Source organism: Ruegeria sp. ABD4_443 (assembly GCF_056160865.1).
The window spans coordinates 170589-283536 of record NZ_JBSWYA010000002.1 but is presented as its reverse complement, the minus strand read 5'-3'; the positions used below and the strand labels follow the sequence as shown (position 1 = coordinate 283536).

The 112948-nt window shown below is 60.2% G+C and carries 111 protein-coding genes, 3 tRNA genes and 1 pseudogene (2 of these 115 only partly in view); 57 read left to right on the top strand and 58 right to left on the bottom strand.

Going from position 1 to position 112948, the window contains the following annotated elements; genetic code table 11:
- Both cydB and ACXAG8_RS05465 read left to right on the top strand, forming a co-directional pair.
- Positions 1-673, top strand: partial view of a cytochrome d ubiquinol oxidase subunit II gene (gene cydB / locus ACXAG8_RS05470; RefSeq protein WP_475222752.1) — the 3' portion only. It extends 329 nt beyond the left edge of the window; the window shows 673 of its 1002 coding nt (coding positions 330-1002); the start codon falls outside the window, past its left edge; its stop codon occupies positions 671-673.
- The gene (locus tag ACXAG8_RS05465; RefSeq protein ID WP_475222751.1) at positions 673-780 is read left to right on the top strand and encodes a DUF2474 family protein; all 108 of its coding nucleotides are present in this window, start codon (positions 673-675) and stop codon (positions 778-780) included. The genes cydB and ACXAG8_RS05465 overlap by 1 nt, the downstream gene beginning before the upstream one ends.
- 529 nt (positions 781-1309) lie before the next feature.
- Here ACXAG8_RS05465 and ACXAG8_RS05460 read toward each other — a convergent pair.
- The 8 genes from ACXAG8_RS05460 to ACXAG8_RS05425 form a co-directional block, all read right to left on the bottom strand.
- The gene (locus tag ACXAG8_RS05460) at positions 1310-1942 is read right to left on the bottom strand and encodes a tyrosine-type recombinase/integrase (RefSeq protein ID WP_475223108.1); all 633 of its coding nucleotides are present in this window, start codon (positions 1940-1942) and stop codon (positions 1310-1312) included.
- 231 nt (positions 1943-2173) lie between these two features.
- Positions 2174-2527, bottom strand: coding sequence for a DoxX family protein (locus ACXAG8_RS05455; RefSeq protein WP_475222750.1), 354 nt, complete (start codon positions 2525-2527; stop codon positions 2174-2176).
- Positions 2524-2991: a peptide-methionine (R)-S-oxide reductase MsrB gene (msrB, locus tag ACXAG8_RS05450; protein ID WP_475222748.1), complete on the bottom strand. Its 468-nt coding sequence runs from the start codon at positions 2989-2991 to the stop codon at positions 2524-2526. Before msrB ends, ACXAG8_RS05455 begins: the two co-directional genes overlap by 4 nt.
- A gap of 76 nt (positions 2992-3067) precedes the next feature.
- The gene (locus ACXAG8_RS05445; protein WP_475222746.1) at positions 3068-3619 is read right to left on the bottom strand and encodes a fasciclin domain-containing protein; all 552 of its coding nucleotides are present in this window, start codon (positions 3617-3619) and stop codon (positions 3068-3070) included.
- 75 nt (positions 3620-3694) lie between these two features.
- Positions 3695-4411 (bottom strand): anti-sigma factor, encoded by a 717-nt coding sequence (locus ACXAG8_RS05440; protein WP_475222744.1) that lies wholly within the window; start codon positions 4409-4411, stop codon positions 3695-3697.
- The gene (locus tag ACXAG8_RS05435) at positions 4396-4938 is read right to left on the bottom strand and encodes a sigma-70 family RNA polymerase sigma factor (protein ID WP_475222742.1); all 543 of its coding nucleotides are present in this window, start codon (positions 4936-4938) and stop codon (positions 4396-4398) included. Before ACXAG8_RS05435 ends, ACXAG8_RS05440 begins: the two co-directional genes overlap by 16 nt.
- A gap of 130 nt (positions 4939-5068) precedes the next feature.
- Entirely contained in the window at positions 5069-5920 is an 852-nt protein-coding gene (locus ACXAG8_RS05430) for a DUF4394 domain-containing protein (RefSeq protein WP_475222740.1), read from the bottom strand.
- Positions 5921-6106: 186 nt separating this feature from the next.
- Positions 6107-6370: a hypothetical protein gene (locus ACXAG8_RS05425; RefSeq protein ID WP_475223129.1), complete on the bottom strand. Its 264-nt coding sequence runs from the start codon at positions 6368-6370 to the stop codon at positions 6107-6109.
- On the opposite strand from ACXAG8_RS05425, the pseudogene ACXAG8_RS05420 reads away from it, so the two are divergent.
- Positions 6293-6937: pseudogene (locus tag ACXAG8_RS05420) on the top strand (IS6 family transposase). The gene ACXAG8_RS05425 and the pseudogene ACXAG8_RS05420 sit on opposite strands and share 78 nt — an antisense overlap.
- A gap of 110 nt (positions 6938-7047) precedes the next feature.
- On the opposite strand, the gene ACXAG8_RS05415 reads toward ACXAG8_RS05420, so the two are convergent.
- Positions 7048-7476, bottom strand: a complete 429-nt coding sequence (locus tag ACXAG8_RS05415; RefSeq protein ID WP_475222739.1) for a MarR family winged helix-turn-helix transcriptional regulator — start codon at positions 7474-7476, stop codon at positions 7048-7050.
- Positions 7477-7636: 160 nt separating this feature from the next.
- Between ACXAG8_RS05415 and ACXAG8_RS05410 the strand changes: the two genes are divergently transcribed.
- The 5 genes from ACXAG8_RS05410 (at position 7637) to ACXAG8_RS05390 (ending at position 14734) form a co-directional block, all read left to right on the top strand.
- A complete protein-coding gene (locus tag ACXAG8_RS05410) occupies positions 7637-9535 on the top strand; it encodes an FAD-dependent monooxygenase (RefSeq protein ID WP_475222738.1) in 1899 nt (632 codons plus the stop codon).
- A gap of 299 nt (positions 9536-9834) precedes the next feature.
- Positions 9835-11046, top strand: a complete 1212-nt coding sequence (locus tag ACXAG8_RS05405) for a GTP-binding protein (protein ID WP_475222736.1) — start codon at positions 9835-9837, stop codon at positions 11044-11046.
- Positions 11019-11696 (top strand): DUF1826 domain-containing protein, encoded by a 678-nt coding sequence (locus ACXAG8_RS05400; protein ID WP_475222734.1) that lies wholly within the window; start codon positions 11019-11021, stop codon positions 11694-11696. Before ACXAG8_RS05405 ends, ACXAG8_RS05400 begins: the two co-directional genes overlap by 28 nt.
- A gap of 200 nt (positions 11697-11896) precedes the next feature.
- On the top strand, positions 11897-13651 hold the full coding sequence (locus ACXAG8_RS05395) for a SulP family inorganic anion transporter (protein WP_475222732.1): 1755 nt from the start codon (positions 11897-11899) through the stop codon (positions 13649-13651).
- Between the two features lie 105 nt (positions 13652-13756).
- The gene (locus tag ACXAG8_RS05390; RefSeq protein WP_475222730.1) at positions 13757-14734 is read left to right on the top strand and encodes a hypothetical protein; all 978 of its coding nucleotides are present in this window, start codon (positions 13757-13759) and stop codon (positions 14732-14734) included.
- 59 nt (positions 14735-14793) lie between these two features.
- On the opposite strand, the gene ACXAG8_RS05385 is transcribed toward ACXAG8_RS05390, so the two are convergent.
- From ACXAG8_RS05385 to ACXAG8_RS05355, 7 genes are all read right to left on the bottom strand, one after another.
- Positions 14794-16293: a mannitol dehydrogenase family protein gene (locus ACXAG8_RS05385; RefSeq protein ID WP_475222729.1), complete on the bottom strand. Its 1500-nt coding sequence runs from the start codon at positions 16291-16293 to the stop codon at positions 14794-14796.
- A complete protein-coding gene (locus tag ACXAG8_RS05380; RefSeq protein ID WP_475223107.1) occupies positions 16281-17054 on the bottom strand; it encodes an L-iditol 2-dehydrogenase in 774 nt (257 codons plus the stop codon). The genes ACXAG8_RS05385 and ACXAG8_RS05380 overlap by 13 nt, the downstream gene beginning before the upstream one ends.
- On the bottom strand, positions 17051-18055 hold the full coding sequence (locus ACXAG8_RS05375; RefSeq protein ID WP_475222728.1) for an ABC transporter ATP-binding protein: 1005 nt from the start codon (positions 18053-18055) through the stop codon (positions 17051-17053). Before ACXAG8_RS05375 ends, ACXAG8_RS05380 begins: the two co-directional genes overlap by 4 nt.
- Before the next feature lie 12 nt (positions 18056-18067).
- A complete protein-coding gene (locus ACXAG8_RS05370; RefSeq protein ID WP_475222727.1) occupies positions 18068-18898 on the bottom strand; it encodes a carbohydrate ABC transporter permease in 831 nt (276 codons plus the stop codon).
- A 10-nt stretch (positions 18899-18908) separates the two neighbouring features.
- Positions 18909-19775, bottom strand: coding sequence for a carbohydrate ABC transporter permease (locus ACXAG8_RS05365; protein WP_475222726.1), 867 nt, complete (start codon positions 19773-19775; stop codon positions 18909-18911).
- A gap of 114 nt (positions 19776-19889) precedes the next feature.
- Entirely contained in the window at positions 19890-21194 is a 1305-nt protein-coding gene (locus tag ACXAG8_RS05360) for an ABC transporter substrate-binding protein (RefSeq protein WP_475222725.1), read from the bottom strand.
- Positions 21195-21309: 115 nt separating this feature from the next.
- Positions 21310-22341 (bottom strand): LacI family DNA-binding transcriptional regulator, encoded by a 1032-nt coding sequence (locus ACXAG8_RS05355; protein WP_475222724.1) that lies wholly within the window; start codon positions 22339-22341, stop codon positions 21310-21312.
- A 384-nt stretch (positions 22342-22725) separates the two neighbouring features.
- Between ACXAG8_RS05355 and ACXAG8_RS05350 the strand changes: the two genes are divergently transcribed.
- The 3 genes from ACXAG8_RS05350 (at position 22726) to ACXAG8_RS05340 (ending at position 25627) form a co-directional block, all read left to right on the top strand.
- Positions 22726-24363 (top strand): alpha-D-glucose phosphate-specific phosphoglucomutase, encoded by a 1638-nt coding sequence (locus ACXAG8_RS05350; protein ID WP_475222723.1) that lies wholly within the window; start codon positions 22726-22728, stop codon positions 24361-24363.
- Positions 24364-24430: 67 nt separating this feature from the next.
- Positions 24431-25060 (top strand): nucleoside/nucleotide kinase family protein, encoded by a 630-nt coding sequence (locus tag ACXAG8_RS05345; RefSeq protein ID WP_475222722.1) that lies wholly within the window; start codon positions 24431-24433, stop codon positions 25058-25060.
- A 60-nt stretch (positions 25061-25120) separates the two neighbouring features.
- The gene (locus ACXAG8_RS05340) at positions 25121-25627 is read left to right on the top strand and encodes a hypothetical protein (RefSeq protein WP_475222720.1); all 507 of its coding nucleotides are present in this window, start codon (positions 25121-25123) and stop codon (positions 25625-25627) included.
- 65 nt (positions 25628-25692) lie between these two features.
- On the opposite strand, the gene ACXAG8_RS05335 is transcribed toward ACXAG8_RS05340, so the two are convergent.
- The 14 genes from ACXAG8_RS05335 to ACXAG8_RS05270 all read right to left on the bottom strand — a co-directional run bounded on the left by ACXAG8_RS05335 (position 25693) and on the right by ACXAG8_RS05270 (position 38431).
- Positions 25693-26790: a M56 family metallopeptidase gene (locus tag ACXAG8_RS05335; protein WP_475222718.1), complete on the bottom strand. Its 1098-nt coding sequence runs from the start codon at positions 26788-26790 to the stop codon at positions 25693-25695.
- A complete protein-coding gene (locus tag ACXAG8_RS05330) occupies positions 26777-27172 on the bottom strand; it encodes a BlaI/MecI/CopY family transcriptional regulator (protein WP_475222717.1) in 396 nt (131 codons plus the stop codon). Before ACXAG8_RS05330 ends, ACXAG8_RS05335 begins: the two co-directional genes overlap by 14 nt.
- Positions 27173-27237: 65 nt before the next feature.
- Positions 27238-27639 (bottom strand): DUF2160 domain-containing protein, encoded by a 402-nt coding sequence (locus tag ACXAG8_RS05325; RefSeq protein WP_475222716.1) that lies wholly within the window; start codon positions 27637-27639, stop codon positions 27238-27240.
- An 8-nt stretch (positions 27640-27647) separates the two neighbouring features.
- Entirely contained in the window at positions 27648-28445 is a 798-nt protein-coding gene (locus tag ACXAG8_RS05320; RefSeq protein WP_475222715.1) for a carbohydrate ABC transporter permease, read from the bottom strand.
- A complete protein-coding gene (locus ACXAG8_RS05315) occupies positions 28442-29305 on the bottom strand; it encodes a carbohydrate ABC transporter permease (RefSeq protein ID WP_475222714.1) in 864 nt (287 codons plus the stop codon). The genes ACXAG8_RS05320 and ACXAG8_RS05315 overlap by 4 nt, the downstream gene beginning before the upstream one ends.
- Positions 29302-30378, bottom strand: coding sequence for an ABC transporter ATP-binding protein (locus ACXAG8_RS05310; RefSeq protein ID WP_475222713.1), 1077 nt, complete (start codon positions 30376-30378; stop codon positions 29302-29304). Before ACXAG8_RS05310 ends, ACXAG8_RS05315 begins: the two co-directional genes overlap by 4 nt.
- A gap of 1 nt (position 30379) precedes the next feature.
- Positions 30380-31429 carry an ABC transporter ATP-binding protein gene (locus ACXAG8_RS05305; RefSeq protein ID WP_475222712.1) on the bottom strand — a complete coding sequence of 350 codons (1050 nt, stop codon included), beginning with the start codon at positions 31427-31429 and terminating at the stop codon, positions 30380-30382.
- A gap of 85 nt (positions 31430-31514) precedes the next feature.
- Entirely contained in the window at positions 31515-33254 is a 1740-nt protein-coding gene (locus ACXAG8_RS05300) for an ABC transporter substrate-binding protein (protein WP_475222710.1), read from the bottom strand.
- A 330-nt stretch (positions 33255-33584) separates the two neighbouring features.
- Positions 33585-33659: transfer RNA gene (locus tag ACXAG8_RS05295), tRNA-Glu, on the bottom strand.
- Between the two features lie 26 nt (positions 33660-33685).
- Positions 33686-33760, bottom strand: a tRNA-Glu gene (locus ACXAG8_RS05290).
- A 109-nt stretch (positions 33761-33869) separates the two neighbouring features.
- Positions 33870-35612: a single-stranded-DNA-specific exonuclease RecJ gene (gene recJ, locus ACXAG8_RS05285; RefSeq protein WP_475222709.1), complete on the bottom strand. Its 1743-nt coding sequence runs from the start codon at positions 35610-35612 to the stop codon at positions 33870-33872.
- An 89-nt stretch (positions 35613-35701) separates the two neighbouring features.
- A complete protein-coding gene (gene glpX, locus ACXAG8_RS05280) occupies positions 35702-36685 on the bottom strand; it encodes a class II fructose-bisphosphatase (RefSeq protein ID WP_475222707.1) in 984 nt (327 codons plus the stop codon).
- A gap of 71 nt (positions 36686-36756) precedes the next feature.
- The gene (locus ACXAG8_RS05275) at positions 36757-38043 is read right to left on the bottom strand and encodes a homoserine dehydrogenase (protein WP_475222706.1); all 1287 of its coding nucleotides are present in this window, start codon (positions 38041-38043) and stop codon (positions 36757-36759) included.
- Positions 38044-38182: 139 nt separating this feature from the next.
- Positions 38183-38431 (bottom strand): hypothetical protein, encoded by a 249-nt coding sequence (locus tag ACXAG8_RS05270; RefSeq protein WP_475222705.1) that lies wholly within the window; start codon positions 38429-38431, stop codon positions 38183-38185.
- Between the two features lie 99 nt (positions 38432-38530).
- Between ACXAG8_RS05270 and ACXAG8_RS05265 the strand changes: the two genes are divergently transcribed.
- Positions 38531-39118 carry a TetR/AcrR family transcriptional regulator gene (locus ACXAG8_RS05265; RefSeq protein WP_475222704.1) on the top strand — a complete coding sequence of 196 codons (588 nt, stop codon included), beginning with the start codon at positions 38531-38533 and terminating at the stop codon, positions 39116-39118.
- A gap of 35 nt (positions 39119-39153) precedes the next feature.
- Here the strand turns inward: ACXAG8_RS05265 and ACXAG8_RS05260 are convergent, their stop codons facing one another.
- Positions 39154-40065, bottom strand: coding sequence for a pirin family protein (locus ACXAG8_RS05260; protein ID WP_475222703.1), 912 nt, complete (start codon positions 40063-40065; stop codon positions 39154-39156).
- 150 nt (positions 40066-40215) lie between these two features.
- Between ACXAG8_RS05260 and ACXAG8_RS05255 the strand changes: the two genes are divergently transcribed.
- A complete protein-coding gene (locus ACXAG8_RS05255; protein ID WP_475222701.1) occupies positions 40216-40686 on the top strand; it encodes a hypothetical protein in 471 nt (156 codons plus the stop codon).
- 3 nt (positions 40687-40689) lie between these two features.
- Here ACXAG8_RS05255 and ACXAG8_RS05250 read toward each other — a convergent pair whose 3' ends face one another.
- From ACXAG8_RS05250 to ACXAG8_RS05240, 3 genes are read right to left on the bottom strand one after another with little or no spacing between them, the layout of a single operon-like run.
- Positions 40690-41274 carry a TadE/TadG family type IV pilus assembly protein gene (locus ACXAG8_RS05250; RefSeq protein ID WP_475222700.1) on the bottom strand — a complete coding sequence of 195 codons (585 nt, stop codon included), beginning with the start codon at positions 41272-41274 and terminating at the stop codon, positions 40690-40692.
- Entirely contained in the window at positions 41261-41839 is a 579-nt protein-coding gene (locus tag ACXAG8_RS05245) for a TadE/TadG family type IV pilus assembly protein (protein WP_475222699.1), read from the bottom strand. The genes ACXAG8_RS05250 and ACXAG8_RS05245 overlap by 14 nt, the downstream gene beginning before the upstream one ends.
- On the bottom strand, positions 41836-43485 hold the full coding sequence (locus ACXAG8_RS05240; protein ID WP_475222698.1) for a pilus assembly protein TadG-related protein: 1650 nt from the start codon (positions 43483-43485) through the stop codon (positions 41836-41838). Before ACXAG8_RS05240 ends, ACXAG8_RS05245 begins: the two co-directional genes overlap by 4 nt.
- 426 nt (positions 43486-43911) lie before the next feature.
- Between ACXAG8_RS05240 and ACXAG8_RS05235 the strand changes: the two genes are divergently transcribed.
- The 11 genes from ACXAG8_RS05235 (at position 43912) to ACXAG8_RS05185 (ending at position 57299) form a co-directional block, all read left to right on the top strand.
- On the top strand, positions 43912-45342 hold the full coding sequence (locus ACXAG8_RS05235; RefSeq protein WP_475222697.1) for a Glu/Leu/Phe/Val family dehydrogenase: 1431 nt from the start codon (positions 43912-43914) through the stop codon (positions 45340-45342).
- A 205-nt stretch (positions 45343-45547) separates the two neighbouring features.
- Positions 45548-46801, top strand: a complete 1254-nt coding sequence (locus ACXAG8_RS05230) for a sarcosine oxidase subunit beta family protein (RefSeq protein WP_475222696.1) — start codon at positions 45548-45550, stop codon at positions 46799-46801.
- A gap of 55 nt (positions 46802-46856) precedes the next feature.
- Positions 46857-47120, top strand: a complete 264-nt coding sequence (locus ACXAG8_RS05225) for a sarcosine oxidase subunit delta (protein WP_475222695.1) — start codon at positions 46857-46859, stop codon at positions 47118-47120.
- Entirely contained in the window at positions 47117-50050 is a 2934-nt protein-coding gene (locus ACXAG8_RS05220) for a sarcosine oxidase subunit alpha family protein (protein WP_475222693.1), read from the top strand. The genes ACXAG8_RS05225 and ACXAG8_RS05220 overlap by 4 nt, the downstream gene beginning before the upstream one ends.
- Positions 50043-50588: a sarcosine oxidase subunit gamma gene (locus ACXAG8_RS05215; protein ID WP_475222692.1), complete on the top strand. Its 546-nt coding sequence runs from the start codon at positions 50043-50045 to the stop codon at positions 50586-50588. Before ACXAG8_RS05220 ends, ACXAG8_RS05215 begins: the two co-directional genes overlap by 8 nt.
- Before the next feature lie 35 nt (positions 50589-50623).
- The gene (locus ACXAG8_RS05210; RefSeq protein ID WP_475222691.1) at positions 50624-50959 is read left to right on the top strand and encodes a hypothetical protein; all 336 of its coding nucleotides are present in this window, start codon (positions 50624-50626) and stop codon (positions 50957-50959) included.
- A gap of 1 nt (position 50960) precedes the next feature.
- On the top strand, positions 50961-52910 hold the full coding sequence (dnaG, locus tag ACXAG8_RS05205; RefSeq protein WP_475222690.1) for a DNA primase: 1950 nt from the start codon (positions 50961-50963) through the stop codon (positions 52908-52910).
- Between the two features lie 113 nt (positions 52911-53023).
- Positions 53024-55012 carry an RNA polymerase sigma factor RpoD gene (gene rpoD / locus ACXAG8_RS05200; protein ID WP_475222689.1) on the top strand — a complete coding sequence of 663 codons (1989 nt, stop codon included), beginning with the start codon at positions 53024-53026 and terminating at the stop codon, positions 55010-55012.
- Between the two features lie 276 nt (positions 55013-55288).
- Positions 55289-55762: a hypothetical protein gene (locus tag ACXAG8_RS05195; RefSeq protein WP_475222688.1), complete on the top strand. Its 474-nt coding sequence runs from the start codon at positions 55289-55291 to the stop codon at positions 55760-55762.
- A 26-nt stretch (positions 55763-55788) separates the two neighbouring features.
- Entirely contained in the window at positions 55789-56733 is a 945-nt protein-coding gene (locus ACXAG8_RS05190; protein WP_475222687.1) for an endonuclease toxin domain-containing protein, read from the top strand.
- A complete protein-coding gene (locus ACXAG8_RS05185) occupies positions 56730-57299 on the top strand; it encodes a contact-dependent growth inhibition system immunity protein (protein ID WP_475222686.1) in 570 nt (189 codons plus the stop codon). Before ACXAG8_RS05190 ends, ACXAG8_RS05185 begins: the two co-directional genes overlap by 4 nt.
- Before the next feature lie 396 nt (positions 57300-57695).
- Here the strand turns inward: ACXAG8_RS05185 and ACXAG8_RS05180 are convergent, their stop codons facing one another.
- Positions 57696-58715 carry a helix-turn-helix domain-containing protein gene (locus ACXAG8_RS05180; RefSeq protein WP_475222685.1) on the bottom strand — a complete coding sequence of 340 codons (1020 nt, stop codon included), beginning with the start codon at positions 58713-58715 and terminating at the stop codon, positions 57696-57698.
- A gap of 413 nt (positions 58716-59128) precedes the next feature.
- Between ACXAG8_RS05180 and ACXAG8_RS05175 the strand changes: the two genes are divergently transcribed.
- From ACXAG8_RS05175 to ribD, 4 genes are all read left to right on the top strand, one after another.
- Positions 59129-59533: a hypothetical protein gene (locus ACXAG8_RS05175; protein ID WP_475222684.1), complete on the top strand. Its 405-nt coding sequence runs from the start codon at positions 59129-59131 to the stop codon at positions 59531-59533.
- Between the two features lie 23 nt (positions 59534-59556).
- Positions 59557-59970 (top strand): secondary thiamine-phosphate synthase enzyme YjbQ, encoded by a 414-nt coding sequence (locus ACXAG8_RS05170; protein WP_475222683.1) that lies wholly within the window; start codon positions 59557-59559, stop codon positions 59968-59970.
- 120 nt (positions 59971-60090) lie between these two features.
- Positions 60091-60561 carry a transcriptional regulator NrdR gene (gene nrdR / locus ACXAG8_RS05165; RefSeq protein ID WP_170324479.1) on the top strand — a complete coding sequence of 157 codons (471 nt, stop codon included), beginning with the start codon at positions 60091-60093 and terminating at the stop codon, positions 60559-60561.
- A complete protein-coding gene (gene ribD / locus ACXAG8_RS05160; RefSeq protein ID WP_475222682.1) occupies positions 60558-61658 on the top strand; it encodes a bifunctional diaminohydroxyphosphoribosylaminopyrimidine deaminase/5-amino-6-(5-phosphoribosylamino)uracil reductase RibD in 1101 nt (366 codons plus the stop codon). Before nrdR ends, ribD begins: the two co-directional genes overlap by 4 nt.
- 9 nt (positions 61659-61667) lie before the next feature.
- On the opposite strand, the gene ACXAG8_RS05155 is transcribed toward ribD, so the two are convergent.
- The 3 genes from ACXAG8_RS05155 to ACXAG8_RS05145 form a co-directional block, all read right to left on the bottom strand.
- Positions 61668-63668: a capsular polysaccharide biosynthesis protein gene (locus ACXAG8_RS05155; protein ID WP_475222681.1), complete on the bottom strand. Its 2001-nt coding sequence runs from the start codon at positions 63666-63668 to the stop codon at positions 61668-61670.
- Positions 63669-63671: 3 nt separating this feature from the next.
- Entirely contained in the window at positions 63672-64805 is a 1134-nt protein-coding gene (locus ACXAG8_RS05150; RefSeq protein WP_475222680.1) for a polysaccharide biosynthesis/export family protein, read from the bottom strand.
- A gap of 87 nt (positions 64806-64892) precedes the next feature.
- Complete coding sequence (locus ACXAG8_RS05145; RefSeq protein WP_475222679.1) at positions 64893-66188, bottom strand: capsule biosynthesis protein; 1296 nt, start codon at positions 66186-66188, stop codon at positions 64893-64895.
- A gap of 161 nt (positions 66189-66349) precedes the next feature.
- On the opposite strand from ACXAG8_RS05145, the gene ACXAG8_RS05140 reads away from it, so the two are divergent.
- The 5 genes from ACXAG8_RS05140 to ACXAG8_RS05120 all read left to right on the top strand — a co-directional run bounded on the left by ACXAG8_RS05140 (position 66350) and on the right by ACXAG8_RS05120 (position 69575).
- Positions 66350-66937: a riboflavin synthase gene (locus ACXAG8_RS05140; protein WP_475222678.1), complete on the top strand. Its 588-nt coding sequence runs from the start codon at positions 66350-66352 to the stop codon at positions 66935-66937.
- Positions 66938-67054: 117 nt separating this feature from the next.
- The gene (gene ribB / locus ACXAG8_RS05135) at positions 67055-68176 is read left to right on the top strand and encodes a 3,4-dihydroxy-2-butanone-4-phosphate synthase (protein WP_475222677.1); all 1122 of its coding nucleotides are present in this window, start codon (positions 67055-67057) and stop codon (positions 68174-68176) included.
- A 2-nt stretch (positions 68177-68178) separates the two neighbouring features.
- A complete protein-coding gene (locus ACXAG8_RS05130; protein WP_475222676.1) occupies positions 68179-68730 on the top strand; it encodes a 6,7-dimethyl-8-ribityllumazine synthase in 552 nt (183 codons plus the stop codon).
- Positions 68727-69209 carry a transcription antitermination factor NusB gene (gene nusB, locus ACXAG8_RS05125; protein ID WP_475222675.1) on the top strand — a complete coding sequence of 161 codons (483 nt, stop codon included), beginning with the start codon at positions 68727-68729 and terminating at the stop codon, positions 69207-69209. Before ACXAG8_RS05130 ends, nusB begins: the two co-directional genes overlap by 4 nt.
- A gap of 60 nt (positions 69210-69269) precedes the next feature.
- On the top strand, positions 69270-69575 hold the full coding sequence (locus tag ACXAG8_RS05120) for a hypothetical protein (protein ID WP_475222674.1): 306 nt from the start codon (positions 69270-69272) through the stop codon (positions 69573-69575).
- Between the two features lie 215 nt (positions 69576-69790).
- Here the strand turns inward: ACXAG8_RS05120 and ACXAG8_RS05115 are convergent, their stop codons facing one another.
- Entirely contained in the window at positions 69791-70216 is a 426-nt protein-coding gene (locus tag ACXAG8_RS05115) for an SRPBCC family protein (RefSeq protein WP_475222673.1), read from the bottom strand.
- Positions 70213-70533, bottom strand: coding sequence for an ArsR/SmtB family transcription factor (locus tag ACXAG8_RS05110; protein ID WP_475222672.1), 321 nt, complete (start codon positions 70531-70533; stop codon positions 70213-70215). Before ACXAG8_RS05110 ends, ACXAG8_RS05115 begins: the two co-directional genes overlap by 4 nt.
- 112 nt (positions 70534-70645) lie before the next feature.
- Between ACXAG8_RS05110 and ACXAG8_RS05105 the strand changes: the two genes are divergently transcribed.
- Positions 70646-71077: an MmcB family DNA repair protein gene (locus ACXAG8_RS05105; protein ID WP_475222671.1), complete on the top strand. Its 432-nt coding sequence runs from the start codon at positions 70646-70648 to the stop codon at positions 71075-71077.
- Between the two features lie 4 nt (positions 71078-71081).
- Here ACXAG8_RS05105 and ACXAG8_RS05100 read toward each other — a convergent pair whose 3' ends face one another.
- A complete protein-coding gene (locus tag ACXAG8_RS05100) occupies positions 71082-71270 on the bottom strand; it encodes a DUF6324 family protein (protein ID WP_475222670.1) in 189 nt (62 codons plus the stop codon).
- 68 nt (positions 71271-71338) lie between these two features.
- Here ACXAG8_RS05100 and ACXAG8_RS05095 point away from each other — a divergent pair, with 68 nt between their 5' ends.
- A complete protein-coding gene (locus ACXAG8_RS05095) occupies positions 71339-71821 on the top strand; it encodes an N-acetyltransferase family protein (protein WP_475222669.1) in 483 nt (160 codons plus the stop codon).
- A 47-nt stretch (positions 71822-71868) separates the two neighbouring features.
- A tRNA-His gene (locus ACXAG8_RS05090) sits at positions 71869-71945 on the top strand.
- A gap of 77 nt (positions 71946-72022) precedes the next feature.
- Here ACXAG8_RS05090 and ACXAG8_RS05085 read toward each other — a convergent pair.
- Positions 72023-74209 (bottom strand): xanthine dehydrogenase family protein molybdopterin-binding subunit, encoded by a 2187-nt coding sequence (locus tag ACXAG8_RS05085; protein WP_475222668.1) that lies wholly within the window; start codon positions 74207-74209, stop codon positions 72023-72025.
- Positions 74210-74212: 3 nt separating this feature from the next.
- The gene (locus tag ACXAG8_RS05080) at positions 74213-74677 is read right to left on the bottom strand and encodes a (2Fe-2S)-binding protein (RefSeq protein ID WP_475222667.1); all 465 of its coding nucleotides are present in this window, start codon (positions 74675-74677) and stop codon (positions 74213-74215) included.
- Positions 74678-74816: 139 nt separating this feature from the next.
- Between ACXAG8_RS05080 and ACXAG8_RS05075 the strand changes: the two genes are divergently transcribed.
- The 6 genes from ACXAG8_RS05075 to ACXAG8_RS05050 all read left to right on the top strand — a co-directional run bounded on the left by ACXAG8_RS05075 (position 74817) and on the right by ACXAG8_RS05050 (position 80497).
- Entirely contained in the window at positions 74817-75434 is a 618-nt protein-coding gene (locus ACXAG8_RS05075) for a TetR/AcrR family transcriptional regulator (protein ID WP_475222666.1), read from the top strand.
- A 146-nt stretch (positions 75435-75580) separates the two neighbouring features.
- A complete protein-coding gene (locus ACXAG8_RS05070) occupies positions 75581-76564 on the top strand; it encodes a glycosyltransferase family 2 protein (protein ID WP_475222665.1) in 984 nt (327 codons plus the stop codon).
- A gap of 5 nt (positions 76565-76569) precedes the next feature.
- Positions 76570-77517 (top strand): hypothetical protein, encoded by a 948-nt coding sequence (locus ACXAG8_RS05065; RefSeq protein ID WP_475222664.1) that lies wholly within the window; start codon positions 76570-76572, stop codon positions 77515-77517.
- Positions 77514-79508, top strand: coding sequence for a hypothetical protein (locus ACXAG8_RS05060; protein ID WP_475222663.1), 1995 nt, complete (start codon positions 77514-77516; stop codon positions 79506-79508). Before ACXAG8_RS05065 ends, ACXAG8_RS05060 begins: the two co-directional genes overlap by 4 nt.
- On the top strand, positions 79505-79660 hold the full coding sequence (locus ACXAG8_RS05055) for a hypothetical protein (RefSeq protein ID WP_475222662.1): 156 nt from the start codon (positions 79505-79507) through the stop codon (positions 79658-79660). Before ACXAG8_RS05060 ends, ACXAG8_RS05055 begins: the two co-directional genes overlap by 4 nt.
- Positions 79661-79678: 18 nt before the next feature.
- A complete protein-coding gene (locus ACXAG8_RS05050) occupies positions 79679-80497 on the top strand; it encodes a hypothetical protein (protein WP_475222661.1) in 819 nt (272 codons plus the stop codon).
- Between the two features lie 47 nt (positions 80498-80544).
- On the opposite strand, the gene ACXAG8_RS05045 is transcribed toward ACXAG8_RS05050, so the two are convergent.
- Complete coding sequence (locus tag ACXAG8_RS05045) at positions 80545-80847, bottom strand: DUF6476 family protein (RefSeq protein ID WP_475222660.1); 303 nt, start codon at positions 80845-80847, stop codon at positions 80545-80547.
- Here ACXAG8_RS05045 and ACXAG8_RS05040 point away from each other — a divergent pair.
- The 4 genes from ACXAG8_RS05040 (at position 80846) to ACXAG8_RS05025 (ending at position 84380) form a co-directional block, all read left to right on the top strand.
- Complete coding sequence (locus tag ACXAG8_RS05040) at positions 80846-81877, top strand: RluA family pseudouridine synthase (protein WP_475222659.1); 1032 nt, start codon at positions 80846-80848, stop codon at positions 81875-81877. The two genes, ACXAG8_RS05045 and ACXAG8_RS05040, sit on opposite strands and share 2 nt — an antisense overlap.
- Positions 81878-82025: 148 nt before the next feature.
- Positions 82026-82922, top strand: a complete 897-nt coding sequence (gene rpoH, locus ACXAG8_RS05035; protein WP_475222658.1) for an RNA polymerase sigma factor RpoH — start codon at positions 82026-82028, stop codon at positions 82920-82922.
- Between the two features lie 155 nt (positions 82923-83077).
- Positions 83078-84052, top strand: coding sequence for a Gfo/Idh/MocA family protein (locus ACXAG8_RS05030; protein WP_475222657.1), 975 nt, complete (start codon positions 83078-83080; stop codon positions 84050-84052).
- Positions 84053-84110: 58 nt separating this feature from the next.
- Positions 84111-84380: a DksA/TraR family C4-type zinc finger protein gene (locus ACXAG8_RS05025; RefSeq protein ID WP_475222656.1), complete on the top strand. Its 270-nt coding sequence runs from the start codon at positions 84111-84113 to the stop codon at positions 84378-84380.
- A 189-nt stretch (positions 84381-84569) separates the two neighbouring features.
- Here the strand turns inward: ACXAG8_RS05025 and ACXAG8_RS05020 are convergent, their stop codons facing one another.
- The 4 genes from ACXAG8_RS05020 to ACXAG8_RS05005 all read right to left on the bottom strand — a co-directional run bounded on the left by ACXAG8_RS05020 (position 84570) and on the right by ACXAG8_RS05005 (position 89904).
- Positions 84570-85064 (bottom strand): N-acetyltransferase family protein, encoded by a 495-nt coding sequence (locus ACXAG8_RS05020; RefSeq protein ID WP_475222655.1) that lies wholly within the window; start codon positions 85062-85064, stop codon positions 84570-84572.
- A 74-nt stretch (positions 85065-85138) separates the two neighbouring features.
- Positions 85139-87523, bottom strand: coding sequence for a transketolase-like TK C-terminal-containing protein (locus ACXAG8_RS05015; protein WP_475222654.1), 2385 nt, complete (start codon positions 87521-87523; stop codon positions 85139-85141).
- 18 nt (positions 87524-87541) lie between these two features.
- Positions 87542-88654, bottom strand: a complete 1113-nt coding sequence (locus tag ACXAG8_RS05010) for a glycine cleavage T C-terminal barrel domain-containing protein (protein WP_475222653.1) — start codon at positions 88652-88654, stop codon at positions 87542-87544.
- Between the two features lie 53 nt (positions 88655-88707).
- Entirely contained in the window at positions 88708-89904 is a 1197-nt protein-coding gene (locus ACXAG8_RS05005) for a methionine gamma-lyase (RefSeq protein ID WP_475222652.1), read from the bottom strand.
- 110 nt (positions 89905-90014) lie between these two features.
- Here ACXAG8_RS05005 and ACXAG8_RS05000 point away from each other — a divergent pair, with 110 nt between their 5' ends.
- Positions 90015-90467, top strand: coding sequence for an Lrp/AsnC family transcriptional regulator (locus tag ACXAG8_RS05000; protein WP_475223106.1), 453 nt, complete (start codon positions 90015-90017; stop codon positions 90465-90467).
- A 170-nt stretch (positions 90468-90637) separates the two neighbouring features.
- Here the strand turns inward: ACXAG8_RS05000 and ACXAG8_RS04995 are convergent, their stop codons facing one another.
- The 3 genes from ACXAG8_RS04995 to ACXAG8_RS04985 form a co-directional block, all read right to left on the bottom strand.
- A complete protein-coding gene (locus tag ACXAG8_RS04995) occupies positions 90638-92458 on the bottom strand; it encodes a M3 family oligoendopeptidase (RefSeq protein ID WP_475222651.1) in 1821 nt (606 codons plus the stop codon).
- 82 nt (positions 92459-92540) lie between these two features.
- Positions 92541-93518 carry an alpha/beta fold hydrolase gene (locus ACXAG8_RS04990; protein ID WP_475222650.1) on the bottom strand — a complete coding sequence of 326 codons (978 nt, stop codon included), beginning with the start codon at positions 93516-93518 and terminating at the stop codon, positions 92541-92543.
- The gene (locus tag ACXAG8_RS04985; RefSeq protein WP_475222648.1) at positions 93518-93808 is read right to left on the bottom strand and encodes an SCP2 sterol-binding domain-containing protein; all 291 of its coding nucleotides are present in this window, start codon (positions 93806-93808) and stop codon (positions 93518-93520) included. The genes ACXAG8_RS04990 and ACXAG8_RS04985 overlap by 1 nt, the downstream gene beginning before the upstream one ends.
- Positions 93809-93878: 70 nt before the next feature.
- Here ACXAG8_RS04985 and ACXAG8_RS04980 point away from each other — a divergent pair, with 70 nt between their 5' ends.
- The 6 genes from ACXAG8_RS04980 (at position 93879) to ACXAG8_RS04955 (ending at position 99780) form a co-directional block, all read left to right on the top strand.
- On the top strand, positions 93879-94448 hold the full coding sequence (locus tag ACXAG8_RS04980) for a tetratricopeptide repeat protein (protein ID WP_475222647.1): 570 nt from the start codon (positions 93879-93881) through the stop codon (positions 94446-94448).
- Positions 94449-94469: 21 nt separating this feature from the next.
- The gene (locus ACXAG8_RS04975; RefSeq protein WP_475222645.1) at positions 94470-97319 is read left to right on the top strand and encodes a helicase-related protein; all 2850 of its coding nucleotides are present in this window, start codon (positions 94470-94472) and stop codon (positions 97317-97319) included.
- 6 nt (positions 97320-97325) lie between these two features.
- Entirely contained in the window at positions 97326-97691 is a 366-nt protein-coding gene (locus ACXAG8_RS04970; protein WP_475222644.1) for an RNA-binding S4 domain-containing protein, read from the top strand.
- Between the two features lie 66 nt (positions 97692-97757).
- On the top strand, positions 97758-98096 hold the full coding sequence (fdxA, locus tag ACXAG8_RS04965) for a ferredoxin FdxA (protein WP_475222643.1): 339 nt from the start codon (positions 97758-97760) through the stop codon (positions 98094-98096).
- 285 nt (positions 98097-98381) lie between these two features.
- Entirely contained in the window at positions 98382-98891 is a 510-nt protein-coding gene (locus tag ACXAG8_RS04960) for a CarD family transcriptional regulator (protein ID WP_475222642.1), read from the top strand.
- Between the two features lie 127 nt (positions 98892-99018).
- A complete protein-coding gene (locus ACXAG8_RS04955; protein WP_475222640.1) occupies positions 99019-99780 on the top strand; it encodes a potassium channel family protein in 762 nt (253 codons plus the stop codon).
- On the opposite strand, the gene cobS is transcribed toward ACXAG8_RS04955, so the two are convergent.
- Positions 99777-100541 (bottom strand): adenosylcobinamide-GDP ribazoletransferase, encoded by a 765-nt coding sequence (cobS, locus tag ACXAG8_RS04950; RefSeq protein ID WP_475222638.1) that lies wholly within the window; start codon positions 100539-100541, stop codon positions 99777-99779. The two genes, ACXAG8_RS04955 and cobS, sit on opposite strands and share 4 nt — an antisense overlap.
- Positions 100542-100620: 79 nt before the next feature.
- Between cobS and cobT the strand changes: the two genes are divergently transcribed.
- Positions 100621-101634 carry a nicotinate-nucleotide--dimethylbenzimidazole phosphoribosyltransferase gene (gene cobT, locus ACXAG8_RS04945; RefSeq protein WP_475222637.1) on the top strand — a complete coding sequence of 338 codons (1014 nt, stop codon included), beginning with the start codon at positions 100621-100623 and terminating at the stop codon, positions 101632-101634.
- A gap of 31 nt (positions 101635-101665) precedes the next feature.
- Here the strand turns inward: cobT and ACXAG8_RS04940 are convergent, their stop codons facing one another.
- Both ACXAG8_RS04940 and ACXAG8_RS04935 read right to left on the bottom strand, forming a co-directional pair.
- Positions 101666-103549, bottom strand: coding sequence for a cation:proton antiporter domain-containing protein (locus ACXAG8_RS04940; protein WP_475222635.1), 1884 nt, complete (start codon positions 103547-103549; stop codon positions 101666-101668).
- A 19-nt stretch (positions 103550-103568) separates the two neighbouring features.
- On the bottom strand, positions 103569-104024 hold the full coding sequence (locus ACXAG8_RS04935; protein ID WP_475223105.1) for an Lrp/AsnC family transcriptional regulator: 456 nt from the start codon (positions 104022-104024) through the stop codon (positions 103569-103571).
- Positions 104025-104169: 145 nt separating this feature from the next.
- On the opposite strand from ACXAG8_RS04935, the gene hppD reads away from it, so the two are divergent.
- Positions 104170-105267 (top strand): 4-hydroxyphenylpyruvate dioxygenase, encoded by a 1098-nt coding sequence (gene hppD, locus ACXAG8_RS04930; protein WP_475222633.1) that lies wholly within the window; start codon positions 104170-104172, stop codon positions 105265-105267.
- A gap of 91 nt (positions 105268-105358) precedes the next feature.
- On the opposite strand, the gene ACXAG8_RS04925 is transcribed toward hppD, so the two are convergent.
- Positions 105359-107407, bottom strand: coding sequence for a hypothetical protein (locus ACXAG8_RS04925; protein ID WP_475222632.1), 2049 nt, complete (start codon positions 107405-107407; stop codon positions 105359-105361).
- A gap of 164 nt (positions 107408-107571) precedes the next feature.
- Here ACXAG8_RS04925 and ACXAG8_RS04920 point away from each other — a divergent pair, with 164 nt between their 5' ends.
- Positions 107572-108267, top strand: a complete 696-nt coding sequence (locus tag ACXAG8_RS04920; RefSeq protein WP_475222630.1) for an SIMPL domain-containing protein — start codon at positions 107572-107574, stop codon at positions 108265-108267.
- Positions 108268-108269: 2 nt separating this feature from the next.
- Here the strand turns inward: ACXAG8_RS04920 and ACXAG8_RS04915 are convergent, their stop codons facing one another.
- From ACXAG8_RS04915 to ACXAG8_RS04905, 3 genes are all read right to left on the bottom strand, one after another.
- The gene (locus ACXAG8_RS04915) at positions 108270-108980 is read right to left on the bottom strand and encodes a GNAT family N-acetyltransferase (RefSeq protein ID WP_475222629.1); all 711 of its coding nucleotides are present in this window, start codon (positions 108978-108980) and stop codon (positions 108270-108272) included.
- A gap of 4 nt (positions 108981-108984) precedes the next feature.
- Positions 108985-110277: an O-acetylhomoserine aminocarboxypropyltransferase/cysteine synthase family protein gene (locus tag ACXAG8_RS04910; RefSeq protein ID WP_475222628.1), complete on the bottom strand. Its 1293-nt coding sequence runs from the start codon at positions 110275-110277 to the stop codon at positions 108985-108987.
- Positions 110278-110349: 72 nt separating this feature from the next.
- Positions 110350-111345, bottom strand: a complete 996-nt coding sequence (locus ACXAG8_RS04905) for a hypothetical protein (protein ID WP_475222627.1) — start codon at positions 111343-111345, stop codon at positions 110350-110352.
- A gap of 285 nt (positions 111346-111630) precedes the next feature.
- On the opposite strand from ACXAG8_RS04905, the gene ACXAG8_RS04900 reads away from it, so the two are divergent.
- Positions 111631-112948, top strand: partial view of an NAD(P)-dependent oxidoreductase gene (locus ACXAG8_RS04900; RefSeq protein ID WP_475222625.1) — the 5' portion only. The gene runs 17 nt beyond the window's last position; the window shows 1318 of its 1335 coding nt (coding positions 1-1318); it begins with the start codon at positions 111631-111633; the stop codon falls past the right edge of the window.

The window sequence follows — 112948 nt, the reverse complement described above, 5'->3', positions numbered from 1 at the left end:
GGGGCTGTGGGATGCCGCTTTTTTCGGTGGATCTTTTGTTGCCGCGTTGTGTCAGGGGATCGCCCTCGGTGCGCTGGTGCAGGGCATTGAGATAGAAGGCCGTGCCTATGCCGGGGGATGGTTTGACTGGCTCACGCCATTCTCGGTGCTCACTGGTCTTGCTGTCGTAATCGGTTACGCGCTGCTCGGTGCAACTTGGCTGGTGTTGAAAACCGAAGACGATCTGCGGGTTCAAATGCGCGGTTATGCGTGGTGGCTTGGGGCTGCAACGCTTGGCGTTATCGGTGTCGTCAGCATTCTTACGCCGTTTCAGGATCCGGTGTATTTCGATCGCTGGTTCAATCTACCCGGAAGCCTCTGGTCCATGATTGTGCCTGTGCTGATGGTTGCCCTGACGTGGTCGTTCTTTACGGGCCTCAACGATCAAAATGATGTACGCCCATTCCTGTCCGCGCTTGGCTTCTTTGTTGTCAGCTTCATCGGCATTGGGATCAGCTTCTTTCCAATGATGGTGCCGCCATCTCTGACGATCTGGCAGGCCGCAGCCCCTGACAGCAGCCTTGCGTTTGCATTGGTCGGTGCTGTCATCTTGATCCCGATCATCCTCGCCTACACGGCTTACGCCTACTGGGTGTTTCGGGGCAAAATGGACCCGTCAGAGGGGTATCACTGATGACACGTCCTCTGCTTCGCAAATGGGTCTGGTTTGTTGGATTGTGGATCGCCAGCGTCGTGGCGCTGGCGACGGTGGCAATGCTTATTCGGGCCGTCATACTTTGAATCGCAGGTATCTAAGGCAATTACTACTATAGTGCAGTCCGTTGAAGGGATGCCCGCAGCATGCATGGAATTACCGTTAGCAGCCTCGTAGCCGGTCTCATGACCGCGGATAGGCTTAACTGGTCCTGATCGGCAATAGTGTTTCGCGAAGGACGAACGACATCCCGCTGGCGTTCCCCAAGGTTTTCTGGTTTCGGACTGCTGCTTTGGTAACGCGAGCTTCAATGCAGCAACGAGTGAGCTGCGAAAGCCGTAAGATGCGACGTCAGCAATGGCCGCTGTTGCAAAGGCCGCAAAGTCCGTGACTTGATCCATGTCCGCTCCACTTCCGCTGCGCGAAGCACGAATGACTGGTTCCGCCGCTGCATGACCGTACGCATCATCGAGCACTTGCAGAGATTTTTGCGCTGCGAGCACATGCAGCAAAAAATGAAGACTTCCGCTGTGGGCTCAGTCCGGTCATCTTTTGCAGCTCGACCGTATGTCCGGTCCGGATTGGCGGACGGCAGTTGCCGTCCGCCAACATGGTTCAAATGTCGATTTGCTCGGCGATGCTCAGCGCATCTTCAAGTTCGACACCAAGGTATCTGACGGTGCTGTCGACCTTTGTATGGCCAAGAAGCAGTTGGACAGCACGCAGGTTCCCGGTTTTCCGGTAGATCTCCGCCGCCTTGGTCCGGCGCAGGGAATGGGTGCCGTATCCGCTGGGTTCCAATCCAATCGCTGTCACCCAATCGCGGACAAGTCGACCATACTGACGCGTTGAGATATGGGGCCGGTCGTGGAAACGGCTCGGAAACATGAAGCGGCAGCCGATCATCTCAGGTGATTTGACCCACGCGAGAACCGTATCTCGGGTGTTTTCCGTCAGCTCGAACTGAACTGGCTTCCTGGTTTTGCTCTGGATCACCGAAACCCGTTCCCGGACGCGATTGTCTTTGACCAAATCGGCCACAGCGAGTTTGACTAGGTCGCATCCTCTGAGCTTGCTATCAATCGCCACGTTGAACAGGGGCAGGTCGCGACGATAGCCCGCAAGTTCGAGCCGCGCGCGTATGGCCCAGACCTGTTTGGGAAGCAGCGGTCGTTTCTGGCCAATGATCCGGCCCTTGTTCCAGGCTCTGCGTTTCGGGGTGACGGCGGGAAGTTGAACTCTTGGCATGGTTTGCCCTCCAATCCTCCCGCCAAGCCCAGACATCAGCACCGCGCTGACGTCTATAGACTACCGTGGGCCTGAATGGTCGCTGCCCGACGAGATTTACTTTGGGTATCGCCGCAGACGCATTGGACTGGTCTGAGCCCAAAACGGCGCATGCTGCATCGTGCACGAATGTCTGAGCTAGAGAACGACGAGCAAAATTGACCGTTTTTTGCCACATGTTTTGGCAGAGGGTTATGTCCTTGAGGTCGACGCTGCAGATAAGATTAAGCAACCGCCCGCCAAAGCCCAGTTCTTGACGAAAATGGACATCTGCCAAAGATCAGACGGTACAAAATGAAAAACGCTGGTCACGAGACAGTACAAAGCTAGCGCCCAGCCAATTGGTCTTAGATACTTGCCCGCAATCAGAAGGCTTGCAGCCAACGCGTTGAACGCGAGCACAGGCCAGATAAGCCAATCCGGCAGTCCAAAGCCCGTTAACAGTCCTTGTGCAGGATCGGGATTAGTTGTTTTTTGTGCAGCCCCGGCGACAAACAAGATCGCGAGAAGATATCGTCCGGCGACCCATTCAAATCGATTGGTCATTCCGCAGCGACAAAGGCCAGGCTGAGGCCATTCAGACAGTGCCGTTTGCCGGTTGGCTCTGGTCCGTCATCGAAGATATGACCCAGATGGCTGCCGCACCGACGGCAATGGACCTCGGTCCGTACCTGGAAGATGAACTTTCGATCTTCTTTCGTGCCAACAGCGTTCGGCAAGCTTTCAAAGAAGCTGGGCCAGCCGGTGCCGCTGTCGTATTTTGCGGCTGCGCTATAGACTGGGAGATCGCATCCACGACACTGGAAAGTGCCAGAACGCGTCTCGTCGTTCAGGGGGTTGGTGTAGGGTCGTTCAGTCTCTTCCTCGCGCAAAACAAGGTACTCATTCTCGCTCAGGCGAGCGCGCCATTCGGCGTCACTGCGACAAATATCGAAGCCACATGACGCGGCTTGAAGTGGCTGGGCTGCCATGGCGGCACCAGTGGTTAACAAAAATGCTCTTCGGTTCATGCGTCACCTCTTTTGGAAATACCCGAATGAGCCAGCCAAGGGTGTAGGCTGGCTCATCCGGACGGTCCTGCCCGAATTATTTCGGAACAAGAACGGCGTTGATGACGTGGATTACACCATTCGACTGATCGACATCTGCGATTGTCACGAGGCTGGCGTTGCCGCTTTCATCATAAATGTAGACCTTGTTGCCTTTGACCTGTGCCGACAGAGCGTCGCCCGAGACAGCATTGAAGTGGTAAAAGCCATCGGAAGATGCGCGCGCCTGACGTGCGATCTCTGCAGCGGACCAATCACCGGCCACTACATGGGCAGTCAGGACCTTGACCAGCATGTCTTTGTTTTCGGGTTGGAGGAGTGTATCCACTGTTCCCGCAGGCAGAGCGGCGAAGGCATCGTTCACAGGTGCAAAGACCGTGAAGGGGCCGGGACCTTGCATCGTCTCGACCAGGCCAGCAGCCTGGACAGCGGCGACCAGTGTCGTGTGATCGGCTGAGTTCACTGCATTTTCCACGATGTTCTTGGTTTCGAACATCGGCGCGCCACCCACCATCGGGTTCTCGGCGTATGCTGCCGTTGCGATGGTCAGTGCTGTAACGGCGGTGGCCAGTTTGGTTACGATCTTCATTTGCAAGTCTCCTCTCATAGTTGCCCGCGATCCTTTGCGGTTAAGAGGAGCCACGGCGTGATGCCTGGAAGAGTTTCAGCCCGCCTGAAATAAATCTGCGTCGAAGAATTCATCGGTTGCCAGAATGGCCCCAGTGGGCGCGCCCGTTGGTGAACCACCAGTCGGTTCATCAGAGACAGCGAGAACTCCGCCTTCGATCAAAGCGGCGACCTCCGGTGTGATCTCAAAAAGGCTTTCCTGATCAGCAGGGATCACTCCAAGGGAAACGGGCGCATCCGCGCCTGCGCCAATCACCCAAAGTTCGAAATCCCGTCCTGCCTCAGGCATGCCCTGCTCAGGGATCACTTTGAACAAATTGCCGTTCGGGGCGTACCCTGCCTCAATATGTACCGCGCCATCTTCTGAAATCAGTGTGGCGTGCAGCGTTGGGTCAAACACCGGGCCGCGCAACATGGGGCTCAGCGCAAGGAATGCAACGACGGCCAGTGCAGCCAGTGCAGGGAAAGCCAACCAATTCCAGGACCAGCCGCGCCGTGCGCTTGTCTTCTCGCCACTCAACTCGGCGATAAGTCTGGTTCTGACAGATGGCGACGGTGTTTCATCAGGCACCTCGTCGGCCAGTGCTGCGAACTCTGCCTCCCAGAACAGCACATGCGCCCGAAGGTCTGGCTCAACCTGAAGCCGCGCTTCGAATGCCTGTTCTGCGTCCGCGTCCAGCAGGCGCAAGACGTATTCAGCGGCAAGCGCCTCGTCTTCCGGTATGTCCTGTTGGTCACTCATCGCGAAAGGCACTCCTTCAAAGATATCAGACTGCGACGCAGCCAGGTTCGCATCGTGTTCAACGGCACATCGAAGCGGTCCGCAAGCGCTTGGTAGGTCGCGCCGTCGAGATAGGCAGCGCGGACAGCATCGGCTCGGTCTGGCGGCAGCTCCTCGAAGCAGGCGCTGATCCGCCGCTGCTCTGACGCGGCGATACTCGCAGCCTCAGGGCCAGGGCGCTTCTCGACAAGCTCGCCTACGCTGTCGAGGTCGACATGGTTTCTCTTCTTTTCGCGCAACCGGTCAATCGACAAGTTCCGCGCAACGGTGATAAGCCATGTCATCGGCGAGTGACCGGTTACTGCGTATCTGTCTGCCTTGGCCCAAATTCGAAGATACACATCCTGGAGTGCATCTTCGGCTTCCGTCCTGCTCTTCAAGACACGAAGGCAGACACTAAAAAGTTTCCCGCTTGTGGCATCATAGAGCGCAGCCAGCGCGGCCCTGTCGCCAAGCGCGACCTTGCCGATCAACTCTTCAATGTCGCTGCGGTCTGTCATCTGTGCCTTAAGCCATTTAAATAGCGATCTTTCTTCACCTATTTGACAGAAACGGCCCCGAACGACAATCACTTGCCGCCGGGGCCATCCTGAACAGGTACCGATCAACTCATTACCCAATCGTCACAGGCTACATACCGAGCGATGCCGCGAAGCCTGTAATACCACCCATGCCAAGATCGGCCTTCATCGTCGCTGCGCCGGTTTCGAGGTCGATTTCATAGAGCCCTGCGGACGCAGCGCTTTCCATTTGCAGGATGGCGAGCGCCATGTTCTCTCCCTCAGCGGCGGACACGATGTCAAAGCCACCCATCGGGGCCAGATCGACCTCTGCGCCATCAACGGTGATCCTGCCGATGGTTTCCAGCGTGCCTGCGTTGTTCGCCAGGCTGACCAGCGTGTCAGTTTCGGCATCCAGCGCATACTGGAACGTATCGCCCGCAGTCTCGCCATTGATCGCATTCGTATAGGCATTGGCGAAGATCATCGGCGCTGTGCCCGCCATGGAGTCGCCCTCGGCATAGGCCAGGTCAGTAAAGCGGCGCACAGAACCGGCACGCTCGTCATCATCGCCGAAGCCTTCGGGGAAGTAGACGAGGTTGTCGCCATCCGATGTCACGGCACGCACAGCGTCGATCTTGTTGTTGAAATCAAAGGCGACCATCTTGCCGTCGCCAATCATCGCATCATCCATGAACTTGGCACCGAGATCGGTCATTTCTCCGGACATCGGATCAATCGTCGCGATCATGCCATCCGAGAAGCCAAGCAACTCGCCGGTCACCGGACGCCAGGCAATCGCCTTCAGCGGAGACGCGAGGCTATAGGTCATAACCTCACCAGGCGCGTTCACATCGCTCATCACGACCAGCGTTGCGCCATCATCGGCAAGGGCATACCCGGAAACCGCCGCATGTCCTGCCGCAAATGCCGGGCTGGCAGTAAGAGCAATCAGAGACGTCACAAGAGCTTGGGTTTTCATCGTTTTTCCTTTCGATCTAATCGTATCGCGCACGTTTTTCGTTGCGCTTCATCAGCAGCCACGAAAGACAAAACTTAAAAGTTTCAGTCCCATCGAAAAAAAATTGTACGGCAATGATGCCAAGACCAAAGCACAACCGCGGAAAAGACTCATACATTTATGCTCGGTGAAAAACGATCGTTTTTGTCAGGTCAATTTTACGAATGCAGACCTTGGCGCATCCGCAGCAAATTCAACTTTTGTCCCGCGATCGGTGTTGTCAGAAGGAATTTGGTTGAGGCGGGCAGGGCGGTTTCGTAGCCTCTGGCCATGCCGAAGCGTGATCCATTCAAGTACTTCCATAGCAGCCCGGAAATTATCCGCTTGGCGGTCATGATGTACGTTCGTTTCCCCTTGTCGCTGCGGAATGTCGAAGATCTGCTGCACGAGCGCGGTATTGATGTAAGCCACGAGACGATCCGTTTCTGGTGGAACAGATTTGGTCCGATGTTCGCGTCAGTAATCCGGCGTCGTCGGGCGGAAAGACTGCGATCCGGGCGGCAATGGTAGTGGCATGTCGACGAGGTTTTCGTGAGGATCAACGGCGAACGTCACTACATGTGGCGCGCTGTTGATCACGAAGGCGAAGTTCTGGAAGCCGTGGTAACGAAACGTCGAAACAAGCGAGCCGCTCTGAAATTCCTCAGAAAATTGATGCGGCGCTACGGTCGGCCGGAAGTTCTGGTGACGGACCGCCTCCCTTCGTACGGTGCGGCGTTGCGGGAGGTTGGAGCGGCCGATCTGCAGCATACAGGCCGTTGGTTGAACAATCGGGTTGAGAATTCGCACCTGCCATTCCGACGAAGAGAACGGGCCATGCAGCGCTTCCGGCGCATGCGAAGTTTGCAGAAGTTCGCAGCCGTTCATTCCTCCGTTTACAACCATTTCAACCAGGAGCGCCACCTCTACACCCGCGAAAACTTCAAGCTGATCCGCAACGCCGCTCTCGCCGAGTGGCGTCAGCTCTGTTCCGCCTAAGTTCCGGTGGTTATTGGGAAACTGAGACTGGATAGAATCTGTCTGACAGCACCGCCACTTGATTTTGGTCCATACGCGCGCAGCCTTAAGTATCGCCGGTCAAAGCCCGCTCAGGAGCGATCCACCTGCAGGGCGGCTGTGATAAGGTTCAGGAATGCGACGCGGCTGTCATCGTCCAATCCCGCCAATATGTCATCTTGCAGATCGCTTACCACCGGCAAAACCTTGTCGAACAGGGCGGTGCCTGCGTCGGTCAAGCGTACCTCGCGCGCGCGGCGGTCTCTTTTGCTGACGACACGGGCGACCAGCCCCTTTTTTTCCAACCGGTCGATCACGCCACCAATTGTGGCGCGATCATACGCGATGAGCGTTGCAATATGGGCCTGGTCGACACCCGGGTTGGCCTGAATCGCATCCAGCGCGGCGAACTGAACGGGGGTCAGGTCCACGCCTGCTTGTTGCAGCTTGGATGAAAAGACCTGCGTAGATCGTTGATGCAAGCGCCGGATCAGGTGTCCGGCCATTCCGGTTGCGTTCATTTTGACCTTTTATCTTGCCGGTGTCATCGCCGCAGTTTCCCGCAAGGGTGGGGAAGATGCAATAAGGTATGTGTGCATATTATTGTTGCCTCGGCCAGATAATAAGTATACATACTAAATTCGAGTGATGCATGTGATGGAATTTTTGGGGGAGGATAAGATGCAATATTACCTTGATGGCTTTCGCGGCGGTGATCCGGACGTCAAAAATGCGGCCCCCAACCGAAGGGACAGGTCGGACCAGGCGCCATTGCCCGAAAAGGTTGATGTTCTGATTGCCGGTACCGGGCCGGCGGGGCTTTGTCTTGCGGCGCAGCTTTCGCAGTTCCCGGAAATCGATACGATGATCGTCGAGCAGGCCCCGTGCAACATCAACAAGGGCAAGGCCGATGGGATCAATACCCGAACGATGGAGATGTTCCAGGCCTTTGGGATTGCCGAGACAATCAAACGGGAAAGTTATTGGGTCAATCAGACCAGTTTCTGGATGCCGGACCCTGACAACCCGCAGAATATCAAGCGTATAGGGCGGGTGCAGGATGTCGAGGATGACTCGTCTGAAATGCCGCATATCCTGATCAACCAGGCCCGGTTGCATCAGCTTTTCTTGAACGTGATGGCAAATTCGCCAGCGCGCCTTGCGCCAGATTACAATTGGTCCGTCAAAGATGTGCAGGTTGACACAAGCACGGATGAGTTTCCGGTTTCCGTCACCCTTGAAGACACAGGTGTGGACTGGGGCCAGACCCGCACGGTGCGGGCTAATTATGTCGTGGGCTGTGACGGCGCGCGTTCCAACGTGCGCCGGGCCATTGGCGGGTCGTTGCACGGGGACGCCGCGCATCAGGCCTGGGGCGTCATGGACATTCTGGCAAACACCGACTTCCCTGATGTGCGCCAGAAATGTCTGATCACATCCGCCAACGAGGGGAATGTCCTTATCCTGCCGCGCGAAGGGGGCTACTTGTTCCGCATGTATGTTGAACTGGACAAGCTGCGCGAAGACGAACGGGTGGCCGAGCGGCAGTTGAACCAGGTCGATATGATTGCGGCGGCCAACCGGATCATGAACCCCTACACGATCGACGTGAAAGAAGTCGTCTGGTGGTCCATCTACGAGATCGGGCACCGCATGACAGACCGTTTTGACGATGTTCCAGAAGACCAGGCCGAAACGCGCACGCCCCGCGTCTTTTTGGCCGGAGATGCCTGCCACACCCACAGCCCCAAGGCAGGGCAGGGGATGAATGTATCGATGCAGGATGCGTTCAACCTTGGCTGGAAACTGGCGCATGTATTGCAGGGGCGCTGCGATCGACGCCTGTTGCATTCCTATTCCGCCGAACGGTGGGTCGAGGCGAAACGGCTGGTCGAAACCGATCACGCCTGGGCGCGTATCATGTCGGCCCCTCCGGGTCAAAGCGCCCTGGATACCGGGGATGAGCCGCGTTTTGTCCGTGCCTTCAAGGACAACCTTGAATTCACCGGCGGTCTGGCCGTGAAATATGATCAATCCACCCTGGTCGGCGCGCCCACGCATCAGGCCCTGGCCGCGGGGCAGGTGATCGGAAAACGCTTTCATTCCGCGCCCGTGGTGCGGGTTTCGGATGCCAGGCAGATGCAATTGGGACATGCCGCCCTGGCGGATGGGCGGTGGCGAATTTATGCCTTTTCCGGCAAGGACCACCAGCCAGTGTACGATCTGGCCACATGGATGCAGCAGCATCCGGCGTCACCGGTGGTGAAATTCCGGCAAGGGCAAGAGGATGTTGATGCGCTGATCGACCTGCGTGTCGTGTTTCAGGAGACATTCGACCAACTGGACTACGAAAACATGCCCCCGCAGTTGAAGCCGACCAAAGGCAAGCTTGGGCTGCAGGACCACGAAAAGGTCTTTTGCGTCGATCACAAGGGGGTGGGCGACATATATGAGATGCGAAAAATCGACAGGGTCGCTGGGTGCATGATCGTTGTCCGCCCCGACCAGTATATCGCCCATATCCTGCCATTGGACGACCGGAACAGCCTGTCCGACTTTTTCGAGAGCGTCTTCAAGTAATCCGGGCACGCCGTTGGGGCACCGTTCCGGGTGCTTGACGCGGCAGCTGTCAACGCCAGAACAAGCCGCGGTCAAACAGGTCCGGGGCCGCACATCTTTCACATTTCTGCCCCCGGCGCGTGCCTCATGCGCCGGGTGATTTTGCGCATCTGGGCCCGAATTCACCTGGGCGATGTACGGATCTTTGGTGGACACTGATTGGAGGGGATGTAATAACATAACGAATCATGAGGCACCCAAGGTTTTCTTTGGGCCTGCCGCATCAAGCCGCCCCGGCCAATCGCAAGAGGAGCTATTCAATGATCAACGAACGCCTGCCCGTAACAGTTCTTTCCGGCTTTCTGGGGGCTGGCAAGACCACCTTGTTGAACCGTGTCCTGAACAACCGTGAAGGACGCAGGGTGGCGGTGATCGTCAACGATATGTCCGAGGTGAACATCGATGCCGACCTGGTGCGCGCGGATACCGAGTTGTCGCGGACGGACGAGACACTGGTTGAAATGTCGAACGGCTGTATCTGTTGCACGCTGCGCGACGACCTTTTGGACGAGGTTCGCCGACTGGCGGCCGAGGGGCGCTTTGATTACCTGCTCATCGAATCGACCGGGATTTCCGAGCCGCTGCCCGTTGCTGCGACTTTTGACTTTCGGGATGAAAATGGTCAAAGCCTGTCGGATGTTTCGCGGCTGGATACAATGGTCACCATTGTCGATGCGGTGAACCTGCTGCAGGATTATTCCAGCCATGACTACCTGCATGACAGGGGGGAAACACTGGGTGACGAAGACGACCGCACGCTGGTGCATCTGCTGACGGACCAGATCGAATTCGCAGACGTGGTGATCTTGAACAAGGTGTCAGACGCTGGCTCCGACCGTGTCGACGCGGCCCGCAAAATTATCCGCAGCCTGAATTCGGATGCGCGGATCATTGAGGCCGATTTTGCAGATGTCGCGTCTGACGCTGTACTGGATACGGGGCTGTTCGATTTTGAAAAGGCGCATGAACATCCCATGTGGGCCAAGGAACTTTATGGGTTTGCCGACCATGTTCCCGAGACCGAGGAATACGGCATCGCCAGTTATGTTTATCGCGCGCGGCAACCTTTTGTTCCAGAACGGGTTTTTGATGTTCTCAATGGCGATCTTCCGGGTGTTATCCGGGCCAAGGGACATTTCTGGATCGCGACGCGCCCAGATTGGGTGGCCGAGTTTTCACTGGCGGGCGCATTGTCTTCGGTAAAGCCGCTTGGAACCTGGTGGGCGACTGTCCCTGAGGATCGCCGACCGGATCACGAGGCTGCACAGGCCTATATGAAAGCCCATTGGCAAGAGCCCTGGGGCGACCGTCGGCAAGAGATCGTGTTCATCGGCAGTGGGATTGACTGGCCCTTGCTCAAGGCGCGGCTGGATGCGGCCTTGTTGTCGGGGGGGGATGCGACCCGGCCCGAGGACTTGCCGGTTTTGCCTGACCCGTTCCCAACATGGCGTCGTGCCGAGCAGGCCGCATGATGATGCAGCGCAAGGTGCTTAGGGATGCGGCGGTTGGTGTCGCCGTCGCCGAAACGCCGCATGACTTGAAGGCGATCACACAACCAGCCTGCGCTGCCGCCATCTGGCGGCGAAGCCCTTTGGCAAGCTTCCAGTCCTGGGTTGACGGCCTGCCAGTGGATCATTTGCCGCGCGGACGGGTGATCGTGCGCCCGGACATGGTGCGCGCGGCTGTCCTGTCGATGTGCGATGCAGCGCAGACCCCTGTGGGCGAAGAACGCGACCGTCTGGCGGATGATGTTGCGGCGCTTGCAGCGGTATTTTCGGATCTGATGCGTGCCAGGTGGTTGCGGCTGCGTATGGATGTCGTGACGACAAATGCCTGTCGCCGGTTTCACGTCGACGCCGTAACCGCGCGGCTTGTCTGCACCTATCGGGGGACAGGAACGCAATATGGCATCTCGACCGACGGCCAAGAGCCGCGGCGCGTCTTTACCACTCCGACGGGGGCGCCGATCCTGTTGCGCGGGACCTTGTGGCCCGGCGACATGGCATCGGGCCTGCTGCATCGTTCTCCGCCGATCGAGGGCACGGGCGAGGCGCGCCTGCTGCTGGTCCTTGATCCAGTTGCCGATCCTGATTCCGAATGCGACCCCGTGCAGATGCATTGACCCACGCATATCCGCACGACCCCACGGCGACAGTCCGCAAGCGGCGGAGATCAAACAAGAACGCGTGCCGCAGACACGCTTCCACCCGCTAGGTCCAATAGGCCGGGGCGGCAACTTGTCCGCCCCTGGGGTGGTCTGGTGGACTATCCCGGGGGCAGGGCGTAATGGGGGGCAGGATTTCCTTTTTGGGGAAGTATGCCATGAATGATCGGCTCAGGCGATATGTCCCGGTGCTGGATTGGGGCCGCGACTACGACCGCAGAACCTTTTCCAATGATCTGGTTGCGGCGGTGATCGTGACGATCATGCTGATCCCGCAATCGCTTGCCTATGCGTTGCTGGCGGGTTTGCCGCCCGAGGCCGGCATCTATGCCTCGATCGCGCCGATCCTTCTATACGCCATTTTCGGTTCAAGCCGCGTTCTGGCCGTTGGCCCGGTGGCGGTCGTGTCGCTGCTTACGGCGTCGGCCGTGGGCCAGGTGGCCGATCAGGGCGCCGCCGGGTATGCCGTGGCCGCCCTGACACTGGCCTTTCTGTCGGGCGCTTTCCTGATGCTGATGGGCATTTTGCGTCTTGGGTTTCTTGCAAATTTCCTGAGCCACCCGGTCATCGCCGGTTTCATTACCGCCTCTGGTATCCTTATCGCGACCAGCCAGTTGAAGCACATTCTGGGGATCAGCGCCCACGGGCACACCTTGCCCCAAATGCTGAACTCGATTTCCCAGCATCTGAGCGAGGTCAACGGAACGACCATGTTCATCGGCGTTGCGGCAACGGGTTTTCTGTTTTGGGTGCGCAGATCGCTCAAACCCCTGGTGATCAGGCTTGGTGCACCGCCGCTGGTGGCGGATGTCATGACCAAGGCGGGCCCTGTTCTGGCTGTTGTCACCACGACTGTCGCCGTCTGGATGTTTGGGCTGGACAAGCAGGGTGTGCGGATCGTCGGCGAAGTCCCTCAGGCCCTGCCGCCCTTGACGCTGCCGGGATTTGCGCCGGATCTGATCAATGCGCTTTTGGTGCCTGCGATCCTGATTTCGATCATCGGGTTTGTCGAGTCCGTCTCGGTCGCTCAGACGCTGGCGGCAAAGAAACGGCAGCGCATCGACCCGGATCAGGAACTGATTGGCCTGGGCGCTGCAAATATCGGGGCCGCCTTTACCGGTGGCTATCCGGTCACCGGCGGGTTCGCGCGTTCGGTCGTGAATTTTGACGCCGGTGCCGAAACCCCGGCCGCGGGGGCCTTCACCGCCCTTGGCCTGACCATTGCGGCCGTGGCGCTGACGCCGCTGGTCTATTACCTGCCCAACGCCACGCTGGCCGCCACGATTATCGTGGCGGTTCTCAGCCTGGTGGACCTGTCGATCCTGAAAAAGACATGGGCCTATTCGCGGGCCGATTTCCTGGCGGTGTCGGCGACGATCCTTCTGACGCTGGGCCTTGGGGTCGAGGTGGGGGTCGCCTCGGGCGTTGCTATCTCGGTCCTGTTGCATCTGTACAAGACCTCGCGCCCCCATGTCGCCGAAGTCGGTCTGGTGCCGGGCACGCAGCATTTTCGCAATGTCTTGCGCCACGCGGTCGAAACCGACCCCGCGCTGTTGACGCTCAGGGTGGATGAAAGCCTGTATTTCGTGAATGCCCGGTTTCTTGAGGAGTTGATTCAGCGCCGCGTGACCGAGGGCTGCGCAATCCGCAACGTTGTCTTGATGTTTTCCGCCGTGAACGAGGTCGATTTTTCGGCGCTGGAAAGCCTTGAGGCGATCAATCGCCGACTTGGGGACATGCAGGTCGGTCTGTCCTTGTCCGAGGTGAAAGGTCCGGTAATGGACCGGCTGCAACGATCCCATTTCATCAAGGACCTGAACGGAAAGGTTTATCTGTCGCAACATGACGCCTGGTTGGACCTGGTCAGCGCCCCGGTCACGCCCGCGCCCGACACTGTGGGTGCCGATGCCTGAGATGGGTGCCCTTGGCCTGACCTGAACATCAAGGATGTTCACCCTTGCCTGGAGGATCTGTGCTATGATGATCCCGAGGATATCAGGCAGGAGAATTTTCAGGTGATGTTGAATTCGCTTCGCTTTGGCTGTGCTGTCCTTTTGGGGATTGCCCTGACCGGAACGATGCCCGCTCGGTCCGATGCGCAACCACGCGATGTACCGGGGTGGCTGCAAAAACATGTTGGCACAGGCGACGGTCAGATTGCGCCGGTAGTCCTGCAGCGGGCGCGCGACCTATATCGGGCCAAGGTCCGGCAGGGGAAGGTTTCGAACCCGTGCTACCTTGCCAAGGATGCGACGCGTCCAAGCACATCGGCCAATGGCGCTCCGGGGCGCAGGTTCTATGTCATCTGCGAATCCAGCAAGACCTTTCGCGCGGTGTCATCGGGCTATGGAAACGGGCGCAAACTGAGCCGGGCGAATTTTGCAAACGGGCGGCAATGCGCCAGGAACTTCAGCAACGCCGAGGGCTCGAAGCTGACGGCTGGCGGGGCCTATATCACGGCCGAAACGCGGACATCGTTCAAGGGATACTATAACCAGTCGGGCAAGCGGCAGCCCTTTTACCGCACATTCTTGCTGTATGATGGCGAAGGCGAAACGAAAAACGCGCGCGAGCGGGCCATTGGGGGGCATCCCGCCGTCTTTTTGAAATGGCAATGCCGGTTCAAGAACCCGCAAAGCGCCCATGCCGATGCCGAAGGGTATGTGCCTTATGGGCGGTTGGTGAACTATACCGGCGGGCGCAGCAATGGCTGTACCACCTGGTCCGAGGACGCATCAGAAGACATCCTGGCCCTGGTCGAGGGCAACCCGACAACCCTGTATATCTACCCCGAGTCCCGGGACATCAATGCCGTTGCAAAGGCGGTTGGAAAGCAACGTGGGCTTGCCAAGGCCGGGCTTTACTGGAACGCGGCCTGCCTGCGGGCGATCGGGGCCCCCAAATTCTGGCCCAAACGTACCCTGCAGCCCATCATAAACGAATGGCGGCAGTCCTTGCCGAAACAGCCGCCCCTTGTCTTGCCCATTTGCAAGTGACACCGGGGCGCTATGACCGGGCCCATCGTCATTTGGTGGCTTCGTGGTGGGTCGGCGCCCTAGCCGGACCGCGCCGCAGCCCCTGCGCCCTGGGTTGCATATTCGGCCAGTGCGGCCTCGCATCCATGCTGCCAGATCATCTCCAGCCACCTGCAAAACGGTTCCGAGAACTGTTTGGCCTGTTCAAGGTCGCCGTATATCCCGTTTTGGCTCAACCATTTTTCCGGGTCGTGGCGGGCCGCGCTTGCGGCGCTGGCAAGATCGTTCCAGATCGGATCGTTTGCTTCGATCTTTGTGCCATTTTCGCGGGTGCCGGCGCACATGCGCGCCCAAAGCGCCTCGACAAGGGCAAGACCTTCGACCGAGCGACCTGCCGCAAGCTGATCCCTTAGGACGGGCAGAACAAACCCGGTGTGGCGGGCCGATCCGTCAAAGGCGACACGGCGCGTGGTGTCGACAATGCGTGGATTCGAGAACCGGGATTCGATCAGGCTGATATATTCAGACGGGGTCTTGCCGGGCACCGGTGCAACCGTCGGCGCGATCTCGGTTCTGAGAACCTGGCCAAAGAATGGCCGGATCAGCGGGTGTTCCATGCATTGCGAAATCGTATCGAGCGCCAGGATCTCGCCTGCATTGGCCAAAACCTGGTGACCGGCATTCAGGATGCGGATTTTCATGGTCTCAAACGCGTGGACATCGTCCGAGAATGTCGCGCCCACCGCGTCCCAGTCGGGGCGGCCTGCGCAGAACCTGTCTTCGATGACCCATTGGCGAAAGGCCTCGTGGGTGACGACGGCCGTGTCGTTGATGCCGAATTGCGTGGCCAGGGCCAGCTCGTTCGGACCGGTCGCAGGGGCGATGCAATCCACCATCGAGTTCGGAAAGGTCGCGTTGTCGTCGATCCAGTCCGCAAGGTCCGGGTCCGACAGTCTGGCCAATGAGGTCACGGCCTGATGCAGGATATGCCCATTGCCCTGCAGATTGTCGCAGCTCAGCCCCGTGAACGCGCCCAGCCCCGCAGCACGGCGCAGCCGCAGGGCGGCGACCATGGCACCGAAGGCCGTGCGCGGCCTGTCGGGGTAGGCCGCGTCGAACTGGATGTCAGGGTGGCTGGCGTCGAACCCCTTGGTGACCGGGTCGATGTAATACCCGCTTTCGGTCACTGTCATGGCCACGATACGGATGGCGGGATCGGCCATTTGGCGGATCAGGGATCCGTTGCCTTCCTCGATCGGCAAGTAGTCGATCATCGATCCGATGACCTCGGCCGATACATCTTGCGGATCAAGCTGGATCAGTGTTGTCAGGCAATCCTGCGCCAAAAGCTTTTCACGCATGGCGGCATCATAGGGTCGGACGCCCGCGCCGATGATCGCCCAGTCGCGCGCTTTGCCGTCCTGCATCAGGCGGTGCAGGTACCAGGCCTGATGCGCCCGGTGAAAATTGCCGACACCGATATGCACGATGCCCGGTGTCAGCCCGTTGCGGTCATATCTGGGGCGTTCGACGGCAAGTTGATCGAGCGTTGCATTCGAAAGTGAGATCAGCTCATCCATTGTCCACCATCCACGTTGTAGGTCTGAGCGACGATGTAATCCGCGGCATCGCTGGCCAGAAAAACGGCCATGCCGGTCAGATCACCTGGTGTCCCCATGCGCCCATAGGGGACCGCTGCTCCGACTTCTTGTTTCTTTTGGCCGGGGGCCTTGTTTTCATATCGTGCAAAAAAGGCGTCGACGCCGTCCCAGTGGGCGCCATCGACGACGCCGGGCGAGATTGCGTTCACGTTGATGCCGTGTTTGATCAGGTCCAGCCCGGCGGATTGCGTCAGGCTGATGACGGCGGCCTTGCTGGCGCAATAGACGGCCACCAGGGGTTCACCACGCCGACCGGCCTGGCTGGCCATGTTGATGATTTTGCCGCCTTTCCCGCGTGCAATCATATGGCGGGCGACGGCCTGCATCGTGAAAAGCGTGCCGGCGACATTGATATCAAAGACCTGTTGATAGGCATCGCGGTCGATCTCGACGATCGGGGCCGCGGTAAACAGCGCGGCATTGTTGATCAGGATGTCGATCTGCCCGAATTCCGAAATTGTCTGGCCCACGGCCTGGCTGATGCTGTCGGGGTCTGTGACATCCATTGCAATGGCAAGCGCGTTGGCGCCCAGTTCGTCCGCCGTTTGGCGCGCCTTGGCGATATTGATGTCGGCAATGGCGACGCGGGCACCCTCGGCGATGTAAGCCTGCGCAAAGGCCCGCCCAATCCCTTGGGCGGCGCCGGTAATCAGGGCTGTTTTGCCAGCCAGTTGCATCAGCCGATCCTCAGGCCCTGAGCATCGAACTTGTGCAGCTTGTCCATTTGCGGCGTCAGATAGATCGTGTCGCCGTGCTTAGCCTGGATGTCGCCGGTAATCCGCACCGTGACCAGATCACCAAGGCCGGTTTCATGCACATGGATGAACGTGTCCGAGCCCAGATGCTCGGCGACACCGACGACGCCCTTCCACATTCCTTCCGTCTTGCTGACATCGGTATGTTCCGGGCGGATGCCGATGGTTGCGGCGCCGTGCCTTTCGGCCTCGGTCCCCTTGATCAGGTTCATCTTGGGCGAGCCGATAAAGCCCGCAACAAATTCGTTGCGCGGGGTATGGTAAAGCTCGAGCGGAGACCCGACCTGTTCCACGATGCCTGCGCGCAGAACGACGATCTTGTCGGCCATGGTCATCGCCTCGACCTGGTCATGGGTCACATAGATCATGGTCGTCTTCAGCCGTTCATGCAGCTCGCTGATCTCCAGCCGCATGCCCACGCGCAGGGCCGCATCCAGGTTGGAGAGCGGCTCGTCAAACAGGAAGGCCGCCGGTTCGCGGACAATGGCCCGCCCGATGGCAACCCGCTGACGCTGACCGCCCGACAACTGGCCCGGACGGCGGTCCAGGTAATCGGTAAGGTTCAGCGCCTTGGCGGCGCTGTCGATCCTGCGGTTCTGTTCGGCCTCGTCGATCCCGGCCATTTTCATCGGAAACGCGATGTTCTTGCGCACCGACATATGCGGGTAAAGGGCATAGGATTGGAACACCATTGCCAGACCACGCTTGGCCGGGGGCACGTTCGTGGCGTCGTTGCCGTCGATCTCGATATGACCGGTGGTGATGTCCTCAAGGCCCGCGATCAGCCGCAGCAGCGTTGACTTGCCACACCCCGAAGGGCCGACGAACACGGTGAACTCTCCATCTTCGATCGTGAGATCAAGGGGCGGGATGACTTCGACTTCTCCGAAGCGCTTGGTCACCTGGTTGAGTTTGATTTGTCCCATTGGTCAAGTTCCTTATTTGACTGCGCCGAAAGTCAGGCCGCTGACAAGTTGCTTCTGGCTGAACCAGCCAAGAATGAGGATGGGCGCGATGGCCATGGTCGAGGCCGCGCTGAGTTTGGCAAAGAACAAGCCTTCGGGGCTTGAATAGCTGGCGATGAAGGCCGTCAGGGGGGCCGCATTGACCGCCGTCAGGTTCAGCGTCCAGAACGCCTCGTTCCAGGCCAGGATAAAGTTCAACAGCAGCGTCGATGCGATGCCGGGAACCGCCATGGGGGTGAGAACATAAAGGATCTCTTCCTTCAGTGTCGCCCCGTCCATCCGGGCCGCTTCAAGAATTTCGCCCGGAATTTCCCTGAAATAGGTGTAGAGCATCCAGACGATGATCGGCAGGTTCATCAGCATCAGCACGATGACCAGCCCGGTCCGGGTGTCCAGAATCCCCAGTTTGATGAAGATCAGGTAGATCGGATACAGAACGCCAACCGCGGGCAGCATCTTTGTGGACAGCATCCACAACAGGATGTCCTTGGTGCGCTTGGATGGCACAAAGGCCATCGACCAGGCGGCAGGTACGGCGACCAGAATGCCAAGCAGGGTGGACCCGCCCGCGATGATGACCGAATTCCACAAGAACCGCATGTAGTTCGAGCGTTCCATTACCACCGCGTAGTTTTCCAGCGTCCAGTCAAAGGCCAGGAAAACCGGCGGATCGGCAATGGCCTGGGCTTCGGTCTTGAAGCTGGTCAGGATCGTCCACAGGATCGGGAAGAAGATCAGCAGACCGATGCCCCATGCGGCGGCGGTATTGATGATTTTGCGTTGTTGAGTAACTGCGCGGGCCATGATGTCCTCCTCACGCGTCCAGGTTCTTGCCGACCGCGCGCATCAGGAAGATGGCCACGATATTGGCGAGAATGATTGCATAGACACCACCGGCCGAGCCGAGGCCTACGTTCTGGCTTTCGAGTACCCGCTGGAAGATCAGGTAGGTCAGTGTCCGCGTTCCGAATGCGCCACCGGTGGTGACGAAAATCTCGGCGAAAACCGCCAGCAGGAAGATGGTCTGGATCAGCACCACAACCGTGATGGCGCGCCCCAGGTGGGGCAGGGTGATATAGCCGAAACGCTTGAGCGGGGGCGCCCCGTCCATTTCCGCCGCTTCCAGCTGTTCGCTGTCGAGCGATTGAATGGCGGTCAGCAGGATGAGCGTAGCAAAGGGCAGCCACTGCCACGAGACAATCATCACGATCGACGGCAGCGATGCCTGGCTCAGCCATTCTATCGGCGTTGCGCCAAAGAACTTCCACAGATGGGCCAAAAGACCGTTCACGGGGTCCATGAACATGTTCTTCCACACCAGCGCGGATACGGTTGGCATCACGAAAAAGGGCGCGATGACCAGGATGCGCACCACGCCTTGCCCCCACATCGGCTGGTTCAGCAGGATGGCAAGCAGGACGCCGAAAACAACCGTGATCAGCAAGACGCCACCAACGATGGTCAGCGTCGCAACGACGGATGGCCAGAAGGCGCTTGAGCTGACAAAGCGGACGTAGTTTTCAAAACCGACCCAACCAAGATCGCCACCGCGCAGGGGAAGGTATTTCTTGAACGAAAACATCAGGGTCATGATCAGCGGGACAAGCATCCAGCCAAGAAGCAAGACGACTGCTGGCGCCATCATAAGCCGAGCCGCTGATCGGGAATGTTGAGTTGCCATTTGGCATACCTCCTCTGTTGATCGCCCGTGGGCCATCATAAACGGAGCTGCAATTTAATGAGAATGGGGTTCCCCCGGGGGCGCGTTGGCGCCCCCGGGGCAGCGAGTGGCCGTTTAACGGTAGCCTGCGGCTTCCATGGCGTCGTTGGTCAGGGCCTGGGCTTTGGTCAGGGCCTCGTCCACGCTTTGCTGACCGGCATAGACTGCCGAGAATTCCTGGCTCACCTCGGTGGCGATGCCGGCGAATTCGGGGATGGCCGCGAATTGCACGCCCACATAGGGCACCGGGTCGACGGTCGGGTTCTGCGGGTCAGCCGACAGGATCGAATCCAGGGTCATCTGTGCAAAGGGAACCGCCTGATAGTTCGGGTTCTCGTACAGCGAGGTGCGCGCACCCGGAGGGACGTTGGCCCAGCCTTCGTTCTCGGCAACCAGTTCGATATAGTCTTTCGAGGTCGCCCATTCGATGAACTGCTTTGCCGCAGCTTCTTTTTGGGTGCCGCCCGGAATGGCCAGGGCCCATGCCCACAACCAGTTCGCGTTCTTGCCTAGTCCGTTGTTTGGTGCCAGCGCGAAGCCGACCTTGTCAGCGACTTCGGAATCGTTGGGGTTGGTTACGAAAGATGCGGCGACGGTCGCGTCAATCCACATGCCGCATTTGCCTTGCTGGAACAGCGACAGGTTTTCGTTGAAGCCGTTGGTCGCGTAACCCGCAGGGCCGGATTCCGACATCATGCCGACATAGAATTCCAGCGTGTCTTTCCAGGGCTGGGTGTCGAATTGCGCGTTCCAGTCCTCGTCAAACCAGCGGGCACCGAAAGAGTTGGACATCGCGGTAATGAACGCACCACCTTCACCCCAACCGGCTTTGCCACGCAGGCAGATGCCGTTGATGTCGTTGTCGCGGTCGGTCATGGCGGCAGCCGCTTCGCGGATGAATTCCCAGGTCGGAGATGTGGGCATCTCAAGCCCGGCTTTTTCCATCAGGTCGGTGCGGTACATGATCATCGAGCTTTCGCCGTAGAACGGAGCCGCATAAAGCGTGCCGTCATGGCTCAGGCCGCCGGCCATCGCGGGCAGGATGTCATCCACATCATATTCCTCGGACAGGTCGTCAAGCGGGACCAGCCAGCCATTTGCGCCCCAGATCGGCGTTTCATACATGCCGATCGTCATGATGTCGAAAGAACCGCCCTTGGCTGCGATGTCGGTGGTGACACGCTGGCGCAGAACGTTTTCTTCAAGTGTGACCCACTCGACCGTGTGCCCGGTCTTGTCGGTGAAGTCCTGGGTCAGGCCCTGCATGCGGATCATGTCGCCATTGTTCACGGTCGCGATGACGAGGTTCTCTGCCAACGCGCCGCCGGCTGTGACAAGCGTCATCGCCGTTGCTGCGCATAGTGCTGATTTGAAAGACATCCTGAATTTTCCTCCTCGTTGGATGATGGAAGAAGCTTAATCTTCGGGACTACGCGAAGTCAATTAAAAATTGACGCGCGTAAAGAAAAAACAAAACGGGTGCCTTTTTATAGGGTTAGGCAGAGTCGCGCATGATCAATCGCCCTTCGAACAGTGTTTCCTGACGCTGCGCCAGGCGTTCTTCGCTTTCCAATATCCCGAACAGGGTGCCCACGGCACGATTCGCAATCGCCTCATAGTCCTGGGCGATGGTCGTCAGCGGCGGGCATGTGAACCGCGAGAATGGATGGTCGTCATGCCCGGCAATGCGAATGTGGCATCCCGCCCCCTGTCCGACGCGAAAGCCCAACCCATAGGCGGCAGACAGCATCCCGATCGCAAGCCGGTCATTGCTGCACAGAACGGTATTGGTGGGGAACGCGTTTTCAGACAGGAAGCGCCCGCCCTCATAGCGGCCTATTTCCTCGAAATTCCATCCTTCGCCGTTTGCCTGGAAGATGTGCGGTTTTTGCCCGTGCCGTTCCATACTTTCGATATAGGCCGCCCTGCGCTTGTTGGCGTTCGGGTTGGTTGGGTATTTCATCTCGAAGAAACAGGGGGGTTCGCCGCTGCGGCACAGATACTCGACCATCAGGTCGACGCTTTGGGAATTGTTGGTACCCACGAAAGCCTGCCCGATATCGCTCATGTTGGCGTCGAATAAAACCAGCGGAAAATCCGCATCAAAGGCTTTGATCGCGTCGCCTTCCGACAGGCGGCCAAAAGGGGCCAGCAACACACCGGCGGCCTTGAGTGACCGCAACGAGGCCAGGTTGGTCTTTTCCATATCCGGCCGCCCGTGCGAGCTCAGCAAAATCGGGCTGTAACCGGAATCGATGCAGGCAAGTTCGACGCGCCGCGCGATTTCCGAGAAAAACGGGTCGGCCAGGTTTGGCACCACGACGCCGATATTCTTGGTCTTTCGCCGGTTCTGGTTCATCGCGAAAACATTCGGGCTATAGTCGTATTCCTCCAACGCCGCTTCGATCTTTTTGCGGGTCGAGGCGCGCACACTGCCGGGATCGTTGAAATATTTCGATACGGTTGGCCGGGAAATGCCGCTGACCGCGGCGAACTCTTCCATGTTTCGAATTTTGCGAGATGTCATTTTTGTCGTACCGAAGTTTAAAAATTGCGCGCGAAAACTTTTGTTAAAAAATCTATGTAAATTTTGGGCGATGTCAAGCAGGGATCGGCCAGTGCCTTGCGGGGGCATCTGCAAGCTGAACAGGAAAGCGGCAAACGTGGCTGTTGAACCGGTCCAAGGCCGCACGCACAGTATTCGAAGTCTGAAATCGCGGCTATACAGGTTGGAAAGCTGTTGATCGATTTGACAAATGAGACTTAACCGCCTCGGGAAACAAGCCTTGCCAAGAGAATGCGGAAACTGTCGTCTTTCGCTGCTAGGGTTCGGGTGCCCGCTGTGGTCGCAACAACCGGGGCGGCGCGGTTTTGAAACCAGTGTTTGGATAAAGAGGATTGGAACAGGAATATGACAACGTCGTACGCGACCGTTCAAACCGCACCCATTGACGGGCAGAAACCCGGCACGTCCGGGTTGCGAAAGAAGACCGCGGTTTTTCGCGCGCCGGGGTATCTTGAGAACTTTGTCCAATCGGTGTTTGACGGAACGGGTGGCGCTGCGGGGAAAACCTATGTGATCGGCGGGGACGGGCGGTTTTTCAATGCCGAAGCCGTAGACATCATCATTCGCATGGCCGCAGCCAATGGGGCCGCCCGGTTGATCGTCGGTCAGAACGGCCTGTTGTCCACGCCAGCCGTTTCGAACCTGATCCGAAAATATGGAACCGATGGCGGCATCATCCTGTCGGCCAGTCACAACCCAGGCGGGGAAACCGGCGATTTCGGGGTCAAGTTCAATGCGCCCAATGGCGGGCCTGCGCCGGAAGCGATCACCGACCGGATTTATGAGCAGACCCAGCGCATCACCGAATACAGGATCTCCGAAGACGTGGCGTGCCCCGTCGGGCAACCCGGTCGTTTCTCGGTGGGTAAGACCCTTGTCGACGTGATCGACCCCGTCGCCGACTACCAGGCGCTGATGCAGGAACTGTTTGATTTCGACGCCATCCGTGCCCTGTTCGCTGGTGGGTTCCGGATGTGTTTCGACGCCATGCATGCGGTGACAGGGCCCTATGCAAAACGTATCCTCGAAGACACGCTTGGCGCCCCGAAAGGAACGGTGATCAATGCCATTCCTTCCCTCGATTTCGGCGGAGGGCACCCGGACCCGAACCCGGTTTGGGCCAGCCAGTTGGTTGGTATCATGAACGGCCCCGACGCCCCGGATTTCGGGGCCGCCTCAGATGGGGATGGAGATCGCAATATGATCATGGGGCGCGGAACCTTCGTGACACCGTCGGACAGCCTGGCCCTGTTGACCGCCCATGCGCATCTGGCCCCGGCCTATGCCGGCAAGCTGGCAGGCGTTGCGCGATCCATGCCAACCAGCCAGGCCGTCGACCTTGTCGCAGAGCGACTGGCCATCCCGTGCTATGAAACGCCGACCGGCTGGAAATTCTTTGGCAACCTTCTGGACGCAGGCATGGCGACCTTGTGCGGCGAGGAAAGCGCGGGCACCGGTTCGGACCATATTCGCGAAAAAGACGGGCTTTGGGCCGTGTTGTTGTGGCTGAACATTCTGGCGCGTGACGGGCGGGATATCGTGCAGCTTCAGCAAGATCACTGGCGCAGCTTCGGGCGCAACTACTATGCGCGCCATGATTACGAGGAGATCCCGACCGAGATTGCCAATGCCCTGATGGACAGTTTGCGCGCAGGTCTGGCCGGGCTTGCCGGAACCGAAGCGGGATCGTTGCGTGTCGCTGCGGCTGACGAGTTTTCCTATGACGACCCGGTTGACCACAGCCTGACCGAAGGGCAGGGCGTGTGCATCTCGTTCGACGGCGGCGCGCGGGTGGTCCTGCGCCTGTCCGGAACCGGCACCCAGGGCGCGACGTTACGTGTTTACCTGGAACGGTACGTCGGGCAGGACGGCGATCATGGCATGGATGTTCGCGACGCGCTGGAACCGGTTCTGAGGGCGGCGGACAGCCTGGCCCGGATCAGTGAACGTACCGGGCGCGACAAGGCGGACGTGATCACATGACCCTTGGAAACGACTGCAATCCGGCGCGTCGGGGTCGGTGCCCGGGCTGTTCCGCAGGGCCTGCGCCATGAGCGATGCGGCTATGATTGCGCAGGACATCCTGGAGCAGCTCCTGGCGGCGCCAAGGTCGGGTCATCGCAGGTTGGTTGCCGTTGCTGGGCCACCGGCCTCTGGCAAATCAACCCTGTCACAGGTCCTGGCAAGTCACATGACCGACGCCGGATACCTGGCGGTCGTTGTGCCGATGGACGGATTTCACCTCGACAATGCGATCCTGACCCAAAGGGGGGTGTTGTCCCGAAAGGGCGCGCCCGAGACTTTTGACCAGGGCGGATTTCTGCGTCTTGTCGCGGCGTTGCCGGGCCGTGAAACGGTGTATTTCCCGGTTTTTGATCGCGACAGAGATATTGCGATTGCCGGGGGCGGAGTTGTTGCGGACGATTGCGATACCGTGATCGTCGAAGGGAATTACCTGCTTTACGACGCGCCGGGCTGGCGTGACCTGTATGGGTTTTGGGACTTCTCGGTGCAATTGGCCGTTCCGGAACCGGTCCTGTTGCAGCGCCTTGTCAACAGGTGGCTGGCGCATGGGTTGCCCCCCGAACAGGCAAAGGCGCGGGCGCGGGGAAATGACCTGAGCAATGCCCGGCTGGTTTCGGCCAGATCGCTTGCCGCCGACGTGACAATTGCGGGATGATCCGCGGGTTTCCTGAGTTTTGGACATGACAGTCGGTCAAACATGGTGTTCAGTCCCGTCATGACTCGCCCCAGGGAAATCACCGTTCGCGACAAGATGCAGGACGGGTACAGCTATGTGCTGACCGAGCCGATGGGTGCGGGGTTCGCAACTGATTTCAAACCCGTCTACACCCCGCGTGAAATGCTGGAGATGGGCGTTTTCGAAGGTTGCTACATGACCGATTGCCGGGCGGAATTTCCCGCGGATTGGTTCGAGCGGGCCCGGATCAGCCCGCAACCGGACGAAAAATTGAACCAATTCGGGGTCAAAAGCCGCCAATCCTTGGCGGTTTGGCGCGAGAAAGGATGGATCTATGGGCCTGATCCGCGCGGGTGGTTTCAGTGGTATTGCCGCTATTTCATGGGGCGTCGCATTGATGATATCGATCGCAAACAGATAGGCCGATGGAAGGGTTTTGCCCGGCACGCGGGGCAGGTTCGGGCCAATTGCTATCCGGGCGACGTATTTTGCCGTCCGCGGCAGCGGCAGGCGCTGCTGCAATGGTCCTACGACCCGTTTATCTGAGGCTGCGGTCACAAGAACTCGGCGGTGGTCTTCGGACCCTTACGCCCGTGCGGTGGGCAATGCGCTCAGTTTCCCTGGTTGCGGGCTTCCAGCCGTTCAAGATTGACCACCGTTGACAGCATCAGCCTGTCATGGCTCCAATCGCCGGTTTCGCGGATCGATGCAGAACCAAGCGCCAGCACAAAGGCAAAAAGCACCGTCAGTCCAAGAAAGACAGTCGTCAGGCGGGTCTGTACGGCGGGTGTGTCGGTCAGGGCGAGAACGCGCTGGCGCAGCGCGCGCTTTGCCTTGCCGCCCGAGACCAGGGCGACGTTCAAAACCCGCGGGCTGCCACGCGACACCGTACGTGCGCAATAATCCAACAGGCAGGCGGTATAATCGCGCGCATCAATCCCTTTGCGCGTGATGACCGACTGATCGCAGGCCAGCTCTCGCAGACGGCTGAAATGGTGTTTCAGCACATGATAGGCCGGGTTCCAGAACAGCAGCGGGCGCAAAAGTTCGAATCCAAGCTCCCATTCCACATCCTGCGCGCGCACATGCTCAAGCTCGTGGGCCAGGGCAAATCGCAACTCTCTGGGGGTATTCAGCAGGTGGCTGGGCAGCACAACGTGGCGCCGACGCAGCCCGCGGACTGCGAAAGGCACGGTAATGCGGTCCGACAGGCGGATGTCCACACAGGCTGAACGGCGCCAGACAAAACTGGTGCGTACCGTCTGATGAATTGCCATGGCGTCGCGCCCGACGCGCAAGGCCAGGCCCACGCTAATCAGGCCCGCAAGCGCAATAATCGCCGTCAGCAAGAGGTGGTCGCCCGACAGCGCGACCTCGACCCAACGCTGGCGCGTGTTCAGAAGGGCTTCGAATTGGGTTGCGGGCATCGCGATGTCGCCCCGAAGATAGGCCGCGACGGCGATATCACCAAAGCCAACAGCCTGTCCGGGCCACAGCGCACCGGCCAGACCCGCGACCCCAACGGCCAAAAGCGGGCTGAGCAGGATGCAGACGCACAGCGCCTTGAGCGCCCGCAGCTGGACGACATAATTGTGTCTGAGTGCCGTCCGGGACAGGACAAACCTGGCCCCTGACCAGATCAGGGCAGACATGACCAGAACCAGATTCAGTTCGATATATGCGTCGAGAACCGGCTTAACCGCTGTCATTTTGCAGTCTCCTCTCTACCAGTGCTCGAATTTCCTCCAGGTCGGCTTCGCTCAGGCCTGCATCGTCGACAAGACGCGCGACCAAAGTGGCGGGCGTGTCGTCAAACAAGGTGCGGGACAGGTTCTGAAGTGACCGCGCCTGATACCTGTCTTTTTCCAGAAGCGGCCTATAGATCAGGGATTTGCCGTCTTTGCGGCTTTCCACGAAACCTTTTTCATCGAGAATGCGCAGGATCGTGGCGCCGGATGTATAGGCCAGGTTGCGTTCCGGCGGTAGCCGGTCAAGCACATCACGGACCGATCCTTGCCCCAGGCCCCACAGTTCGTTCATGAACTCCAGTTCAACCTCGGTCAGCAGGTTTGTCGTCTTTTTCTTTCTCATCGGTCTCGGCGTCGCCATATTCAGTAATCCAGCCAGACAAGCATTCTTTCACCGTTTCGCAAAGCCTAAACTTTCCAGAACACGAATACACCCCAGCCAATGGACAGGAACAGGGGCGTCCAGACCGGCTGACCGACCAGCCCGAGCCAGGCCAGAAAGATATAGGCCGATCCCAGTAGCGTGATGAACAGCCGGTCGCCCAGCGTGGTGGTCAGGCCCAGCACGCCGCGGCGTTCGATCCCGTCGCGGAACTTGAACCCTTCGAGCACGCCGATCAGGGCGATGGCTGAAAAGATGCCGACAAACACCGCAAGCGTTGCAGGGGTCCAGGCCATCCAGAAATCGGGCCACAGCGGATCGGTCCAGGAAAAACCTTTTTCCTCTTGCTGGCCCACGCTGCCCCAACCGGCCTGTTGCGCAAATGCGGCGGAGGGCAGGAAGGGAAGGGAAAGAAGAAGCTTGCGCATATCGAACCTCACACTCGTCCCATCGCGAAGCCACGCGCGATGTAGTTTCGGACAAACCAGATGACGATGGCGCCGGGGATGATGGTCAGCGTTCCGGCGGCCGCCAGCAGGCCCAGTTCATACCCCGCGCTGGATGCGGTGCGTGTCATCACGGCAGCAATCGGTTTGGCCTCGACCGCTGTTAGGGTTTTGGCCAGCAGCATCTCCACCCACGAGAACATGAAGCAGAAAAAGGCGGCAACGCCCACACCCGCCTTGATGTTGGGCAGGAAGATCGTCACGAAGAAACGCGGGAAGGAATAGCCGTCGACGTAAGCTGTCTCGTCCAGTTCCTTGGGGATGCCACGCATGAAGCCTTCCAAAATCCACACCGCCAGCGGCACGTTGAACAGCGTATGGGCCAGCGCCACCGCCAGATATGTGTCGAACAGGTGGATCGACGAATAGAGCTGAAAGAAGGGCAGGGCGAACACGGCAGCAGGGGCCATCCGGTTGGTCAGCAGCCAGAAAAACAGCTGTTTGTCGCCCAGGAACCGATAACGCGAGAACGCATAGGCCGCAGGCAGCGCCACACAGATCGACAGAACCGTGTTGATCGTCACATAGGTGATCGAGTTGATATACCCCCAATACCACGTCGGATCAGTGAAAATAGTGATGTAATTTTCCAGCGTAAAGGTTTGGGGAAACAGGGAAAAGCCCGACAGGATCTCGTTCGTGGTCTTGAAGGACATCGCCACCAGCCAATAGATCGGCAGCATCAGGAACGCGATATAGAGGATCGGGATGAGAGACCGCTTTTTCATTGCGCGTCATCCTTTGTCATCAGGGTGTAGAAGACCCATGAAACCAGCAGCGTGATGGCGAAATAGATCAGGCTCATCGCCGCAGCTGGGCCAAGGTCGAACTGGCCCAGCGCGATCTTTACAAGGTCGATCGACAGCAGGGTGGTCGAATTGCCGGGGCCGCCGCCGGTCAGAACGAAAGGCTCGGTATAGATGTTGAAACTGTCCATGAACCGCAACAGAACGGCGATGGTCAGGACGGTTTTCATCTTGGGCAGCTGGATATAGCGGAACACGGACCATGGGCTGGCACCGTCGATCTTGGCGGCTTGGTAGTACGCATCGGGGATCGACACCAGACCCGCATAGCACAGCAGCACCACCAGCGACGTCCAGTGCCAGACATCCATGACAACGACGGTGATCCAGGCCGAAAGCGGCTGTTGTGTCATGTCATAGTTGATGCCCAGAACGTCATTCAGGAAATATCCCAGCAGGCCGATCTTGGGCAGGGTAAAGATGTTCCACATCGAGCCGACCACGTTCCACGGGATCAGCATCGGCAGGGCCATCAGCACCAGACAGACCGGCACCCAGAACCCTTTGCGCGGCATCGAAAGCGCCACGATGATGCCCAGCGGCACCTCGATCATCAGGATCATCGCGGTAAACAGGAATTGCCGCCCCAATGCCGCCTGAAACCTGTCCGACCGCAGAATTTGTTCGAACCAACCCAGCCCTTCCCAGAAGAACTGGTTGTTGCCAAAGGTTTCCTGAACCGAGTAGTTGACCACCGTCATCATCGGCACCAGCGCGTTGAACGCGACCAGCGCCAGCACCGGCAGCACAAAGAACCATGCCTTTTGGTTTTCCGTTCTCATCCGGCGTGCTCCTCGGTTGCGATCCAGCCGTCGCGGTAGACGCGGGATTGTTCAGGTTTGAATTGCAGGAAGACCTGCGAGCCCGGCTCGGGGACCGCATGTTCGGTGACAGCCTTGAGGGCGGTGTTGCCGACCATGGCGCTGACCACGAAATGGCGTCCAATGTCGGCAACCTTGGTCACTTGCGCCGGGATGCCGCTGTCGCCAAAGCTTACATATTCGGGGCGGATACCCAGATCGGTGCGGCCTCCGTCGCCCCTGGTTGGCCCTTCCAGCATCACTTCATGGCCTTCGAATACGGCGCGGTCGCCCTTGGCCTCACAGGGCAGGACGTTCATGCCGGGTGATCCGATAAAGTGGCCGACAAATGTATGCTGGGGACGTTCGAACAGATCAACCGGCGTGCCAATCTGCACCACTTCGCCATCCTGCATCACGACGACCTCATCCGCAAAGGTCAATGCCTCGGTCTGGTCGTGGGTCACATAGATCATGGTGGCTTTGACGCGCTGGTGCAGCTCTTTCAGCTTGGACCGCAGCTTCCATTTCAGATGCGGGTCGATCACCGTCAGCGGTTCGTCAAACATCACCGCATTCACATCGTCACGCACCAGACCGCGCCCCATCGAGATCTTTTGCTTGTTGTCGGGGCTGAGGCCGCTGGCACGGGTGTCCAGCATATCCGTGACATCCAGCATCTGGGCAATCTCATCCACGCGGCGCGCAATCGTTGCCGTGTCGACGCCCCGGTTCTTTAGCGGAAAGGCCAGGTTCTCGCGCACCGTCATGGTGTCATAGATCACCGGAAACTGAAAAACCTGCGCGATGTTGCGCTGATCCGGGGGCAGGGCGGTCACGTCACGGTCATCGAACAGAATCTGCCCCGCGGACGGGGTCAACAGACCCGAGATGATGTTGAGCAGCGTAGACTTGCCGCAACCCGACGGCCCCAACAGCGCATAGGCCCCGCCATCGCGCCAGGTCACGTCGATTTCCTTGAGCGCATAGTCCTCGGGGCCTGTCGGCGCGGGCATATAGCTGTGTCGCAGGTTGGAAAGCTTGATCTGTGCCATGTCAGGCCACCCTTTTGCCGTCTTGGCCGAAATACCGGCAATGGGCCGGGTTCATATAGAAACTGTGATCTTCACCAACCTGATAGGGGTGCACGCCCGCCGCCAGCGAAACCCAGGCATCTTCGCCATGTTGAAAATGCGCGCTGGAATCCGAGCCCGAAAGCTCGGTCACGATCACGCGGCCGGTCAGTTCGACATCCGCGTCCGAACTGCGGAACGGCGTCACGCGGTGCGGGCGGACGGCGACCGTGTAATCGCCATCGGACAGGTCAGAAACCGGCCAGCCGCCGCCACCGGCCAGTTGCGCCTGTGCGCCGGATACGGTGATTTGCGCGACGTTGATCGGCGGGTCCGAAAAGACGCGCGCGGCGGCGATGTTTTCGGGATTGCGATAGATGTCGGCGGTCGGCCCGAACTGGGTGACGCGGCCATCTTCCATCAGGGCGGTATGGCCACCCAGCAACAGCGCCTCTTCTGGTTCCGAGGTCGCATAGACCACCACGGCCCCGCGGCCCGCGAACAGATCAGGCAACTGCTCGCGCAGTTCTTCACGCAGCTTGTAATCCAGGTTCGCCAGCGGCTCGTCCAGGAATACGGCGCGGCTTTCCTTGGCAATCGCGCGGGCCAAGGCGGTGCGCTGCTGTTGGCCGCCCGACAGCTCATGCGGGCGGCGATGCAGCATCGGGCGCAGTTGCAGCAGGTCGGCTGCCTCTTCCACGCGGCCCTCAATCTCGGATTTCGCCATGCCAGCCACCCGCAGCGGCGAGGCGATGTTGTCGAACACACTCATATGCGGGTAGTTCACAAAGAACTGGTGGACCAGGCTGATCTGCCGTTTTTGCGTGTTCAACCGGGTTACATCCTGCCCATCCATCAGGACCTTGCCCGAGGCCATCGGGTCCAGCCCGGCCATCATCTTGATCAAAGAGGTCTTGCCCGATCCGGTCGCGCCCAGCAGGACGTTGAAATGGCCGGTCTTCAGGGTCAGGGACGTGGGTTTGATATGGATGACGTTGCCGACCCGTTTGGTCGCGTCTTGTAGTTCGATCATGTCCGTGGGTTCCGATCCCGCAGCGCATCGCGCCGTAACTGTCTTGCGGTTGGGGGCGCCGCAATCGGCGCCCCCGGTTTTGTGCTTACTGGGACTGCCAGCGCGCAACCAGTTCGTCATAGTTGACGGTCTGGCCCTGCGGCTTTTCGTTCTCCAGCTTGGCCTTGGGCGAACCCGCTTTTTCCAGCCAAAAGGCAGGATCCTGCGGCTCGTTCAGGCGCGGACCACAGCCGCCATAGACGTTGGCGGCCTCATCCGCGGCCTGCATACGGGCCATGGTGATGTCCATTTCCTCGGCCAGACGGTCCATCGCCTCTTGCGGGGTGAAGGCGCCCGAGTTCACGTCACCGATCTGCTGCCACCAGATCTGGGCCAGCTTCGGATAATCCGGCACGTTGATGCCGGTCGGCGACCATGCCACGCGGTCAGGCGAGCGGTAGAACTCGACCAGGCCACCCAGTTTGGGTGCGCGTTCCGTGAACGACTCGTGGTTGACCGAGCTGTCGCGGATGAAGGTTAGACCCACATGGGACTTCTTCACATCAACAGTCTTGGACGTCACGAACTGGGCATAGAGCCAAGCCGCCTGAGCACGATCCGCAGGTGTCGATTTCAGGAAGGTCCACGACCCAACGTCCTGGTAACCAACCTTCTGGCCGTCTTCCCAATAGGGGCCGTGCGGGCTGGGCGCCATCCGCCACAGCGGCGTGCCTTCGTCATCCACGGTGTTGTTGCCTTCGGATTTCGGCTTGACCATGTCGGCGGTAAAGGCGGTGTACCAGAAGATCTGCTGGGCCACGTTGCCCTGGCTGAGCGCGGGCAGCGATTGGTAGAAGTCATAGGACGCCGCACCCGGAGGCGCATAGTTGCGCAGCCATTCGTCCCATTTGCGGATCGCATAGACCGCAGCCGGGCCGTTTGCCGCACCACCACGAGACACCGACGCACCAACGGGGTTGCAGGTACCCGCTTCCATGCGGATGCCCCATTCATCAACCGGAATACCGTTTGGCTCGCCTTTGTCACCGGCGCCAGCCATCGACAGCCACGCATCGGTCATACGCCAGCCCAGGTCGGGCGCGCGCTTGCCGTAATCCATGTGGCCATAGATCGCGACACCATCGACCTCTTTCACGTCTTCGGTGAAAAACTCGGCGATGTCTTCGTAGGCCGACCAGTTGACCGGAACGCCCAGATCATAGCCGTATTTCTCTTTGAACGCGGCCTTGTTGGCCTCGTCATCAAACCAGTCCTTGCGGAACCAGTAGAGGTTGGCGAATTGCTGGTCGGGCAGCTGATACAGCTTGCCATCCGGTCCGGTGGTGAACTGAATGCCCATAAAGTCATCCATGTCCAGCGTCGGCGAGGTCGTCGCCGCCCAGTCACCGCCCATCATGTCGGTCAGCGGATAAGCCAGCTGCAGGCGCGAATGGGTGCCGATCAGGTCGCTGTCATTGACATAGCCGTCATACAGGTTCCGACCCGTCTGCAATTGGGTCTGAACGGCCTGAACCACTTCGCCTTCGCCCAGGATCTGGTGATTGACCTTGATCCCGGTGATTTCCTCGAACGCCTTGGCAAGCACCTCGGATTCGTAGGAATGCGTCGGAATGCCCTCAGACAAGACGTTGATTTCCATGCCGGAATAAGGCTGTGCAGCGTCGATGAACCATTGCATTTCGGCCATCTGTTCGTCTTTCGACAGGGTCGATGGCTGGAATTCGTCGTCGATCCAGCGCTGTGCTGCGGCTTCGTCGGCCCAAACAGGACCGTGCCCCGCAATGACGGCTGCCGCCGCCACTGCGGAAAGTAGATGTCTCCGCATCTGTCTCCTCCCAAAGATTATGGTTATCCGGTGCGAACCGAATGGCGATCAGCATCCGCGATTTCCCGCGCGCCTGTCAAACTAAATTTTTAGTAATTGAAATTGCGGTCGGTCACGCGCCCAGTCAGTCCCCCCTGGTTGAGCGTTGATGTTCCGTTGTAAACCCTTTTCGATATTGTGAAAAACGCCGCGCCAGGGGGCCGGGCCGCCGATCCGGCTACCGGCCTTGTCAGCCCCTGGGCCAAAGATCCAGAAAGCCACGGCATTGTGTCCCGCAGGGTCAAGTCCATCGCCAATGGGGGGGCGATATCGCAGCGCTGATTGGAAAAATGGTAGCCCGTAGGGGAATCGAACCCCTCTTTCCAGGTTGAAAACCTGGCGTCCTAACCGATAGACGAACGGGCCACGCTGTGCCTCAGCCAAGTCAAGAATGGTAGCCCGTAGGGGAATCGAACCCCTCTTTCCAGGTTGAAAACCTGGCGTCCTAACCGATAGACGAACGGGCCACGCTGGCTTGTGGAGGGCCTTTTACGGATTACACCGATGCCCCGCAAGCCGAAAAGTGCAGCGACGGAAAGTTTTTTTGGCGGGCCAGAAAAGGGGTTGAAGCATCGCTCAGCCCGCGCTGGCCGCATCCTCCAGACGCAACTGAACGCTTTGCCGTCCTCCCCAGGAATTGACTTCCAACCGTCCGGCAAAATGGAACCGCGCGCCCCCGTGATTGCTGAGCTTTTCGCCCATGGGCCCGTCAAAGGCGCCAAAGGCGATTGCGTCCAGACCACCCCCCATCCCGTCCGACAGGGACAGCTTCAGATGGGTTTCGCCGACCCGTTTGGCAAACCGCACCTGCAAGTCGGGAAAAGCGTATCGCGGGGCAGGGGCACCGGCCCCGAATGGTCCGGCCTGTTCGATCTGCTCGATCAGATCGACAGAGGCCGCCCCCGGCATCAACGTCCCGTCCAGTTTCAGGTCGGCAGGCCCCGCCTGACCGGCGCCCTGCTTGGCCAACAGCTCCGACAATCGCGCCATGGCGGGCTCAAGCTGATCGCGCATGACGGTCAGCCCCGCCGCCATCTTGTGACCGCCCCCACGGAGCAACAACCCCTCGGACGCAAGCCGCTGGATTGACGCGCCAAGGTCAATACCGGGAACAGAGCGGCCTGATCCCTTGCCCTCGTCACCGTCGAACCCGATGACAATGGCAGGCCGGTTCGCGGCATCCTTCAAACGCGAGGCTACGATCCCGACGACCCCCGGATGCCATCCATCATGCGCCGCCCAGACCAGCGGCGCGTCAAGCCCGCGCTCTTCGGCCTGATCCAGGGCGGCGGCCCGGACGGTGTTCTCGATTTCGCGGCGCTCGGCATTCAGCTCGTCCAGGCGCTGGGCCAGCGGTCCAGCCTCGGTCAGCGTTTCGCTGCACAACAGTCGGGCGCCCAGATCCGCCTGGCCGATCCGCCCCCCGGCATTCACACGCGGGCCCAGCAGAAACCCCAGATGGTAACTGGTCGGCGCGGTATCCATCCGGGCAACATCAGACAGGGCCACAAGACCGGGCCGCTGCCGTCCCGCCATCACTTTCAGCCCCTGTCTGACCAGGGCCCGGTTCGCTTCGATCAACGGGGCAACATCGGCAACCGTGGCCAGTGCAACCAGGTCCAGAAACGGGATCAGATCGGGGCTGCTCGCGCCACTTTCGCGCAGCTGCCGCCCCGCTTCGACCAGCATCAGAAACACCACCCCGGCGGCGCATAAATAGCCAAGATCACCGCTTTCGTCCTGTCGGTTCGGATTGACCACCGCGACGCATTCCGGCAGCGTTTCACCGCCAAGGTGATGGTCCAGAACAATAACATCCGCCCCGCGCGCCGCCGCGATCGGCCCATGGCTCAAGGTTCCGCAATCGACGCAGATGATAAGATCATGGGTTGCCGCAAGCTGCTTCATGGCCGGTTCGTTGGGGCCGTACCCCTCGTCAATCCGGTCAGGCACATACAAGGTGGCCTGCACCCCCATTTGCCGCAGCCACACCAGCAACAACGCCGCCGAACTGCCGCCATCGACATCATAATCGGCAAAAACCGCGATCCGCTGCCGGGCCTTCACAGCCTGCAAAAAGCGGGCGGCGGCCTTTTCCATTTCCATCAAGGCCCGCGGGTCAGGCAGCAATTCCTTCAGCTTGGGGTCCAGAAACCCGCGTGCTTCCATTGCAGGAACGCCCCTGCGGGCAAGAACCTGGCAAACCGCGCGCGGAAGATCAGCCTGCTGGACCAGCGCTTCGGTGGCCCGCTCCACGTCTGCGCCGGGCCCAACCCAGCGTCGGCCCGTCAACGATTGTTCTACGCCCAGAAAACTCACATACGCCTCCAAAACCAAGGCCGGACCTGTGCGGGCCCGGCCTTTCATCTTTTCAGAAATACTCCCGCCGGAGGCAACGGCGCAAGCCGTTACGCATCCAGGTGCGGCCACATCGGGGTGCGATAGGACATGCGTCGCACCGATCCGGTCTTCGAGCGCATCAACAATGTCGTGGTTTCAACCCAACCCGGTTCGCGCTTGATCCGCGGCAGAAGCGATCCGCCGGTGACACCCGTTGCGGCAAAGATCACGTCGGCGGTGACCATCTCGTCGCGGCCATAAACGCGGTCCAGGTCCGTGATGCCCGCCTTGGCGGCCCGGCCGCGTTCGTCGTCATTGCGGAACATCAGGCGACCAAAGATCTGGCCGCCCATGCATTTCAGCGCGGCTGCAGCCAGCACGCCCTCGGGTGCACCGCCCTGGCCCATATACATGTCGATGCCGGTCACATTGCTTTCGGCGCAATGCATGACACCGGCAACATCGCCATCGGTGATCAGGCGGATCGACGCGCCGGTTTCGCGCACTTCGGCAATCATCGCCTCGTGACGCGGGCGTTCCAGAATGCAGACGGTGATGTCAGCAGGCTCGCATCCCTTTGCCTTGGCCAGCGCTTCGACCCGTTCGCGCGGGCTCATGTCCAGGGTCACGACGCCTTCGGGGTATCCCGGACCGATGGCCAGTTTGTCCATATAGACATCCGGCGCATGCAGCATCGACCCGCGCGGGCCCATGGCGATGACCGTCAGCGCGTTGGGCATGTCCTTGGCGGTCAGGGTGGTCCCTTCCAGGGGGTCCAGCGCAATATCCACGCCGGGGCCGTCGCCGGTCCCGACCTCTTCACCGATGAACAGCATCGGCGCTTCGTCCCGTTCGCCTTCGCCGATGACGACAACACCGGCAATATCCAGCAGGTTCAATTGCTCGCGCATGGCGTTGACGGCGGCCTGATCTGCGGCCTTTTCATCGCCCCGCCCAACCAGTGAGGCAGATGCCAGCGCGGCCTGTTCTGCAACCCGTGCGAGACCCAGTGACAGCAAGCGGTCGTTGAAATCGGTTTTGGCAGCGTTCATGCTATGTAATCCTTTGGTCAGCAAAGACGTTAAAACCGCAATAGCCTGCCCAGGGTGCAGGCCGCAAGGGTTCAGACCTGTTCAATCCGCAGCGCGACAGGATTGCCAGCCACCACATCGGTCGCACTCAGACCGTTCAGCGCATGATCCAGCGTCGTGCGCGTGGTCTTGTGGGTCACGATCAATACGGGCGCCGTGCTTTCGGAATGGGCGTATTGGCGCATCCGGTCTATTGATACGCCCGCATCACCAAGCACCGCGGCAACCTTGGCCAAAGCTCCGGGCTTGTCCAGCAGCGCCAGCCGCAGGTAGTAGGGCGCCGGCAATCCGGTGCGGGCAGGGGCCGCGTCCTTTAGCGAAACAGCCGGCCGGCCAAAGGTCGGGACAAGCAGGCCGCGGGCCAGGTCGCAGATGTCGCCCATCACCGCGCTTGCGGTGGGGCCCTCACCGGCCCCCGGACCGCGCAGGACAATCTGTTCGACCGCATCGCCTTCGATCACCACCATGTTCGTGCCGCCTTCAAGCTGGCCCAACGGCGAGTCGCTGGGCACCAGGCAGGGCTGCATACGCTGTTCCAGTCCACGCGGAGTGCGCTGGGCCACGCCCAGCAACTTGATCCGATAGCCCATATCGGCGGCCTGGTGGATATCTTCCAGGCTGATCTGCTGAATGCCCTCAATCTCGATCCCGTCGAAATTCGGCTTGGTTCCAAACGCGATCGACGACAAAAGGGCCAGCTTGTGCGCGGCATCTATCCCGCCGACGTCCAGATTGGGGTCCGCTTCGAGATATCCCAGTTCGGCACATTCTTCGAACAGGGCGTTATATCCCAGTTCCTGCGACTGCATCCGGGTCAGGATATAGTTGCACGTTCCGTTCATCACGCCCATGACGCGGGTGATTTCGTTTCCGGCCAGCCCTTCGGTCAGGGATTTGATCACCGGGATACCCCCGGCAACGGCGGCTTCGAACCGGATCGCGCGCCCTGCGGCCTCGGCCTGCTCGGCCAGGGCCTGGCCGTGAATGGCCAACAGGGCCTTGTTGGCGGTCACCACATCCTTGCCGCTGGCCAGGGCGGCCTCGACCGATGCTTTCGCGGGGCCGTTTTCCCCACCCATCAGTTCGACGAACACATCGATGTCATCGCGTTTCGCCAATGCAACCGGATCGGTTTCCCAATGGTAATCCTTTAGGGAAACGCCGCGATCCTTTTCAGGGCTTCGGGCGGAAACAGCGACGATTTCGATCGGGCGGCCGGTGCGGTCCCGCAGCAGATCCGCATGGCGGCGAATGATCTTGACGACACCCACCCCGACGGTTCCCAAGCCAGCAATTCCAAGCCGCAGCGCCTGTGTCATTCCGGTGGTCCTTTCCGCTCGATATGCTGTTTTTCGGACGATTTGCCCGTTGCTGGCTGCCTTAGCGGGTTCAGGCCAGCGGTGCAATCCGAACCGGCCCCAGGGCGGCATCAAAGCTGCCCTGAGGGGGCAGTTTTGCCTAATTCGCAGGTGCGTTTTGCAAGTCCTGCGCTTTTTTGGCCAGGGCTTCGCTTCGGGCGGTCAGTTCTTCTTCTACGGCGGCGGCCTCGGCTTCGGGGGCGGCGGGCGCCCCAAGTGCCTGCTGCAACGGGATCAGCTCGGGGTAGGGGGCATCGCGCACCGCTTTCGTCTCGCTGCCGTCAAGCTCGGGGATGTCCGCGCAGCCCGCACAGGCAAGCATCAATATCAGTGGGATCAAAACCTTCATGCCGAACCTTCCGCAAGCGCGTGTCCTTGGTGATGCACGTTTTGCCCGTTCTGTTCAAGCGGGCTTCTATCTGAACATTTGTTCATATACGGTTGGCCCATGGCACGAACACAAGGCTCACATTCGGACATCACCGGCCCGCGTATCCGCAAGGCGGCGCTCAACCTGTTTGCGCGCCACGGCTATGCGGCGGTTTCGATGCGCCAGATCGCGGCCGAAGTCGGCGTGCAGGCCGGGGCGTTGTACAACTACACCCCCGACAAGCAAAGCCTTCTGTACCGCCTAATGCGCGATCACATGCACGAATTGCTTTCAGCCTATGACGAGGTCGGGGCAGGGTCTGACCCGGCTGAAGATCTGCGCAGGTTTGTGGGGTTTCACATCCGGTTCAACCTACAGCGCCCGGACGAGGTGTTCATCGCCTATATGGAACTGCGCAACCTGACGCCTGAGTATTTCGCAGAGATCGAAACCCTTCGGCGACGTTATGAAAACCAGCTTGAGAGCATTTTGCGCGAAGGTCAGCGCGTGGGGCAGTTTTCGGTTGCCGATACTAAAATCGCCACCCTGGCAGTCATCGCGATGTTGAACGGGGTTCTGACCTGGTACCGCGCACAGGGGCGGCTGTCTCTGGACCAGGTCGAACAGGTCTATTGGGATATGGTGCGCAAGGCGGTCGCCATCTGACGCCACCGCCCCGCCAAACAATCCGCACCGGTGAATCAGTGCGCGGGCTGGATGAACGTTCCGTTCCGCAAATCGCGAAACGCCTGTTCAAGCTCGGACCGGGTGTTCATCACGATCGGCCCATGCCATGCTACCGGCTCGTCAATGGGCGCGCCAGAGATCATCAGGAAACGCACGCCCTCGGGCCCGGCCTGGACCTTGATCTCGTCGCCAGAGCCAAAGCGCACCAGCGTCCGGTTGCCGGACATGTCACGAATGTTGACCTCTTGCCCGCGCACCTCTTTTTCCAGCAGCACGCCCGTGGGCTGTGAGGCGTCCGCAAAGGCGGCCTGGCCTTCGAACACATAGGCAAAGGCGCGGCGATACGTGTCGATGCCAAAGCTGCGGGTGATACCGGGCGGAATCGAGATATCCAGGTATTGCGGATCGGCTGCGATCCCGTCCACGGGGCCGGTGCGCCCCCAGAACGACCCAACGATGACTCGCACCTTTGTACCGTCATCATCAATGATCTCGGGGATATCGGCGCTCAGGACGTCCTGGTAACGCGGGGCGGTCATCTTCTGGTCCGCGGGCAGGTTGCCCCACAACTGGAACCCGTGCATTTGACCGCTTGGGCTGCCCTTGGGCATTTCCTGGTGCAGAATCCCCGACCCGGCGGTCATCCATTGCACATCCCCCGCACCCAGCGTTCCGGTGTTGCCCAACGAGTCGCTGTGTTCGACCGTGCCCGATAAGACATAGGTGATGGTTTCGATCCCCCTGTGCGGGTGCCAGGGGAACCCGGCCTGAAAATCCTGTGGCCGGTCGTTCCGAAAATCGTCGAACAGCAGAAATGGGTCCAGCTCTGTCGGATCCTGAAAGCCGAAAGCCCGATGCAACTTCACTCCGGCGCCTTCGATGGCGGGAACGGCCTGCCGTGTTTCTAGGGTTGGTCTGATGGACATTGTGGCCTCCTGGCGTTGTGCGTCCAATCTAGGGTCCGCGCCGAAACGGTCAATTTGCGTCTGAGCACGATCACTGTGCAGTGGTTGTCAGGGCCTGTTGTTTTCAGCCGAATAGGGGTAATGGGGGGCCGATGAATCGGGGAGATATTCATGCAGGATGAAGTGCTGGCGGTTGTCGAGGCCTCGCCGCTCAGGCGCGCCCTTGGGGTGGCGATGCTGGTCGCGATCGGGGTGATCGTGGTTTACGTGGCGATGGCGACGCCGCCTGCCCTGGGGTGGCAGTTATTTCTGCTGGTGGTGGGCGCGGGCGCGCTGTGGTTGTCCTATCGCGTGTGGACAGCCACCGCCGACAGCATCGAACTGACCCGGACATCCCTGCGCACCGGCTCTGGTCAGATGATCGCCGAGGTTGCCGAAATCGAAGCGGTCGACAGGGGTGTCTTTGCGTTCAAACCGTCAAACGGGTTTTTGGTCCGCACGCGGGCCCGAACGGGAAACGCCTGGGCGCCGGGCCTGTGGTGGCGCCTGGGGCGCAGGGTAGGGGTCGGCGGCATGACAGCCGCCGGTCAGACCAAGTTCATGTCTGAAATGTTGTCCGCCCTGCTTGCAGAGCGACAGTGACTCTCAGCAGTCGTCGGTTGCGTTGATGTTGTGATACCCGCGCGGCTGGGTGAAGATGAAATTCTCCATCGAGAATTCCTGATCGCCGAACCCGATTTTGAACGGTCGGGTATACAGGTCCAGGGTTTCAACCAGGATCATGGTGCCGTTGTCCTGCATCACCGGCAACTTGTCCTTGATGTCGCCTACGCTTGCGTCGGTCCATTCATCATAGCTTTCGCCACGTACACAGGACCACAGAACATAGTGGCGGTCATCAGCCTCGTCCCAGCGCAGGAACGACACCCGCATGGATACGTCCGAACGGTCCGAGATCATCCATTGCTGAAGATCATAGAGAGTGGTGATATAGTCCGAGTTGACCGTGCTGCTTTCGCGTGACAGGACGTCGGCCACGGCATAGGCGGCCTTGAGGTTGCGCGCGCTGTGGCGATACCCGTCGAAGAAACTGTAAGATGCCCACATCCCCCAGAAAATAAGGGGAAATATCATCACCGCTTCGATGGTGACGATACCGTCTTCCTTGCGGGAAAACTGGCGGAGAAACCCGGTGACGAGCTTGCGGAGTGGTTGATCAGATCGGTTCATGGACAAATACCGATGTTGCATGCAGTTCATATTGACCGTCGGGATCCTGCTGCGCGAGCTTGCCCAGGGTCGTGCCGAAGAAAAGCGGCGTGATCTCGACGCAGGCGCGAATGACCATCAGTTCATTCGAGGTTCCCTGTTCGAACAACTGGTCGTCCTTGCCGCGAATTTCTTCGGGCGTATCGACGCAAAAGGGGTCTTCGTACCCCGAGGCGAGCATCGGGTTTCCCACGTAAGGGTCGACGGTGACCATTTCCAGCGCGAGGTTCGCGAAACAGTCCGGAATGGCACCTGCCTTGTCGCAAATGATCTGCTTGAGCAGGGTATGTGTCCACTGGGCGTCGGCCGAGGTGTCGTATTTGTCGATCAGGTTCATACGCACGTCCTGAATGGTTTCATCCAGCGCGCGTTCCAGGTTGGCATGGTTCCAGGCAACGATGCCCATCTCGACGCCTGAATAGGTGGTCATCAGGAAAATCGGAAACCACATGACAAATTCGATTGGGGCATTGCCGGTTTCATCGCGCCGGAAACTGCGCGCTTTGGCAAGAAGTCGCGTGATCATTGGGTCAGCCTCAGGTTCCGGATGCTTGAGCCGATCGAGGCAAAAACATCGACGATCTCGGTGCCGGTCGCTTCGTAATAGGCGCCGTCGTCGCTTTTGCAGGCCTGAAGCAGGGTCTTGCCTGCGTCGGGGGCCTCGAACGCGATGGTGAAAATGATGACATTGTTGGCCTTGGCCGCATCGCACAGGGCGCGCGCACGGGTGTTCTTGGTCGACGACCCGACGCTGCTGACGGCATCGTAGTACCAGTCATAGGCAAAGGAAGAGCCCAGGTTGTCGCGATACATGTCATAAATCTTGTAGCGCGTCGTTGTCATCCAGACATCGGGCCAGGACAGTTCGGTTGCCGATCCGGCCTCGTTCCTGTCTTCATGCCTGCTGTAATCGTAGTTGCGGCACCGACCGCTGCGGTAATCCCGGCACCGATACACGCGGTAGGTGCCGTTTCCGTATGCGTGCTGCTGGCGGGTTTCACGCGCCCAATACCAGCGTCTAGAGCTGTCCCATTCGCCGATCGGCACATCTTCCCAGACGAAGTTGTTCGAATCCACGTCGAAATAAGAGTAGATCTCTTCGTCGTCATTCCACCAGATGTCGGACGATCCGGTGCGATAGCCTGGATTGACCTGGTATTGCGTCGTGTTCGCGCCGTCCGTCATCAAAACGATGACCTTCATCGCGTCGGCGCTGGCATAGGTGCTGGGGCGGGTGGCAAATTCAGCCGGGATATCTGTGCCGGCAAGGTTCGCCATCACCGGCTGAAAGCTTTCGTCAAGCAATGTCAGGCCCCATTTCAGGCCCAGCTCGATCGAAGTGTTGCCGCCGGCCTGGAAATTCTCGATCTGCGCATTCAACGTGTCCGGGTCTTTTTGCAGAACGGCAACCTCGCGGCTTTCTTCGATGTCGCAAATCTCGCTATAGACGATGTCATTGTCCGGACGTTTGTCATATTCGCCCCAATGGGTGAAATGCAGCGTGCTTTCATACGTCGCGCCCGTGTCAAAGGTCGTCGTCGAAAAGTCCGAGCTTTCAAAGTTGATGCAATTGGCAAAGCTGTTGCCACCGGTGACATTTAATTCATCGACCAGGTAATCGGGTAGTGCTACCTGGGTGGCGTAGGGCACGATGGAAATCGACAGCTTGCCGTCCTCGGTCTTGTCGACCATTTCCTGAACAAAGTTCTGGGCGGCGTCCTTGAGGTTTTCCAGCCGGTTATAGCTGTTCATCGAACCCGAAACGTCCAGCACCAACGAGATTTCCACGTCGTCAATGGCTTCTTCGGCGACGCTGGTCACTGATGTGGTGATCGAATCGACCTCCCACCACTGCATGAAATGCATGCCGATATCCATCTGGGCGGTGGCTTCGACCCGGCGGTACCCTTCGATCGTCACTTCGCTTGTGCCGCACAGATCGGGCGTGACAACAGGATCGCCAACCAGGTACTGGTCCAGCCCTTCCTTTTCCAGATAGCTGCGGACTACGACGCTGGGGCAAAGGTCCTGGTCCAGGTCGGCGGCGGCCAGCACGGCCCGGTCCAGCGAATATTGAAGCCGCGCCCGTTCGCGATCATATCGCATCACGTCGACGGCAAAACCGGCGGCGGTAAAGATGATCAGCATGAAAAACAGGGCCATGATTGTCATCAGGCCACTTTCAGACGACCAGAACGACGATGTCCTGCCGTGGCGTTTTGCCAAAGCAGCCAAGAAGCCTGATTTTGAATTCCAATCAAAATTGCGCATAACGAAATCCCTCTGCCGGCCAAACGTGGTGAAGCCAGTAATTCGCAACTTTAATAATTTAGACTTGGAACGTGGCGAGATTTGGGCGCTATCGCCACTATGCTGCTATTATTGAACGGAAATCGCGCGTAGTGGCCCGGTTTCGTCCGGATTTGTTTCTGGTCAAGGGACAATTTGATGGGTTTTTTCCCACTGCGACTCGCTGTGGCTGCGCTTAATCAGCCGTTCACAAAATGATGAAAAAAGATGCAATTGACGATTGCGACCATCGGCCAAGGGTGCGACAAAAAGTCGTGACGTATGTCGTCCAATGACGCGGAGGATTCTATGACGGTCATCAAAGAACCCAGCTTTCGGGAAAGCGTAGATCTGATGTTCAACAGGGCGGCGTCCCTGATGGACCTTCCGCCGGGGTTGGAGGAAAAGATACGGGTGTGCAACGCCACCTATACGGTACGGTTCGGTGTCCGGTTGCGCGGCCAGATGCACACGTTTACCGGCTATCGTTCGGTTCATTCCGAACATATGGAACCGGTCAAGGGCGGCATCCGCTATGCCACCGCCGTGAACCAGGACGAGGTTGAGGCGCTGGCGGCGCTGATGACCTACAAATGTGCTTTGGTCGAGGCCCCGTTTGGCGGGTCCAAGGGCGGATTGTGCATCGATCCGCGCAAATACGAAGAACATGAGCTGGAACAGATCACCCGTCGGTTCGCCTATGAACTGGCCAAGCGGGACCTGATCAACCCATCCCAGAACGTTCCGGCCCCGGACATGGGAACGGGCGAACGCGAAATGGCGTGGATGGCGGACCAATATGCGCGGATGAATACGACCGACATCAACGCGCGCGCCAGCGTGACGGGAAAACCGTTGAACGCCGGCGGAATTTCCGGGCGGGTCGAGGCGACGGGACGCGGAATTCAATACGCCCTGCGCGAGTTCTTCCGGCACCCCGAGGATGTCAAAAAGGCTGGATTGACCGGCAAGCTTGACGGCAAGCGGGTCATTGTCCAGGGGCTTGGGAATGTCGGCTATCATGCCGCGAAGTTTCTGAGCGAAGAGGATGGCTCGCGGATCGTGGGCATCATCGAATGGGACGGGGCGCTGTACGATCCCGACGGGATAGACGTCGAGGCCGTGCGCCAATGGATCATCAAGCATGGCGGCGTCAGGGACTATCCCGACGCCACGCATACCGCCGAAAGCGGTGCCGTTCTGGAAGAGGAATGCGACATCCTGATCCCGGCCGCGCTGGAAGGGGTGATCAACCTGACCAATGCCGACCGGATCAAGGCACCCTTGATCATCGAGGCGGCCAATGGCCCGGTGACGGCGGGCGCGGATGAGGTGCTGCGCAAAAAGGGGACGGTGATCATTCCCGACATGTATGCCAATGCGGGCGGTGTGACGGTTTCTTATTTCGAATGGGTCAAGAACCTCAGCCACATCCGGTTCGGCCGGATGCAACGGCGCCAGGAAGAGGCCCGGCACGAGCTTATCGTCAGCGAGTTGGAGCGGCTGGACAGGTACCTGGGCGATGCCTGGTCGATGTCGCCGGACTTCAAGGCCAAGTACCTCAAGGGCGCGGACGAGCTGGAGCTTGTGCGCTCGGGGCTCGATGACACGATGCGGATCGCCTATCAGTCCATGAGCGAGGTCTGGCATGATCGTGCCGATGTCGGTGACTTGCGGACGGCGGCCTATATCGTGGCGATCGACAGGGTTTCGAAAAGCTATCGCGCCAAGGGTCTGTAAGCGTCCCGAGACCAGGGTAACAGGAAACGGCCAGCGTATCTGCGCTGGCCGTTTTTATTGGCGCAATTAAAGGGGTCGCGGCGCGGTCCAAGGATTGGTCGCCCCCAGACAAGTTTGCGTCGAAAACGGTGGCGGTTTGCGTGGCGGGCCTTGTTACTGCTGGGACGAGTTGGTTTGATACCGGCAGTTCCGCACGGGGGTTTGAATGCGATTTTCCGGTTTGCGAGTTTTCAGGGAGGGCCTGACAGGCAACAGGGGATGGACGCCGCATTGGCGCGACCCCGCGCCGAAAGCCGAATATGACATCGTGATCATCGGCGGCGGCGGCCACGGGTTGAGCACGGCATATTACCTGGCCAAAGAGCATGGTCTGACCAATGTCGCCGTGCTGGAAAAAGGGTATATCGGCGGCGGAAATGTGGGGCGCAACACCACGATCGTGCGGGCCAATTATTTTTTGCCGGGCAATTCCGAGTTCTATTCGCATTCGCTGCGGCTGTGGGAAGGGCTGGAGGAGGACCTGAACTATAACGTCATGCATTCGCAGCGGGGCATCATCAACCTGTTTCATTCCGACGGTCAGCGGGATGCAGCGGCACGCCGGGGCAATATGATGATCAGCCAGGGCGACGATGCCATCTTGCTGGACCGGGACGGGCTGCGCGCCATGGTGCCCTATCTGAACTTTGACGATCTGCGGTTTCCGCTTTATGGCGGGCTGTATCATCCGCGTGGCGGTACCGCGCGCCATGACGCGGTTGCCTGGGGGTATGCCCGTGGGGCCGACCAGCGGGGCGTGGACCTGATCCAGAATTGCGAAGTTACCGGAATTGATATCGAAAATGGCGCGGTGCGCGGCGTGCAAACAACGCGCGGGCCAATCCGGGCCAAGAAGGTGGCGATGGTGGCCGCGGGTCGTTCGGGGCAGGTGGCGGCGATGGCCGGAATGCGGTTGCCGGTTGAAAGCCACGTCCTGCAGGCTTTTGTGACCGAGGGGCTCAAGCCCTGTATCGACCAGGTCATCACCTTTGGCATGGGGCATTTCTATATCAGCCAGTCAGACAAGGGCGGGCTGGTGTTCGGCGGGGATCTGGACTTTTATGCCTCATACGCTGCCCGCGGCAACCTGCCCACGGTTGAAAACGTGATGGAGGCAGGGATGGCCCTGATGCCGATGATCGGCAAGGCCAGGGTTTTGCGATCCTGGGGCGGGATCATGGATATGACGCCGGATGGGTCGCCGATCATTGATCACACGGGCATCGAGGGGCTGTATCTGAACTGCGGCTGGAACTACGGCGGGTTCAAGGCGGTGCCCGGTTCGGGGAATGTATTCGGTCATCTGATTGCCACGGGCGACTATCACGAAAACGCCACCGGGTTTCGCCTGGACCGGTTTCGGTCGGGTCTGGGAATTATCGATGAAGAGGGCAAGGGCTCTCAGCACAATCTGCATTGAGGGTTGCGATGTCGGGTTCGAGTATTTGTGAAAAGATGAAGCGTGGGGGCGTGTCATGAGGATTTCATGCCCGCATTGCGGGGAGCGCGACCGGCGTGAATTCTATTACCGCGGTGCGGCGGTCGATCTGGAGAGGCCGGCGCCGGATGCGGGGGAAGCGGCGTGGGATGATTTCGTCTATCTGCGTGATAACCCGGCCGGTGTCACGCGTGAGCTGTGGTATCACGAGGGCGGGTGCGGTGCGTGGATCGTTGTGACGCGGGATACGGTGACCCATGACATGCTGGGATCAGAGCTGGCGTCGGAGGTCTCGGCATGAGGGTCGGGGGCAAGGGGCTGATTGATCGCTCTGATCCGGTGTCGTTCGTTTTTGATGGCGTGACATATTCCGGCTTTCGGGGCGACACTCTGGCGTCTGCCTTGCTGGCCAATGGTGTGCGCCTGATGGGCCGGTCATTCAAATATCACCGGCCGCGCGGCGTTTTAACCGCCGGAAGCGAAGAACCGAATGCGCTGGTGACTGTTGGAACGGGTGCCGCGCAGGAACCGAATGTCCGCGCCACGATGCAGGAAATCTACCCCGGGCTGGTGGCGCGCAGCCAGAACCGCTGGCCCAGCCTTAGCCTTGATTTGATGGCGGTCAATGATCTGGCCTCGCCCTTTCTGGGGGCCGGGTTTTATTACAAGACCTTCATGTGGCCCAAGAGCTTTTGGGAGAAGCTGTACGAGCCCGTCATTCGGCGTGCGGCGGGGCTGGGCGCCTTGTCGGGTGCGGAAAATGCGGACAAGTATGAAAGTGCCTATGCCTTTTGCGATCTTCTGGTAATTGGCGCCGGGCCAGCGGGGCTGATGGCGGCATTACAGGCCGCGCGGGCCGGTGCGGATGTTATTCTGGCCGATGAAAACAGTCGTATGGGCGGGCGGCTTTTGGCCGAAAGTTTTGAGGTGGATGGCAAGCCGGGACCTGTCTGGGTCGATGCGGTGCTGGCCGAGCTTGGTGCGCTGGACAATGTGCGGCTGATGTCGCGGACAACGGTTGCGGGCGCGTATGACCAGGGAACATATGCCGCGCTGGAACGGGTTGGCCATCACTCTGGTCGCCGCACGGGTGGCGCCCCGCTGGAGACCTATTGGCGGATCGTGACGAAACGGTCCATCCTGGCGGCAGGTGCGTTGGAGCGGCCGGTGGCGTTTCGCAACAATGACCGGCCGGGGATCATGACGGCCGGTGCGGTCCGCGCCTATTTGAACAGGTGGGGTGTCAGCCCCGGGCGGAACGTGACCGTTTTTGGCAATTCAGATGACATTCACCGCACCGCGCGCGACCTGCTGGATGCGGGTATTCACGTGGCCGCAGTGATTGACAGCCGTCATGATGGCCCCTTGTCGGATGACTATCCCGTTCTGCGCGGCGCTCAGGTTTGCGACAGTTCCGGGCGCAAGGGCCTTGAGGCCATCACCGTGCGGCGCGCAAGCGGGGAAGAGCGGATACAAACGGATTGCCTGGCGATGTCCGGCGGCTGGAACCCTTCGGTTCATCTGACCTGCCACATGAATGGACGGCCAACCTGGCAGGACGAGATCGCGGCCTTTATTCCCACGCCGGGCGCGGTTCCCGGCATGATCACGGCGGGGGCGTGCAAAGGGGCGTTTTCGACAGCGGCGTGTTTGCGCGAAGGGGCGACCGCCGCCGAGGAAGCGCTGACAGATCTTGGGTTTTCTGCGCCGGAAATATCCGTTCCGCAGGCCGAAGATGCGCCATATGTCATAACGCCGCTTTGGGCGGTGCCCGGCAAAGGGCGTGCCTGGCTGGATTTCCAGAACGACGTGACGGTCAAGGATGTCAAGCAGGCCGCCACCGAGAACTTTCGGTCGGTCGAGCATATGAAACGCTATACCACGCAGGGGATGGCGACAGATCAGGGCAAGAACTCGAACGTGGCGGCGCTTGCGGTTCTGGCCGACGCAACAGGGCGCGGCATAGCTGAGACCGGGACCACGACGTTTCGGCCGCCTTATGCACCGATCGCCATCGCGGCGCTGGGCGCCGGGGCCGAGGGGCAGGGTTTCAGGCCTCAGCGGTTTACAACCTCGCACGGCGGGTCAGTTGATCGGGGTGCGCCGATGGTCGAGGCCGGGCTTTGGTATCGCCCAAGCTATTTCCCCAAGGCGGGCGAAACGACCTGGCGGCAGTCCTGTGACCGCGAGGTCACCATGGTGCGCAAGGCGGTTGGGATCTGCGATGTTTCGACCCTTGGCAAGATAGATATTCAGGGACCTGACGCGGCCAAGTTTCTGGATTTCGTTTACTGCAACGTGTTTTCGTCGCTGAAGGTCGGTCGCGTCAGGTATGGCTTGATGCTGCGCGAGGACGGGTTCGTGATGGATGACGGGACCACGGCCCGACTGGCGGATAGGCATTACCTGATGACCACGACAACCGCAGCGGCGGGGGACGTGATGAAGCACCTGGAATTCGTACATCAGGGATTGCAACCGGAACTGGATGTCTCGTTCGCTTCGGTGACGGAACACTGGGCGCAATTCGCGGTTGCGGGTCCAAAATCGCGAGAGCTGCTGAACGGCTTGCTGGACCATCCGATCGACGACGAAAGCTGGCCATTCATGGCCTGCGGACCAGTCACCGTGCTGGGCGTTCAGGGGCGATTGTTCCGTATCTCGTTCTCGGGCGAGCATGCCTATGAAATCGCGGTGCCGGCCCGTTATGGCGCCAGCCTGTTTGACATTCTGGCGGAAAAGGCCGCGGCGCTGGGCGGCGGGCTGTACGGGATGGAGGCACTGAACGTCCTGCGGATCGAAAAGGGCTTTATCACCCATGCCGAGATTCACGGGCGCACGACCGCGTATGACATCGGCATGGGGCGCATGGTTTCGCAGAAAAAGGACTGTATCGGGAAGACGATGTCGGAAAGGCCCGGCCTGGAACAGCCTGGGCGCGAACGTCTGGTCGGTCTAAAGCCCATAGGCGAAAGCCGCCAATTGCTGGCCGGGGCGCATTTGTACGACAAAGCGGCAGAGCCGGTGCGCGTGAACGATCAGGGATATGTTACATCCGTCTGCTTTTCCCCGACCCTGGGGTCGATGCTGGGCCTGGCGTTTCTGGCGGACGGGCCGGACCGGCTTGGCGAGGTCGTCAAGATGGTTGACCACCTGCGCGGTGTGACGACCCTGTGCGAGGTGGTCAACCCTGTGTTCTTTGACCCGGAAGGAGGGCGCGTTCGTGGGTGAATTGATTGCCAAGACCCCCTGTGCGGACTTGTTGCCGCTGAATGTCGGCGCGGTCGCGCTGCACGAAGTCGACGCGGGAACGATCCATTCGGTGACGCCGTTCAAGGGCCATCGGAAAGCCCTGTCGCAGGTGCTGAAATCGGCGCATGGGATGACCTGCCCGGCGGCCAACCGTGCCACGGGCAAGGCGGGTGCGCGCGCCATTTGGTTTGGCCATTCCGCGATCATGCTGGTCGGGCCGACACCGGATGCATCGCTTTTTGAACATGCGGCCATCGTCGATCAGTCCGACGCCTGGGCTGTTGTTCGGCTTGAGGGCGCAGGGGCCGAGGACGTTCTGGCGCGGCTTGTGCCTGTTGATCTGCGGCCCGCGCATTTCAAACGTGGGCATACCGCGCGCAGCCTGCTTTTTCATATGACGGCCTCGATCACGCGTGTCGGGGACACGGCGTTTCAGATCATGGTGTTCCGGTCGATGGCCGCGTCGCTGGTTCACGATTTGAAAAGGGCGATGGAAGGTGTCGCCGCACGAGGGTAAGCTTTCGGGACCTCAACTGATTCCGGAGCCACCGTATGTTTCGCCCCCTGTTTGCCCTTGTTCTGATGACGACGCCGGTTCTGGCCGCGGAAAGCAAAGAAGAAAGCTGCGGCTACCAAGCGGATGTCGTCCGCGCCATTCAGCAGGCGCGGCTGGATCGGGTAAAACAGGCGGATGTCGCCAGCACCATCGCATCGTCAAACCCGACCTGGCCCGCCAATTACAGCCAGGCCATTCCTCAGCTGACGTCCTGGGTCTATGATCAAAAGCGTAAAGACCTGCGCAAGAAAGACCTGGGCGAAATCCTGTACCAGCAATGCGTCGACAACTGGGACCAGATACAGGCTTTGAAAAACGATCTGAAAAACTAAAATGTCATTGCCGCCCGGATTCCTTGATGAACTGCGTACCCGGCTAAGCCTGTCCCAGGTCGTCGGGCGCAAGGTCATGTGGGACCAGCGCAAGTCCAATCAGGGCAAGGGCGACATGTGGGCGCCATGCCCGTTTCACCATGAAAAAACGGCGTCTTTTCATGTAGATGACCAAAAGGGATTTTATTACTGCTTTGGCTGTCACGCCAAAGGGGACGCGATCAGTTTCGTGAAGGAAACCGAAAATGTCTCGTTCATCGAAGCGGTCGAGATTCTGGCGCGTGAAGCCGGGATGCCGATGCCAGCACGCGACCCGAAGGCGCAGGAAAAACAGGACCGCCGCGCGCAACTGGCCGAGGTGATGGAGCAGGCGGTTCAGTTTTTCCGCCTGCAACTCAAGACAGGGGCAGGGGCAAGCGCCCGAGAATACCTGACCCGTCGCGGGTTGGATGAGCCTGCGTTGGATCGGTGGGAAATCGGATTTGCCCCGGACGGCTGGCAGGCGTTGTGGGATCATCTGCGCGGCAAGAACGTGGCCGAAGACCTGATTCTGGGGGCCGGATTGGCCAAGCCCTCGAACAAGGGCAAGAAACCTTATGACACGTTCCGCAACCGCATCATGTACCCAATCCGCGATCCGCGTGGTCGGTGTATTGCGTTCGGCGGTCGGGCGATGGACCCCAATGACAACGCCAAATACCTGAACTCACCCGAGACCGAGTTGTTCGACAAGGGCCGCAGCCTGTACAACCATGGCCCCGCTCGCCAAGCGGCGGGCAAGGGGCAGCCCCTGATCGTGGCCGAAGGGTATATGGACGTGATTGCGCTGGCCGAGGCGGGGTTCGGGGCCTCGGTCGCTCCGTTGGGCACGGCGATTACCGAACACCAGTTGCAGTTGCTGTGGCGCATTTCGGACGAGCCGATCATCGCACTGGATGGTGATACGGCCGGGCTGCGCGCGGCGATGCGGGCGGTTGATCTGGCCTTGCCTTTGCTTGAGGCGGGGAAATCCCTGCGGTTCGCCCTGATGCCCGAAGGGAAAGACCCCGATGATCTGCTGCGCGCCGACGGTCCCAAGGCGGTGCAAACCGTTCTGGAAGCTGCAATTCCCATGGTCAAACTGCTGTGGCAGCGCGAGACTGAGGGCAAGGTCTTTGACAGCCCCGAACGCAAGGCCGCGTTGGACAAAGCGCTGCGCGAAAAGATCAAACTGATCCGCGATCCGTCGATCCGGTCGCATTATGGGCAGGAAATCAAGGACCTGCGCTGGCAATTGTTCCGGCCGCAGCGCCAGACGCAAAATCGGCAATGGCAGCCGCGCGGCAAATGGCAGCCACCGGCGCAACCAGCCTCGCCCGGTGCGCGCGCCTCGTTTTTGGCGTCGTCCGAAAATGCCGATATCCGACTGCGCGAAGCGGCAATCCTGGCCATCGCCATTTTGAACCCCAAGGTGGTGGTGCAGTTCGAACATCAGTTGGAAGAGATGGAGTGTCACGACCCCGACCATGCCGCGCTGCGGAACGCCGTTCTGCGCCATGCAATCGACGACCCCGACAATCTTGGGGACCATATTGTTGAAACTTTGGGGCCTGAGCCTCTTGAAAACCTGCTGGCCCTTCGCCATGTCGCAGTGATCCCCTGCGTGCATAATCCGGGCGAAGTTGAAAAGGCCGAAATGACGCTGGCCGAGGAACTCGCGAAAATCAAAGCGCTCCGGGGGTTGGATGCCGAGATTGCCGAAGCGGCCGAGGAGCTTTCCGAACTGGCCGACGAGGCGTTGACATACCGGCTGGCGCAGGCCGCCGAAGAGCGCAACCGCACGAGCCGCAGCCAGAACGAGGACAAGGCCGTTTTCGACATCGCCGACAACGGCGCGCGAATCAACCGCGACGAGAAAGACGCCTTTGAGGCGATTATGTCCGGCATCAATTTCGAGAGGAAACGCCGATAAGTGGTGTTTTCGTAAGGCACTGGAAAAGAAAAACGGGTAAACGGGTGGCCGAATCACTTCTACGCGCTAATGATTCGGGTCAAACGAATCACCCATCCCTGCAGGAGCATTGAATGGCCGCCAAGGATACGAACGAAGACCGCAAATCCGACGAGCAGGAACAGGAAATCTCGCTGGACATGAGCCAGGCCCAGGTCAAGAAGATGATCGCCGAGGCCCGCGAGAAAGGTTACATCACCTACGATCAGCTGAACCAGGTTCTGCCGCCCGATCAGGTCAGTTCTGAACAGATCGAAGATGTGATGTCGATGCTGTCCGAAATGGGCATCAACATCATCGAAGACGAAGAAGCCGAAGAAGAAGAAAACAAGGGATCGACCGAGCTGGTCTCGACCGAAGGCCCGCGCGAGGTCGCGTTGGCCGGGGCGTCGACCGAGAAACTTGACCGCACAGATGACCCGGTGCGCATGTACCTGCGCGAAATGGGAAGTGTCGAACTGCTGAGCCGCGAGGGCGAGATTGCCATCGCCAAGCGGATCGAGGCAGGCCGGAACACGATGATCGCCGGGCTGTGCGAAAGCCCGCTGACCTTCCAGGCGATTACCATCTGGCATGACGAACTTCTGTCCGAAGACATTCTGTTGCGCGACGTGATCGACCTTGAGGCGACGTTTGGCAACCAGATGGACGAAGACGGCGACGTCGAAGAGCCGGTGGTCGATACGTCCGCGGTCAAGGCCGCCAAACCTGAAAAGGACACCGGCCCGGAACTGGATGCTGACGGCAACCCGATTGCCAGCGACGATGATGATGACGAGGACGATCAGGCCAACATGTCCCTTGCCGCGATGGAAGCGGCGCTCAAGGATCAGGTTCTGACGACGCTGGAACGCATTTCGACCGATTTCTCGATGCTGTCGGAAATGCAGGACAGCCGGATTTCCGCCACCTTGAACGAAGACGGGTCGTTCAGCGACAAGGATGAGGCGACCTATCAGAAACTGCGCGCCGAAATCGTAGAGCTGGTGAACGGTCTTCACCTGCACAACAACCGCATCGAAGCGCTGATCGACCAGCTTTACGGCATCAACCGACGTATCATGTCGCTGGACAGTGCGATGGTGAAACTGGCCGATCAGGCGCGCATCAACCGGCGCGAATTCATCGACGCCTATCGCGGCCGTGAACTGGACCCCAACTGGCTGACCGAAATGGCGGAAAAGCCGGGCCGGGGCTGGCAGATGTTCATCGAGCGTTCGACCGACAAGGTCGAAGAGCTGCGCAACGACATGGCACAGGTCGGGCAATATATCGGTCTGGATATCCCCGAATTCCGCCGCATCGTTCAGCAGGTTCAAAAGGGCGAGAAAGAAGCCCGCCAGGCCAAGAAGGAAATGGTCGAAGCCAACCTGCGTCTGGTGATCTCAATCGCCAAGAAATACACGAACCGCGGCTTGCAATTCCTTGATCTTATTCAAGAAGGAAACATCGGCCTGATGAAGGCGGTGGACAAGTTCGAATATCGCCGCGGCTATAAGTTCTCGACCTATGCGACCTGGTGGATCCGTCAGGCGATCACGCGTTCGATCGCGGATCAGGCGCGTACGATCCGTATTCCGGTTCACATGATCGAAACGATCAACAAGCTGGTCCGGACCGGTCGTCAGATGCTGCACGAAATCGGCCGCGAACCGACGCCCGAGGAATTGGCTGAAAAGCTGCAAATGCCGCTCGAAAAAGTTCGCAAGGTGATGAAAATCGCCAAAGAGCCGATCAGCCTTGAGACGCCAATCGGCGACGAGGAAGACAGCCAACTGGGCGATTTCATCGAGGACAAGAATGCCGTGCTGCCACTGGACAGCGCCATTCAGGAAAACCTCAAGGAAACGACCACGCGGGTTCTGGCCTCGCTCACCCCGCGCGAGGAACGGGTTCTGCGGATGCGGTTCGGCATCGGCATGAACACCGACCACACTCTGGAGGAAGTGGGCCAACAGTTCAGCGTGACCCGCGAACGTATTCGCCAGATCGAAGCAAAGGCGCTGCGCAAGCTGAAACACCCAAGCAGATCCCGCAAGCTGCGGTCCTTCCTGGATCAGTGATTTCAAAGGCGTCCTCTGCGGGCTATCCCATGCGGTAAATGTTGATACCAGACGGCTCCGATGCACATGTGACGGAGCCGCTTCCCTTGAAGAGAATGCTGCCATTAGCCGCGTGGGCAGCGATGTTCCGGTTTGAGCCCATTTTGACCGATGCTGCACTGTGACTGAACGTCCGTTCCCACTGATAAGAGCATGTAAGCAACGTACGGTGTGGTTTCACCCGGTTAACTGGATTCCGTGAAAATGTCCCCCGTTCATTCGGATGCGGCGTGGTTCATGGAAACGAAGTTTCCTCAATTTCTAAGGTCAGGCGGAAGCGGCGGCTTTGTGTTGTCGAACCGCACGCAAGGGGTGGTTGCACGCCCGCTATCGCGCAAAGCAGATATCCCCGGCCTTGCGGCTTTGCAGCAGCAATTTGCCACCAATCTGGATTTTGCCAATCAGATCAATGCTGACCTCCTGTTGCGGTTCACGCGCGAGGGGTTTGATGCGCCTCTTTCCGTCGCCGACTTGGAGGATGTTTCCGGCGACAAGGCCGCCGCGATTCAGGCGTGGTCGGAGCGGGTGGAGACGATCTGGGCCGATCATGGCGAGCGTCCAAGCCGCTTCAACTCCGTCCGTCGTGCGATGGAAGAGAACCTGATCACGTCATTTTCCGGGCTGATCAATGAACGCAGACAACGCGCCCTTGGGATTGATCAGTACATCTGGCGGTCCCGTGACGACGGCAAAGTGCGCCTGATTTCGTAGCGGCTCAGGTCGCCCATGGTCGCGGTGTGGATGCAGGTGTCTGGGAAGCCATCAAGGACACGCTGACCGACATTTGGCAAACGCTGACCGAGATTCCCGAGAACCTCGTGTGGGTAACTCGACTGGGCGTACTGTCGGCGCGCGAACGGTTTGGAACGCTTTCGGACGAAGAACAGGCCGAACTGGACGAAATGAGCCAAGCGGTTGAAGACCGTATCGAAGAGATTGAGGCATTTTGGCGTGATTTCCCGGAAACGGCGAAAGCGTTCTCGGAATATGCCTACGCTGTTGAGACCCGCCCCGGCATGGTGATGGACGAGTATGCCCAGTGCCGTGCGACCTTGGATCAGGTGGAAGAGGCCGCGCGGGAACGGGCTTATCTGAATACGTTGATCGCATTGAACGTGGCCCCTGCGGGATTGGCCGCGAAGTTGTTGCGCCGCAGAGGGCGAAGCGGTGATACGAGTGATCCCGACCGTTTGCGTGACGAACTATTGGACGAGGCTGAAAACGCCCGTCGTCTGCCATCCGATCCTGACTGGGATGCTATCGACAACCCCGGCATCCGCTGGGGAGGTCCGATCAAAGAACAAGGCGGACCATGGGAGGATCATCTTGAACGACTGGGCGATTTGGGAGAGCGTACACCTGACAATTTTAAGACGTTCGACTTCTTCGACGACGATCAAGGCCTTGCCACAAGCGCAAAGACACTGGACACACGCGCGCCGGGATATGTGGACCGGCCCAGCCGTATCTACGGGGCATTGAAGCGATACATTGATCAGATCGACGGCTTTGACGGGTCCAATCTCAATGCCTTCCCATTGCGTCCAGACCAAATCGACCTCAAACGCCTTGAACTCGCCATTCCAAATGACACAACACCTGAACAGTTTACTCAAATTCAACGGGCGATAGACTACGCTGAGAGTTTGGGGATCGACGTAGAAGTGAGCCGTATCCGATGAAAAAAGTCCTGACCACGGAAGAATGGATCGCGAAACGGCGTGCGGAAGCGGCTGAGCGGAAAAAGCACTCCAAGCCTCCTAGGGAGTCCAAGGACGCAATCATTAATGCGCATCGGGCTTTCACCAAGATTGTCTCATTTGCGGTCTATCGACGGGGATGCCCCGATCCCAAGGGGTACAATGAATACCTCGCGCCAAACATGAATGCAGAAGACATCGGGCGTGAAGCGCGTGCGGCGCTCATGGCGAGCCGTTTCATAACGCCCGATCACCCGGAATGGGAGTCAATCATGCGGTTTCCGACAAAAGAGGAAATCAAGGCGTTGGATGAAGCCGAGAAGGCGCGCGCGGGTGTCAAGACCCTGAAAGCGCTGTACAACGGCGCAGGGAGCGTGACGCTGACTTTGCAGGACGCAAAGATCAGGCTCAAGCCATGGCGCTATCGCGGGCGTTCCAGTTGGGAGGGCATTCGCGGCAATGAAGATACGGTCTTGCCGGAAGACGTGTCGGATGAAACGTTTGGCAAGGCCATTCTGCAGGCGTTGGAGGTGAGCCGTTCAGCATAGGTTCTGAAAGGGAGACGCCAGGTGAAGCAGACCTTGGCGCAACCGCAGCGAATTAACACTTAGTCCGCAGAGCGGTCCTTGCTTATAGCTGAGCCAACGCCTGCTCTTATTTTGTTATATCGCACCCGAAGAAATCTTCGGGTGCGAATGGCAATAAAACTCCCACAGACCAAGGGGTGTTCCAGCGCCGTTTCAACATTTACCGCATGGGCTTGCCCCTGCGGGGCGCCTTTTTCTTTCCTGTGCGGGCCATTCGCGCGGATTGGCAAAATCTGAAAATCAATTGGCACGATCTCGCAAGGCGCGCGGGGGCGGGTTGGCTATTTCTAGTTGGTCCACTCATGGGACGGGTCGGGGCGAGGTGGCAACACTGATGACCCCCGGCTTCCCCGAGGTTCAGTGGCTGATAGGGTGTTCGACGCGTTTGCGAAATGCGCTGGGTGCCTGACCCGTCCACCGCTTGAACGCCGTCGAAAACGCGGCCTGATCCGCATATCCCAGCGCATAAGAGATTTCAGTCAGAACCAGCCCGTTCTTGATGAAGGTCTGTGCCAGGTCGCATCGCAGGTCTTCGACGATTTCGCGATAACTGGTGCCTTCTTCCCTGAGGCGGCGCGCAAAGGTGCGCGCGCTCAGGCCAAGGTGTTCGGCGGCCTTGTCTGCCGGAATGATCGTGCCGGGCAGGGATTGCGTGATCAGCCCTTCGACCTTTGCGCGCAGCTTCTGCTGGTTTGACGGCGTCTGCGCCAGCAGGTGTTCACCGTGTTCCAGCAGATGTTGCCGCAATGCGGGGTCATAGGTGGGAACGCTTTGCTCCAGCGCAGAAAGCGTCAGGATAATCTCGGGCTTTTCGGCCCCGAATATGACGGGAAACCCGCCAAGCTTGGAAAACGCGGCCTCGTGCCTGCCGACGGTGTGCGGAAACCGCATCTGGATCGGGGTGATTTTCACCTGCGTCAGCGCCCGCATGCGCGCAATTGCGGCGAACAACAGAAACTCTGTCCGCCGATGGTAACGGGAAAACCGCGGGTCTTTCCACTCGGCCTCAAGCGCGGCGTGGTTGCCCGAAACACGAAGTGAAAACGCAAGCGCCGGGTCGATGAACCGGTGAAAACGGGCCGTGTTTTCCATGACCTGTTTCAGATCGCGCGAGTATTTGCTGATATAGGCGGTCAGGCTGGATGCCGATACGAATTGCAGCCCGGCTTGGGCTCCGAAGGTAATATCATCCAGCGCATCACACGCATGCCGCACAAACAGCGCCTCGCTATGGGCGCTATAGGTCGTGGCAGGCGGGGCTATGGCGCTCTTGCTCAGGTTGCTGTCTTTCAGAACCTGTTCCGCCACCGCAGAGCTTCCGGCCCGGCGTTCCAATGCTTTGGTCAGCAAGTGAATTCTGCCGATATCAACTTCCATGATGAAATAACCGCAACCAATTCCGAACCGGTCCAATATGTTCGACACTCGGTGATTTGCAAATACCCAAACCCGCCAACCCTTCGGGGGCCGCCGGGTCTTGGGACCGGTGGGATTGGCGCAAACTCACAAGCCTTTGTCAACTGCGGGCAAGAAACGGGCAGGGACAGACCCCAGATGGATTGCAGTGCCGGGTCAAAACCTTGTTGGGGATGGGGCCGAGCCGGGTCCGGTCGCCCGAACCGGACCAAGGCTCCCCGGCACGCTTTTCTTTTCCAAGCCCGGCCCGAATGTGCCGCAGGTCGGGTATCTGGGGAAACTGTTGCCAAAAGTGATTGTTTTGTGATGTTCGCGCCCCGCGTTTTGCGCGATACTGGGGCAGGAACCGCATGTCTGAAGGAAAGACCCTGTAGATGAAACAGTTTGCGACGCTCGCGCTGGCCGCCTTTGTGGCGCTGGGTGTGTCTGGCCCATCTGGTGCAGCCCCCAACGGGTACCGGACCGAACCCATCAATGGCACCGATTTCGAGGTTATTCCCCGCGCGCGCAAGGATGTTGACGGCTATTGGTGCGCCGCAGCCGATTTCGCCCGGCGCAAGCTGGGTGCCGGCTGGCATCAGAAAATCTATGTGCTGCGCGGATACGGGCCCAGCGTCACGACGGGGCGGCGAACGGCGGTTCAGTTTTCGCTCAAGCCGCCGCCGGACGGGGCGGTTCCACAGCGCAACAGTTTTGTGTCGTTCGGGTTCACGCCGGGCGACAGCATGTCTGTTCAGGGGGCCAACGGGCGCTGCAGCGTGCGGATATTGTTCAATTGACGCCGAAACGCCCGGTTCCGCCGATGCAAACCACGTTCACGATCCAAACAACCGGGGCAGGGCTGTATGAATTCACGGCCGATATCCGCAATTGGTTGTTGTCGGGTGCGGGAACCGGGCTGTTGACCCTGTTTGTCAGGCACACGTCCTGTTCCCTGTTGGTGCAGGAAAATGCAGACCCCGAGGTTCAGGACGATTTGCAGGCCTTCTTTTCCCGGCTGGTGCCGCCGTCCGATCATCCGTCGATGGCCTATCTCAGGCACACCTATGAAGGCCCCGACGACATGCCCGCGCATATCAAGGCGGCGATCATGCCGGTTTCGCTGTCCATACCGGTCGCAGATGGCCAGCCCGTGTTGGGGACGTGGCAGGGGATCTATCTGTTTGAACATCGCCGCGCCCCGCATTCCAGGCAGGTCGTGGCACATTTCGCCTGACCCTTTATCTAGGGGTCGCAATTTCCGACTACCCAAATCCTAGCGGCTCGCCTATAGTTGTGGATAAGTCAGCCGTAGTGCTTACAAAAAGAGGCGGAACAAGGGACGAGGAGACGGCGGATGCGCTGCCCGTTTTGCGGAAATATCGATACTCAGGTGAAAGATTCACGCCCGGCAGAGGATCACGTCGCGATCCGCAGGCGCCGGTTCTGCCCGGCCTGTGGTGGCCGGTTCACGACGTATGAACGGGTACAACTGCGCGATCTGGTCGTCATCAAGACCAATGGCAAGCGCGAGGATTTTGACCGCGACAAGCTGGAGCGGTCCATCCGCATTTCGATGCAGAAACGACCCATCGAACCGGACCGGATCGACCAGATGATCTCGGGGATTGTGCGGCGTCTGGAAAGCATGGGCGAAACAGATATCCCGTCCAGCAAAATCGGCGAGATCGTCATGGAGGCGCTGGCGCGGATTGATACCGTGGCCTATGTTCGCTTTGCGAGTGTCTACAAGAATTTCCAGGCGGCCGATGACTTTGAAGAGTTTGTTCACGAACTGCGCCCGCCGCAGCCTTCGACGGACGAGTGACCGAAACTGACAAGCGATATATGGCGCTGGCCCTGGCATTGGGGCGGCGCGGACGGGGCCAGTGCTGGCCCAACCCGGCAGTCGGCTGTGTCGTCGTGCAGGGCGGCAGGGTCGTGGGCCGGGGGTGGACACAGCCCGGCGGGCGGCCCCATGCCGAGACCGAAGCCCTGAAACAGGCAGGCGATGCTGCGCGCGGGGCCACGGCCTATGTGTCGCTTGAACCCTGCGCGCATCATGGCAAGACACCGCCCTGCGCCCAGGCGTTGATTGATGCCGGGGTTGCGCGCGTCGTTTCGGCGATCGAAGACAGCGATCCGCGGGTTGCAGGGCAGGGATTTGCCATGTTGCGTAACGCGGGGATAGATGTCGAAACCGGCGTTCTGGCCGAACAGGCGGCGCGTGACCATGCCGGGTTCTTCCTGAAAAACGAACAGGGCCGGCCATTCGTCACCCTGAAACTGGCCAGCAGTTTCGATGGGCGGATCGCCACGGCGTCGCGCCACAGCAAATGGATCACCGGCCCGCAGGCGCGGCGGGCGGTTCACGCCATGCGCGCCGAACATGACGCCGTTCTGGTGGGCGCGGGAACGGCGCGCGCTGACGATCCGGCGCTGACGGTTCGGGATCTTGGGATTGCGCGGCAACCGGTCCGTGTGGTGGTTTCGCGCCACCTTGAGCTGCCATTGCTGGGACAACTGGCCCGAACGGCAAAAGACACCCCGGTTTGGCTGTGCCACGGGCCGTCACCGGATGCCGAGCGTGCCCGCGCGTGGGAAGGCGTCGGCGCGCGGCTGATCCCCTGCGCCCTGCAGGGACATCACATCGACCCGACCGATCTTTTGTCTCAGCTGGGGCAGGCCGGGTTGACGCGGGTGTTTTGCGAAGGCGGGTCGGCGCTGGCCGCGTCGCTTTTGGCGGATGATCTGGTTGATGAATTGGTCGGGTTCACGGCCGGGTTGGCCATCGGTGCGGAAGGCTTGCCCGCGCTTGGCGCGCTGGGGTTGGAAACCCTTGAGGCCGCGCCCCGGTTCGCGCTTGTCGAAACCCGTCCGGTCGGACCGGATATTCTGCATCGTTGGGCGCGCCCTGCGCGTTGATCCGGGGCCTCACCGCCACAGATGCGCATAGGTGGACAACGCACCCTGCAGCTTGGACAGAACGCGATTCAGCGATCCGGTGGGTGCCGATATCCCTTCTGCCAGCCGGTCCGCGACCACTTCGACAGGGCAGGGCAGGCCTGTAACCGGGTCCAAATAGCGCGGGTAATCAATCAGCGTTGCGTGGACCAGACCGGCCAGGGACGGCGTCGCCCCGCGTCTTGCGGGAACGGTGCCAAGATCCGTCGTCAGCCCCCAACCTGCATAGAAGGGTGCGCCCAAGGTTGTGACCTTTACCCCGCGGATCAGGGCTTCGAACCCGATCAGCGAGGTCATGGTCCAGACCTCGTCCACATGGGCCAAAAGGGCGGCGGGATCGACATCCGTGACAATGGCATCTGCCAGGTCCTGGGCGTCGATCCGACCATCGCGCAGCCCCGCTTGGACATCGGGATGGGGTTTGTAGATCAAGATCGCGTTCGGGTTTGCCTGCCGCACCGATTGCAGCAGTTCAAGGTTGGTACGGACGGTGCTGGTGCCCAGCAGGATCGACGCGTCGTCTTCGACCTGGCCGGGCACCAGTATCTTATGCCCCTTCGGCAGGGACGGCACGGCCCCGCCAGTGTTGTACTTGCTGAGCCCCAGGGATGTCAGCCGCGCGATAAGCTGCTCGGCCCGCCGGTCCTGATCGGGGCGCAAAACCTCGCGCTTGGCAATCAGGGCCTCAAGCCGCGACGGGCGGGTCGGGTCATAATAGATGCCCACGTCATCTGCGACCAGGGACAGGGGCAGCACCAGCTGCGCGCCCAACCCGCGCGAACGCAGGAACCCGTCTTCGACCCGTACCACGTCATCGGCATCCTGGTTTTGGCTGGCCCACACCAGATGCGGCCGGTCCGTGCGGGCCGCCGGGCCGGACACGAACCGGACCTTGTGAACCCGGCCAAACATGGCTTGCAGGTGGCGGCGTTTCCACAGCCGCATCCCGGATGCGTTCCACCCGTGCCGATCCTGGCGCCAGCTGCGGACCTGTGCTTCGAGCGTGTCGAGAACCGTTTCCAGTTCACACAGCCGGTCGTGGTACGGATCGTACCATTTCGGATAAAGCAGCATCGCCGCGGCAAACAGCTGGGCCCGCGTCAGGTTGCGTCGACGATTGGGCAAGGGGGTTTCGTCCTGCGTCAATCCCCATCCGGCATAGAAAGGCTGCCCAAAAACGCGGGGCTTGTGACCGGCCAGGATGGCCTCGAACCCCATCTGCGAGGAAAGCGTGTAGACGCCAACCGCCCCTTCCAGCAAGGCCCAGGGGCTGATCGGGTCGGACAGGATGGACACGCGGTCGGACAGGTCATCATCCGAATAATATCCGTCGCGATGCCCGGCGCGTGTCTCGGGGTGGGCCTTGATGATGACGCGCGCACCGGGGTTTTCCTCTTGCGCCATGACCAGCATTTCGCGGAACAGCGCCGGATCGCCCTGGCTGGCGCTGACCGCCGCGTCGCCCTGGGTCTGGTCGATGACCAGAACATAGCCCGGCTCGGGCGGGGCGATTTCGGGATCAACCGCGGAATACTTGCTTAGATGCAGGTCCTTGAGGCGCGCGATGGCGCCGCGCGCCCGATCCAGCAAGGCGGTGTCGTCCAGCGGGTGCGCGGCAAGCAGTGCCTCAAGATCAGACGGCGTCGAGGCGTCGAAATGAACGCCCTTCCGGTCCAGCAGCAACCCCAGCGGGGGTTCGCCGCTGCGCCCCGGATGCAGCGACCGCAGGAACGCATCTTCGACACGCAAGATAGGCTGGGTTCGGGCCTTGGCGACGCGCAGCCCGCGATGTGCGGTGGGGCTGTTGCCCCAGATGCCGACTATGTCGTCCGGACCGGGCAGGCCCAGCCTGATGTCATATCCCGACAGCGCCAGGATGCGGCGGATACGGGCATTGGTCAGAAAGCCGGCATTGTACACAAAAAGCCGAGAGCGTTCGCTCTCGGCCGAGGTTTCCGGTTCAGGAAACATGCATCAGTTACCGGTCAGCGTCGCGACATTGGCAAAGGGTGTCAGGCCACCGGCGATCAGCGAAACGGATTTCGACCATTGTGCATAAGGCGCTTCGGTGACGTAGATCGTGTCGTCGTCGCGAATGACGAAATCGCGGGCGACGAACAGCCCGTTGGGCGCGGTCAGGTTCAGAAGGTAGATCATGCGTGGCTCGCCCTGGATATCAGCGCGGCCCATGACATTGCGGGCAATGTCCTGACGTTCGTTGCGCAAAACAAAAATGCCGGTCGGGTCCGAGGACAGCGATTGCAATCCACCGACCTGGGCCAGGGCTTCCAGCGCGGACAGGTCCTGACTGTCGAAAGCCACCCGCGACTGACCACCCGTCGCGCCCAGGGCGATATAGGACCGGCTGTCCTCTTCGACCAGAATACGGTCACCGCCCCGCAGCGAGATATCGGTTTCGGGATTGCGGAACAGATCCTCGTACCAGACCGTTCCCCGTTGATTGCCGCGGATAACGGTGACAAGGGCAATATCGGTGGACACCGCGACGCCACCGGCCTTTGCCAGCATGGTGGACAGGGTCCGCGTCGGGCGTTCGATCGGATAGATGCCCGGCAGGCCGATCTTGCCGGTCAAAGATACGGTTGACCCGTCGCCCGCGACGCGGCGAACCTGCACCTGCGGGTCCGGCGTCTGTTCCTGCAACTTGGTGGAAATCAACGCACGCAACTGTTCGGGCGTATTTCCGGCTGCGCGAAGGCGTCCGGCATAAGGGACAAAGATATAGCCATCGCTATCCACCTGAACCTCGTCCAGAACCGTGGCGGCCCCGGTTTCCGTGGTCAGCAAACCGTCATCGACGTTTTCCCACACAGTCAGGCCAAGCACGTCGCCGGGGCGAATCGTATCTGCGGTCAGGTTTTCGGCGCTGCGGAACGCGGACGAGAACCCGAATTGCGGCACAGTGGACGTCGCTTTGGCAACGCGGTCGTCGACTTCGACCACAAAGGCGTTGCCGCCGTTTTCGACTGACCCGGCCAGGATCTCGGTCTTGTTCGGGCCGGTTTTCGGCAACTGGCATGCCGCCAGCAGGCCAAATGTGGCCACAAGGGCGACCCCCCGTATCCATCGGATTGGAAAACGCTGCACTGCCTGTATCCTCGAGCTTTTTTATTCTGCCTTGTGCGGCAGGTTAGCCGTTTCGGCACCCGAGTTCCAGCAACAGGACAGGCTGGGCTATTTTACGATCCGCAACTGTGGCGCTGCCGCCTCTTTGTCCCTGAGGATGGACTGATACGGGTCTTTCGAACGCAGCATCATGTCAACCGCGTTGCGCAGCAATTGACGGCGACCCCGGCGGGAATAAAAGCCGCCGGGAACCTGCGAGGTGTCCAGAAGGAATTGCCGGTATTGGCGATAGGCCCTTTTGTCCGGCGCATCCGGGTTGGCAAAGAAATCTTCGATCTTTTGCCGGGAAACGAATTCCGGCTTGTCATAGACCGAGCGTCCGAAACTGCGCAGGGGTATCCCGCGCCACAGAACCTGTTGCCCGGCTGTCGAGTTGATCGTGACCGCACTGTTGGCCTCGTCCAGCAGTTTCGCCAGCTTGCCGCCGGGGACATAGTGAACCCGGTCGGCGATCCCGTGGGCGCGGGCCAGTTCGCGGGTCCGCTTGCGCAGCGGTTCGCGGTGGTTTTCCAGCGGGTGTTCCTTGATGACAAGGTGGTGATGGCCCGGGGCGCCCTTGGCAAAGCCCGATATTACATGTTCAAGAAATTCGGACATGCTGGCATAGTCCGAATGGTTCTGCACGGAACTGTCATGCCCAAGTTGCAGCAGGGCAAGGTGAAATGGGTTGCCGGTTCGGCGAACCCTGGCCGTGGCCAGCCCCCGCATGATCCGGTGAAAGGGCATCAGGGACAGGCGCTTGAAATACAGCCGGAACTCTTTCGACACCGGCAGGTCGCGATGCGGTCTGAAGTTGCGGTACTTCCGGTTCAGGAACAGGACAAAACCGTGATACAGCGCGCCATAGAATATGTGCTGGCGCATATCGCCCCAATGTGACGGGGGCGGCGATTGCGTGTCCGAAAGCTGCAGCGCGGAATCCATCTGTTCCACGCTCAGGTCCATCAGGCGCGAGTTGCCGTTCGACCCGTTGCGTTCATAGGTGACCCACCACGGGCGCAGGTATCCTTCTTCGAAAACATGGATCGTGACGCCGCGGGATTTCGCAATCTCGACCGCTGTTGCGTGGATGGGGCGCGTATCGCCATACAGAACAAGGTCGGTCACCCCTTTGCCGACGATCAGGTCAACCAGGGTTTCGGGCCATTCATCAGGTGTTCCGCGAAACGGGACATAGCGGTCTTTGTCGGACCAGAACGCCCGATCGCCTGCATTGAAACCAACGCGCCACACCTCGGCACCTGAGACGCGCAGCATGCGGCCAAGGGTGCTGAAGAACGGCCCGTGCGGCCCCTGAAGAAACAGGAAAACACGTCTGTTGTGGTATGACGGTGAGTGGTCCATCAGCATTACGTTATCCAAACTTGCGGGCAAAATCATGTCCACACTTGCCAAAACTATGTCCAAACCGGCCATTTCGGCGGAAGAGTGCTTGTCCGCGCGTGGTGATCGGCGTAGTTCAACCTATGAATTGGCGCTCAGGCTAGGGATGGATAGTTAACAGAATGTTTACAGGGATCATCACTGACGTCGGGACCGTTACCGAGCTTGAAAAGCAGGGCGACCTGCGCGCACGGATTCGGACCTCGTATGACACTGGGCGCATTGATATCGGGGCCTCGATCGCCAGCGACGGCGTGTGCCTGACCGTGATCGCGCTGGGGGACGATTGGTACGACGTGCAGATCAGCGCAGAAACCGTGTCCAAAACCAACATCGATACCTGGAGCGTCGGTAAACGCGTCAACCTGGAACGCGCCTTAAAGGTCGGTGACGAACTGGGCGGGCATATCGTATCGGGTCATGTGGACGGTGTGGCACAGGTGATCGCCGTTCAGGACGAGGGCGACAGCACCCGTGTGACCTTGCGCGCGCCCCAGGACCTGGCCCGGTTCATCGCCCCCAAGGGGTCGGTTGCGCTGAACGGGACGTCCCTGACCGTGAACGAGGTCGACGGGTGCGACTTTGGCATCAATTTCATCCCGCACACCAAAGACGTCACCACATGGGGGCTTGTTGGCGTCGGTGACAGGGTCAACCTGGAGATTGACACTCTGGCCCGCTATGTCGCGCGTTTGTCCCAGGTGGACTGAACGCGGCATGCCGGGCGCAACGTTGCGTCCCGCCCGTGACGGTGTCCAAGGCCTCTGGTCTTTGCGCATGCGCTGGTCTATTTCGTCACCAAGAGTTGCCAAGGGAAAGGCTGCCCAATGAGCTATGAAACACCCGGACCGGTCGAGACCCAGCTGCGCGAGGCGATCAGTCCGATCGAAGAGATTATTGACGAGGCTCGAAAGGGCCGGATGTATATCCTTGTCGATCACGAGGACCGCGAAAACGAAGGCGATCTTGTGGTTGCGGCCGAATTTGCTGATGCCAAGGCGATCAACTTCATGGCGACCCATTGTCGGGGATTGATCTGTCTGACCCTGACGCCTGAACGTATCGACAGCCTCGGGCTGCCGATGATGGCGATCAACAACTCGTCCCGGCACGAAACGGCCTTTACGGTTTCGATCGAGGCTCGCGAAGGCGTGTCCACCGGGATCTCGGCGGCCGACCGGGCGCTGACGGTGGCGACCGCAATCAACGAGCAGAACACGATGGCCCAAATCGCCACACCCGGCCATGTCTTTCCGCTGCGCGCCAAGCGTGGCGGGGTGTTGGTGCGGGCAGGGCATACCGAGGCCGCGGTCGATGTCTCTCGGCTGGCGGGCCTCAACCCCTCTGGCGTGATATGCGAGATCATGAACCCCGACGGCACCATGGCGCGCCTGCCCGATCTGGTGGCGTTTGCCAAAGAGCATGGCCTGAAGATCGGAACGATCAGCGATTTGATCAGCTACCGGTCGCGCAATGACAACCTGGTGGTCGAAACCTCGCGCGAAACGGTCACGTCGGAATATGGCGGCGAATGGGAGATGCGGATATTCACCGATCAGACCCATGGCATCGAACATGTGGTGATGGTCAAGGGTGACATCACCACGCCCGAGCCGGTTCTGACGCGCACGCACGCGCTGCACGAGGCACCGGATATTCTGGGCCTGGGTCCGAAATCGCCGCAGGAATTGCCCAGGGCGATGGAAAAGATCGCCGCCGAGGGGCGCGGTGTCGTGTGCCTGTTCCGCCAGCCGCGCAACTCGCTCTATGCCGCAGAAGAGGAAGGACCGCGTACGATCAAGCAAACCGGGCTTGGTGCGCAGATCCTGTCCAAGATGGGTATTCAGGAACTGGTGCTGCTGACGGACTCGCCGGAAACGAAATACCTGGGGCTCGACGCGTTTGGCCTGTCCATTGTCGGGACCCGATCCATTCTCAAGGACGACTGATCGTGGCTGAACAAGACAAACACGGCGTTCTGCCGACCCCGACCTTCGACAAGCCGGTGAAGCTGCTGATCGTGGTGGCGCCGTTCTATCGGGCCATCGCCGACAATCTGGTCGCTGGTGCCAGGGCCGAGATCGAGCGGGCAGGCGGCACCTGCGAGGTGGTCGAAGTCCCGGGCGCGCTGGAAATTCCGACCGCCATCGCCATGGCAGACCGCCAGTGCAACTTCGACGGCTACGTCGCGCTGGGCTGCGTCATTCGGGGCGAGACCACGCATTATGAAACGGTGTGCAACGATTCCAGCCGCGCCATTCAACTGATGGGCCTGCAGGGCCTGTTGATCGGCAATGGTATCCTGACGGTCGAAAACGACGATCAGGCCGAAGTGCGGGCAAACCCGGACAAGATGAATAAAGGGGGCGGCGCGGCTGCTGCGGCCTTGCATCTGATCGCGCTCAGCCGTAAGTGGGGCGCCTCACAAAAGGGCGTGGGCTTCAAGCCGCCGTCCGAGTCCATCCTTGTGGCGGGCGACAGCAACGGACCCACGACAGCATGACCCAGACAGACGCGCCGAAACCGGCCAGCCAGAAACGCCTGAAGAAATCCGCCGCCCGGCTTTATGCCGTGCAGGCGTTGTTCCAGATGGAACAGTCCGGGCAAACGACCCAAGCCGTCGTGGCCGAGTTTCTGGACCACCGGTTTGGCGCGGTCTACGAAGGCGAAGAGATGCTGGATGGCGATATCGGCGTATTCCGCAAGCTGGTGGATGATGCCGTGAATTATCAGGCGCCCATCGACCAGATGACGGATCGGGCGCTGGTTGCCAAGTGGCCCATCGCACGGATCGACCCGACCTTGCGCGCGGTGTTCCGGGCCGCCGGGGCGGAACTGACGCAAGGCGATACGCCGCCCAAGGTCGTCATCACCGAATTCGTCGATGTTGCACGCGCCTTTTTCCCCGAGGGGAAAGAACCCAAATTCGTCAACGCCGTGTTGGATCACATGGCGCGCGAAGCCAAGCCCGAGGCATTCTGACACCTTTTGACAGCCAGTAATATGCGCTAAACTGAATGTTATAGCGCAACGAGGTTCGTCATGCCCAAACTGGTCCGTCTGTACATCACTCAAGTTGCCTGGGGTTTCGCCATTTCGGCAGTTTTTGTCGGGGTGCTGTTGGCCCTGAATGTCGCGAATCTGCGCTACCTGATTTCCAGCTCTGAAGTCGGGTTGATTGCGCTGGGCATGATCTGGTTCATGAACGGCATCGTCTTTGCCGGTGTTCAGTTTGGTTACAAGATCATGAGCATGGCGGAAAAGCCACAAGGCCCAAGGCGCGGCTCGCCCGTTGTTCATCGGTTTGAACCGGCGACTGTACCGCAGGAAACCCGCGCAGAACGCTGATATCCAAGGAAAAGTGTGGCGGGACCACCAGTCAACCGTGGGGCTTTGATTCCCGAGGACCTGTATATACAGGTGGGCGCCAGGTAATCAGGCCAGGACCTGAACAGAGCCAGCTCCCTCGGAATTGCTTAAGGCCACCGGAATGCTGCCAATCACGAGAAGGGCAGAACCCGCCACGCGCCTAAGTAGGGCCTCTGGCGGGTTCGTACAAGGGGTCAGGCGTCAACAGTTTCGTGCAGGGCCGTGCGCAGCGTTCCAAAATGTTCGTCCCACCCTTTGTCCAGGGCCAGGATCAGGCCAAAGGCATCGGCGGTCTGCGGCAGCCCTTCATGCAGCAACCCAAGCCGGGTTCCCCCGGCGACGGGTTCCAGCGTCCATTTCACCACGCTGACGGCATCGCCCATGGGTTTGACGGTAAAGCTGTATTCCAGGTATTCGGGCCTGCGTGCCGCAATCACCTGGCCCCAGATCAGCAGATCGCCGCTGGTGGTTCCGAACATCTCAAGGCTTTGACCGGCGGTCAGCGCGCGTTCAGGTTTATGAAACCACTCGGCCAGCCGCTCGGGCTCTGTCAGGTATTCCCAGACCGTTTCCGGCGTGGCACGAAGAAAGATGGTTTTCTGCAAAACAGTTGCGGTCACTTTTCGTCTCCTTCTATGGCGGCTTTCAGATGGGCAAGGCGATCATCCCAGAACTGGTCGAAATAGCTGAACCACTCCAGGACCGGGGCCATTCCGCTTGGTTCAAGCCGGTTGACGCGCTCGCGCCCCCGGGTTTCGACAGAGATCAACCCGCCATCAGACAGCACGGTCAGGTGTTTTTTCACGGCCGCGCGGGTCATGTCGAACCGGTCCGTCAATTGGGCGATCGTCATGTCCTGGTTGGCCAGGATTTGCACGATGTCCCGGCGGGTCGGGTCAGCCAGCGCGCGGAATACGTTTTGAGTTTGCTGTGTCATGGTGTCTCGAATGCGATACCAAAAGGTGTCATTTATATATGATACCAATAGGTATCACGTCAACCCCAAGATGGCGCTTGATTTTTGTTCACGAATTGTTCACATTCTGCCAATGACCTTGGATCTGCAACCCGGACAAAAACTGGCCCGCGGTGTATCGCGGCACCTGCTGACGCATGGGTTTGTTTCTGTTGAGGAATTTGTTCCGGCCCGCGGATTGCGCGTAGACGTGATGGGCCTGGGACCCAAGGGCGAGCTTTGGGTGGTGGAATGCAAGTCCAGCCGGGCCGATTTTCAGTCAGACGCGAAATGGCAGGGCTACCTGGAATGGTGCGACCGGTTCTTTTGGGCGGTGGATACCGCGTTTCCAACGGAACTGTTGCCGCCGGAAACCGGCCTGATCATCGCCGATGCCTATGACGCCGAGATCGTCCGGACCGGTCCTGAAACCAGGCTGGCGCCAGCGCGGCGCAAGAAGATGATCCAGAAATTTGCCGTCGATGCCGCGCGCAGATTGCAAGGGTTGCGCGACCCCAGGCTATAGGATGTCAGCCGTTGACGGCACGCGCCGCCTGGGCCGCCGCCCGGATTTCCTCGGCAATTTCTTCGGCCTCTTCCGGGTCAAAATCCATGGGGATCTCGATGCCCGGCCCTTCGATGTACAACCGTACCATGCCCTGGTCGGTGGGGCCGATCTGCAGGTTGGCTTCGATATCGCGTTCGGTGTTGATGCCCATAAATGCCTCCGGGGACTGCGCAATGGTGCTAGCCTGCGATGGCGCGAGAATCAAGCGGGGTATCAGGGATGAACGACGTCAAACTCAGGTCATTTCGCCCCGAGGATGCGCCCTGGCTGGTCGAACAGCACAAGGCTTTGTACGCCCGCGACGAAGGGTTCGATGACAGTTTCGCAATTTTGGTCGCGCAGATATTGCGTGATTTCAGCGCCGCGCATGATCCGGCCCGCGAGCGTGGCTGGGTGGCCGAGAGGGCAGGGCGCCCCTTGGGCAGTATTTTCTGTGTCGCGCAGGACAATCAGACCGCCAAATTGCGTCTGTTCCTGCTGTTGCCCGAGGCCCGCGGCCTGGGGCTGGGCAAGCGGATGCTGACAACCTGCATGGATTTCGCACGGGCCAGCGGATACCGGCAAATGGTGCTGTGGACCCATGAAAGCCACGCGGCGGCCTGTGCTCTATACCGGGCCTTCGGGTGGCAGCTGACCGCCAGCAAACCTGTGCATTCCTTTGGGGTCGATCTGGTGGAACAAAGCTGGCAAATTTGGCTTTAATGCCCTTGCAATCCCTGCACGCGTTCGCTACATCGCCCTCCACAAGTGCCGCCTTAGCTCAGTTGGTTAGAGCGCTGGATTGTGGATCCAGAGGTCCCCTGTTCAAGCCAGGGAGGCGGTACCACTTCCCCCGAAATTCGACGTATTCACCGCCGCAGAACAACTGCGCCATGTTGGGTAACACGGCGCAGCTGAAGGTTGTCAGGCGAAGGTCACGCCGTTTTCGGACATGGGCAGGCTGGTCACCTGCAGGCCCGACAGCGCCCCGATTGCGTTTGCCAGGGCGGGGGCCGATGGTGGGGTGCCGGGTTCACCCACGCCGGATGGTGCTTCGGCGGATGGCACGATATGGACGTCGATCTGCGCAATATCGCCGATCCGAAGCGGCTCGTAGTCAGGAAAGTTGTACTGGTCCACGGCACCACCGGTCAGCGTGATCTGGTCGCGCATGACATGTCCGATGCCATATCCGATTCCGCCTTCCATCTGGGCGCGCACGACGTCCGGGTTGACGGCGATGCCGCAATCTACGGCACATGTCACCTTGTGGATGCGCAGCCCGGTTTCGGGGTCGCCGGACACTTCGACCACCTCGGCGACGTAGGAACCGAACGACTTGTGGACAGCGACACCTTGGGCGTGACCTGCGGGGACATCCCCCCAACCGGACCTTTCGGCCGCCAGCTTCAGGACCTGTGCCTTGCGGTTCTGGTCCGGGTCAGAGCTGTCGGCCAGATACGCCAGCCGGAACGCCACCGGGTCCTGACCGGAGGCCCTGGCCGCCAGGTCCATCATGGTTTCCATGACATAGGCCGTGTGGGTATGCCCGACCGATCGCCACCACAGCACGGTTGTCGCCTTGGGCGTGTCGGTCAGCCCCAGCGCCATACCCGGTATCTGATAGGGGCTGTCGGCGATGCCTTCTATGGACGAGTGATCGACCCCGTCATGAACGGCAAAGCTTTCGAAGGCGGTGCCCTTCATGATTGATTGCCCTGCAACCTGGTGGTGCCAGCCGACAATGGCGCCTTTGGCATCCAGCCCTACGCGAACCTTGTGGCCAAAGGCCGGACGATAATAACCGCTGCGCATATCGTCTTCGCGGGTCCAGACCAGCTTGACCGGGCGGGACCGGTCCGTGACGGCAAAGGCAAGGGCGGCCTCGACCTGGTAATCTGCGTCAGGTGTTGCACGGCGCCCGAAGGAACCGCCTGCCAGCATGGTGTTGATCCGTATTTTCTCGGGCGGCAGGCCAAAGATCTGCTGATAGGCAAGATGCGGGCCTGTGGGCATCTGGCAACCATCATGCAACACGATCTCGCCTGTCTCGGTCTGTTCGATCGTACAGTTCAAGGGCTCCATCGGGGCGTGGGCCAGAAGCGGAAAGTAGAATGTCCGCTCGATGACCGTGTCCGCACCGTCGATTGCCGCAGTCACGGCGGCCGCGTCGGCCTTGTTCACGTTGTATTCCGGCTCGGCATCCAGGGCGGCCATGATTTCCGCCTGGATCTGGTCGGAATCCCGCGCCTCGGCAGCGGACAGGTCCCATTCGACCTCGATCGCATCCCGCGCCTGAATGGCGGCCCAGGTGTTTTCGGCAAAAACGGCGACGCCGGCCTTGTTGGGCAGGATTGCCGCGCTGACGAATCCCTTGATGTCGCGGGATGCGCTGTCATCCATTCCCGTGACCGTTGCGCCTCGCGATTCCGGGCGCTTGATCATGGCCACCATCTGATTGGGCAGGTGCAGATCCATTGCATAGATCGCCTGTCCGTTTCCCTTGATGGCCGAATCCTTGCGCCGAACCGCCTCGTTGCCGATCAGGCGGAATTCGGACGGGTCTTTCAACCGTGGCTCGACCGGGGCGTCCAACTGTGCGGCCGCCGCGACAAATTCCGCAATCGGCGCCGACCGGTCGCCTGCTTGGACGACGCCTTCTTCGATTGTTACGGTGGACGCATCCACGCCCCAGGATTGCGCAGCGGCGGAAATCAGCATTTCGCGCGCGGCGGCCCCGGCCTGACGGTATTGCAGCCAGGAATTGGCCATCGCAGTCGATCCGCCTGTGCCCTGAAACGCGCCAAAGAACAGGTTGTTATAGACCTGTGGATCTGACGGCGCGAACGCGTATTCGATCTGGTCCATGCGCAGGCCGATTTCCTCGGCAATCAGCGTCGGCAGCCCGGTTGCCGGGCCCTGGCCTTTTTCAAAGTGTTTGACGATGGCCGTTACCGTGCCATCGGCGTCGATGCGGACAAACGGGTTGAGCTGGGCAGAGTCGGCCCCGGCCGCAGCAAGGGCGCCGTCGCCCCGCATGCCGACAAGAAGCACGGCGCCGGTTGCTGCGGCGCCTTTCAGGAATCCACGGCGAGAGGTGTTGATGGTCATGGGTCAGGCCTCCAGGATGTCGGACGCGCGCTGAATACCGGCGCGGATGCGTTGATAGGTGGCGCAACGGCAGGCATTGCCGGACATATAGTCGTCGATTTCCTGCGCCGACGGCTTGGGGTTTTCAGACAAAAGTCCGACCGCGGACATCACCTGCCCGGATTGGCAATACCCGCATTGGACCACGTCGAGTTCAACCCAGGCCTGTTGTACGGCTGCGCCGATCTTGTCGCTGCCGATGGCTTCGATCGTTGTGATCTCGGCATCGGCGACATCTTCGATATAGGTTTGGCACGCGCGTACCGGTTCACCGTCCATATGAACGGTGCAGGCGCCGCAGGACGCGACACCGCATCCAAATTTGGTTCCTGTCAGCTTGAGCTCGTCGCGAATGACCCACAGCAGGGGCGTGCCCGGTTCGGCATCGACCGTGTGGGTCTTGCCATTCAGTTTCAATGTCATGGCCATGTGGGGGCTCTCCTGTTCGGCTGGTTTCCGAAATTGGTAAACTGGCGCGTTTACAATAGCGTGATTCCCGTTAATGTAAACTGGTGCGTTTACATCTGAATTTGACCGCGGGCGAACTTCGCGTCTATAGGTGGAAACCATGAACGAATACAGCGCACCGAATGCGTCCAAGCGGGCGCAGATCATCGATGCAGCCGTGGCCGAGTTTCAGGAAAGAGGCTTTGCCGCAGGCAGCATGGATCGCATTTCCGCGCGCGCGCAGGTGTCCAAGCGGACGCTGTACAAGTACTTTGAAAGCAAGGAAAACCTGTTCCGCTCGATCGTTCTGGAACTGTCCGGCCGCTTCGCGGAGGTCCACGAGATGCGCTATCACAAGGGGCGGGATATTCGCGAGCAGCTGACCGAGCTGGCCTGGGCCGAGGGACGGATTTTGATGTCGCCGGACGTGATTGCCATGTCGCGCATGATCATCAGCGAATCCTTGCGCAACCCCGACTTGGCCGCCACTGCGCAGGGCAAGCTGGACAAGACCTCGATATTCGTCACCATTCTGAAACAGGCCCATGAAGACGGGCAGTTGCATATCAGTGACCCCGAACAAGCGGGCAAAGAGTTCATTGGCCTGATCAAGGCCCGTGCCTTTTGGCCCATGCTGTTCACTGGCGATGTCCTGAGCCAGGAAGAAATGGCCGACACGATCGAAAGCAGCGTCCGGATGATGCTCAGCCGGTACGGCCTGCCCGCAACCCCGCAGTAGAGGCAGCGCCCAGGTGCTGGTGGCCGCGTTCAGGTGTAGCTTTGCACCAGTATCGCACCGGATTGCCGTTTTGGGCATTTCGGTCCTCGCCCAGCCTGCCACGGTTGTGTAAAAAGAAGTCCGAGGAAACGCGGGAACAGGCATAAATGTCTCAATCCATTACCATATTCACGACCATGAAAAACGAAGGCCCCTATATGTTGGAATGGGTGGCCTATCATCGGTCGCTGGGGGTGGATCACTTTGTAATTTTCACCAATGACTGCGATGACGGGACCGACGACATGGCTCGGCGGTTGCAGCAATTGGGGATCGCGACGCATGTGTCGAACGAGGTCAAAGAGGGCGGCAACCCGCAACACCGGATGTTGCGGCGCGCCCGGCGCGAACCGCGGGTTCAGGATGCCGACTGGTTGATGTGTCTGGACGTGGATGAATTCTGGAACATCCGCTGTGGCGACAACAGCTTTGCCGCCCTGATCGAAGCCGTGGAAGAGCGCGCAGGTCAGCCCGTAGACGCGATTTCCTTTGCCTGGAGGTTGTTCGGAAGCTCGGGCAATATCAGCTTTGAAGACCGCCCCGTGACCCAGGCGTTTTCAATGGCCGACCGCGAATTCCCTTACCATTCGGGGCGCGCATACGGGTTGAAGACCCTGTTTCGCAACAATGGCAAGTTCACCCGTTTCGGCCCGCACCGGCCCAAAGGTATCGAAGAGGGCAAAGAACGAGAAATTGCGTGGTCCGACGCGGGCGGAAAGCTGTATCCGGCTGAAAAGGTCGGTTGGCGCGCCTGGCAGGGGTTCGACCACGAATTCGGGCGGTTGCACCATTACTCGGTCCGGTCGCTGGACGGGTTCCTGGTCAAACGCGACCGGGGCCGGACAAACCACATTCGCGTGGATCAGGGGCAGTCCTATTGGAAGGACATGAACGCCAACAAGCAGACCGACCAGTCCATCCTGCCCGCGGCAGAGCGCGCGATGCCGATCCTGGCCGAGTTGAAATCCGATGACGAACTTGCCCGGCTGCACGCGCAGGCCTGCGACTGGCACCGCGCAAAGATCGCCGAGATCAAGTTGCGGCCCGACTGGGTGGATTTCCGGGCCTGGCTGGCCGACAATCTCGTTTGATCGCCATGGCCGCCGACCTGAGCAAGGACCAGTTGAAACCGGATCACCCCGATCGCAAAACCGGGTACGAACGGATTCTGACGGACCCCGCGCCGCCGTGGTTTGTCGAATTATATCCCGGAGGCACCGGAACCGGGTTCCTGCAAAAGCTTGAACGTCACGCAATCCTGTTTCACCAGCGGTCCGCGTCGAAACTGGTTGTCAGCTTTGACAATATTGGAAACGTCAACGACCTGTCCTTCGCGCGGGAACCCTGGGGGTGGAAGTTCTTCCGGGACGAAGGGTGGTCGCACCTGGGTGTATTGGCCCGGACCAAAGCCTGGTTCAGGGACCCCGAGATCATCACCTACCTGCAGGAGAAGGCGGCCGAGGGGTTTTTTGACAGGTTCGACCGGGTTGTGTTTGCCGGGGCCTCGATGGGAGGGTTCGGGGCGCTGACATTTTCCGGTCTGGTGCCGGGGGCGACAGTCATTGCCTTCAACCCCCAGACCACACTGGATGAACGGCTGGTTCCCTGGGAAACCCGCTATGGGTTCGGCCGTGTGCAGGATTGGGACCTGCCACTTGGCGATGCGGCGGAAACGATTGCCACGGCGGGCCGGGTCTATGTTCTTTATGACCCATTCTTTGATCTGGATCGCCAACATGCCAACCGGTTGCAGGGGGACAATGTCGTCTTGCTCAAGACGTGGTTTTCCAACCATTTTGCCGCGCCGATGCTGCGCAAGCTGGACATGCTGAAACCGGTCATGCTGGGCGCGATGGATGGGTCGCTGTGCGAGGCCGACTATTACCGCATGCTGCGCGTTCGGCGCCGCTTGCCGTGGTATATTCGTGGTATCGAATCCGTCTGCGGTGAAAGGCACCCCAAGCTTGCCCGCCTTGCCCGTCAGCGGTTTCGCGCCCTGCGGCGGCAGCAGGCCGAGGCGGATGCCGCCAGCGAGGCGCAATGACCGGGGCCAGGGGCGTCTTTATCGGTCAGCGCAAGGACAGGATGGGTGCGCGCCTGTTGATGATGCTGACCTGCATCCGCCTGGCCAGGGATTTCGACACGGATTACAGGGTGAACTGGTTCCCTCAGGGCGCGGACGCCCCGGAACTGGATACCCCTCACGAGCTGTTTTCTGACGACTGGATGGCGGCGCATTTTCTGGATGGACCCAGCTTTGAACAACTTAGCCGCACGGCCCTGCCGATCTGGAAATTCCAGGGCGATGCCTCGGCCGACCGCCTGGCCAAACACCTGGCCGCGGGGCGGTCCGTACTGGTCGAAGAAGGGTTCGAGGTTCTGGCCTTCCCTTGGGAGGACATCGAAGCCATCCGTCCGCGTTACCGCGCATTCATTCACGAGATCGGCTTTACCGATGAGTTGAAGGAAATCATGGAGCGCGCCGACGCCCAACTGAGCGGGCAGGGCGTTTCCGCCTATCACATTCGCCGCGGCGACATCCTGAACGGGCTGCCGTGGAAACACTCGACCTGGCCTGCCAAGATCGAACCGGAAGAGATGTACGAGGCCCATCTTGAAAAAGCGGGTGGCGACAAGGCCATCATGTTTTCCGACCAGCCCGAATTGATTGCGCGGTTCCGGCGCAAATTCCCGGGGCTGATGCAGATGTCGGACATTGCGGACCTGTCCGGGCTGAGCCGGGCCAAGCGCGATTTTCTTGAGTTGTACACCATGTCTCGCGCGGATCAGGTTATCGCCCCGTTCATCTCGGCGTTTTCCATGGCGGCGGCCCGGATCTCGGGGCAGCAACGCAAGGTCTTTCGCGACGTACTGACGCCGGATGAAATTCTGGCCGCAAACGAGCGCGTCATCGCGCGGGTGGGGCAGGGGCCAGAGGCTTTTCTCAATAGCTCTGAGGCCGCGCATATCTATGCCAAGGCCGCGCAATACCTGTGCGCGCAGGACCGTTGCGCCGAAGCCTATGAGCTGGCTCAGCCCATTCTGGATGCCGGGGCCGACAACGCGTTTCTGCCGCTGTTGCAGGCGCTGAACGGGTTCTACCTCGGCAAGTGGAAAGAAAGCGAAGCGATGGCGAAAAAGGGGCTGGAAACGGCGCATCTCTGGCCCGAAGATCATGCTGTTCTATGCGCATTGCGGGCCGCCATTCTGGGCGCGCAGAAAAAGCGCTGGGCGGCGGGGCTGCAATTCGCAAAAGCGTTTTGGTCCAAACCCTTACGGCCTGACGTTATCGTGTTTGGTTCTCGAATGCTGTATCGGGATCAACTGCCGTTCCGGCTGTTTCCGCCGACGGACTGGGCGCTGCAGAAAGCGGTGCGCCAACGCCGTTTCGCTCCGTTCAACAACCTGTACCTTGTTCAGCACAAGGTCATCGCCCGCCAGCCATGCAATTTCGATTTGTTCCTTTTGGATTGGTCGGAACTCGCGATGGATCAGCGGGCCCGGCGGCTGCTGGGCAACCGCGCGCGGCTTGAAGCGCTGCAAACCGGGTTGGCAAACGTGCCGGATATTCCGCCCCAGGACCCGCGCATGCAAAGCGTCAGCTCGATCCTTCAGTTGCATCTTGGGCAGGTGCCCTTGCCCCGCGCCCTGGATACGGCCCGATCCGTCGTCGCGACCTGTCCCGACAACCCGCTGTATCACAAACGTCTGGCTGAGCTTTACGAAGCGGATGGCGACGGCGGTCGGGCACGCCGGGCAATGGCCGACGCCCTGGCCTGTGACCCTGAAAACCCGTTCCTCATGTTTGCCACCGGTCGTCTGCTGGAACGGTTGGGGGCCACCGGGCAGGGCGAGAAACAGATATTGCAGGCAGCCGACCTGGACGAGGCATCAGCCGCAATTCAGGGGGCGGCGGGGCAAATTCACCTACGGCGCGGCAACAAGGACCAGGCCCAACACTATCTGAAACGTGCGCGTGATCTGTGCCCGACATTCAAGCGGTTCTCCAATCAGTTGAAACGGACCGAGCGATGATGGCGATTACCCCCGGCCTGTCCGCCCGGGGCGATTACACCGAACAGATGCAGGGGAAGAACGGGCCTGGTTTCGCCCCCGATGATCGAGTTGACGAAATGTCCGAACGGGTGCGATACACATCTTGGTTCGAAATGCGGTTCTTTGATTAATTGAACGAGGTCACGCGAATGCCCAGCGAATACAAGATCGGCATGCTCTGGGTTGATGGCCCGCTTAGTTTTCTCGAGCAATTGTGCATGGTGTCGTTTCTCGACGCACAGCAGGACGTCCGCCTATACGTCTATGGCGACGTAACGAATATTCCCGACGGGGTCGAGGTTCAGGATGCTCGCGATATCCTGCCGGACGAAGATTTCGTAATTCACACGCGCACCGGCAGCCCTGCGCCGCATTCCGACAAGTTCCGATACCGCATGCTGGCCCAGCAGCCGGATTTGATCTGGGCGGATACGGATGCTTATTGTCTGAAACCGTTTCAACCGGTTGACGGCCATTTCTATGGGTGGATTACAGGGACAGAGATCGCCAACGGAGTCATGAAGCTGCCCCCTGACAGCCAGACGCTCAAAGACCTGATCGAGTATACCGAAGACCCCTATGCCATTCCGCCCTGGCTGCCCGAAAGACACCAGAAAGAACTGATCGAGGCCAAGAACGCGGGAGACCCCAAACATGTGGGCGAGATGCCCTGGGGTGTCTGGGGGCCCAGCGCCCTGACCTGGCTGTTGGAGCGCAACGGCGAAGCGCATCACGCCATGCAGCCGCACGTTCTGTACCCGATTCCCTACAAGAACCGGCGGGCCATGGCGCGGCCTGGCGCCAATGCGCAGAAGTTCATTCAACCCGACACGGTTTCCATCCACTTTTACGGGCGTCGGATGCGGCCCTTCCTGCAACAGCGTTTCGAGGGTATCGCCCCCCCTGACTGCATGATCGGGCAATTGGCCGAAAAGCACGGTATCGACCCCGCCGCCGCCCCGGTCTGAGACAGCGGTTACCTGTTGATTGGCTGTGGGCGTTGCCCGTGGCGTGCTCAGTCCAGGGCGATATCCTGCCGCAGCTTTCCCGTCGTCTTGTCAAAGATCAGAATGCGGTTGTCGTCGGTGACGACTGCGTACCAGTTGGCGCCGATGGTCAGCGCCTGCGCGCGCGCTCCGTCGGGCAGCTCGATCTGATCGGGCAGGGTGGGGGTGCGGTCCGAAAGGCGGATGACAATCAGGGCGAATGTCAATAAAACCCCGCCAATCATCACCGCGGTCAACAGCATGACCATGCGCCGAAGCAACCTGAGTTGCGGCGTCTCTTGCGGTTCGTGGGGTTCGGAAGGGACAGTCATGGGCACCCGCCAGATAGAGTTTCGCATTGCGGCTTCTCCGCCGCCCCGCCTTGATAAGGCGCTTTCGCGGGATGTGCCAGCCAGCGAAAACCTGTCGCGCACGCGGCTGGCCAGGTTGATCGACGAGGGCGCCGTACAGGTCGACGGGGCCGAGGCGCGGGATGCCAAGGCCAAGGTGGCCGAAGGCGCGGCAGTGACCATTACCGTGTCCGAGGCCGAAGACAGCCATATCGGCCCCGAAGACATCCCGCTTGAGGTTGTGTTCGAGGATGCCGACCTGATCGTCATCAACAAACCGGCCGGCATGGTCGTTCATCCGGCACCGGGGTCACCGAACGGTACTTTGGTGAATGCATTGCTGCATCACTGTGGCGATGATCTGTCTGGCGTGGGCGGGGTAAAACGGCCCGGCATCGTGCACCGCATCGACAAGGAAACCAGCGGTCTTTTGGTGGTGGCCAAGTCTGACGCCGCCCATCACGGGTTGGCCGCCCAGTTCGAGGCGCACACGGTCGAGCGTTACTATCGCGCGATTTGCTATGGTGTGCCGGATGCGAACGATCCCCGTCTTCGAGGGGTAAAGGGCGTCAGTTTTGAGCCCGGAAATATCATGCGACTGACCACGCAATTGGCGCGTCACAAGACCGACAGGCAGAAACAGGCCGTTGTCTTTCATGGCGGTCGCCATGCCGTCACCCGCGCCCGTGTCGTTCAGGCGTTTGGGTCACCGGGGGTTCTGGCCCTTGTCGAATGCTGGTTGGAAACCGGTCGCACGCACCAGATCAGGGTCCACATGGCCCATGCCGGGCACGGTCTGATCGGAGACCCCGTCTATGGCGGCCGCCGCAAGCTGGCGGCCCGCGCGTTCAGCCCCGAAACCGCGCAAAAGGTACAGGATTTCAACCGGCAGGCCCTGCATGCAGCGGTCCTGGGGTTTGAACATCCTGTCGATGGCAAGATGATGCGGTTCGAGGCCGCTTTGCCCGAAGATATGGCCGGGCTGGTCCAAGCCCTGGGTCGACCTGTGTAATTTTGCACAAAGGTCTGTGAGAAACGGTTTCTTATCTTTTCTTTAGGGAACGTTAATTTCAGATTGATAAGAACATCCCTTGAAGGATCAGGGTTGCGTGCCCATATCGATGTTAAGGGCTTAAACATTTGTCCGAGGGACATGAAATATGGCAAATTATTCAAATCTCCCCGCGCCGACACCAGAAGGTGGGCTGAACCGGTACATGCAGGAAATCCGCAAATTTCCGCTGCTGGAACCGGAAGAGGAATACATGCTGGCCAAGCGTTGGGTCGAAAAGCAGGATACCGAGGCCGCGCACAAGATGGTGACCTCGCACCTGCGGCTGGCTGCAAAGATCGCGATGGGATATCGCGGCTATGGCCTGCCTCAGGCCGAGGTGATTTCCGAGGCCAATGTGGGCCTGATGCAGGCTGTCAAACGCTTTGACCCGGAAAAGGGTTTCCGGCTGGCGACCTATGCGATGTGGTGGATACGCGCCTCGATTCAGGAATATATCCTGCGGTCCTGGTCGCTGGTGAAACTGGGCACGACATCGGCGCAGAAGAAACTATTTTTCAACCTGCGCAAGGCCAAGGCCCGTATCGGCGCCCTTGAAGAGGGTGACTTGCGACCTGAAAACGTGGCCCAGATCGCGAATGACCTGGGTGTGACCGAAGCGGAAGTGATCAGCATGAACCGCCGCATGTCCGGTGGGGATGCCTCGCTGAACGCGACGGTCGGGTCCGAAGGCGAAGGCACGATGCAATGGCAGGATTGGCTGGAAGACGAAGATGCCGACCAGGCCGGTGATTACGAGGCGCGGGACGAGCTGGATGCCCGCCGCGAATTGCTGGCGGCCGCGCTGGACGTGCTGAATGACCGCGAAAAGGACATTCTGACCCAGCGCCGCCTGATGGATCAGGCCGTAACGCTGGAAGAGCTGAGCACGCAGTACAACGTCAGCCGCGAACGTATCCGCCAGATCGAGGTGCGCGCGTTCGAAAAGCTGCAAAAGAAGATGCGTGAACTTGCCCGCGAAAAGGGAATGCTGGGCGCAAGCTGACGCCTGTCGCCATTTCGAACTCCAAAACAAACCCGGCCCGGGAACGCCCGGCCGGGTTTATTTGTATCTGTCAGTAATGTTTCCTTGAGCGCGCGCAAAAGCCCATTACACTCTGCCAGAGTTCTTGGGGATGTCTGTACAGGCGAGGAGAGACCATGACAGGGCCAGTTCAATGGGGCGTACTGGGCGCGGCAAATTTCGCGCGCCAATTCATGGCCCCGGCAATCCATGCAGCCGACGGTGCCCGTCTGGCCGGCTTGGCCACATCAGACCCGTCCAAGGCGCAGCCCTTTCAAAGTTTCTGCCCGGACCTGACGGTCTATGACAGCTACGACGCCTTGCTGGCCGACCCGCAGATTGACGCGGTATACATACCGCTGCCCAACCACCTGCATGTTGAATGGAGTGTGAAGGCCATGGATGCGGGCAAGCATGTTTTGTGCGAAAAGCCCATGACGATGCAGGTGCAAGAGTTCGACGCGCTGATCGCCAAACGCGACCAGACCGGGCTGCTGGCGGCCGAGGCCTATATGATCGTGCATCACCCCCAGTGGCAATATACGCGCAAGCTGATAGACGATGGCGCGATTGGCAAGCTGGTCCATGTCTCTGGGGCGTTCAGCTTTGACAACCGGGCGGATACCGGGAATATCCGCAACCGGGCCGAAACCGGCGGGGGAGGGCTGCGCGATATCGGGGTCTACGTGATCGGCAGCGCGCGTTTTGCAACCGGGCAGGAACCGGTCTCGGTCAACTCGGCCATTCGGTGGCAGGACGATATCGATGTTTTCACCGAAATTCGTGCGCAGTTTCCCGGGTTTACCTATTCAAGCTATGTGTCGATCCGCATGCATCCCCACCAAGAGACGGTGTTTCACGGCGAGGGGGGGCTGATCCGTCTGACCGCCCCGTTCAACGCCCGCGTCTTTGGCGAAGCGCGGGTCGAATTGCACCGCCCCGGGCTTGAGGTGCAGGTCACCCGCTTTCCGGCGGATGATCAGTACAAGCTACAGGTCGAGGCGTTCTGCCGGTCGGTGCGCGACGGGGTCGAATACCCTTGTCCGCTGGAATTTTCGCGCGGAACGCAGGGTATGATCGACCGCGTCTTTTCCGGCGCAACGCCCCTTTGACGTGCCGGGTTTCGGGGGGCTTGGGTAATGTGTCCGGCACCTGTTCAGGAGGTTTCACATGGCTGGTGGCTGGTCCCGCGACGGCGCGGTAAGTGAACAGATCGAGGCGTCGATTTCCGACGAGCTGGCGCGGATGCAAGCGCAAAAGCGCCCCGTGGGTGAAAGCCTGACCCATTGTGCCGAGTGCGAGGAGCCTATCCCCGAAAAACGCCGTTTGGCGTTGCCGGGGGTCAAGCTGTGCCTTGACTGTCAGCAGGACCGTGACAGCGCCTTCAAGACCCGCGGCGGGATCAACCGGCGCGGGTCAAAGGACAGTCAGCTAAAGTGATCGTGGCAATACCCGCCTTGCGCCCATCTTGTGAGGTTGGTTTCAGCGCAGCGCGCGCCGCGCGAAATCTCGGCAACGGCAGAATGCTCTGTGAGGCGGGAAAACCGGTCATTCATGCAAGCCGCAACAGAAATGACGTGTTGCTGGAACAACCGCTGTCTTCGCTGATGATAAATGGAAGACGCGATCCTAGTTGGACGTCGCCCGATACATCATCAGAATCAAATCGCGATGCGCGCCAGCGACAAAACCGGCACCCGGAAGAGTGCCGACGCGCTCGAACCCGAAACCATCGTGCAATTTGAGCGAGCCTTCGTTGCTGGCATCAATTGCAGAAATAATTTGGTGGTGCTGCTGTCGGTGGTCCAGAACATCGCCCAAAAGGGCCTTTCCCAAACCGGCCCCGCGCGCGCTGGCCGAGATATAGATCGACAATTCTTTGGTGCGCTCGTACCCCGGTTCAGGTTTGAACGCCCCAAGGGTCGCATAGCCCATGACGCGGCCATCGGTTTCGGCGACCCGAAACAGCTCTTTCTGACTTGGGCCCGGCTTGATCCAGGACAGCACGTCAGATGTGTCAACCGGCTTGTCTCGCCAAGTGATGTGCGGGTCGGACAACGTCTGATTGACGATCTGCGCGATCTGGTCGGCGTCTGCCGTGATGACATCTCTTAGTTTTACCATTCAATATCACCGCTTGTTTGTCTGCCCATCGGGGCAAATGTGTGACCGAGCATCGCCGCGCGGGTTTACGTCTTTCAGACCGCGCGTGGGAAGGGTATGCGCTTGCCAGCCGTCAGTCCATCAACCGCCGTAAGGATCCCTGGCCGGTCTATACCATAGTGGTGATAGAGGTGCTGGATCGAGCCCGTTTGCCCAAAATGCTCGACCCCAAGCGAAATCGCGCGGTGGCCTGCAACCGAGCCAAGCCACCCAAGTGCCGCCGGGTGCCCGTCCATCACGGTGACAATCGAACAGGAGTTGGGCAAGGCACCCAGAAGGTTTTCGATATGGGACCGTGCGTGCGCTTGTCCGCGCGCCCGGCTGCGCTGCGCGGCCGTCCAACCTGCATTCAACCGGTCGGCAGAGGTTACAGCCAGAACGCCAACGTCCCGCCGCGCCTCGGCCAATTGTCCGGCGGCTGCGATGGCTTCTTGCGCAACCGCGCCCTGATAGGCGATCACCACGTCGCAATTGGGCCCGGGCTTGCGCAACCAATAGGCGCCATCGACAGACCCCTGACGGAAAGCTTCATCCGCGCGCTTGCCCGGTTGTTCAAGCGGGGCGGTGGTCAGCCGCAAATAGACCGAGCCGCCGGTTTCATCACGCAGCCATGTGCGTTCATCCGGGTCACCGTCCCCGTCGCGCTGCAAATAGTCGAACGCCCATTCCATGATCACGGCCAACTCATCCGCAAAGGCGGGCTCAAAGCTGGCCAAACCATCCTGTGCCATACCTGTCAGGGCGGTGCCGATGGATTGATGCGCCCCGCCTTCGGGGGCCAGCGTGACGCCCGAAGGGGTGCCCACGATCATGAACCGCGCATCCTGATAACAGGCGTAGTTCAGGGCATCGAGGCCCCGGTGCACAAAGGGATCATAGACCGTTCCAATGGGAATGATCCGTTTGCCAAACAGCGAATGGGACAGGCCCGCAGCCCCCAGCAGGAGGAAGAGGTTCATCTCGGCAATGCCGAGTTCAAGGTGCTGGCCCTCTGGCGCGAAATTCCACTTTGCGGTCGAGGGGATGCGCTGTTCGATAAATGCATCGGCCTGTTCTGTGCGCGCAAAGAGCTTGCGGCGATTGACCCAGGGCCCAAGGCTTGTGGTGCCGGTCACATCCGGCGATGTCGTCAGGATCCGCTCTGCCAGCGGCCCGCCATCTTTGGCCAGACTATCCAAAATCTTGCCAAACGCCATTTGGGTCGAAATCTCTCGATCTGCGGCGATCTCGATCTGTGGGACCGGCAGCTTGGCATCGCCATGCCTGCGGGTGCCCTTGGCAAAGAAGGGGGCAGCGTCCAGAAACGTCTTCAGTCCCGCCGGGTCCGGCGTAGCGGCGAAAGGCTCCCATTCCTGGCCATCGGGCACCCCCATCTGCGCCTGCCATTCAGCCATCTGCGCGTTTGTCATGAGACCGCCGTGGTTATCCTTGTGGCCCGCGATCGGCGTGCCCCACCCTTTGACGGTATAGGCCAGAAAACAGACGGGATCGTCGTGGTCGATGCCGGCAAATGTCTTGGCCATGGTCTCTACACAGTTGCCGCCCAAATTCTCCATCAACGCGGCAAGCTCGTCGTCGCTTCTTGCATCCAGAAGGGCGGCCACCGGCCCCTGGTCGCCCAGATCATCCATCAGACGTTGCCGCCAGACCGCGCCGCCTTGATAGGTCAGCGCCGAGTAAATCTGGTTTGGGCACTCATCGATCCAGTTGCGCAGGGCTTCGCCGCCGGGTTCCTTGAACGCCGCCTGCTGCAAGACACCGTACTTGACGCGCAGCACTTGCCAGCCAAAAGCATCAAAGATCTTCTCGACGCGCTCAAAAAGCCCTTCGCGCACAATCCCATCAAGCGATTGGCGGTTAAAATCGATAATCCACCAGCAATTGCGCAGATCATTCTTCCAGCCTTCCTGCAGGGCCTCATAGATGTTGCCCTCGTCCAGTTCCGCATCGCCCACAAGCGCGACCATGCGGCCTTGTGCGACATCGCGCCCCCAATCCTTTGCGGTGATGAAATCCTGCACGAGCGACGCCAATGACGTGATCGCGACTCCCAGCCCGACAGAACCGGTTGAAAAGTCCACGTCATCCACGTCCTTGGTCCGGCTGGGATAGCTTTGCACGCCGCCAAACCCCCTGAAATTCTCCATGCGCGCGCGATCCATGTTGCCCATAAGGTATTGGATTGCATGAAAAACCGGGCTGGCATGGGGCTTGACCGCCACACGGTCCTCGGGCCGCAGCGCCGAGAAATAAAGCGCCGTCATGATCGAAACCATCGAGGCAGAACTGGCCTGGTGTCCGCCCACTTTGATCCCGTCCGCCTTGGGGCGGATGTGATTGGCGTTGTGGATCATCCAATGGCTGAGCCACAGCAGGCGTTGTTCAACGGTCTTGAGGTGTTTCGCGTGGATATGCGTCATCGGCTCAGCCCTGCTGGATCAAGTAAAGGGTATGTCGGTCACGCGGGCCGCGTGTTCCATCGGTCCGACCACGACGCGCAGAGGCTGGTCGGTGCCCGCAAGGTCGGCACGCATTAGACCCACGCCGATGGTTTTGCCCAGCCGTTCAGAATGGGCGAACTCGCTGACAAATCCCACATCCGTCCCGTTCAGGCGCAGTGGCACCTGATGACCCGGCGTCGCCGGTTGCCCGTCAATGATCAGGCCGACGCGGGTGCGTGTCGCACCTTCCTGCGCGATCCGCGCAAGCGCCGCCTTGCCAACAAACTCATACCCGCCTGCCAGATCAACCAGACCGCCCATCCCCATTTCGAACGGGTTGGCCCGATGGGTTTGAAGGCGCATATCGGCGCCATAAGAGATCAAGCCGCTTTCAAGCCGCTCGGTATCATTGGGCGCCCCGGGGCCAATGTCGAATGCCGCACCCGCTGCCTTGACTTTGTCCCACAGATCAACGCCCCGGCTGCCGTCCTGAAGATAAAGTTCGAACCCGCCCTGCTTGGACCAGCCCGAGCGCGCCAGGACCAGCGGAATGCCGTCCAACTCGGTCTGGGCAAAGCCAAAATACTTGAAGTCGCGGATATGATCGCCAAAGAGCGCCGCCGTCACATCCTCGGCCTTCGGCCCTTGAATCGCCAGTGGCGAAACGTCAGGTTCGCTCACCTCGACATCCCACCCACGTTCGTGCCCGATTGCAGCCGCCCAAAGGTGGATGTCGCTGTCCGCAACCGAGAGCCAATAGCGGTCATCGGCCAGTTTCAGCAGGACCGGATCATTGATCAGCCAGCCATCGTGATCGCACAGCGGCACATAGCGCCCCTGTCCGATCCTGGTCTTGCTCAGGTTGCGAGGGGTCAAATACTGTGCCAGCTTGCCCGCATCGGGGCCGCGCAGTTCCACCTGCCGCTGCGCCGCCACGTCCCACATGGCGACACCGTTGATGAGCCGGTCATATTCCGCCTGCGGATCGCCGAAATCGCCCGGGATCAGCATGTGGTTGTAGACCGAAAAGCTGCGTATGCCATCGCGCAGGGTTGCCTCGAAATAGGCAGATTTGCGCAGGTTTGGGCCGATGCCGATGTGATATGTCATGTGATTTCCTCCCGCACGTGCGTCTTACTTGATGATCGGAACAAAGGACAGAATCAGCCCGCCACAGCGACACATGGCGATGACAGGGCCTGGTCAAGATCGCTAAGGATATCTTCGGCGTCTTCCAAGCCGATAGAAAGCCGCACCAACCCGTCACTGATGCCATGGGCCTCGCGCTCTTCGGGTGCGTAAGTCGAATGGGTCATGGCGGCCGGATGCTGGATCAGCGTTTCTGCATCCCCCAGCGAGACCGCGCACTGGATCAGCGACAGGCGGTTCATCAGATCGCGCCCGGCTGACAGGCCACCGGCCATCTCAAAGGCAATCATCCCGCCGGGCAAGGCCATCTGGCGCTGCGCCAGATCATATTGCGCGCAAGAACGCAGGCCCGGGTAGCTGATGGCGCTGACATCCGGGTGGCTTTCCAGCCAGTGCGCAACCTGCTCTGCCGTGGCCGCGTGCCGCTCCATCCGCAGCGCCAGCGACTTCAGCCCTCGTTGCACCAACAGCGCATTGAAAGGGGCCATGACAGCGCCGGTCATATCCTTCATTCCAACAAGCCGGATCTGTGCAATCTGTTCCGCCTTGCCCACGACAAGCCCGGCGACCAGATCGCCATGGCCGCCCAGGTATTTGGTCGCTGAATGCAGAACCAGATCCGCGCCGTGTTCCAGGGGGCGCGTGATATAGGGCGTTGCATAGGTGTTGTCGACGATGACCGTGGCGCCGCTGGCATGGCCAATCTCGGCCACGCTGGCGATGTCCACCAGCCGCATGTTGGGGTTGGCGGGTGTTTCGAAATAGACGACCTTTGTCTTTTCGCTGATCGCAGCGACGAGGTTGGATGGATCGGTCAGGTCCACATGTGTGACCGTGATCCCGAACTTCGCCAGCCCGTGGTTCATAAAGGCAAAAGTGCAGCCATACAGCGTCTTGTCGACGATCAACTCATCCCCGGGGCTGAGCAACGTCCAAAGCGTTGCGGTGATGGCCCCCATGCCCGAGGCAAGCGCAAGCCCGGCCTCGGCGCCCTCAAGCGAAGCAATGCGTTGCTCAAGCAGGTCAAGGGTCGGGTTCGAAATACGCGAATAGAAGTAGCCCTCGCGCTCGCCTGCAAAAATCTCGCCTCCGGCTTCGGCACTTTCAAACGCGAAGGTTGACGCCAGGTGCAGGGGCGGCGTCAGGGCTCCATCGTTGTCCTTGGGGTCGTACCCGGTGTGAATGGCGCGTGTGGCAAATCCTTGGGTCATCTGAGGCGTTCCTTCTGTTTGGGCCAAACTAACAAATCGACCCGTGTAAAAATTGCAAATTGTGCCTTGATGTGACGCAGATTTGGCAGATACTGCTAAGAATGACAAAAATTGATCAAAAAGATCGCCAGATCATTCGGGCGCTGCAAAAGAACGGCCGGATCACGAACCAGGATTTGGCCGATGCCGTCAGCCTGTCACCTTCGCCGTGCCTGCGCCGGGTAAAAGCGCTGGAAAAGGCCGGAATCATTCGGGGCTACAGCGCCAGGGTCGATGCCAAGGCCTATGGCCTGGCGGTCACAGCCTTCGTCAACATCAGGCTTGAGCGCCACGATGAAGACACTGTGAACCGGTTCGAAGGGGAAGTGATGCGAATGGACGAGGTGCTGGACTGTCATGTCATGGCCGGACAGGCAGACTATCAGTTGCGCGTCGTGGTCGCCGACCTTGAACGTTATGAGCATTTCGTTCGCGAGCGATTGCAACGCATTGGCGGCCTCGCGTCAATCGATACGCGATTTGCCTACGGCACCATCAAGGAAGTCGCGGCCTTCCCGGTCTAATTGAGGTCTTGAGCAATTGGATCTCGTTGAAAATCCGAACAGACGCCAAGGTCTGCAACACGGCGAACAAAGTGTGGTACCTGCACGGAGGTGCCGCGACAGCAATGGCGCGCAGGCGCACAAGGCGGCCTGGTCCGCAAAACGGCCAAGCGCGCCCATACGAAGTGGCCTTAGCCCTCCATTGCCTCCAATTCGTCAATGAAGCCCGAGATCATCGACAGGCCCTTGTCCCAGAACGCGGGGTCGCTGGCGTCAAGGCCAAAGGGGGCAAGCAAGTCCTTGTGATGTTTCGAACCACCGGCGCGCAGCATTTCGAAATACTTGTCCTCGAACCCGTCGGCGCCGCTTGCGTAGACCGAGTACAGCGCATTCACCAACCCGTCGCCAAATGCGTAGGCATAGACATAGAAAGGTGAATGGACAAAATGCGGGATATAGGCCCAGAAGGTCTCGTACCCGTCCATGAATTCAAATGCCGGGCCAAGGCTTTCGGCCTGAACGCTCATCCAAAGGGCGTTGATGTCATCCGGCGTCAATTCGCCCTCGCGGCGTGCGGCGTGCAGCTTGCATTCGAAATCGTAAAACGCGATCTGACGGACGACCGTGTTGATCATGTCCTCGACCTTGCCCGCCAGCAGCACCTTGCGCTGTTCCGGGGTTTCCGCCTTGTCCAGCATCTTGCGGAAGGTCAGCATCTCGCCAAACACGCTGGCGGTCTCGGCCAGCGTCAGCGGGGTCGACGACAGCATCTCGCCCTGGTCGGCGGCCAGAACCTGATGCACGCCGTGACCAAGCTCATGCGCCAATGTCATCACGTCACGCGGTTTGCCCAAGTAGTTGAGCATCACATAGGGGTGCACGTCGGTCACGGTCGGGTGGGCAAAAGCACCCGGCGCCTTGCCGGGTTTCACAGCCGCATCGATCCAGCCTTTCGTGAAGAACGGCGCGGCGATCTCGCCCATGCGCGGATCGAAGGCATTATAGGCGTCCATCACGGTCTGTTCGGCCTCATCCCAGCCGACGATACGCGTGTCTTCCATCGGCAGAGGCGCGTTGCGGTCCCAGACCTGCATCACGTCCAGACCCAGCCATTTGCGTTTCAGCTCATAATACCGATGGCTCAGCTTGGGATAGGCGGCAACGACCGCCTCACGCAGGGCCTCGACCACTTCGGGTTCGACGTCGTTCGACAGGTGACGCCCGGTTTGGGCGGTCGGCATATTGCGCCAGCGGTCGACGATTTCCTTTTCCTTGGCCTGAGTGTTGTGAACGCGTGCGAAGGTTTTGATATTGTCCTGAAACACGGTGGCCAGTTCGCGCGCCGCGGCCTCGCGCTTGGCGCGGTCCTGCTCGGTCAACAGGTTCAGCGTGCCTTCGATATTCAGTTCTTGGCCATCAACGGTAAAGGTCAGCCCGGCGATGGTTTCGTCGAACAGCCGTTCCCATGCGTCACCGACAACGCCAAGATCGTGCAGGAATTTCTCAAGCTCGTCAGACAGTTGATAGGGTTTCATCGCGCGAATGCGGCGGAACACCGGTTCATATCGGGCCAGGTCGGAACTGGCCGCGAAATGCGCGTTTAGGGCGTCATCTTCGATGCGGTTGATTTCGAGCGTGAAAAAGACCAGCGGCGTGGTGAAAACGGTGATCTTTTCCTGCATGTCCGACAGGAACTTGGCGCGATCCGCATCGGTGGTCAGCTGATAATATCGCAACCCGGCAAAGGACATGACCCGGCCAGCCACCGCGTTGATCTTTTCGTTGCGCTGCACACAGGCCAGCAGGGCATCGGCGTCCAGACCGGACAGCTTGCCCTGGTAATCGGTTGCAAAGGCCGCGCATTCAGTTTCCAGCCAGCCCAGGTCTCGGTCCAGTTCCGGCGCGTCCTGAGACGCGTAAAGGTCGCTGAGATCCCATTCCGGCAGGTTGCCAAGATTGTCGGCACCGCCGACTGCGTTTGCGTCACGAACGGGAAAGGGAAGGTCGCGCATGGATCACCTTTTGAAATCTGCTTTGGCAGATATCTAGGCGCGCGGCGCCTGGATCACAAGCAGGCACCATCCGGGTTCGGGGTCACTGCGTCAGGGCCGGTTCCGGTGCGGCATTGGGACTGGCTGCCAGAAAATGAGCGGCAAGCTGGTCGATAACCGGGCCACGGACGTCCGGCGCCTCCATCAGCACCTCGTGTTCGCCATCGGGAATTTCGACCAGGGTGCCGTTGGGCCAGTTCGCCATGCGGGCGCGAATGGCCTTGCGATCAACGATCTGTTCGTGACTGCCCAGAAATGTCAGGCAGGGCGTATCGGGCGCGGGCTGGTCCATCAGCCAGGCACATTCGTCCAGCGATTCGCGCAGCCACAGGTTGGACGGCGCGCCCAGCGCAAGCTCGGGGTGGGCGTGCAGCTGGTGTCGCATCATCTCGAACATGTCCCGGTCGCGGGTCAGAACATTGCCGTCAAAAGGCTGCGACAGCACATAGCTTTCCAGCGAGGTCGTCGGAGGGGTCTTGGCGCCCAGGCCCAGCATCGTCCCCCAATATGCGGTCACGCGGCTTAGGGGTTTCATGATGGGGGTAAAGAATATACCCCACATCGGCCCCGTAAAGGCACAGGCGGCAAAACAGTCACGCTCGATCACGGCGCGCAATCCGATGGCACCGCCCATCGAATGCCCGATCACGAACCAGGGTTGCGGCAGGTCAAGCGCGGTCGCCACCGCCAGGACCGCTTCGACATCTTTCTGATAGTCGGGGAAATGGTCGACATGGCCGATGCGCGGGTCGTCCAGCAACCGGTCCGCCAATCCTTGCCCGCGCCAGTCGACCGCAAGCATCGCAAAACCGCGCCGGGTGAATTCCTGCGCCGTGGCATCGTATTTTTCGATGTATTCCGTGCGCCCCGGAAACAGCATGACCGTTCCATGGGCAGGTCCGTCGGGCAGCCAATGCCCGACGCGTATGCGTTTGCCATCCGAACTGTGCGCCCAATGGGCAGCACCACCGGCAGGACCGCCGGCCACGTCTTCAAAAAAGGGGGCCGGCGATAATTCCATCAGGCCAGCACCGAGGCAAGTTTCATGGCAATTCCCATGTCGCCATCCACGCTCAGCTTGCCTGCCATGAACGCACCTGTCGGGTTCAGGTCGCCGCTGAGGATCTGTTCGAACGTATCTGCATCCGCGCTCAGCGTTACGTCGGCCTCGTCGTCGCTGACGCGTGCACCGTTTGCATCCAGGACAATAGCGCCCAGATCGGCAATGGCAAACTTGGCCGACGCGTCGAAATCGCCCCCGGCAAGTTTCTCGTTCAGTGCGGCTGCGGCCTTTTCCAGTGTTTCGCTCATGGTTCTCCTCACTTTTGGTTATGCGCTGCGAATGGACTTCCGTGGTGGCAACGCTACACTGAACATTGTTATGAGCTTTGCAATCAACAATCTCAAAGGTACCGTTGCGGCAATTGCGCTGACAGTCACGTTTTCCACCACTTGCCTTGCGCAACAGGCCGATTCCCGTGACGAGGCTGAATTGCTGCAGCAACTGGCGCTGTCGACGCCGGAACAGGCGGCGGGGCTTGACCGGCAATTGCAGGCCCTGTGGTCGCAGTCCGGCTCGGCATCGGCCGACCTTTTGCTGGAACGGGGGCGCGAGGCCCTGGATGATGGCGATGTTCTGGCCGCCCTCGACCATTTGACCGCCTTGACGGATCATGCACCCGGTTTCGCCGAAGGCTGGCATGTCAGGGCATCGGCTTTTTTCGGGATCGAAAGGTTCGGCATGGCCGCCGCTGACCTTGAACAGGCCTTGGCGCTGAACCCCAACAATTACGAGGCGATTTTCGGTCTTGGCCTGATTTTCGAAGTGATGGAAGAGCCGGGCAAAGCCTTTGATGCCTATTCCCGCGCGCTGGCTATACATCCTCATCACGAGGAAGTAACCAATGCGTTGAATCGACTAAGGCCCCAGATCGAAGGCAAGGCGCTTTAAGATACGGGGCAGGGGGCAAAGGTGAGCGGGTCATCCCGAATCGTGGCCGTTCTGGGCCCGACCAACACAGGCAAAACCCATTATGCAATCGAACGGATGCTGGGGCACCGCACGGGTGTCATCGGCCTGCCGTTGCGGCTGTTGGCGCGTGAGGTTTACGACAAGATCGTTGCCATCCGCGGGCCGTCCGTGGTGGCGCTTGTCACCGGAGAAGAGCGAATCGTCCCGCCGCGCACGCAGTATTGGGTCTGCACTGTCGAGGCGATGCCCGAAGGGATGGGCGCAGATTTCGTCGCGATCGACGAAATCCAGCTTTGTGCCGACCCCGAGCGCGGCCATGTATTCACCGACCGCCTTCTACGGTCGCGGGGAACGGCTGAAACGCTGTTTCTGGGGGCTGACACGATGCGCGGACCCATCGCCGCGCTGGTGCCCGAGGCCCAGTTCGTGCGGCGGGACCGGATGTCACAACTGGTTTATTCCGGTTCGAAGAAAATCAGCCGCATGCCACCGCGCAGCGCCATTGTCGGGTTCTCGGTCGACAATGTTTACGCCATTGCCGAGCTTCTGCGCCGTCAGAAAGGCGGGGCCGCTGTGGTCATGGGCGCGCTCAGCCCGCGCACGCGAAACGCTCAGGTCGAACTCTACCAGAATGGCGAGGTCGATTTCCTGGTTGCCACCGATGCCATCGGCATGGGCCTGAACCTGGATGTGAACCATGTGGCTTTCTCGTCCCTGACCAAGTTCGACGGGCGTCGGATGCGGCCGCTCGCCCCGAATGAGCTGGCGCAGATCGCCGGTCGCGCCGGACGTGGCATGTCGGATGGCACCTTTGGCGTCACCGGCGAGGCCCCGCCGCTGGACGACGGTGTCGCGCAGGCCATCATGGACAGCCGGTTCACGCCGATGAAAAAGCTGAACTGGCGGAATGCCGCGCTTGGTTTCGGATCGGTCGAGGCGCTGATCGCGTCGCTCGAAATCGCACCCGACAGTGAGCATTTGATCAAGGCGCGCCCGGCAGATGACCTGAACGCGGTGAAATCACTGGCGCAGGTGACCGAAGTCATCGCCCGTGCCAGCGACCCGCAATCGGTCCGCCTGTTGTGGGATGTCTGCCGAATCCCGGATTTCCGGGGCATAAGCCATACCGAACATGCCAGCCTGCTTGAGGTGATATTTGGCCACCTCCATGAACGCGGTGCGATCCCGGACGAATTCATGGCGCGACAAATCCGCCGAATCGACCGAACGGACGGAGATATCGATACATTGTCCAAAAGGTTGGCATATATTCGCACCTGGACATATGTTGCGCAACGAAATGGTTGGGTGCGCGACGAATCGCATTGGCGTGCCGAAACGCGCATTGTAGAAGACAGGCTGTCAGATGCTTTGCATGACCGTCTGACGCAAAGATTTGTGGACCGGCGTACATCGGTATTGCTGCGCCGGCTCAAACAGAAGGAGGCCCTTTTGGCCGAGGTGAACGACAAGGGTGAAGTGACCGTCGAAGGCGAATTCGTTGGTCGTTTGGAAGGGTTCCGGTTTACCCCGGACAAAAGCGCGCAAGGGACCGAGGCCAAGGCGCTCAAGTCGGCCTCTCTGCAGGCGCTCGCGCCGCAATTCCATCTGCGTGCCGACCGCTTTTACAACGCGCCCGATACCGAAATTGATTTTACCGATCAGGGTGGCCTGATGTGGGGCGAATATGCTGTCGGCAAACTGGTTGCCGGGGCTGAGCCGCTCAAGCCGATGGTCGAGGTGTTCGTGGACGAAGCCGCCGGGCCGGATGTCGAGCAGAAGGTCCAGCGCCGCCTGCAGCATTTCATCGACCGCAAGGTGGCCGCGCTGTTCGAACCGCTGCTGAACCTGTCGCGCGACGAGGAACTGTCGGGGCTGGCCAAGGGCTTTGCCTTCCGCATGGTCGAAGCGCTTGGCATTCTGCCCCGCGCCGGGGTCGCCCAAGAGGTCAAGGATCTGGATCAGGATGCCCGTGGTGCCTTGCGCAAGCATGGTATCCGCTTCGGTCAGTTCACCATTTTCATGCCGCTCCTTCTCAAACCTGCGCCGACGCGTTTGCGGCTGGTTTTGTGGGGGCTTTCGCGTGGTCTTCAGGAATTCCCCGAAGCGCCGCCCCCGGGTCTGGTCACGGTGCCCGTCGCCAAGGGCGCGCCCGAAGGCTACGACACCATGTGCGGGTACCGCGATGCGGGCGACCGTTCGATCCGTATCGATATGCTGGAGCGCCTGGCCGACATGCTGCGCGCCGAAGACAGCCGGGGTGGTTTCGAGGCCAAACCCGACATGCTGTCGATCACCGGCATGACGCTTGATCAGTTCGCGGACCTGATGCAGGGGCTGGGCTACAAGGCCGAGCGCGGTGAGCGCGAAAAGGTCAAACCGGCCCCGGCCGAAGCTGCCAATGTAGATGCTGCTGACGCGGCAACTGGGGAAACGGCGGCCACCGCTGACGAGGCCCCAGAGACCGACGCACAGGCCGACGCGCCTGTTGCTGACGCCGCCGAAAGCGCCGAGGCCCCAGTGGAAACCACTGACGGCCAAGCGGCCCCGGCCGAGCCTGCCGTTTCCGAGCCCGCCTCGGACGAGCCCGAAGTCGAAGTGTTCTATACTTTCACCTGGGGTCGTCAGCGCCAGGCCAATCGTGGCCCGCGCCGTGAACAGCGGCAAGGCCAGGCCAAGGGCAAGCCGCGTGGCAAGCCACAGGATGGACGCGGCAAACCGCACGGCAAGAAGGGCGGCAAGCCGCAAGGGGCCAAGACATTCTCGTCACGGCCACCGAAAAAGGAAAAGGCGATCGACCCGGATAACCCCTTTGCCGCAGCGCTTATGGGTTTGAAGGACGGTAGCTGACCGCCGATGGCCGAGGCCAGGCTACGGATCGACAAATGGTTGTGGCAGGCGCGGTTCTTCAAGACCCGCAGCCTTGCCGCCAAACAAGTCAGCGGCGGGCACGTTCGGATCAACGGCGCAAGGGCTCTCAAACCCGCTCAATTGGTTGGGCCGGGGGACGTTCTGACGTTTGTACAGGGGCGCGAGGTGAGGGTCGTTCGCGTGGATGCGCTGGGCGTCAGGCGCGGACCGGCACCCGAAGCGCAAACATTGTACAGCGATCTGGGCCAGAAGCGGGACGCTGCACCACGAAACCCCGCATATGAAGGAAAGGGTCGGCCGACCAAAAAGGATCGCAGGGCGCTTGGTCTTTCTCGCACCCCTGACGGTTGATCATCCCTTGAAGACGGGACGATACTGAATTAGCTAGACGCCCAAACCGTATATGGGAAATCAACCATGACCTATGTTGTCACCGAGAACTGCATCGCCTGCAAATACACCGACTGTGTCGAGGTATGCCCGGTAGATTGTTTCTACGAGGGCGAGAATACGTTGGTCATTCATCCCGACGAATGTATCGATTGCGGCGTGTGCGAACCCGAGTGCCCGGCGGATGCAATCCGTCCTGACACCGAACCGGGGATGGAGCAATGGGTCGAGTTCAATCGCAAATACTCGGAACAATGGCCTGTCATTGTGACCAAGAAAGACCCGATGCCCGGTTACGAAGACCGCGACGGCGAAGAAGGCAAAATGGAGAAGTATTTCTCTGAGGCACCGGGCGAGGGAGGCTGAGCGATTCGGCCCGGTCCAAGGTTTGAAAACCCGCCTGACGCGCCTTGTAAGGCGTTGGAAAGGTTCCGGGTTTCAGAGCATTTTTTCCGTTGCGCTTTCCGGCGACGTAAAAATGTGATATACTCGCTCCCTACATGATGACCAGATTGGGGATGGACTCCGAAAGTATGATTGCTTTGGAGGTCTGAATTATTGACAACAACGCCGCCTGACGGGGCTGAAATCGGCCCCGCACGTGGTGCTTTTGTCGCCTGCGCCCCGGTCCGTAATGAAGGATAGAAGTGAATGACAAAGTCGAAGAAGCTTGAGTTCCGCCCGAACGACTATGTTGTCTACCCCGCCCATGGCGTGGGGCAGATCGTGTCGATCGAAGAACAGGAAGTCGCGGGATTTTCGCTCGAGCTGTTCGTCATCTCCTTTGAAAAAGACAAGATGACCCTGCGCGTTCCGACCAACAAGGCCACCGAATCCGGGCTGCGGTCGCTCAGCTCGCCCGATGTGATCAGCCAGGCGATGAAAACGCTCAAGGGCAAGGCCAAGGTCAAGCGTGCGATGTGGTCGCGCCGGGCGCAGGAATACGAACAAAAGATCAACTCGGGCGATCTGATCTCGATTGCCGAAGTGGTCCGCGACCTGCACCGTACCGACGACCAACGCGAGCAAAGCTACTCGGAACGGCAGTTGTACGAAGCCGCGCTTGAACGGTTGACCCGTGAGGTGGCCGCGGTGTCGGGCGCTGATGAGCTTTCGGCTGCCAAGCAGGTCGACGAGGTGCTGACGTCTCGCGCAGCCTGACATGACCCCGGAAATTGCAGAGAGGCCGCCCAGAGTTTCGGGCGGCCTTTCTTTTTTGAACGCCTTGGTGTCAAACGTGTTTTTGCCTTAAGCTCGTATCATTCGCGCTTCACTGTGCAGGGTTTGGATGAAACAGGCGGTCAAATTTCTGTATGTCGGCAGGGCGCCGGTTTCGATCCGGTTCCGGTACGGCCTGATCCTTTTCGACGCTTTGACGATCGTGTTCTTTGTGGCCACGGCCCATATTCCGCACGGCCCGGGCCTGATCGCTGCCAGTTGGGCGGTCGGGCTGTTCATCCTGCTGGATTTCTCGGCCCGGTTATGGATCGCAAAGGACCGGTGGAAGCTGCTGCGCCAGATTTATACGCTGGCGGATATCGTGGTGATCGTGTCCCTGATACTGGACCCGTTCCTGACCGGCAGCCTGGCCTTCCTGCGCATCTTGCGGGCCCTGCGGTTGATACATTCCTACCACCTGTTGCGGGACCTGCGGCGCGACAGCGTCTTTTTCCGGACCCATGAGGATGCCGTGATTGCGGCGATTAACCTGCTGGTCTTTGTCTTTGCGACAGCCACAGCCGTATTGGTCTTTTTCATTCCCGAAGGCAGCCAGACGCCCTATGTCGATGCTCTTTATTTCACTGTGGCGACCCTGACGACGACCGGATTTGGGGATATCACGCTGGCAACACCGGCAGGAAAATTGTTTTCCGTATTCATCATGGTGGTGGGGGTCGCCTTGTTCGTCCGGCTGGCTCAGGCCATCTTCATGCCCCAGAAAGTGCGCCACAAGTGCCCCAATTGCGGATTGTTCCGGCATGACCCGGATGCGGTGCATTGCAAACACTGCGGTGAAACCCTGCGGATTGAAACCGCGGGCGCGGCCTAGGTCAGGGCGGCCAGCACCAGTAGAAAGGCGATCTCTGATACCTGCTGCGTGGCCCCCAGAATATCACCCGTCTGGCCGCCGATCTTGATGCGGGCGATGCCCGCCACCGCCAATGCAGCCAGGGTCGCGAAACCCATGGCGACAATCGCACTAAGGCCAAGCAGGAAAACCGTCAGTGCGCCGCCAATCGCGACCCCGGCGCAAACGGCAGCCATGGGGGGCACACCGACGCTGTGGCTAAGCCCCGCGTTCCGCGCATTGGGCAGGGCCCGCATCACAACGGGCATCAGGCACCGCGAAAAGGCACAGGCCGCAATCAGCCCGGTCAGCACGTCGCCTGTCGTCAGGGCCGCGATTGCGGCGATCCTGAGAAGCTGGGACAGGCCCAGCGCCAATACGCCATAGCTGCCAATCTGGCTGTCCTTCATGATCTCAAGCCGTCTTTCGACCGTGTGCCCGCCCCAAAGCCCGTCGACCGTATCGGCAAGCCCGTCCTCGTGCATCGCGCCGGTTGTCGCGACCAGAACGCAGACCACCAGCGTGGCCGCAGCCATGGGCGGCAAGTTGGCGGCCAGGGCAAGCCATCCCGCCGCAGCACCCAAGGCGCCAACCGTCACCCCGACCAGCGGAAAGGCCCAGGCCGCCCCGGACTGGCGCGCAAACACCGCCGCGGGCAGGGGCGGTACAGGCAGGCGCGTCAACAACACCAAAGCAAGCGGAAAGTCCCAGGCCGAAAAGGGGCTATGGTCGTTTTTGTGCACTTACTGGCCTTCCGGGGACTTGTCGGTTCATCTGCTTCGGTTAAACACGCAGGACCACCGCGATGCAATGAGGCTTTGAATGCTGCCCGAACTCCTTGACCTGAACACGTTCCGAGATGCGCTGACCTCTGCCCCCGGGCCGGATCAGTCCGCACGGGAAAGGGCGACGGACCGAAATGACCAATTGACCAAACCGCCGGGGGCGCTGGGGCGTCTTGAAGAGCTGGCGATCTGGTATGCCGGTTGGCGCGGCGAGGCCCAACCGCAGGTTCAGTCACCTCAGGTGATCGTATTCGCGGGAAATCACGGTGTAACGGCACAGGGGGTCTCGGCGTTTCCGCCCGAGGTCACGGTGCAGATGGTCATGAATTTCGAACATGGCGGCGCCGCCATCAACCAGCTGGCCCGTGCGGCCGGGGCCAAGATGGATGTTCATGCGCTGGACCTGGATCGCCCCACAGCAGATTTCACCAAGGCCCCCGCGCTGAGCGAACAGGACCTTCTGACGGCCCTGCGCACCGGTTGGAATGCGGTTGATACGGGCGCGGACCTGTTGGTCGTCGGCGAGATGGGGATCGGCAATACGACACCCGCCGCCGCGATTGCCTGCGCCCTGTTTGGCGGAGCGGCATCAGACTGGACCGGGCGCGGCACCGGCGTCGATGATGACGGTCTGGCCAACAAGACCCGTGTGGTGGCCGAAGGTGTCGCCCTGCACGGGCAAACCGACGACGGGCTGGAAATCCTGCGCTGTCTGGGTGGGCGCGAGATTGCGGCAATGGCGGGTGCGATTGCTGCGGCGCGCGTTTTGCGCATTCCGGTCATTCTGGACGGTTTCATCTGTTCGGCCGCCGCCGCCTGTCTTTCCCGCATGTCCGCAACCGCGCTGGATCATGCGATTGCTGGCCACCAAAGCGCCGAAGGCGCGCATGCCGCGCTGCTTGGGGAAATGGGCAAGGAACCGCTTTTGTCACTGGGCCTGCGCCTGGGCGAAGGGTCGGGCGGCGCATTGGCGATCAACATCCTCAAAAGCGCGGTGGCCTGCCATTCGGGCATGGCCACCTTTGCCGAGGCGGGCGTCACGGACGGCTGAATGCACCGGTGACCGGGGGGGGCACCCCCGGTCAGGCGGATTTCTTTGCGTGTTCCTCGGCCAGTTCCAACAGCGCCGTTTCAAGGTCTTTCTCAAGCGCGCGCGCGCGTTCGATGTATTTCTTGTTTTCGGCCGTCGGCATCCCCGGCACCCAAAGTTCGGCAAGTTCGCGGACCGACATGCGGTCATGTTGATAAAACATCTGCTCGGCCTGCGCGGCTTCGTATTCGCTTAGTCCGATATTTTCGAGCACATACCGCCCCGCCCGCAGCGAGCTGTCGAACATCTCGCGCACAATGTCATTGGCCCCGGCCTGGTACAGCTCGTAGACATGGTTTCGGTCCTGGGCGCGTGCCACGATATGCAGATCGGGGCGCTGGCGGCGCGCATAGCTGACCAGCCGCGTAACCTGCTTGCAATCATCCATCGCCGCCACCAGCACGGCCGCTTTTTCAAGCCCCGCCGCCCGCAGCAGTTCCGGGCGGGTGGGATCGCCCAGAAAGCCTTTGACGCCAAATCGGCGCATCAGCTGGATCGTTTCGATGTCGTGATCCAGAACAACCGTTTTGAACCCGCTGGCCTGGACCAGCCGGTTGACGATCTGGCCGAACCGTCCGATGCCCGCGATGATGACCGGGCCTTTCTCGTCAATCGTGTCGGGTTCAATCTGTGGGCCGCTATCGCCCAGATGCCGGTTGAGCAGGTCGTAGATGATGAAAAGCAGCGGGGTGATCAGCATGGTCAGCGCGATGATCATCAGCAGCTTTTGCGACAGCGCCGGGGGTATGACGTTCTGTTGGGTCGAAAAGGCCAACAAAACAAAGCCAAACTCACCAGCCTGTGCCAGCCCAAGCGTAAACAGCCAATGATCGCGACCGCGCAGCTTGAAGGCCCTGCCGACTATGAATAGGATGATGCCTTTGGCCAGAATGACCAGCAGGGCCAGGCCGATCAGGTCGAATGGATCATTGAAAAAGTAACCAACGTCGATGCCCGCACCAACGGTGATGAAGAACAGCCCCAGCAGCAGGCCCTTGAAGGGTTCCAGATCGCTTTCCATCTCGTGCCGGAATTCCGAACTGGCCAGCACGACACCTGCAAGAAACGCGCCCAGGGCAGGGGACAGGCCAACCAGGGTCATCAGGAACGAGATGCCGACCACGATCATCAGTGCAAGCGCGGTGTACATCTCGCGCAGATGCGTGGCGTGGATGAACCGGAACAGGGGCCGGGTCAGGTAAATCCCGGCAATGACAACAAAGGCCACGGCCCCGATGGTCACCAGCGTAACCGCCCAGCCGGGCAGCCCATCGACCAGGGACAGGCTGTGGTGAATATCTGCCCCATGCGCCCCGCCGGTGCCCCGGTCGATCGAGCCGTCATCTTCGATATGAATGCTGGCCGGCATCGCCAAAAGCGGCAGAAACGCCAGGATTGGGATAACCGCGATATCCTGTGTCAGCAGAACGGAAAACGTGGCCCGCCCGCCATTCGTCTGCATCAATCCCTTTTCCGATAGCGTCTGCAAAACGATGGCCGTCGAGGACAGCGACAGGGTCAAGCCAACGGCCAGTGCCACGCTCCAGGGGTGGTTGGCATACATGGCGACGGCCGCAATTACCACGGTCGACAGGGCGATCTGCAGTCCGCCGAGGCCCAGCAGCTTGTCGCGCATGTCCCACAACGCGCGCGGTTCAAGTTCAAGCCCGATGAGAAACAACATCATGACGACGCCGAATTCCGCGACATGCTGCAGGCTTTGCGTTTCCGCGCCAACCAGGCCCAGGACCGGCCCAATCGCCAGGCCGGCCGCCAGGTAGCCCAGCACCGACCCCAACCCTAACCGGGCCGACAGGGGCACGGCAATCACCGCTGCAGCCAGATAGATCGAGGCCTGGTAGAGAAATTCGTTCATTATCGTCCCTTCAGTTCGCTCAGGTCGGCAGCGGGGCATCCCGCTTGAGCTGATCCATGACAATCTGGCTTTGCACCCGTGCCACCGCAGGATGGGGCAGTATGACCTGGTGAAGCAAGCGGTTGAGGGCGGACAGGTCGTCACAATAGACGTGCAGCAAGTAATCGGCCTCGCCCGTCATCGTCCACGCGCTGGTGATTTCGGGCCGCGTGTCGACCATTCGCGCGAAACTGGCCGATTGCTCGGGGCCGTGCGTGCCCAGGTGAACCTGAATGAACCCCTGGACCTGCAGGCCAAGTTTCAGCGGATCCAGCCGCGCGGCGTAGCCGGTGATATACCCGTCCGCCTCCAGCCGTTGACGGCGGCGTCCGGCCTGGCTGGGGGACAGGTTCAGCATCTCTCCCAGCTGATGTGCGGTCAGATGGGCGTTCGATTGCAGAGCCGAAAGCAATCGCGTGTCCGTGGAATCCAGCATATGCGGGAACTTTCTGATTTTCTGCCATTTCGCGCGCAAATTACGCGCCATGATTTAGTTTACCCGAAAACAACGCGCAAAAACAGCGCGCAATAAAGCGTATTTTTGAATCAGCAAAGAATTTCCTGTTTCTGAGGAGCGCGCCATGGGTCCTTTCCCGCACAATGCCCCGAAATCTGCCATAACCCCGGAAAACCCGGCCGGAACCGATGGGTTCGAATTCGTAGAATTCGCCCATCCCGATCCGCAGGAATTGCGGGACCTGTTTGCAAAAATGGGTTTCGAGCGGGTCGGGCACCACAAGGCCAAACCCGCGGTCGAGCTGTGGCAGCAAGGGGATGTGACCTATATTCTCAATGCCGACCCCAACAGTTTCGCCGCCAGGTTCGTGGCCGAGCATGGACCATGCGCCCCGGCAATGGGCTGGCGCGTGGTTGATGCGCAAAAGGCGTATGCGCACGCGGTCTCCAAAGGGGCCGAGCCTTATGACGGGGCCGACAAGACACTGGATGTCCCCGCGATCAAGGGGATTGGTGGGTCGCTGATCTATTTCATCGACCAGTATTACGACACATCGCCCTACAATCAGGAATTCGAGTGGCTGAAACAATCAAAGCCGCGTGGCGACGGTTTCTTCTATCTCGATCACCTGACCCACAACGTCTACAAGGGCAACATGGACAAGTGGTTCCGTTTCTACGGAGACCTGTTCAATTTCCGTGAAATCCGGTTCTTTGATATTCAGGGCAAGTTCACCGGGCTTTTCAGCCGCGCCCTGACATCGCCCTGTGGCCGCATTCGCATCCCCATCAACGAAGACCGGGGGGAAACCGGGCAGATCGTATCCTATCTGAAGAAATACAATGGCGAAGGCATTCAGCATATCGCCGTCGGCAGCGATGATATTTACGGGTCGACCGATGCGATTGCCGAAAAGGGGCTGAAATTCATGCCCGGCCCGAACGAGACCTATTACGACATGTCTTATGACCGCGTGTCAGGCCATGACGAGCCCAAGGACAAGCTGATGAAACACGGCATCCTGATCGACGGCGAAGGTGTCGTCGACGGGGGCGAAACCAAGATCCTGCTGCAGATATTCTCGAAAACAGTGATCGGGCCGATCTTTTTCGAGTTCATTCAGCGCAAGGGCGATGACGGGTTCGGCGAAGGCAACTTTAAGGCGCTGTTTGAATCCATCGAGCGTGAACAGATCGAAGCGGGCGAGATTTCCGCGGCCTGATCGCACCACTGATAACGACATTCTGGCAAGGCGCCGGGTCCACAGGGCCTGGCGCCTTGTCGCTTTGGGGCGCGAGCATCGGCTTGGGGTGTTATCCGCGCGGCATCTTCAGCGTCACGTTGCGCCCGCGCTTTTGATACCGCAATTCGCTGTCACCAATGGCAATCACGTTGCCGCCGTCGATGCGGTCTCCGACCTTGACCTTCTTGTAGCGCCCGCTGGGCAACCGGACCAGCGCGCGGCGGTTGGCCGGGCTGCCATAGACGCCGATCAGGTTCAGCTGCCTGAGGTTGATCGCATTGTCGATCGTGGCCTGTCGTGCGACGGACGCGGTGCTGGGAATTTTCGGCGCAACAGCTTTGGGCTGGAACGATCCGGCCTCGTCATCTTTTGGCGCAACAGCTGCGACCGAGCCCAGGGGCGCAGACCCTGCACCCGCCTGTTTCCGGGCGGCCAATGCTGCGACCGTGGCCGGGCGCACCCGTGGGCGGGGAACGCGCACCACGGCAAGTGCGGTGGGCGTGTGGTCAACCTGAGGCCGATCCTGGATCGATTTGGGGCGCAGTTTGGGGCGCAAAACAGCCAGTTCCGCGACCGAGCGCCCGCCCAGTTGCTGGCGTTCGAACCGTTCGACAATATCGCCGGGCCGGGGGCGGGGGCGAATCTCTGCCAGCCTGGGGTCCACCTCGGCGGTTACCGGTTCGGTTTCAAACCGGACCGGCACCTCTGGCGGAACTGACGAAGGACGGCCCAGATACACCCGGATGCCATCAGGGTTCAGCGTCCCTTCGGCCGTTGGCGTCACCAGCCCGCGTTCATCCAGCGTGAACCGCGTGCCCGCAATGCTTGGCAGTCCGGCCTGGTCCACCGGGTCATCGGTGTCAAAGCTTTGAACCGGCGGAAGCGCAACGGCATCCTGCGACAGATCTGACCGGTCGATCGAGGCCAGATAGGTGTCATCCGACGGCTCGGGCGCGGGTTGCGCCGGGGCGGTCGGGGGCGTGGTCGCAAGCCCGGTGACCTCGTGGAAAACCTCTTGCGCCTCGGGGTCGCGCGCGACCTCTTCGACCGCTTGCGGAGCGGTTTGCAGCGCCTCAAGGATTGCGGCATCCGTTGGGGTCAGCTCAGGTTCGGGTTGCGATTCATCAGGCTCGGGCGCCTGTGTTTCAACGGGCTGGGCCGTGTCTTTGGGCGGTTCTTCAGAGGGTACGGATGGCTGACCGGTCAGGGCCGTTTCATCCAGGGCATCCTCGGGTGTTGCGATCGTGACCTGTTGGGGTGTGTCGGACGGCATCAGCGACCATACGCCAAGGCCAAGCGCCAGCACGACCGTGGCCGCAATGGCCGGAACCGCCAGACGCCGCGCAGGGAGCTGTGACAGGAAAGCGGCCTTTGGCAGGTCACGCCGCGCCGGATCGCGCGCCAGAGAATGAAAGGCAACCGGCGCGTCAGAATCAGCAATGGGATGCGCGGCGGGCTGTGGTACCGGTTGTTCGGCACCCTCGTCGGCTTGGGCCTCTTGGTCGGACGGGGTGTCGCCTATGTCTTCGGCCTCGGCCTCGGCGTCCGGCACTGGTGCTGCGGGGGCCGCCGGTGCTTGTGCTTGGGGCGCAGTGCCGATGTCACTGGCGCCAATTGCGGGGTCGGGCGGCGCGGCCTGCGCATTTGGCGCGGCCAACAGGAACGACAGCGACACTGGCGCGTCGGCATCCCGGTCGCAGGCCGTGAACTGCGCCGGTACAAAACCGTGCGCCTCGGCAAAGGTCCGGGCCTCTTCTACTGTCTCGGCGGCCACGGCGGCGATATCGGTTTGTGCGCCAATGGTCTTGGCGGCATAGACCAGATCGCTCAGCGCATAGGGCGTTGCTTCTTGCAGCGCGGTCAGGATTTTGTCCTGAACGTCCGCGGCCGAAAGCCCGCCGGTTTCGACGGAAAAGTAACGCACCTGTTCCGATGGAATCACCACGGTGCAGCTCAGGTCGTTTTCCAGCGCGAACCCTTGCTGCCACAGCCGTTGCAATTGATCTGTAACGTCAGATGCGTCCAGCGGCACTGTTCCAATGCAATACCATTCGTCATCCGAATGATGATGCAGAGAAATCCCTGTATCCGAAAAGGTCAGCGCGAAGGCGGGTTTCATAATCAGGTGGAACCAGAATTGTCAGCTTTTGTGCAAACGCAAAAGCGTCCGCTTTCCGAGGATAGGGCAGGAACCCGCCGAGGGAAAGGAAAAGGCATAAAACCCTCTTGTCCGGCGAAGGCTTGCCACCGCATCCTGAAACGACCCAATCAGGAGAGATCGCTTTGAAGATATTGGTTTTTTTGTCCGCCTTGCTGTTCGCTGCACTGGCCAGCGGCGCGGATGCGGAAGAACGTCGCATCACGGTCAGCGCAACGGGCACGGCCGAGGCTGCGCCCGACATGGCAATCATCACGGTGGGTGTCACCAACCAGGACCGGCAGGCCTCGGTCGCGATGCAGGCCACCTCGGACGCGGTGGGCAAAATATTGGCGCGGCTTGCGGAAATGGGGACAGACCCGCGCGATGTTCATACGCGCGATCTGTCCCTGTCTCCGGTCTGGTCCGGTCGCAACGCGTCTTCTGGCGCGGCCCCTCAGATCACCGGGTTTGTCGCCTCGAATCGGGTGGTGCTGCGGGTTCGGAACCTGGACGAGCTTGGTCGGGTCATGGATGCCGTTATCCAGGATGGGGCAAACGATTTTGGTGGGTTGAGCTTTTCTGTGCAAGACCCTGCACCGCTTGAGGTTTCGGCCCGCGACAATGCAGTTGCGGCGGCGATGGCCAAGGCTGCGCAGCTGGCGCAGGCCGCCGGCGTGACCTTGGGCCCGGTCCTGACGATCAGTGACCAGGGCGGCGGTGCGCGGCCCATGCCTCAGATGCGCGAGATGAGCCTGTCAGACGCGGGTGGTGTGCCCGTGGCGGGTGGCGAAATCTCGGTCGCTGTCACCGTCTTTATGGAATTCGCCATCGCCGAATAAGGTCAACCCTCGGAACGGGCCATCAGCGGTTGGCGCTGTTGGCCTGCGCCATCGAAATTCTCTGGCGCCAGCCATGCCTGAAAAGCGTCCCGAATGCGCGGCCATTCGGAATCGAGAATGGAATACCAGGCCGTGTCGCGGTTGCGCCCCTTGTAATGGGTGGCCTGCCGAAAGATGCCTTCGAAGGTAAAGCCCAGCCGTTCGGCTGCGCGCCGCGACGGCGCGTTCAACGCGTCGCATTTCCATTCATACCGGCGATAGCCCAGCTCATCAAAGACACGCTGCATCATCAGGAACATGGCCTCGGTCGATTGGGGCTTGCGCTGCAACAGCGGCGAAAAGTGGATATGGCCGACCTCGACCGCCCCCGCGGCAGGTTCGACCCGCAGATATGATGCCATCCCGACCGGTGTTTCACCGGCGTCGAGAACCGTGTGGAACATCGGATCGGCATCGGCACAGTTTTCGCGCGCCCAGGCGATGAAATCGCGTTCGGCCTTGAATGGGCCATAGGGCAGGTAGGTGTAGTTGTGACCGCTTGTGTCCTGAGAAAACGCCCGGAACAGTCCGGGCGCATGCCGGTTGATATCCAATGGCGCGACCGCGCAAAAACGCCCTGTCATCGGCGTATAGGGCGGCGCCGGGCGAGGAAAATCGCCCGACACCGGCGCCCCTATGGGCTGCCCCAGCGCGTTCTTGATCGGCCCAGCCATCAGATCAGGCGCTGGCCTTGGCCAGGGCCTGGTCAAGATCGGCGATCAGGTCGTTCGCATCCTCGATCCCGATGGATACCCGCACGACGCCGGGGCCGGCACCTGCGGCCTCTTGTTGTTCGGGGGTCAACTGACGGTGCGTGGTCGAGGCCGAATGGATGATCAGCGACCGCGCATCGCCGAGGTTTGCAACGTGGCTGAAAATCTCCAGCGCATTGACCAGCTTGACGCAGGCGTCATAGCCGCCTTTGACGGCAAATGTGAACAAAGCGCCGGCCCCGCGCGGGTATTGCGCCTTGACGCGGTCATGATAGGGCGATGACGCCAGTCCGGCATAGGTGACGTATTCGACGCGCTCATCCGCCTCCAGCCACTCGGCGATCTTGCGGGCGTTTTCCACGTGGCGCTCCATCCGCAGCGACAGGGTTTCGATACCCATCAGCGTGTAATGCGCGGCCTGCGGGTTCATGGTCATGCCCAGGTCGCGCAGACCGATGGCGATGCCGTGGAACGTAAAGGCCAGCGGGCCAAAGGTTTCGTGGAACTTCAGGCCGTGATAGGCCGGTTCCGGCTGGCTGAGCGAGGGGAACTTGTCATTTGCAGACCAGTCGAACTTGCCTGAATCGACGATGCAGCCACCCGTGACGGTTCCGTTCCCGGTCAGGTATTTGGTTGTGGAATGCACCACCAGCGTCGCACCCTGTTCGATCGGGCGGCACAGGTATGGCGTGGCCGAAGTGTTGTCGACGATCAGCGGGATGCCAGCCGCGTCCGCAACATCTGCCAGCGCGCGGATATCGGTGACGTATCCGCCCGGATTGGCGACGGATTCGCAGAATACGGCGCGGGTGTTTTCGTCAATGGCGGCCTTCACGGCGTCCAGATCGTCGGTATCGACGAATGTGGCGGACCAGCCAAAGCGTTTGATGGTCTGGCTGAACTGCGTGACCGTGCCGCCATACAGGCGGGTCGATGCGACGACATTGCATCCCGGTCCCATCAGCGGGAACAGCGCCATGATCTGCGCCGCATGGCCCGACGAACAGCAGACGGCACCAACGCCGCCTTCCAGCGTGGCCACACGTTCCTGAAGGACGGCCACCGTTGGATTGGTCAGGCGCGAGTAGATGTATCCCACCTCCTGCAGGTTAAACAGGGCTGCGGCATGTTCCGCGTCACGGAACACATAGGCTGTGGTCTGGTAAATAGGCGTTTGGCGCGCGCCGGTCGCCGGGTCCGGCCGGGCTCCGGCGTGGATTTGCAGCGTGTCAAAACCATAGGTTGGGCCATCTGACATGTGAATCATCTCCCTTTTGAAAAACCGTTGCAAAATCTCTAGGCCAAAGGCGGTGGTTTCACAACGTTCCGGTCAGCGCAGCCACAGGCCCTTGGCCTTGATTGCCTTGCGGATCAACTGCTCGCGGTGGGGCAGGTTGTTGCGGTCGAACATCTCTCGGATCCTGGCGCCCTTGCCCTGGAACACAAGGCGTTTCATCGGGTCATAGGTCTTGAGAACCTTTTTGAACTTGTTCGGTGCGGCAACCGTTTCCAGCACCTCGACCACATGGTCGCTTTCGCGCGCATAAAGCAGGGGAAACAGCCGGTAATGGCAGCTGACCGACCCGTCCAGAAGGCCCTCGGGCAGGGCGTCGCGCCCGCCGCCAAACGAATGGATGACCAGCGGCAGCGCAACCTGATCCAGCCAGGGGTCCAGCGCCTGGTCAGTCAGGGCAGGCAGTTCTTCGTCCTGGATCGCCTGTGCATAGGACAGAAAGCGTGTCCCGAACTGGCGGGGGCATTTGTAAAAGAAATACCCCGCGTTGAAATACAGGTAGCGCCGCCAGTAGTTCAGCGGTTGCCCGGTATCCAGCGAACTTTCGAAATCCAGCGAGAACCGGTCATAAAGGGCGCGCCAGATCGCATCCATATCGGGGCCGTACAGCGTGGGCTTGGGCCAGGTCCCCTCGGCCCGCAACGACGCGCCGGGGCAATCAAAGTCAAAGGGCACATCCGCAAGTTCGCCCGTGATCAGCGTGTCGGTATCGAAAAAGACAAAGGGCTCTCCTTCGGGCAGGGCCATCAGCGCTTCGATCTTGTTGCCATAGGGGTAGGTTTCGCCGAACACGCGGTTTTCGAACGGAAGGATTTCGACATCCAGTTGCGACAGGGCCTTTAACACATCCGCATTGCGAATGCTCGGATCCTGCCGCCATCGCGGTCCGGGTTCTGGCGTTGCCACGAACAGGCGCCCCTGAAATCCCGGCGCGCTGTGGCGCAGCGAGGCGGCGAACAGGACCGCCTCGTATTGCAGGCGGTTATTCTGCCCCACGACGACGACGTTGAATTTCGGGGAACTCGCCTGCATTTTTGCGCTTTCTGACATGGGCCGCTCGGGTCTTTCGCTTGCTTATAGCAATGGGCGCGGGGCGGTAAAACCCGCATCGCGACCGGGGGCGTGGCGGCGCAGAACCTGTGAAATTCCCGGTTTCCGTCCCATCACTGCACGCCAAACAGGCAAAACCTTGCAGATTGGGCCGCGATAGGCGCGAAATTGCGATTTTTTTGCCGATCTCGAAATTTTACCAATTGATAAAAAATTTCTTTGTGGCAAGCTGAGCCCATAACAAACATATCTACAGGGAGTAGAGAGATGGCACAGGGCCAGATGGCACCCGGTATCGTATCCGGGCGGCTTTCCAGCGATGAGCTGACCTCGAATTTCGCGGACCTGCATCCGCCATTGGCACCGCACGAAGCCGCCGTTGCAGCGGACCGGTGCTATTTCTGCTACGACGCGCCCTGCGTTACGGCCTGTCCGACGGATATCGATATTCCGCTGTTCATCCGGCAGATACAGGCCGGTCAGCCCCAGGCTGCGGCGCAAACGATTTTTGATCAGAATATTCTGGGTGGCATGTGCGCGCGGGTCTGCCCGACGGAAACGCTGTGCGAAGAGGCCTGCGTAAGAGAGGCCGCCGAGGGCAAGCCGGTTCAGATCGGGCGGTTGCAGCGCTACGCGACAGACACCGTCATGGCCACGGGTGAACATCCTTTCGAACGGGCCGCGCCCACGGGCAAAACGGTGGCCGTGATCGGGGCAGGGCCGGCGGGGCTGGCCTGCGCGCACCGTCTGGCGATGCTGGGCCATGATGTCGTGATACATGAATCGCGGCCCAAGCCCGGCGGTCTGAACGAATACGGGATCGCCGCGTATAAATCGACCAATGACTTCGCCCAGGCCGAGGTCGACTGGCTGTTGAAAATTGGCGGTATCTCGGTGGAGACCGGGTCGGTTCTGGGGGACACGATATCCCTTGACGGGCTGACCGCGAATTATGACGCCGTTTTTCTGTCGATCGGGTTGGCAGGTGTCAACGCACTGCGTGCGCAGGGCACCGACAAGGACGGCGTGCGGGATGCGGTGGACTTCATCGCCGAGGTGCGGCAGGCCGAGCAATTGGCGCATCTGCCCGTCGGGCGCAATGTCGTTGTCATCGGTGGCGGGATGACGGCGGTGGATGCCGCCGTGAAATCCCGGCTGCTGGGTGCTGAGCATGTCACCATCGCCTATCGCCGTGGCCGCGACGCAATGGGCGCCAGCCGATACGAGCAGGACCTTGCCGCCTCGCATGGGGTGCGGATTTTGACCAATGTACAGCCGGTGGCCGTGCATGGCACCGGCGCGGCGGCCGAGATCGAGCTGGAATATACCACCACCCAGGACGGCAAGCTTGCCGGAACCGGCGAAACGGTGCGGGTGCCCGCAGACCAGGTGCTGAAGGCCATCGGCCAGACCCTTGAAGGCGCGCCCGAGGGGCTTGCGCTGGACGGCAGCAAGATCGCCGTTACCGGGGCCGGGCGGACCACGCTGGACGGTGTCTGGGCGGGTGGTGACTGCGCCGCAGGCGGCGACGATCTGACGGTGACAGCCGTGGCCGAAGGTCGAGACGCGGCCATGGACATCCACG

Coding starts and splice junctions, on each gene's coding strand:
- ACXAG8_RS05465 (WP_475222751.1), top strand. CDS start 673: ATGACACGTCCTCTGCTTCGCAAATGGGTCTGGTTTGTTGGATTGTGG.
- ACXAG8_RS05460 (WP_475223108.1), bottom strand. CDS start 1,942: ATGCCAAGAGTTCAACTTCCCGCCGTCACCCCGAAACGCAGAGCCTGG.
- ACXAG8_RS05455 (WP_475222750.1), bottom strand. CDS start 2,527: ATGACCAATCGATTTGAATGGGTCGCCGGACGATATCTTCTCGCGATC.
- msrB (WP_475222748.1), bottom strand. CDS start 2,991: ATGAACCGAAGAGCATTTTTGTTAACCACTGGTGCCGCCATGGCAGCC.
- ACXAG8_RS05445 (WP_475222746.1), bottom strand. CDS start 3,619: ATGAAGATCGTAACCAAACTGGCCACCGCCGTTACAGCACTGACCATC.
- ACXAG8_RS05435 (WP_475222742.1), bottom strand. CDS start 4,938: ATGACAGACCGCAGCGACATTGAAGAGTTGATCGGCAAGGTCGCGCTT.
- ACXAG8_RS05430 (WP_475222740.1), bottom strand. CDS start 5,920: ATGAAAACCCAAGCTCTTGTGACGTCTCTGATTGCTCTTACTGCCAGC.
- ACXAG8_RS05415 (WP_475222739.1), bottom strand. CDS start 7,476: ATGAACGCAACCGGAATGGCCGGACACCTGATCCGGCGCTTGCATCAA.
- ACXAG8_RS05410 (WP_475222738.1), top strand. CDS start 7,637: ATGCAATATTACCTTGATGGCTTTCGCGGCGGTGATCCGGACGTCAAA.
- ACXAG8_RS05405 (WP_475222736.1), top strand. CDS start 9,835: ATGATCAACGAACGCCTGCCCGTAACAGTTCTTTCCGGCTTTCTGGGG.
- ACXAG8_RS05400 (WP_475222734.1), top strand. CDS start 11,019: ATGGCGTCGTGCCGAGCAGGCCGCATGATGATGCAGCGCAAGGTGCTT.
- ACXAG8_RS05395 (WP_475222732.1), top strand. CDS start 11,897: ATGAATGATCGGCTCAGGCGATATGTCCCGGTGCTGGATTGGGGCCGC.
- ACXAG8_RS05390 (WP_475222730.1), top strand. CDS start 13,757: ATGTTGAATTCGCTTCGCTTTGGCTGTGCTGTCCTTTTGGGGATTGCC.
- ACXAG8_RS05385 (WP_475222729.1), bottom strand. CDS start 16,293: ATGGATGAGCTGATCTCACTTTCGAATGCAACGCTCGATCAACTTGCC.
- ACXAG8_RS05375 (WP_475222728.1), bottom strand. CDS start 18,055: ATGGGACAAATCAAACTCAACCAGGTGACCAAGCGCTTCGGAGAAGTC.
- ACXAG8_RS05370 (WP_475222727.1), bottom strand. CDS start 18,898: ATGGCCCGCGCAGTTACTCAACAACGCAAAATCATCAATACCGCCGCC.
- ACXAG8_RS05365 (WP_475222726.1), bottom strand. CDS start 19,775: ATGGCAACTCAACATTCCCGATCAGCGGCTCGGCTTATGATGGCGCCA.
- ACXAG8_RS05360 (WP_475222725.1), bottom strand. CDS start 21,194: ATGTCTTTCAAATCAGCACTATGCGCAGCAACGGCGATGACGCTTGTC.
- ACXAG8_RS05355 (WP_475222724.1), bottom strand. CDS start 22,341: ATGACATCTCGCAAAATTCGAAACATGGAAGAGTTCGCCGCGGTCAGC.
- ACXAG8_RS05350 (WP_475222723.1), top strand. CDS start 22,726: ATGACAACGTCGTACGCGACCGTTCAAACCGCACCCATTGACGGGCAG.
- ACXAG8_RS05345 (WP_475222722.1), top strand. CDS start 24,431: ATGAGCGATGCGGCTATGATTGCGCAGGACATCCTGGAGCAGCTCCTG.
- ACXAG8_RS05340 (WP_475222720.1), top strand. CDS start 25,121: ATGACTCGCCCCAGGGAAATCACCGTTCGCGACAAGATGCAGGACGGG.
- ACXAG8_RS05335 (WP_475222718.1), bottom strand. CDS start 26,790: ATGACAGCGGTTAAGCCGGTTCTCGACGCATATATCGAACTGAATCTG.
- ACXAG8_RS05330 (WP_475222717.1), bottom strand. CDS start 27,172: ATGAGAAAGAAAAAGACGACAAACCTGCTGACCGAGGTTGAACTGGAG.
- ACXAG8_RS05325 (WP_475222716.1), bottom strand. CDS start 27,639: ATGCGCAAGCTTCTTCTTTCCCTTCCCTTCCTGCCCTCCGCCGCATTT.
- ACXAG8_RS05320 (WP_475222715.1), bottom strand. CDS start 28,445: ATGAAAAAGCGGTCTCTCATCCCGATCCTCTATATCGCGTTCCTGATG.
- ACXAG8_RS05315 (WP_475222714.1), bottom strand. CDS start 29,305: ATGAGAACGGAAAACCAAAAGGCATGGTTCTTTGTGCTGCCGGTGCTG.
- ACXAG8_RS05310 (WP_475222713.1), bottom strand. CDS start 30,378: ATGGCACAGATCAAGCTTTCCAACCTGCGACACAGCTATATGCCCGCG.
- ACXAG8_RS05305 (WP_475222712.1), bottom strand. CDS start 31,429: ATGATCGAACTACAAGACGCGACCAAACGGGTCGGCAACGTCATCCAT.
- ACXAG8_RS05300 (WP_475222710.1), bottom strand. CDS start 33,254: ATGCGGAGACATCTACTTTCCGCAGTGGCGGCGGCAGCCGTCATTGCG.
- glpX (WP_475222707.1), bottom strand. CDS start 36,685: ATGAACGCTGCCAAAACCGATTTCAACGACCGCTTGCTGTCACTGGGT.
- ACXAG8_RS05275 (WP_475222706.1), bottom strand. CDS start 38,043: ATGACACAGGCGCTGCGGCTTGGAATTGCTGGCTTGGGAACCGTCGGG.
- ACXAG8_RS05270 (WP_475222705.1), bottom strand. CDS start 38,431: ATGAAGGTTTTGATCCCACTGATATTGATGCTTGCCTGTGCGGGCTGC.
- ACXAG8_RS05265 (WP_475222704.1), top strand. CDS start 38,531: ATGGCACGAACACAAGGCTCACATTCGGACATCACCGGCCCGCGTATC.
- ACXAG8_RS05260 (WP_475222703.1), bottom strand. CDS start 40,065: ATGTCCATCAGACCAACCCTAGAAACACGGCAGGCCGTTCCCGCCATC.
- ACXAG8_RS05255 (WP_475222701.1), top strand. CDS start 40,216: ATGCAGGATGAAGTGCTGGCGGTTGTCGAGGCCTCGCCGCTCAGGCGC.
- ACXAG8_RS05250 (WP_475222700.1), bottom strand. CDS start 41,274: ATGAACCGATCTGATCAACCACTCCGCAAGCTCGTCACCGGGTTTCTC.
- ACXAG8_RS05245 (WP_475222699.1), bottom strand. CDS start 41,839: ATGATCACGCGACTTCTTGCCAAAGCGCGCAGTTTCCGGCGCGATGAA.
- ACXAG8_RS05240 (WP_475222698.1), bottom strand. CDS start 43,485: ATGACAATCATGGCCCTGTTTTTCATGCTGATCATCTTTACCGCCGCC.
- ACXAG8_RS05235 (WP_475222697.1), top strand. CDS start 43,912: ATGACGGTCATCAAAGAACCCAGCTTTCGGGAAAGCGTAGATCTGATG.
- ACXAG8_RS05230 (WP_475222696.1), top strand. CDS start 45,548: ATGCGATTTTCCGGTTTGCGAGTTTTCAGGGAGGGCCTGACAGGCAAC.
- ACXAG8_RS05225 (WP_475222695.1), top strand. CDS start 46,857: ATGAGGATTTCATGCCCGCATTGCGGGGAGCGCGACCGGCGTGAATTC.
- ACXAG8_RS05220 (WP_475222693.1), top strand. CDS start 47,117: ATGAGGGTCGGGGGCAAGGGGCTGATTGATCGCTCTGATCCGGTGTCG.
- ACXAG8_RS05210 (WP_475222691.1), top strand. CDS start 50,624: ATGTTTCGCCCCCTGTTTGCCCTTGTTCTGATGACGACGCCGGTTCTG.
- dnaG (WP_475222690.1), top strand. CDS start 50,961: ATGTCATTGCCGCCCGGATTCCTTGATGAACTGCGTACCCGGCTAAGC.
- rpoD (WP_475222689.1), top strand. CDS start 53,024: ATGGCCGCCAAGGATACGAACGAAGACCGCAAATCCGACGAGCAGGAA.
- ACXAG8_RS05195 (WP_475222688.1), top strand. CDS start 55,289: ATGGAAACGAAGTTTCCTCAATTTCTAAGGTCAGGCGGAAGCGGCGGC.
- ACXAG8_RS05185 (WP_475222686.1), top strand. CDS start 56,730: ATGAAAAAAGTCCTGACCACGGAAGAATGGATCGCGAAACGGCGTGCG.
- ACXAG8_RS05180 (WP_475222685.1), bottom strand. CDS start 58,715: ATGGAAGTTGATATCGGCAGAATTCACTTGCTGACCAAAGCATTGGAA.
- ACXAG8_RS05175 (WP_475222684.1), top strand. CDS start 59,129: ATGAAACAGTTTGCGACGCTCGCGCTGGCCGCCTTTGTGGCGCTGGGT.
- ACXAG8_RS05170 (WP_475222683.1), top strand. CDS start 59,557: ATGCAAACCACGTTCACGATCCAAACAACCGGGGCAGGGCTGTATGAA.
- nrdR (WP_170324479.1), top strand. CDS start 60,091: ATGCGCTGCCCGTTTTGCGGAAATATCGATACTCAGGTGAAAGATTCA.
- ACXAG8_RS05155 (WP_475222681.1), bottom strand. CDS start 63,668: ATGTTTCCTGAACCGGAAACCTCGGCCGAGAGCGAACGCTCTCGGCTT.
- ACXAG8_RS05145 (WP_475222679.1), bottom strand. CDS start 66,188: ATGGACCACTCACCGTCATACCACAACAGACGTGTTTTCCTGTTTCTT.
- ACXAG8_RS05140 (WP_475222678.1), top strand. CDS start 66,350: ATGTTTACAGGGATCATCACTGACGTCGGGACCGTTACCGAGCTTGAA.
- ribB (WP_475222677.1), top strand. CDS start 67,055: ATGAGCTATGAAACACCCGGACCGGTCGAGACCCAGCTGCGCGAGGCG.
- nusB (WP_475222675.1), top strand. CDS start 68,727: ATGACCCAGACAGACGCGCCGAAACCGGCCAGCCAGAAACGCCTGAAG.
- ACXAG8_RS05120 (WP_475222674.1), top strand. CDS start 69,270: ATGCCCAAACTGGTCCGTCTGTACATCACTCAAGTTGCCTGGGGTTTC.
- ACXAG8_RS05110 (WP_475222672.1), bottom strand. CDS start 70,533: ATGACACAGCAAACTCAAAACGTATTCCGCGCGCTGGCTGACCCGACC.
- ACXAG8_RS05105 (WP_475222671.1), top strand. CDS start 70,646: ATGACCTTGGATCTGCAACCCGGACAAAAACTGGCCCGCGGTGTATCG.
- ACXAG8_RS05100 (WP_475222670.1), bottom strand. CDS start 71,270: ATGGGCATCAACACCGAACGCGATATCGAAGCCAACCTGCAGATCGGC.
- ACXAG8_RS05095 (WP_475222669.1), top strand. CDS start 71,339: ATGAACGACGTCAAACTCAGGTCATTTCGCCCCGAGGATGCGCCCTGG.
- ACXAG8_RS05085 (WP_475222668.1), bottom strand. CDS start 74,209: ATGACCATCAACACCTCTCGCCGTGGATTCCTGAAAGGCGCCGCAGCA.
- ACXAG8_RS05080 (WP_475222667.1), bottom strand. CDS start 74,677: ATGGCCATGACATTGAAACTGAATGGCAAGACCCACACGGTCGATGCC.
- ACXAG8_RS05075 (WP_475222666.1), top strand. CDS start 74,817: ATGAACGAATACAGCGCACCGAATGCGTCCAAGCGGGCGCAGATCATC.
- ACXAG8_RS05070 (WP_475222665.1), top strand. CDS start 75,581: ATGTCTCAATCCATTACCATATTCACGACCATGAAAAACGAAGGCCCC.
- ACXAG8_RS05065 (WP_475222664.1), top strand. CDS start 76,570: ATGGCCGCCGACCTGAGCAAGGACCAGTTGAAACCGGATCACCCCGAT.
- ACXAG8_RS05060 (WP_475222663.1), top strand. CDS start 77,514: ATGACCGGGGCCAGGGGCGTCTTTATCGGTCAGCGCAAGGACAGGATG.
- ACXAG8_RS05055 (WP_475222662.1), top strand. CDS start 79,505: ATGATGGCGATTACCCCCGGCCTGTCCGCCCGGGGCGATTACACCGAA.
- ACXAG8_RS05050 (WP_475222661.1), top strand. CDS start 79,679: ATGCCCAGCGAATACAAGATCGGCATGCTCTGGGTTGATGGCCCGCTT.
- ACXAG8_RS05040 (WP_475222659.1), top strand. CDS start 80,846: ATGGGCACCCGCCAGATAGAGTTTCGCATTGCGGCTTCTCCGCCGCCC.
- ACXAG8_RS05045 (WP_475222660.1), bottom strand. CDS start 80,847: ATGACTGTCCCTTCCGAACCCCACGAACCGCAAGAGACGCCGCAACTC.
- rpoH (WP_475222658.1), top strand. CDS start 82,026: ATGGCAAATTATTCAAATCTCCCCGCGCCGACACCAGAAGGTGGGCTG.
- ACXAG8_RS05030 (WP_475222657.1), top strand. CDS start 83,078: ATGACAGGGCCAGTTCAATGGGGCGTACTGGGCGCGGCAAATTTCGCG.
- ACXAG8_RS05025 (WP_475222656.1), top strand. CDS start 84,111: ATGGCTGGTGGCTGGTCCCGCGACGGCGCGGTAAGTGAACAGATCGAG.
- ACXAG8_RS05020 (WP_475222655.1), bottom strand. CDS start 85,064: ATGGTAAAACTAAGAGATGTCATCACGGCAGACGCCGACCAGATCGCG.
- ACXAG8_RS05015 (WP_475222654.1), bottom strand. CDS start 87,523: ATGACGCATATCCACGCGAAACACCTCAAGACCGTTGAACAACGCCTG.
- ACXAG8_RS05010 (WP_475222653.1), bottom strand. CDS start 88,654: ATGACATATCACATCGGCATCGGCCCAAACCTGCGCAAATCTGCCTAT.
- ACXAG8_RS05005 (WP_475222652.1), bottom strand. CDS start 89,904: ATGACCCAAGGATTTGCCACACGCGCCATTCACACCGGGTACGACCCC.
- ACXAG8_RS04995 (WP_475222651.1), bottom strand. CDS start 92,458: ATGCGCGACCTTCCCTTTCCCGTTCGTGACGCAAACGCAGTCGGCGGT.
- ACXAG8_RS04990 (WP_475222650.1), bottom strand. CDS start 93,518: ATGGAATTATCGCCGGCCCCCTTTTTTGAAGACGTGGCCGGCGGTCCT.
- ACXAG8_RS04985 (WP_475222648.1), bottom strand. CDS start 93,808: ATGAGCGAAACACTGGAAAAGGCCGCAGCCGCACTGAACGAGAAACTT.
- ACXAG8_RS04980 (WP_475222647.1), top strand. CDS start 93,879: ATGAGCTTTGCAATCAACAATCTCAAAGGTACCGTTGCGGCAATTGCG.
- ACXAG8_RS04970 (WP_475222644.1), top strand. CDS start 97,326: ATGGCCGAGGCCAGGCTACGGATCGACAAATGGTTGTGGCAGGCGCGG.
- fdxA (WP_475222643.1), top strand. CDS start 97,758: ATGACCTATGTTGTCACCGAGAACTGCATCGCCTGCAAATACACCGAC.
- ACXAG8_RS04960 (WP_475222642.1), top strand. CDS start 98,382: ATGACAAAGTCGAAGAAGCTTGAGTTCCGCCCGAACGACTATGTTGTC.
- ACXAG8_RS04955 (WP_475222640.1), top strand. CDS start 99,019: ATGAAACAGGCGGTCAAATTTCTGTATGTCGGCAGGGCGCCGGTTTCG.
- cobT (WP_475222637.1), top strand. CDS start 100,621: ATGCTGCCCGAACTCCTTGACCTGAACACGTTCCGAGATGCGCTGACC.
- ACXAG8_RS04940 (WP_475222635.1), bottom strand. CDS start 103,549: ATGAACGAATTTCTCTACCAGGCCTCGATCTATCTGGCTGCAGCGGTG.
- ACXAG8_RS04935 (WP_475223105.1), bottom strand. CDS start 104,024: ATGCTGGATTCCACGGACACGCGATTGCTTTCGGCTCTGCAATCGAAC.
- hppD (WP_475222633.1), top strand. CDS start 104,170: ATGGGTCCTTTCCCGCACAATGCCCCGAAATCTGCCATAACCCCGGAA.
- ACXAG8_RS04925 (WP_475222632.1), bottom strand. CDS start 107,407: ATGAAACCCGCCTTCGCGCTGACCTTTTCGGATACAGGGATTTCTCTG.
- ACXAG8_RS04915 (WP_475222629.1), bottom strand. CDS start 108,980: ATGGCTGGGCCGATCAAGAACGCGCTGGGGCAGCCCATAGGGGCGCCG.
- ACXAG8_RS04910 (WP_475222628.1), bottom strand. CDS start 110,277: ATGTCAGATGGCCCAACCTATGGTTTTGACACGCTGCAAATCCACGCC.
- ACXAG8_RS04905 (WP_475222627.1), bottom strand. CDS start 111,345: ATGCAGGCGAGTTCCCCGAAATTCAACGTCGTCGTCGTGGGGCAGAAT.